The following is a 115,343-nucleotide window of genomic DNA, read 5'->3' as shown; positions in this document are numbered from 1 at the left end:
GCACGTCTCGCTGGAGAACGCCGCCACCCACATCCGCACCTACGAGCCGGCCGTCGCCCCCGGCCTGCTGCAAACGCCCGACTACGCCCGCGCCGTACTGGAACGCGGCCTGCCTCACGTACCCGCCGACGTCCTCGAACGCCGCGTGCACCTGCGCACCACACGCCAAGAACTCCTCACTCGCGAAGACCCCTCCCCTCCCCAACTGTGGGCGGTCATCGACGAGACGGTCCTCCGCCGCCCAGCGGGCAGCCCGGACGTGATGCGCGGCCAGATCGACCGCCTCATCGAAATGGCCGAACTGCCCAACGTCACGTTGCAGGTATGCCCCTTTGCTGCGGGACTGCACCCCGGCGCCTTCGGGCCTTTCACCATCTTCCGCTTCGAACAGCCAGAGCTTCCCGACATCGTCTGCACCGACAGCCTGAGCCGCGCCTCCTACGGCGAGGAAAAGGATGAAGTCGCTCTGTTCCGTGAAGCCCTGGCTGAAACAAGCGTGTACGCCCTGACAAAAGAAGAGACCAAGGAATTCCTTGGTGACATCCGCAAGGAGATGTACGCATGAGCCACGTCCAGCACGCCGCCTCCGACCTCGGAACTGGGGAGTGGGTGAAGCCCTGGAGCGGCAGCAACGCCGGCAACTGCGTCGAGGCGAAGAAGCTCAAGGACGGACGAGTAGCCCTGCGGCAGTCGACCGCCCCTGACGGGCCAGCGCTCATCTACACCTCTAACGAAATCCGCGCTTTCATCTCGGGCGCCAAGTCCGGTGCTGCGGACTTCCTCCTCACATAACCCTGTGCCTGGCCGACCGCACACGACGACAACGCACAGAGGAGTACAAACGATCGATGAACTTAAAGCCGATTGACACCAGTCGCCCCCACTCGGCCCGCATGTACGACTACTACCTGGGTGGCAAGGACAGCTATCCCATCGACGAGCAGGCCGCTAAGCATGTCATCTCCCTCGTCCCGGAAATCAGAACCGTCGCACGGGCCAACCGGAGCTTCATGCACCGAGCCTCACGGCTCCTGGCCACCCGCGGCATCCACCAGTTCCTGGACATCGGCACGGGCATCCCGACCGAGCCCAACCTGCACCAGGTCGTACAAAGCGTGAACCGTAGTGCTCGGATCGTCTACGTCGACCACGACCCCATCGTCCTGCGGCATGCCGAGGCCCTTTTGCGTAGCACGCCCGAAGGCCAGACTCGATACGTCGAAGCAGACGTCCTGGAGCCAGAGGCGATCATCGACGCTGCCCGAGAGACCCTCGACCTTGAAAAACCGGTAGCGCTGTCGCTGGTAGCCCTCTTGCACTTCGTCCCGGACGACAAGAAGCCCTACGAAATCGTGCGCAAACTGCTAGGGGCGCTCGCCCCCGGAAGCTACCTCACGCTCTCCCACGTCACAGGTGACTTCAACCCCCAAGGCTGGGCGAAGGCAGTGGACATCTACCGGCAAAGCGGAGTGCCAGCACAAGTGCGCTCGCGGGATGAGTTCACCGACTTCTTCGAAGGACTGATCCTCACCGAGCCGGGCGTCGAGACCGTCACACGATGGCGGCCAGAGACCGACCGTGGGCCCGATGACGACGAGATAGCCCTCTATGTCGGAGTCGCACGGAAGTCGTAGGCGCCCGCCCGGCCCGGGCGCCGCGGACGCGCCGAGCCGGTCATGAGAGGGACGCGCCGTTCGACGAATGCGATATCGCCGCTCCACCCTGGCTCGATGGGTACATTTGTGGGCGCCGACCGCCGCGTACATCGAGTGCAGTGCGGCTGTCCCCCGTGCACGTGGTGACGACGCGCCGGACCCCGAGGAAGAACGCCAGGGAGTCCTTCAGCTCGCCGAGGCTCCGGAGCCTTCGGGGATGGACACCGCGGACACCAGCTGGCCGATGACCGCCCATGGAGGCCAGGAGAAGTGCGGGCCGGGGGCCTCGGCGACGGATGACTCCGCAAGATGCTGCCTTCGAAGGAGAAGTAGCCGAAGACGTCTCGTGATGTTCACCAGGTCCCTACAGTCGCGCGGGTGAGTTACGTGAGCCTGCTGCGGCAGCGTCCGGTTCTGGTTCTGTGGCTCGCCGAGACGCTGTCCGTCTTCGGTGACCGCTTCTTCACTCTCGCGCTGGCGTGGACGGCGTGGCAGAGATCCGGTGCGGTGGCCATGGGCCTGGTCGTGGTGGTCGAGTCGGTTCCGCACCTGCTGATCGGGGCCTTCGGCCGGAAGCTGATCGCGCGCTTCGCCGCCTTCCGGGCCCTCGCTGCGGTGGAGGCCGTGCAGGTGGTCATCGTGGGTGCGATGCCGTGGCTGTGGCATTCGCTCGGCCTGACGGGCGTGCTGGTCGTCATCATCCTTGTCGGGACGTGTGACGCGCTGACCGGGCCGAGCCTGTCGACGCTGGTGCCGGGGATGGTGGCCAAGGATCAGGTACGGCAGGTGACCGGGCTGATGGATATCTCCAACCGGCTCACCTGGTTCCTGGGCCCCGGATCGGCCGCGGTGCTGCTGGCGTTCATGCCCGCCGAGAAGCTGTTCCTGCTGGATGCCTCGACCTTCGCGGTCTCCGCAGTGGCGTTCGCCTGGCTCGGCCGCCACATGGCGCCCCAGCCCGAGAAGGCAGCGCAGACTCCGGGCGGCGACGCGGACCCGGGCATCGAAAGGGAGGCGCCCCGGGCCTTTGCAGTACTGCGAGCGAATCCGCGGATCGGATGCGCGCTCGCGCTCAGTGGCGTGGGGGAGTTCTTCTCCACCGTGCTCACCATTGGCATCCCGATCTGGCTGACCAGCCAGGTGCATGCCGGCGCCGGGGCGTATGCGGTGGTGCTGTCCGCGATGGGCATCGGCGCGGTGGTCGGCAACCTGTTGACCGGGAATGTATCCCTGCCGGGCCGGTTCCCGGGCGGATACTGCCTGGCGTGGACGGCGCGGGGACTTCTGCTGGCCGCGTTCGCCTTCAGCAGCAGCCTCTACGAGGTGGCGGTCATCGCCGCGACCGCCAGCGCGCTGGTGCCGCTGACCTCGATCAGCCTGAATGCGGAGATCGGGTTGCTTCCGGGGCCGGAGCGGCTGCGGTTGTTCACCGCCGATTCCGTCAAGCTGCACGTGGCCAGCATGAGCAGCATGCTGCTGCTTCCCGTGCTGCTGGAGCGCGCGCCGCGGGCGTCCTTCGCGGCGGGTGGCGCGCTGACCGCCGCCGCAGGGCTGGTCGCGTGGGTCGCGGCCCGGGCCCTGGCCCGGCGGCCGACGGCGGTGGAGCAGGCCGACGGTGGAGTGGAACTCGCCCGGAGGTGACAGGCTCAGTCCCCGCTGCGGCGTGCCCGCAGGACCAGCGTGCGGTACGGGCTGGCCTCGGGGCCCTGGACGGCCAGCACCTCGGAGTCCGTGAAGCCGTGCTCGTCTAGCAGGTGCCGCCACGCGTCGGCGTCGTAGGAGTAGTGGACGACGGGCAGCCGGACGCCGCTGTCCAGGGTGAGGTTGTCCACCCGGCGGCCGGAAAGTTCGCCGGTGCGGGGGCCGTTGACCGAGAACGCGAGGAGACCGCCGGGCCGGAGCCGGTTGTGGATCACGGGCAGCAACTGGGCGGGGTCGGCGTACCAGAGGGCTCCGTAGATGGAGAAGCACACGTCAAGGCGGGGCAGCTCGGCCAGCTCCTGGGCGGCGTCGCCGACGCGCCAGACGAGGGCGGGCAGGTGGTCGAAGCGGGCGCGGGCCTGGGCGATGCGCTGTTCAGCGACGTCGACACCGACGGCGAGCAGCGCCCCGTGGGCGGCGGCGTAGGCGATGTGCTCGCCGGTGCCGCAGCCCAGTTCCGCGACCCGCAGACCGGCGAGGTCGCCGAGGAACTCTGATCCGGGTCCCCGTCCGGGCCAGCAGGTCCACTCGAACCTCTCGGGCACCGTGCCTACGTCCTGACCAGGGGCCTGGGCGGCGATGTGGTTCCAGGCGCGGGCGTTGACGCTCGCATCGACCATCGGCCCGACCTGCGGAATGGCGTGCTGCACGCTGTTCCTCCCTACCGGCGGCGTGCGGGAGCCGGACTGCTGCCCGGCTCCCGCACGGTGGGCGATCGTCACCGGCGGCCCATGGCCGCGACCCGGTCCATCCAGTCGTGGCGGACGGAGTCGAGCTCTGCACGGAAGGCCGCCAGGTCGGTGCCATAGGCCAGCACGCAGCCGCCGGCCATGTCGGCGGACGCCTGGCAGCCGTGGACGAGCCGTCCGCCGAGCGCGGCGTGCGCGAGGACCGATTCCCTGCGCCGCGTCTCGTTGAACCAGCCGCCGTGGTACAGCTCGTCGACCCTCTTGCCCTCGTCCTCGTCGAAGCCGAAGACGACCGAGGTGGCGACGGGGAAGAACCAGCACGGGCCGACGTTGGACAGGTGCCCGTCGACCTCGACCCGGTTCAACGCCATGATCGTGGTGGCCTCGCGCAGCGCCTTCAGCTCCCGCTCGGTGACACCCAGGCCCTCGATGTGCAGGTACTCGTCACGGAAGAGGTGCGCGGCAACCTGGTAACTGACGGCCAGCACCTTCGCCGGGTCGTCGGTGACCTGGCCGTGAGCCTTCACGAATTCCAGAGCCTGCTGTTCGACGGCCAGCTCGCTGGTCTCGGCCGCGTCCAGCAGCTCGGCGCGGAGCAGGTCCCAGTCCGCCAGGACCCAGGTCGGGTTCTCGTAGCGGAAGAAGTACTGCCCCGGGTCGACGGTGACGGTGCGGCCGTCGACGGTGATGCCGTCGATGCGGCTCCACTCGGGGGTGAACGCCTCCGGCAAGGTGACGGAGAACGGCTTGTTCGCGGTGGTGCACGGTGTGGTCGCGGTCGTCATGACGGCGCCTCCAACAGCAGGACGGGGCCAGGCACCTCGAAGGTGCTCGGCTGCTTGTTTGGCGCCGGCCCGCGCACCGAGAATGCAGGCTCTGCCGCGGACCGGCTTGCATCCCAGGACAGCGCCGAACCCTGGGGCTCTGGAAGGCCGTTGGGGTTGCCCCGCGTTGCCGGTGGGTTGCTTACCGTTGCCTTGTGTGTGACCGCCCGGTTCCCGGCGGCCGGTGTACGGCAGCACACTGGGACCAGCCCCCGCCGGGAGGTGGTGCATCCATGAGTCCCGTGCTTGTCCGACATCCGCTGCACGAGCTGCTGGCCCGCGAACAGACAACCGCCGCCGCCTACCTGAAGAAGGTTGCCGACCGCCACCAGGCCCTGGGGTACGGGCAGATGGCGTGCCGGAAGGAGAAGGTCTCACGATGGGCGACGGGCACCGAGCCGGAGATGAGCGCCCAATACGCCATGGCTGACCTGCACGGCATCGAGGCCGAAGAAGTCCGCCGACGCGGCTGGCCCGACTGGCTCCTGCTGCTCTTCCATGACGATCGGGCGGTTTGGGAGTTGCCCTGGACCACCGCGGGTACCGTGGAAGCACTGGAGGATCCAGGAGGGCCTGTGGACCGACGCGGCTTCGTCATCGCATCCCTTGGCACACTCGCCGCCACCGGCGCCCACTGGGCCGCGGCCAGTCCCGACGCGCTGGGGGCCACCCGGGGCCGACGCATCGGAGCGAACGCAGCCGCCCTCTTCGAGACCCGCCTGGACACCCTGCGACACCTCGACGACGAAGTCGGCTCCACCACCGCCTACGATGCCGCCCGCGCTGAGCTGAAACTGATCAGGAACACCCTCAAGACCAAGTCCTACGGCAGCACCACCGAACGCCGTCTCTACGAGGCCGCCGCCGAGGCATCCCGACTCGCGGGCTGGTGCGCCTACGACGGGCAACGCCTGGCGGACGCCGAAACGCGCTTCGTCGTCTCCCTGCGCGCCGCCGCCAGCGCCGGCAACGCCACCCTCGGCGCGAGCACCATGGCCTTCTGGGCCAACCTCCGCTACAGCGACAACGACCCCTACGGCGCCCTCGGACTGATCGAACGGGCCCTCGACAACCGGCACAAAATCACCTCCGACCGCGTCCTGGCCATGCTCCACGCACGCCAAGCCCGCGCCCACTCCAAGGCCCAAGAAGCCACGGCCGCCTACCGGGCGATCGACGCAGCATTCGCCGCCTGCGACCGCGCAGGCCCAGCCGAAGATGACCTGCCCTCGATGTACTGGATGACCCACGGCGAAGTACACGAGGTCGCCGCCAGCTGCGCGCTCTCACTCGGAGAGCCCCGCCGAGCACTGGAGCACTTTGGCTCTGCCGTGAACCACGACGACCCCTACGACGAAAGCACCGAGGCCCGCGGAGCCGGGATATACCTCAGCCGCCAGGCCGCCGCTCACCTCGACCTCGGCGAAGTAGACGCAGCGGTCGATGTCGCCGAGCACGCCCTCGACCAGCTCGGCGGCGCAGACTCCGCCCGCGGCAGCAGCGCCCTCACCGACCTGCGAGACCACCTTGCCGCGCACCACAAGGTGCCTTCGGTGGCCGACTTCCTCAATCTCACTGCATGACGCGCCCCCCCGGACCCAGGTCTCCCCTCGCGACCGCCCCTCAAGGCAGCGTTGAGGAGGCTCGTCGCCAAGCGGAGCCGAGTTCCACGAGCTGTCCCCGGAGCACGCCCCGCTGTTCCTCCAGATCCTGTGAGGTGGGGGAGAGCAGATACGTGTTGTCGCGGTACAAGCGGAACCCGATGCGCTCCCATCCCTTAGCGATCTTGGCGTTCACGCGGTCCCACTCGGACCGGTCCATCGGATGACGGCCGCCCAGATCGGTAATGCCGGGCGAGCAGGCTACCGCCCGGCACCCGACCATGAGCCGGTGAATCGCCTCACTGGCCAGGACGGAGGCCAGCCCGTGACCGCGCCACCGGGGCTCCAAAGTCACCCGGTCCATGACGAGCAGAGCAGACCCGACGTACTCCAGCAGTTCGCTGACCTCACTCGTGAACGACCCGGTCTCTGGATCAAGGAGGACCTGTGCCGCCGCATACAGCTCCTCGGATTCCTCGGCCATGGCCCAGAAGGTTCGGTAGCCAGTGGCTGTTGTTGCATGGGGTAGTCACCGGTTGGGCTGTTCTGTGATCCAGCGGGCGGCAAGCAGACCCGAAGCGGCGGTGAGGACAGCGGCGGCGATCACCGTGGCGTCCAAACCGAGGGCATCGGCGAGGATGCCGGCGACGAGGGCGCCGACGGCGTAGCCGATGTCGCGCCAGAAGCGGTAGGTGCCCAAGGCGTTGACCCGCCATGCGGGGTGGGCGTGGTCGGAGATGGAGGCGATGAGGGCCGGGTAGACCATGGCGGTGCCCAGGCCGAGGAAGACCGCGGACAGGATGCCCGCGAGCAGGGGCCGGTCAAGTAGCGCGAGGGCGAGGACGAAGCCGATGGCCTGGACGAGCATGCCGTAGACGATCAGCGGTTTGCGGCCGATGCGGTCGGCGAGGTGACCGGTGGGGATCTGCCCGAGCCCCCACAGGATCGGATAGAGCCCCTTGATCAGGCCGACGGCGGCCAGTCCCAGACCGTGGTCGGTGAAGAGCAGGGGGAAGACGCCCCAGGTCAGGCCGTCGTTGAGGTTGTTGATCAGCCCGGCCTGGCTGGCGCCGCGCAGGGAGCGGTTGCGCCAGGAGGTGCGGGTGAACGTGGCTTTGAGGCCGGTGTCTTCGCCGGTGGGAAGCGGCTTGGTGTGCTGGGCGAGTTCGAGGGCGACGTGCGCGGCGGTGTCGCGGACGACCAGGGCCAGCACGAGCCCGGCGACGACGAAGATGACGCCGATGAGTTCGGGGACGGGACGTAGGCCGTAGCTGGTGGCGAGGTAGCCGGTGAGCAGGGCGGTGACGCCGACCGCGGTGTATCCGGCGGCCTCGTTCAGACCGGTGGCGAGTCCTCGGCGGGAGGGGCCGACGAGGTCGATCTTCATGTTGACCGTCATTGACCAGGTCAGGCCCTGGTTGAGACCGAGCAGGACATTGGCGGCGACGATCCAGCCCCAGGACGGTGCGTAGGCCAGGGCGAAGGGGACGGGGATGCCGAGCAGCCAGCCGGCCACCAGGAGCTGCTTGCGGCGGAAGCGTGCGGTCAGCGCCCCGGCGGCGAGGTTGGTGAACGCCTTGGTCAGGCCGAAGGCGATGATGAAGGAGAAGACGGCCAGGTCGCTGGTCAGGCCGAAGGTGTCGGAGCCGATGAGCGGGACGGTGGTGCGTTCCAGGCCGACCAGGCCGCCGACGCAGATGTTGACGATGACCAGCAGGGTGAACTGCAGCCAGTTCTCCCGCAGGCCGAGCCGTACAGGCCGCCCGTGGGCGTCGGTCGGTGGGGTGGCGGTGGGCGTGGTGTTCACGGGCGGGTGTCCTCCGTGCCCTCGACGAGCTGCTGGCCGTGGGCTGCGGTGTAGTCGTCCGGTCCGCCGTCCAGGACGGCGACGTCGCGGTGTCCGGCGCGCTCCAGAAGGCTGGCGGCGGTCATGGCGCGTTCGCCGTGCCCGCAGGCCACGACCGGTCCGGCGGGCGCGTTAGCGGCGGACTCGTTCAGGGCGCCGAGTTCGATGTGTACCGCGCCGGGAACGTGTCCGGCGGCGAACTCGGCTTCCTGCCTCACATCGACATAGGGGCGGCCCGCAGCACGGTCGGCGGCGAGGAATGCGGTGGTGGTCTGGGGGTTGCCGTCGGCGAGCCAGGCGGTCATGCCGCCGGCGAGGCGGCCGGCGAGACGCTCGTAGCCGATCTTGTACGCCTGCCAGACGATCTCGTTCAGGTCCTGACCGTCGGCGGTGACGAAGGCCAGGGGCGCGGTGTCGGGCAGGAGCCAGCCGAGCCAGGTGGCGAACTGGTCGCGCAGCGGGACGGAGAGCGAGCCGGGGATGTGACCGTCGGCGTAGTCGGCGGCCGGTCGGACATCGACGACGTGGCCGCCGTCGGCCATCAGAGCCCGCACCTGGGGTGCGGAGAGGGAGGGCAGTGCTGGCTGTGCGGTCAGGACCGCCGGGCCGCGCCGGTTGATCTCGCCGAGGCGGTCGAAGTAGGCGGGGTAGGTGCCCAGGCTCGCGAGCAGCTGGGCCACGAAGGTGTCCTCGTCAGGTGCCGCGAGCAGCGGGTTGGCCTGCTTCTGGGCGCTGATGGTGGTGGTGCGCTCGGTGCCGGGCGGGGCGGAGCAGAAAGACCCGGCGCCGTGCGTCGGCCACACCGCGGTCTCGTCCGGCAGCGCGGTCAGCCGCTGCAGCGACCGGTACTGGGCGCGGGCGAGTTCTTCGGTGCGCTCCGGGCCGAGGAGGTCGGTGCGGGCGGCGGAGTTCACGATCAGCGACCCCCCAGTGAACACCCCCAGCTGGCGGGAGCCGTCCAGCAGCAGGAAGGACAGGTGCTCGTCGGTGTGGCCGGGGGTGGAAAGGGCCCGCAGCGTGAGTCCGCCGAGGTCCACCTCATCGCCGTCGGCCAGGCCGTGGTGGTCGAAGGCGCGCCGTCCGGCGGCCGAGGCCAGGATCGTGGCGCCGGTGTCGTGGCCGAGCTGGACGGCGCCGGAGAGGAAGTCGGCGTGCAGATGCGTGTCCGCGGCGAACGCGACGCGCAGTCCACGCCGCTCGGCTGCCGCCCGCAGCGTGCGCAGGTCGCGGCTGGCGTCCATGGCCAGGGCGCGTCCGTCGCCGAGGTCGAGCAGGTAGGCGCTGTTGCCCAGCCCTTCGTCGACCAGCGGTATGAGGTGATCGTCCGCGAAGCCCACGGCGTCCTCCAAGATCTCGGGAACGGGGGTGTGGTCACACCCCCCAGACTCAACTACAATAATCCATGGATTTATGGAGGATGTCATGTCGGAGAGCACGAAGAGCACGACGAAGGCCCGGCTGTACGACGCGTTCGCGGCCAGCGGCAAGGCGCTGGCCAGCGGAAAGCGTCTGGAACTGCTGGATCTGCTGGCCCAGGGCGAGCGAACCGTCGACGCGCTGGCGAAGGCGGCCGGGCTGAACCTGACCACCGCGTCCGCGCATCTGCAGACGCTCAAGCAGGCCGGTTTCGTCGCCACCCGCCGCGAAGGCGTGCGCATCCACTACCGGCTCGCCGGCGACGACGTCGCCCAGCTGTTCGCGCTGCTGCGCAAGGTTGCCGACCGTCATCAGGCCGCCGTGCCCGCCGCCCGGGACGCCTACCTGGGTGAGGACGGCGCCGCCGAGGTCAGCCGTGAGGAGCTGCGGGTCCGGATCGCCGCCGGGGACATCGTGGTGCTCGATGTGCGGCCGGTGGAGGAGTACCAGGCCGGGCACATCCCCGGTGCGGTTTCCATCCCGGTCGACGAGCTGGCCGAGCGGATCAACGAGCTGCCCGAGGACCTGGAGATCGTCGTCTACTGCCGAGGCGAGTACTGCGTCCTGGCCTACGACGCCGTACGGCTGCTGACCGACCGTGGACGCCGCGCGATCCGTCTCAACGACGGCATGCTGGAGTGGCGCCTGTCGGAGCTTCCCGTCGACGCCTCGGACCTGACGTGACCGCCTCCGGCGGCGACCTCCCGCCGCACCCTGCGCTGGCCGGCGGGCCGGTCTACCTCGACTACAACGCCACCACCCCGGTCGACCCACGCGTCGCCGCAGCGATGTGGCCGTACCTGACGGACTTCTTCGGCAACCCCTCCAGCAGCCACCCCTTCTCCCAGGAGCCGCAGCGGGCGCTCGCCGAGGCCCGCGCCCAGGTCGCTGGTCTGATCGGCGCGGGGCCCGGTGAGATCGTGTTCACCGGCTCCGGATCTGAAGCCGACCTGCTCGCCCTGCGCGGTGCGGTCCTGGCCTCCGGCCGCCCGCACCCGCATGTCATCACCCAGGCCACCGAACATCCGGCCGTCCTGGAAACCTGCCGGGCCCTGGAGCGGCTGCACGGCGTGCGGCTGACCGTGCTGCCGGTCGACGGCGAGGGGCTCCTCGACCCGGCCGCCCTGGCCGCAGCCTTCACCGAGGACACGGTGCTGGTGTCGGTGATGGCGGCGAACAACGAGACCGGCGCCCTCCAGCCGATCACCGAACTCACCACGCTCACCCACGAGCATGGGGCGCTGTTCCACTGTGACGCCGCCCAGGCCGCCGGAAAGGCCCCCCTCGATGTCAGCGAGCTGGGCGTGGACCTGCTCACGCTCGTGGGCCACAAGATGTACGCACCCAAGGGCACCGCCGCCCTGTACGTGCGCGACGGAGTACGGCTGGAACCGGTCGTCTACGGCGGCGGGCAGGAGCGCGGCCTGCGCGCGGGCACGGAGAACGTCGCCCTGGCCGTCGCGCTTGGCACCGCCGCGCAACTCGCGGCCGACGAACTGGTCTCCGGCGCCCCGGCCCGCATCGCGGCCCTGCGCGACGTCCTCCACCAACGGCTCACCGATGGCCTGCCCGGCCGTGTGCGCCTCAACGGGCCGGAGACGAACCGCCTGCCGAACACCCTCAACGTCAGCGTCGACGGTGCCCTCGGCCACGAGCTTCTCACCGCCGTCGGCCAGATCGCGGCCTCCACCGGCTCGGCATGCCACAGCGGCACCCACACCCCCTCCCCCGTTCTCACCGCCATGGGCCTCGACGGGGACCGCGCGCTCGGCGCGCTACGGCTGTCCCTGGGCCGCTGGACCACCCCGGGTGACATCGAGACGGCGGCAGCGGCCCTGATCCGGGCGGCTGCTGCGCAGTGACCGGGCCGCAACCGGCCCGGCGCAGAGGTATCCGACGATGAACACAGGAGAGGCATGACTGACACGACTGAGCAGGGGATGTCCACCCGCAGTGTCCACGCCGGCGAACGCCGCGACGCCGAAGGGGCCATCCACACCCCGCTCTACAACCACTCCACGTTCGCGTTCGACACCACCGCCGACCTCCTGGACGTCGTCGAAGGCCGCAAGAGCGGGAACCTCTACACCCGCTACGGCCTGAACCCCACCATCCGCTCCACCGAGGCCAAGCTCGCCGACATCGAGGGCGCCGAACAGGCCCTGGCGTTCTCCTCCGGCATGGCCGCCGAAGCCGCCGCGTTCCTCGCGCACTGCCGCACCGGCGACCACATCGTGTGCATCGGCGAGGTCTACGGCGGCACCTTCGAACTCCTCGGCGCCAACCTGCCCCAGGTCGGCATCACCACCACCTTCCTGCGCGCCGACGAGATCGGCCGCCTGCCCGAGGTGCTGACCGGCCGGACCCGGATCGTGTTCTTCGAGACCCCGGCCAACCCCACCCTGACCGTCTTCGACATCGCCGCCATCTCCGAACAGGCTCGCGCGGTCGGCGCGTTGACGGTGGTGGACAGCACCTTCGCCACCCCGGTCAACCAGAACCCGCTGCAGCATGGCGCGGACCTGGTCGTGCACTCCGCCACGAAGTACCTGGGCGGGCACTCCGACCTGACCGCCGGGGTCCTGGCCGGCCCCGCTGAGCACCTTGCCCCGGTGACGGGGTGGCGCAAGAACCTCGGCCAGGTCATCGCTCCCGAGACTGCCTTCCTCCTCGCCCGCTCCCTGCGCTCTCTCCCCGTCCGGGTCCGCGCCCAGAACGACACCGCGCAGGCCGTGGCCGCCTTCCTTCAGACACACCCGCGCGTGGCCCGCGTCCACTATCCGGGGCTGGCCACCGGCGAGCAGAAGCGCATCGTGGACGCGCAGATGCGCGGCGGGGGCGGCATGCTCAGCGCCGTCCTGGACGCAGGCGCCAGTGAGACCGCCGCCGTGGTGGACCGGCTCCGGTTGTTCGCCATCGCGCCCAGCCTCGGCGGAGTCGAATCCCTGGTCACCCAGCCCATCACCACCACCCACCACGGCCTGGACCCCGCCGAGCGCGCCCGACGCGGCATCGCCGACAGCATGGTCCGCCTGTCCGTCGGCCTCGAAGACGCCGACGACCTGATCGCCGACCTCGCCCAGGCACTCAACACCGACTGACCACCCCTGCACCGGCCCGCAGCGCCGCCCCGACGAGGCCGGGCCGGTGCACCAGCCGCCACCGCCCTCCGGAAAAGAGACATGACCAGCACCGCGCCCACCAGCACGACGCCCCCCATACCCGACCCCGCCCAGGCCCAGCCCCGGATCCTGCGCGTCCTGGTCGCCTCCCAGATCCTCAGCGGCGCCGGTCTCGCCGCGGGCGTCACCGTCGGCGCCCTCCTCGCCCAGGACATGCTCGGCACCACCAGCCTCGCCGGACTGCCCAGCGCCCTGTTCACCGCCGGCTCCGCACTCGCCGCCATCACCGTCGGCCGCATCTCCCAAGCCCGCGGCCGCCGTCCCGGCCTCGCCATCGGCTACCTCACCGGCGCCATCGGCTCGGCCGGTGTCATCACCGCCGCCGTCCTGGACAACCCTGTCCTGCTGTTCATCGCCCTGTTCATCTACGGCGCCGGCACCGCCACCAACCTCCAGGCCCGCTACGCCGGAGCCGACCTCGCCCCAGCCGGCCACCGGGCCCGCGCGGTCTCCACCGTCCTGGTCGCCACCACCCTCGGCGGCGTCGCCGGACCCAACCTCGCCGCCCCCGCCGGCACCCTCGCCGAACACCTCGGCATCCCCCGCCTTGCCGGTCTCTTCGTCATCTCCGGCGCCGCCTACGCCCTGGCCGCACTCGTCCTCGCCCTCTGGCTGCGACCCGACCCGCTACTCCTGGCCCGTGACATCGCCCAGGCCAAGGAAACCGGCGCCGCGACCGACCCAGCTGCCGTCGGCGCCGCCGACACCAGCGAGGGCCGTGCAGGCGTGGTCCTGGGCGCGCTCGTCATGATCCTCACCCAGCTCGTCATGGTCGCGATCATGACGATGACACCGGTCCACATGCACGACCACGGCCACTCCACCGCCGCCTCCGGCCTCGTCATCGGCATCCACATCGGCGCCATGTACCTGCCCTCACCCCTGACCGGCTGGCTCGTCGACCGCTACGGCCGCATGAACATCGCCGCAGCCTCCGGCATCACCCTCCTGGCCGCCGGCATCCTCGCCGCCGCAGCCCCCGGCGACTCCGTCGCCCTCCTCGCCCTCGCCCTCGCCCTGCTCGGCCTGGGCTGGGACTTCGGCCTCGTCTCCGGCACCGCGATCATCACCGACACCGTCCCGCTCGCCACCCGCGCCAAGACCCAAGGACTGGTCGACGTCTCCATCGCCATCGCCGGCGCCACCGGCGGAATGGCCTCCGGCATCATGGTCGCCGCCACCAGCTACCCGGCCCTCGCCCTGACCGGCGGCTTCCTCTCCCTTGCCCTCCTGCCCGCCGTCGCCGCCACCGCCTACCGCCGATGAACCCCACGAACCACGGCATCCCCACGCCGGATATCACCGTCGACGGTACGGGCCTGCTCTGCGTCACCCTCCTGCTGCGCCTGCGCAAGGAGATCGACGGCGCGAAGCCGGGCACCCTCGTCCACGTCATCGCCACCGATCCGGCCGCGCCACTCGACCTACCCGCCTGGTGCCACATGACCGGCCACCACTACCTCGGCCCCCTCTCCTACGAGGACCGATCCGTGTACGCGCTGCGGCTCACGGCCACCGCGCTGGCCACCCGGTCGGACGCGCCATGGCACAGGGCCGAACCCTGACCACCTGCCACACCAGCGCCTCGTACGGTTCTCCTCGGAGTCCTCTCACGCGCCCCCGGCGGGATCGACATCTCTCAGCCGTTCGGTCACCTGTACCAGGAGGGCGTTGAACACATCCAGTTGGTCGAGGGGTACGTCCGCGAACAGCATGGCGGCCAAATCGTCTCTCCCCCCGCGCAGTCCGGAGGTGAACGTACGCCCCTTGCCGGTGAGGGAGACCAGCGTCGCACGCCGGTCGGTGGGATGCGCTTCACGGGCCACCAGCCCCTCCTCCTGGAGCGCATCCAGGAGTCCGGTCACGTTGCGGGGGGTGACGCCCCGCCGCGCTGCCAAGGCCCGCTGGGTCATCGGCCCGTCGTGGAACAGGGCCCACAACACACCCGCGCGTGCGGTGGTCAGACCCCGCTCGGCCATCCCGCGCTGCATCAATGCACCCAGTACCTCGGCCAGCTCGAAAAGCCCGTCCAGCGAAACCCTGGCGGGGGCGGGCCCCTCCGACATATCGTGAAGTGACTTCACTATGTAGCACCTCCGCATATCAGGGTAGTCCAAAGGGCTGCCGCAGAGGAGACGGTCGCCATGACGCAACCGACCAAGTCACACCCGATCTTCGCCCGCTTCTACACCAAGCTCGCCGGCCCGGCCCTGGAGAAGGCCGGCATCGCCGAACACCGCAGCCGACTGCTGGCCTGCCTGTCGGGTGAGGTCGTCGAAATCGGCGCGGGCAACGGACTGAACTTCCCCCACTACCCGCCCGAAGTGAAACGCCTGACCGCCGTCGAGCCGGAACCGAACCTGCGCGCCCTCGCCCGACAGCACGCCGACAGCACTGCGATCACCGTCGAGACCCACGCCGCCCGAGCCGAACAACTCCCTTTCCCCGACGGCACTTTCGACGCCGCCGTGGTGTCCATGACGCTCTGCTCCGTAACCGACCCGCACACGGCCCTCGGCGAACTCCACCGAGTCCTGCGACCGAGTGGACAACTGCGCTTCCTCGAACACGTCCAGGCCGACTCACCCGCCATGAGGCGCACCCAGCGGGCGCTCGACGCCACCATCTGGCCACACCTGATGGGCGGCTGCCACACCGGCCGCGACACCCAAACCGCCATCACCGCCGCCGGCTTCACCCTCACCACCGTCGACCGGTTCACCTTCCCGCCTACCCGCCTACCCCTGCCGGCCAGCACCCACATACTCGGCACCGCCGTACGAGTCGACCAGGGAGGTGCCCAGTGACTTCCACAGACGACGAGAACACGCGGCCCGCTCCGCTGGCCGACATGACCGCAGCCCACGCCTCCGTAACCCTCCTGGAACGCCTCGCCGACAAGCTCGGCGCACGGGCCTCGGTCACTGCCATCTACGGCGAACCCATCACCAGAGGCGATGTCACCGTCATCCCGGTTGCCGAAGTCGGCTTCGGGTTCGGCGGGGGCGCCGGCCGCGAAACCGGCACCGCCAAGACCGGCGAAGGCGGCGGAGGCGGTGGCGGAGCCGGAGCCCGACCCCGAGGCTTCATCGAGATCAAGAACGGCACGGCCACCTACAAACCCCTGCGTGACCCCTGGGTGGACGTCGTCGTGCCTCTCGCCGCCCTCCTGGCGGGCACCGCCATCCCACGACTCACCCGCCATCTCGCCAAGCGCCGCTGAGGGGACACATCACCCCAGGCGGGCACCGCCCCTGGTTCCAGCACGTCGCTTGCCCCGGCCGCGGCACACTTCGGCGGCGTGGACGCCTGATTCGGACGGCAGTTCACCCCACGTGCCGGGGGCCGGCCATACGCCTGCTGCCAGCTCCTGCCGGGCCTCGGCCAGTCCCCGCTCTCCTTCATCGGCAGCGGGGCCAGGATCTGGGGGCGCGCGGGCGTATGGCGGTTCGGCGACGGAAGTTCACGAACAGCAGGCGCACCCGGGAGCGCAGCCGCATCCGTCGGGGTCGGCGGCAGCGGTCACCGGCTGGGAGTCAGGGGCAGCGGCGGGTGCGCAGCAGCCCTTGCCCTGCCAGGCGTCGCGGCCTTCCTTGACGGCGATGGCGGCGATGACCAGGGCGGCGATGGGGTCGGCCCAGGACCAGCCGAGGGTGGCGTTGAGGACCAGGCCGATCAGGAGGACGGCGGAAAGGTAGGTGCACAGCAGGGTCTGCTTGGAGTCCGCGACCGCACTGGCGGAGCCGAGTTCACGCCCGGCGCGGCGCTGGGCGGCAGACAGGAACGGCATGACCGCCAGAGACAGGGCGGCGATGATGATGCCGGGAACCGACCGCTCGGCCTCGCCCGTGCCCGCCAGGGCCCGTGCGGCGTCGATGCTCACGTAGGCGGCCAGGATGAAGAAGGAGACTGCGATGATCCGCAGAGTGGTCTTCTCCCGGGCTTCGCGCACGGTGTGCTCGCGGGCGGAGAACTGCCAAGCCACCGCAGCCGCGGAGGACACCTCGATCACCGAGTCCAGGCCGAACCCGATCAGCGCGGTGGACGAGGCGATCGTCCCGGCGGTGATCGCGACAATTGCTTCGAGGACGTTGTAGGTGATGGTCGCGGCAACCAGCAGGCGTATCCGGCGGGCGAGTACGTCCCGACGAGCCGGAGAGGGCCCAAGTGATATCGCGGCCATCAGCAGCAACCCTTCTCGCCGGCATCGGGGCAGGTCTTGTCGTTCTCAACCGCCACGACCACCAGGCGCAGGTCGTCCAAGGCGCGGCCCAGCCGTTCGTCGGCGAGCTCGTAGCGGGTCCGCCGACCATCGGGCACCGCGACGACCAGGCCACAGTCCCGCAGACAGGCGAGGTGGTTGGAAAGCCGGGTCCGGGAAACGCCGCTGTCATCAGCGAGGTCGGCAGGGTAAGCGGGAGCCGCGCGCAGGGCGAGGAGGATCCGGCAGCGGATCGGATCGGCAAGGGCGCGGCCAAAGCGGGCCAGCACATCGATATCAGGGGCGACAGTCAGCACACACCAACAGTACACAGGATTGTGAATTCAGGGAATCGTGGATCGTTGATGCCTGCGGCTGTTCTCGCGAGCCTGGAGCCGAGGCCGTACGCGACGTGATCAACACCCGGAATGCAGCCCTGATCACTGAAATCGATGGGACGAAGGCACCCTGCACTCGCGTCAGGGAGAGCAACAGCGTTGTTGTATCGACCCATCTTGAGTGAGCCGCTTGACCTGGCGAACTAGACCACCAAGGCAAGCGCCCGCCTCTCGAGAGCTGGCGGGATAACGTACGCATTCCGGCCGCGGTCGAGATGGACACGGTAGAAGGTCATCGACCCGACAGCGGCCTCCTGCGCGGTGCACGAGACGCAGTTCTCATCGACGCAGAAGGCAGCCGGAACGGATGCGTCGCTATGGGTGCGCCGACGGTGAAGAATCGACACGTCCCACCGCTCGAGGGTGTCGGCCTGCGGAGTGTCGCCGAGGTCGTCGTCGTAGGAGATGCGCAGGCGCAGCTCGGTAGGATCGCCGGGAAGCGAGGAAGGCTCATTCACCGCGGCAGACTACCGAGACGCGACCAGCGCAGCGATCGGACCTCCGGGCTGTCAGACCCTCGAACTAGCATCCGCTTGTGGCCCCTGACCTCCTTGCCTCACTGGCTGTCCCGCTCCCGCAAGGCCGGATGATCACATCCGACGAAGGCGATGGCGCTGTGCAGCCACTATGGCTGAGCGACACCCCGGCCTCCGGCGAGCTGTGGGCCCGTCTGCTGGCCGAACACGGCACCTCGGGCCTGTGGCCACTCCTTCTCGATGCCCACGGCCAAGGCAACGAGTGCAGGCCCTGGGCGTCCGGCGAGCTGTTTCCCGAGCGCATGTCGTCACCCCACGCGCACGCCCCGGCTGGTCTCCTGGCGCAATGGTGGAGCGCATACACGAAGACCGGCGAGGACGATGACCTGCTCACGCCGGACCAACGTGCCGCTGTCACCGCACCGTTCGGGCAGACCTGGCCAAGTCCAGTTCTCTGCCACGAGCCCGTGACCGGCTCTGATGAGATGGCCGCTCAGTATGCACGGGTCTTCACCGAACAACATCCTCAGGCACGTCTCGGGCTCGTCGCTGCTGCCTGCGGTGCACACGCCCTCACCACTCTCGGCTGGGCAGGGCCCGCCAATTACGACAACGACACCGCCAAGTTCTCCGCCGTCGTACGCGACTGGGAGCACCGCTTTGGGGCCCGCGTCGTAGCCGTCGGCTGCGACACCCTCCACCTCAGCGTCGCGGCACCGCCGATGGGGACCGGGGACGCCCTCCTGGTCGCCGCCGAGCACTTCGCCTTCTGCCCGGACAACGTCTGGCAGGGCTCCCCTCCCTACACCCTGGCCGCCTACGCCGAACGCATCGTCGGCATGAACAGCTGGGACTTCTGGTGGGACTGACCCGAACGGCATGAGTGGCCGCGCCGACGGTTGGGGCGTCGACCTGCCGCTGTGGGCGGACATCGCCCTTGCGGCCCGTGCTGGCCATGACGTTTGAGTCGGCCCCGGCCGGGCGGTTGGAACCGGCCCCGGCAAGGGGCGGATCCAGGGCCGGTGGCGGCCTGAAGCGGACCCGGGTCTCCGCGTAATGCGGCCCGCCGGATAGGTCGCTGTCCTTTGCTGGGAGAATCAACTGGTTCGAGTGCGGCCAGCGAAATGACCGGAGGATCAAGTGACTGCTCAGCAGCCCCTTGACGAGGTCCCCGCGACGGTCGTCACGGACGCCGGAATGCTCGTCTTGTGGGATCCGCAGAGGTTCGAGACGGTCGTCGATTACGACACGTGGGAGGACGAGCTCCTGGAGGACGAGGACATCGTCCGTCATATCCAGGCCGGTGCTCTGGTTCCGCTCAATGTCGGCGCAGACGGCTCGTTCGCTGTTCTGGTCCGGTCGGGTACCGCGGCCGCACCGGCTGCGTTGACCGATCGGGAGACAGCCCATCAGCTGGTCGCTTCCCAGCCCTACCTCTTCGTCTCCCGTGGTCGCGCGCTCGTGGGTGGCATCGAAGACGTCAGCGCGGACGCCTCGGACGGCGTGATCGAACACTCAGTGCCCGAGGGCCGCCATGCCGCGGTCGTCCACTTGATCGACTGGCAGGCCGAAGCCGACAGCCAGGACGCGGTCGGGCACCCCGTTCCGGGGGCCCTTCCGGACTTCGTGGTGCTGATCAACCCTGCTCAGCCCGGTCAGGGAACCTTCCGGACTGCGGTGAATACGTTCGAGGCCCCGAACGGCTGACGCCCACGGATCCGGTTCAGACAGCCTTGAGCTGCTGCTGAGCCCTGGTGTGGGCGAGGCGATGGACTCGGTGCCGTTGAAGGTGAGGCGGTCGACGGCAGCGCAGAGCCGGGGTCACTGAAGGTCTTGGTCCAGCCTCCGAACGATTCGCTCGAAGCGATGGCCACACTGTTCTCTTCCTCCCTTTCGGTCAACACCCGGAAGAGCATCTCGGCACCCCGCCGGTCGAGTTCGAGCACGCAGAGCGGATGAGCCTACCTGCGGGCCGCTCTCGCGGACTTCAGGAACCGCCACAGCCACGAACGACCCCCACACAGGCCCTGGCGGTCGACCGCCCCGGGCTACCGCGAGGACCGCGGTGGTGACCCCTGCATGAGGATCAGCCAGAGACGACGTCACGTTCGTGGGCAACGGCCCACGTCCAGTACTCGGCCACCGTCCGATTCGCTGCTTCCTCGCCGGCGGCGCGCGGCCCGAGTGGAGCGGTGAGACTCGTGTAGGAAGCCGGTGTGGTTTCCAGAAGAACGGCGTGGGTGCGTTGGCCGGGTACTCGGCCCGTGGCGAAGACGTAGGAGGCACCGGGCGACAGCGACGTGGCTCCCTGCTCGTTGCTGACGGTGACCGTGCCGTGCAGGCCGCCCTTGAAGCTTTGCTCGACCCGCACCTGGTAGAGGTCGGAGAGGATGCCGTCAATGTCGCGCTGCCCGTCACGGTTCACGACTTTGCCGGCGAAGACGTCTTCCGCGGTTCCGGCGACCTGTCTGGCATCTTGCTCGTCGTACAGGGTCACCGCCTCGCCCGCGCTGGTCGCATCTGCCGCATCGGTGAGGCGGTACACCCCCAGCACGGCTCCGGCGACGACCGCCACTCCGGCCGCAGCGAGCGCCAGTCGGCGACGAAACGAGCTCATGAGGCTGCCTTTCAGCCCCACAGGGCACGGTAGTTCTTGCGGTCCCGTGCGGTGGGGGCGCCGTTGGAGGGCATGTCGAACGTGTGCGGAGCCATCAACGAGCGGTAGCGGGCCGGGTTCTTGTGACAGAACCCCAGGGCGTGCCCCAGCTCGTGCGCAGCGATCATGCGCCGCGATGCGCGGTCCCCATACCGCTTACCCGCCCCGAGGTAAGCCTTGTTCAAGAGCAGGAGGTCAGTGCCGCGCATCCCCTTCCAGCGCCCCAGAACCCCTTTCCACGGCGGCCGCGTCCGGGACACATCCGACCATTCCAGATCAGCGATCCTGCCGGCGTCATCAGCGGGGAACTTCACCCGATCGAGGCCGCGCCGCGACCACACCCTGTGGGCGTGGGCGCGCGCATCGTCGAACACGGACTCGTCTTCCCACGCGATCTCGCCGCTGTCCACGGAGGAGCGGCCCCGTGAATCCCGCTGGCCGTTCATGCACTGCGCCGCGGCCGCCGCATGGGCCGATGCGGAAGGCACCGTGACCACAGACAGAGCAAGCAGCGTCCCCATCAGCAGCACGAGGCCCGGCCTGCGCCGAAGATGCCCTACGTCGTGCACAGGACGGGTAGCACTGCCTGGTCGCGGCCGGGCACTGGCAGCGGGGCGGGACCGAGGACGCACGGCGCTCCGTTCGGAAAAAGGGGGGACGAGCTGGAAGACCGTTCGTAGCGTGCCCGCCCCGGCTCGGTGATGCGCTGCAGGCGAGCGCTCCCTCACCCAGATGAGGTCAAACCTGACCGGCACTGCCGGGGGAGGCCGAAGAAGGCTTGTTCTTCGGCTGTTCGGGCTGGTGCATAGGGGCTGCTCAAGCACCTTGGGGCGTACGTGGGGTGCCTGGGGTGGCTACCGGACCTAGCGGGACTTTGACCCGCCGAGTACGGGAACTGCCGTCTTCGCGGGCCCGGGGATGCGTCGGTCCGGGGCGGGGCGTGTCAGCGGTGGGTGAGCCAGAAGACGATGAGGGTGATCAGCCCGCTGCCGCTGCCGAAGCAGATACCGCGCAGCAGCTGGCTGAGTGCGGTACGGCGACGGGCCCGAGCCCAGCCGCGGAGGCGGCGGGCGCGGCGGGCGAGCGCGCGGCCGGCAAGGGCGGCGGTGTCACGGACGTGGTGTACAGCGCGGCGCCAGGGGCTAGTCTGCATGATGGATGTCCTTCGCTGCTTGGGAGTTGGTGGGGGATGTCGTGCGATGCGAGGAGCCCTGCGTCCCGTTGGCCTAGGAAACCGGGGGCGCGTGATGGGGCTCCTTGCTGCTGTCCGGGTCAGCCGCGGGTGTGCTCGCGCAGAGCCTGGGCCAGGCGCCGGTCCGGGCGGGGCACGATCATGCAGGGGGCGCCGTCGTCGGCGAGGCGGTCGACTTCCATCTCCAGACCACCGGTGAGCGGCGCGGCGCTGTCGGGGCGGGGATAGACGTAGCGGGCGATCGCCTCGACCGTGTCGAAGAAGCCGTCGTCGAGTCTGTCTCCGAGGTCGTAGAGCACCTGGTGCAGCCAGTGGGCGGCTTCGCGCTGCTCGCCCAGAGAGGTGTGGTGAAGATGGAGGCAGTACGCGGAGGCGCGGTGGCCGGCACCCGCGGCCAGCTGCCACCAGAACTGTGCGGATTCGGGGTGCTGTCCGGTCAGGTGAAGGAGCGAAGCGAACACGGCGGCCCCCTCGACGTCGAGGTTGTCCTCTTCGACCGGCACGTCCGGTTCACCTTGGGCGAGCCGGTCGACGTGATGGGCGGCGTGCGGGGCGTTGAGCATCCACCGGGCGATCACCGTCAGACGCTGCCCGGCCTGAGCCGCGCGGCGGGTGTCCAGGGTGGACTTGGCCTTGTCCCGGCCGGCGTCGGCGGCCAGTTTCCTGAGCGCCGCGCCGACGTCGAACCTGCTGGGCGTGCGCACCGGCATGGCGGCGTCGGCCAGCACATCATCGAGCGTCTTCATCGTTCCCCCTCTTCTCCTTGGCGTTCTTGGCCCGGGCGGCCTTCTTACGGCGGTCCTGCTCGACGGGCAGGTTCAGCAGGACACGCAGGCGTTCGCGGCCCTTGCGGATGTGGTAGTCCACGGTCCGCGGATCCAGCCCCATGAAGCGGGCGATGCGCGTCACCGGATAGTTCAGGACGTACCGCAACACGATCACGTTGTACTGGCGCGTCGGCAGCTCCAGCATCGCCTCATACAGCCCGGCGTTGCTCGGCGCGAGCTCCATCTCGGCGCGGACCGCGGCCAGGTTGCGCGATATCGGGGCGTTGATGACGAACGCCGGCGGCCGCTTCTCCGTCTCCAGGCGCTCACGCACGTGACGGCTCAGGACCGCCATTGCGCGCTGCTCGAGGTCAGCCTCGGACAGCAGCTCGTCCCACGTCGCCAGTATCTCCAAGAACACGTCATGCACCACCAGTTCGGCGGCGCTGCGGTGGCCGAGATGGAGCTCGGCGAACGCGTGGAAAAACTCCTGCTGGGCCAGGAAGAAGCCCTCGAAGTCGATCGGCAGCTTGCTGCGAGGCGCAGCGGGCGGGTCGGAACGGCGCTGGAGCGGCACCCCGAACGCATCCGTCAGCGCGTGATCGTCATTGCTCACGCGAGTCTCACAGTGGTCATCACACGTCCCTGTACGTACGGAAGTTGGTGCACGCGTGTCCCACCGGGGCGCTCACCAGTGAGCCGGGCGGCTCTACGACCACCTTGTCGAGAATCGGGGCCGCTCACTCAACGCGACCCGGAAAAATGTGACGGCGTGATCATGTTCCACTGCGGAACGTGTTTACGAAGGGTGTACATCAGTCCAGAAAGGCGCAGTGAGCAGCCGAGGTGAACGGCCGTTTATCAGTGCGTGAAGGGTTCTAGCCAGCAAGTGGCGTGCATCACACGGAAGTTGCCCCAAGTCGGACAGCGGTCACACACAACCCACACACCGAACGCTCATACTGCGCGACCAAGAGGGCAGGAGTGACGACTCTCAAGCCCGCGCAGCATGCCGCGCCAGCTGGCCGACACGCACGGAAGATCAATGAAGAACCGCACAGGCGATCACGTGCACACCAACCTGGCGGGGTGCCTGCAACAGGCCCGTACGCACAACGAGACCGCAAGCAGGCCGCCGAGTGCTGCGTAGACGATCCAGCACCGTCCCCGCAGTACGGCGTCGGCCGCTGTCATCGGCCCGGCGCCACGCTCGCGCTCGTCGGCCACGGAGTGGATGAGCGCGAGCGCCTCCTCATGGGCCTCGTCCGGCATCGCGGCCGCTCTTGCCGTCCGGCAGCCCGGCAGGAGCACGTCCAGGCACGGCTGCTGCGGCTTCAGCGCACTCGCGTCACCGCCCGGCCGCTGCTGACGCTCAACTCTGCGCTGCGTCCTCGCCTTCTGGACGACCCGCCCTCCCTCTTCAGCTACCTCGCCGACAGTGAGATGGTGATCGAAAACGGTTTGCGCACAGGGGCTGCGGATGGATAGACGTGGCGCCCAGGCCCCTGCCACGAGGGTGGGGGCGCGACGGCAAGGGAAGAGGCGAGCCGGTGCTTCAAGAGAGCAATGCGCTTGAGTCCCCTCAAGGCACAGATCGCGTGTGTCCCTCGGTCAGGGGAAGGTAGTTGGACCTCTTCGAGATGGCGCAGGATGTGGACAGTCGAGAGGCCCTGGCCAGGTTTCTCCATGAAGCTGTTGCAGACCTCTCTGACAATGAGTCGGCCTGGGAGAACGTGACACTGGCAGACTTCCTGGAGGCCTGGGGCGCCTGGTTGCAAGCCATGCCTCAGGGGTGCGCCAACCGGGGCGAGCCCGTACCGGACAGTCCAAGCTGGAACTTGGTGGCCCAGATGGTCATGGCGGGCCGCATCTACGAGTGACATGGCCTCGCGGGGCGGCATTGGTGGAGGCCGCGATGGAGGCGCTCACAGGGTCGGCCGGGCCGCGACCGGCCCGATGTCAGTACCAGGTGGCAGGCTCTGCCTCCATGAACAAGCAGCAGTTCTGGCAGCTCATTGAGGCAGCCCGCAATCAGGCGTCCAACCCGAACGACGGCGAAGCGGTCGCTCGCGAGGCGACCTCGCTGCTGGCCTCCCGGCCGGTCGAGGAGATCGTCGCAGCAGAGCAGGTTTTGTGGGAGCTGATGGTCGACTCCTACACCAATCCCCTGTGGGCCGCTGCCTATATCGCCAACGGTGGGTGCTCTGACGACGGCTTCGACTACTTCCGCGGCTGGCTGATCGCTCAGGGCCGTCACGTCTTCGAGCGCGTAGTCACTGATCCCGATGCCCTGGCGGAACTGCCCATCGTTCGAGCCTCCGCAGCCGACGGTGTCGACCTGGAGGGTGAGGACATGCTGGGCATCGCCTGGGACGCACACATCTCGGCGACCGGTCATCAACTCCCCGCGAGCCCATCCACTCTCCGCTACCGGGAGCTGGACCCCACCTGGAACTTCGATTTCGACGACCACGACGAAATGACTCGCCGACTGCCCCGCTTGGCAGCTCTCTATCTGGGGTAAAAGGCTCTAAAGCTGCTGATCATGAGACTCTCGGCCTGCTGTCTCGTAGGTCTGGGTATGGGAAACCGTGAATCGCGGCCGTGGATCGTGTCGGACGAACTGTGGGCGCTGGTCGAGCCGTTGCTGCCGAAGCCGGGTCCGAAGCTGGTCGAGGGCAGACCGCGGGTGCCGGACCGGCAGGCCCTGTGCGGGATCCTGTTCGTTCTGCACACCGGCATCCAGTGGGAGTACCTGCCCCAGGAGCTCGGCTTCGGCTCGGGCATGACCTGCTGGCGGCGCCTTGCGGCCTGGAACGAGGCCGGCGTCTGGGACCAGCTTCACCAGTTGCTGCTGAACGAGCTGCGGTCGAAGGACCGGCTGGACTGGGAGCGGGCGGTGATCGACTCCTCGCACGTGCGGGCCGTCCGACGGGGCCCCAAAGCGGGCCCAGCCCGGTCGACCGCGCACGGCCGGGCAGTAAACACCACCTCGTCGTCGACGGCCAGGGCATCCCGCTCGCGGTGTCGCTGACCGGCGGAAACCGCAACGACGTCATTCAACTCGAGCCGTTGCTCGACAAGATTCCCGCCGTCGCGGGCCGGGTCGGCAGACCGCGTCGGCGCCCCGACGCGCTGCTGGCCGACCGCGGCTACGACCACGACAAGTACCGTCGCCTGCTCTGGCGGCGCGGAATCCGCCCCGTGATCGCGAAGAGAGGCGAGCCACACGGCACTGGCCTGGGCATTTTCCGCTACGTTGTCGAGCGCACCATCGCCTGGCTCCACGGCTTTCGCCGCCTGCGCATCCGCTGGGAACGACGCGACGACATCCATGAAGCCTTCCTCGGCCTCGCCGTCTGCCTGATCACCCACCGCCACGTCCAACGGCTTTGTTAGCACCTTTTAGGAGCAGTGGAGGCTAGAGTTGGCTTGAATGCGTCGCGGTGCGCGAACGGTTCTGTACAGATGCGCTCGCGTCATTTGCTTTTGACCTGCAGAGCCAGTGCGGGCTGCTGCCCTACCCAGAGCATGGCGATTTGGCTCGGGTTCAACTGCCGCGGTGCCCAGTAAAGTTGCATTGCATACTGTGCAACGGAAACGGCACGCGTTGGTGCTAAATCTCCACGGCAAGGTCACAGAACTGCATACAACCGTGACGCCTCTCACATTTAACACACGGCATCAATAGGTGCATTAGCCACTTGGTGGCATTGCTCCAGCGCCTCAACTCGCATAGAACGGCTCACGGCGAGGGCCCGCACAACTCGCCTACACGTGAGGAGACATGGGTTGAGGCACAGACAAATATCGAATTTAGTACGAAGGGCAGCCATAGGCGCCGCCCTCGCTCTCCTACTCGGTTCCAGTCCGGCACTCGCCGCCGGAGCCGAGGGAAGAATCGACCCCAATGCGGCACCTTCCAGTCGCCCCGCAGCAGGCCCCGAGTCCCGCGCCGTGCCTGGAGGCGACAGGCCAGAATCCGGCAAGACTCCAAAGGCCGGACCGGAGTTCAAGCAGACCAACGGCGTGTGGAACGTCACCAGCCCAGAGACGGTCCTCCGCAACACTGTGACCGACGCGGACGGCGACAAGAGCACCGAGACGTTCGAAGTCTTCACGACTGACGCCGACGGCAAGGCGAAGGATCAAGTCAAGTTCCCCGGCAATGAGGACGGAGTCCTCGTCTCCCCGTATGTATCTTCCGGCAGTACGGCCGAGGTCACCGTTCCCGCCGGCAAGCTGAAGCCGGGCGTCACCTACACCTTCCACACGTCCGCGTACGACGGCTCTCTGTATGAGACCAAGTGGTCCCCATGGGCCAAGTTCCGCATCGCGCCCTACGCGACCTTCCCTGCCCCGCAGGCGAGTTCAAACATCGACCCGGTGGCCCAGAAGACACAAGAGATCTTCCGCAGCGACCCCGGCGCGTTGGCGATCCGCAAGGCCGGGGGAACGAACTGTTCAAAGGCCGACGCGCAAGGCCGCCAGGTGTGCCTCAAGTTCCACCCGGCATCTGAGAAGCAGAAGTCTCTGCTCTCCCCCAGAGCAGAGGTTCCGGACCTCGTGCCGTGGTGCTCCGACAAGCCGTCGGGCCACGACTACATCAACCGCACCGACGGCTGCCTGAATAATGTCGGCAGCGCCGACTTGATCTTCACTTCCGGCGGAGAGCCGGACAAGCCCCCCTTCGGTGTGGCGACGTTCAACTTCCAGCAGCGGCTGAAGGCTTACCCGAACAAGACGTCCGGCGGCAGCGACTTCGCGGAGTTCGACCAGCAGCTGTTCGTCACCCCCACCTCCATCGACCCGCAGCTTCTTGGCGTCCGCCTCACCTGGAACGCAGGAACGGTCTGCGACCACTGCACCAGTACCCCGGTGGCATGGAAGGACTACAAGACGGGGGAGCCCGAGAGGGGCTACTGGCTGGACAGCGAGGTCGGCCAGACGCAGGTTGCCAGCACCACCACAAAGTGGACCGGCACCGGTAAGGAGACCATCGGCCTGACGTGGGACATGGTTGGCGCTGTCGACGTCGATCTTGACCTCGCCGCGCGCGCCAACTTCGGCACCAGCGGTAAAGAACTCAAGGTTCGCTGCGACGATCTCAGCAAGAGCAGCCCCACACCCGGCTGTGTACTTCCGTACTACACCCCGACCTACACGATGGACACCAACCTCTACCCGGCAGCCGGCGCCTACTACTGGTTCATGCAGCAGCGCATGACCGGAAAGCCCGGTACCGGCGACACGCCCATGCACTACCTCGGCCCGGACACCACCAAGACCAACGCGGACGGCAACAAGTGGACCAGTGGCGACAGTCGAAAAGTGGTCTGCCCGACCGCGTGGCCAAAACATCCCATGCACGCTTCGATAGGGTCGCCGACCTGCGATGAGTTCGCTATGGCCTCGGCCCACGAGAGCGGTGGCTACCCCGACGCCGGCAACAAGTACCAGGTCTCCTCAGGAGACAAGTGCGCACAGCTCTACGCCAACCCCTCGGGGAGCTCCTTCGGTCTTTTCGCCGACACACGCGAGGACAAGAACGGCCCCTCCAACGCCGAGAAGTGCGGCCGCGCCACGATCCCCAAGGTTCAAAACGAGGGGGCCTTCCACCTGTTCCCGGCCCCTGCCTGGCGCATGCTCGACAAGGACGCCTTCTACCTCAGTAACCCTGGCTTCGAACACTGCACCACCACCAGCAGCACCTGCGCGTGGAAGAAGATCAGCTAGATCCTCGTGACGTGTGGGGTGAGTACGTACGCTCACCCCACACTTCTCACTCAGCCAACGGCTCCCATGCCGCTCGCTCGGCAGCATCCACCGGCACCCCCCACACCAAGAACCCGTTCATCAGGCCAACCCTTGCCTGTGCTACGAGCTCCGGAATTTCCAGGACGTCAGCCATCTCCTCCAAGTAGCCCGTCAGCGACTCGAACTGGATACTGCGCTCCGCATACTCACCCCAGTACCAGATCCTGCCGGTCTCAGCGTCCACACACAGACCAGACAGAGCATCTGAGTCCTTCGCAGCGAAGGGGATCCAGGAGGGCCGCCACACCGTGATCTCTTCTGTACTCCCCGTCCGCTGCTGCGCGTTTAGATCTTGCTGACGCAGCCGCATCTTTCCCTGATAGACGGAGCGGACGTCCTCGAACGACATCAGTACACACTCCTCCGGCATGAACTGAGGGATTGGATCCGGTCCCGCACCTGCCCGACGACTCCACAACGCCCTCAGCCCCATGGGCAGACGCACACCCAAAGACTCCTGCAGTTCGTCGAGCTCCGCCTCGGAAGCGCCGGGCAGCAGGCTCGCGAATGTCGCCGGAGCGTTCCGCTCAAGCCAGGACTCAATACGCTGCCAGGCGTCCTCTATCTGACGCCACTCAATGCTCTGCTCGCGTGCCGTATGACCATCCATACCCAACACGCTACTGCCAACTGCTCACATGGACGCAAGGTTCGGCCGTGCTCCACTGTGCTCGATGTGACCAGATACGGATTGGCCATCAAGGCACACCCAAAGGGCGGCAAGCCGAAAGGGGAGGACGAAGAAGACCAGGCTCGGACGATCCCACTGCTGGCTTCGGGCCGGGTGCCCGGTGCATGGCTACCTTCGAGTGCGGGCGCGCAGCGCGATCACGGACACGATGGCCGGGGCTGCGGCAGCAGGATCGTCGGGCGCGATACCGGCTTCCAGCTGGACTAGACGCCGTTCTAGGGCTGTGAGGTTGTTGGTGTTGTCGACGGTGGCGATGCCGTTGACGGTGACCTTGAGCGGGTCAGCGAGGAGCTGCGTGATGCGCTCCTGCAGGACCTCGAAGGCCACGGCCCGGGCGGTGCCGAGTCGTTCGTAGCGGCTGGCCAGCTCTTCGGGCGGGGTGTCGCTGCCGAGCAGGGCTTGTAGCCAGTGCAGAACCTCACCGGTCACGGTGCGCTCCAGGGAAGGGGCGTGGTGGGGAGCCGGGGCTCCCCACCACGCGAGGTTAGGCGGACTTCGGCTTCCGGATCGTCTTGCCGGACTCACCTGCCGGCCCGGGCGGGATGTGCCAGCACTTCGGGTTGGTGATCTGCTCAGCCACGGCCGGATCCGTCACTTCGGTCCCGGCCAGGAGCACGGCCGGGACCCGCTCGGCGGGATCGAGGATGTGGACCGTCGCGGCGAGCACGCCGAGGGACTTCACGGCGGCGCTCACAGGACGGTGGCGGTGATGTGGCAGTCCGGCGAGTACAGCACCGGCATCGCGGCGGCTGCGCCCTTGGTCCAGATCTGCACCGGGTCGTCCTCGACATCGCGGGTGATGATGATGCCCGGCGCGTCCTCCCGCTCGATCTGTGGGGTGGTGCCACGGGAGAGGGCGAGGGACTCGGTGGTGGTGCCGTACTGGGTCTGGCCCCACTTCGCACGGTCCGGGGGCAGCATGATCCACCGGTCTTCCGGCAGCACGCGCTTGGACACGTCGTCCTGCCACACCTGAGCCTTGTAGAACGTGACGGGCGGAAGGCCGTAGTTGCCGCGCACTGAGTTGATCTGCTGCGGGTTCAGCGTGGCCGTCGGAGTCTGGCCTCCGGCCGGGGTGCCGTAGTACGCCGCCCGGTAGGACTGGGTGCCCGCCAGATGCGACCACGCCTTACGTGAAGTGAGCACCATCTCCGGGGCGGGGGCGCCGATGGCGTCGAGGTAGTCGATCCACCGCAGCTCATCCGCGATCGGGTCCGAGGTCGGGTCCGACCACGGCTTCGGCGCGGTCGGCATGTTCGCGGCCGGCACTCCGTAGTCGGCTTCGACCGTGAGGCCGTTCTCCCCGGCCAGGCTGAACTTGCCGTCCAGCAGCACGTCACCGGCGGCGAGTTCGAGGCGAGAGCGGATCGCTTCGACGTGCCGCTGCACGTCGTCGTAGAGCAGTTCCACGAGCCGGTCTTCGTCGGCGCCGCGGGCAGCGTCCAGGAGCAGCTGCTCCATCTCGCCGACGAGGAGCTTCTGGCCCAGCGCGGGCAGGGTGCCCTCGGTCTGCGTCGAGGTGGCCTGCCGCTTCGCGAACGGCACGCTGGTGTCGTAGGCACGGTAGGAGGCGGCGTTCACGCGCCGCTTGTTCTGCCGCACGCGCCACTTCACGTCGTGCACCCGGGCCTCGGGGAACACCTTCTGCGTGAGCAGGAAGTCGTCCGGGCTGGGGATGGTGCGCGCGTAGACCGTCAGGTCGGTGACGGAGACGTTGTTCAGGAGGTCGGCGACGCTCACGCGCTCACCGCCCCGAGGAAGCGGATCTGCGCCCTGGCCGGGTTAGGGGTGATCTTGGCCGGGTCGAGGCCGCCGGGGATCTTCGTGGCGTGGGCGGTGCCGTGCCAGAGCAGTGCCGCGGGCACCTTCGTCACGCCGGGGGTGAAGGGCGCCTCCGCATACACGAGGCCGGTGAGGACTTCGCGGCCGTCATCGGCTGCGGGATCGTAGGCCCCGTACAGGCCGGAGGCGGTGATGCGGCCGACGGGGACACCGGAGCGGATGAAACCGTGCGGCTGGGCTGCGGTCGGCTCGACGTAGTGGACGTTCTTGGTGAGCTTGGCCAGGTCGAGGGTGATGGTCTCGGTGGAGTCGGTGCCGTGGCGGGAGGCGAGCCAGTCCCGGTCGGCGGTGACCGTCACGATCTGGATCCCTCGATCCGCGCCGGTGCCGAGGCCGCGGGCCTGTCCCTGAACGCGTACATCGTCCGGGCGGCTCGCCGCCAGGCCACACTGGATGCCGCGCGGCAGCTCGCCTCGCTGGGTCTGGGTGAGGACCTGGCGGGCGAGGGCGACGCTCTGTGAGGCGGGGTGAGGTCTGGACTCTGGCCGATGGACGCGGCGTCCTGATCGTCTCCCTGGACGGTCTGGAAACGTCGTTCAAGGCGGTACTCGCGATCGTGCTGCATCCGAGCGGGCGCTACCCCGACACGGCGATGAGCGTGGTGATCGGCGACCCGATGCCGTGCACCGCGGTTGCCGTGAACCTCCAGCAACTGCACGCGACACGCTTCACGGACGCGACCCGCGTCGGGGTAGTGCCCGCCGAAACAATGGCGCGGGTAGACCAGGCGCTGCGCGCGGTTCTCGATCTGTGAGGCGCGTTCTCACCTCACCGCAAGCGGCGGTCATCGCGTAGGCCCGAAGACGAGGCCGACAGGTAGAGGGCGGGACACCGACTGCCAGGCCCCGGCGTCGTCCTCAGCCGATGAGTTGGCCCCGGGACGGCCCGGGGACAGAGTGCGGGCCAGGCGAATCCTCGAGACTATGACGTTCCGGGGCTTCGCCGTGTTGTGCGCGGCGAGTTCTTGCGCGTTCAGCCAGAAGTCGTTCCCGAGGTAGTACATGGCGACGAAGCCCGCGGAGATGAACCCTCCCCAGCCCAGGACCAGCAAGAAGATGTTGGAGTCGGTCCGCTGGATGCTGTAGGCCACGCCCTGCATGGTCGTGAACAGCCACGGGAACCACGTCGTCCGGCCGAAGCTCGGGTCGGCGTACCAGCTGCCGTTCCTGCGCCACGCCAGCAGCGGGGCCGACGCGAAGCCGACGCTGGCCAGGCAGTACATGAAGGCGAAGAAGCCGTTCTCGATGAAGTCACGGCCGTTGGTGATCCCGAGGTAGGCGACCCCGGGCAGGAACAGCACGACCGCCAGGCCGAAGCCGAGCACATCTCCGCGCCGTCGAACCGGCTCTGCCGTCACGCTCCACCCCACTCTGGCCGCTGCCATGTTCCCCGGCACCGTACCGGGCACGGGAAATGCACCCGGCAGTGGCAGAGGGGCCGGTCTCGGCAACAGCGCCTTCTCGGCCAATGCCAGTGGGGAACCGGGCATGGCACGGAACTTTGCGGGTGGCGAGCAGCTGATCTGTCCCATGATCTGGCCTGGGGGCCGCATCGGCCCGGGGACGGTGAGGAGCAGCGGTATGGGCGTGAGCCACAGCCATCTGACCAAGTCGGAAGTGCAGCAACTGCTGGGCGTGACCACGTTCGGGATGCGGCGGCTGGCGCGGAAGTACGACAAGTTCCCCAAGCCGACGGAGCGTCCCTACAGCCCGTTCAACCGGCAGGCCCCCCAGGAAGTGTGGGACGCCACCGAGGTCTACTCCTGGGCGGCACAAACCGTGGAACTCGCCCACCGCGGCGCCCTCCTGTTGCGCCCCCTGCCCGAGGAACCGGCTCCTGGCCGCTGGCTCGGATACAAGGACACGGCGCGAGGGCCGGCGCTGGACTGGCAGACCGACCTCGGCGTCATCCGTCTCGTGCACTGCGACGACTCCAAAGCCGCGACCGACGTCGCCTCAGCCATCGTCAGCAGCGGCAATAGGAACGGCGTCGTCACCGTCTGCGCTCTGTACGGGGACATGGGCTCTGGCGGGCCGGCGCTGGTCGCTGCCGACACCGCGCACCCGGGCATCGAGTACGAGGCCGGCTGGGGCGAAGTCGCGGCGCTCGTCGGCCAAATGCTGCCCTGGTGGCCCGACCCGCTGCGCCTTCCGCGACCGCGTGATCAACCGTGTCCCTCTGCCCTCCGACCCACTGGGCGCCGTGGTCGACGGCCTGCTCGCCGAGAAGGCCGATTTCTACCTCGACTACGGCGACAGCTTCCTGGTGAGCGGTACGGGATTCCCGTGGATAGACTACCCCGACCGCACCCAGCTGGGCAAGGCAGGAGTTCCCTCCTTGGAGGGGGTCGTGAAGCTGAGCGTCCACGCCCCCCGGGCGGCTCCCACCGTGGAGAAGTTGCGGGCAGCCGCCGGGGCGGCAGTCGAGGTGTGCGCACATGCGGATGGAGTCGTTGACGTCACCTCCGCCGGGGCGACGAAAGCGGCAGCCCTCTCGGCGCTGCTCGCCGGACAGGCAGCTGCGCGCGCGCGAACGGTGGCCTTTCTCGGCAACGACCTGAACGATCAGGAGATGCTGGGCCTGGCCGACGTCGCGGTCGTCGTCGGAGGTGGTCTTCCCGGGCTCGAACGTGCTGGACACGTACGACGGGTTCGTGCGGAGGACACAGATGTCGCGGCGGTGCTGCATGACGTGACCCGCCGTTCCCGCGAGGATCGGGACGTCGGCTGATGGGCGCTTTTGATGCCGCCGCCCTCCACCCCGGACTGCAGCTGCCCAGCCGCGCACAACACCACTTCGCCGAGGCCGTGTCCCTGCGCGCCTCGATCGCGGACCGGCTGCGGCAGGAACTGCGCGCACCGAACTTCACCCCGTATCTGGTGCACAACACCACGTCGGGCCTGCTGACGGCGCTCTTCGCGGCGGGTGCCTCCGGCCGTACCGTGCGCACATGCGGTCCGGACCACCAGCACTATCCGGCCTACGCGGGAATACTCCCTCACGGCGGCCCGGAAGCGGAGTGGGAACTGCGGACCCATGTGTCGCCACTGGCCGGCACCGTGGACGAGCTGGCCGGGGACAGCATAAAGATCGTCGACGCCGCCCAATCCCTGGGCACGACCCTCACCTCAGCGGCACTCACTCATGGCGACGTCGTGCTCGCGCCCCTGCACAAGCACTTGGGGCTGGCAGTAGGGCTAGGACTCGCACTCGTGCGCACCGACCCGCCGGCGTTGGAGCTCGTACATCGTGTGTTCGGCGTGGCAGAGTCCGGCGCCCAGTCACTGGACCTGCTGCGCGCCGCAGAACAAGCGCTGCAGGACGCGGAGGGGAGAATATTCAACCGGGCCGTGATCGATGTCGACGACGCCCTGCGGGCCTGGTGCGCGCGGCACGGCATGCGCCTGCTGAACCGTGGGCGCGGAGCCCCCTTCGCGTGCGTCACCACCACGGACGGCTCCGCGGTCAGCGAGCGGCTGGCCCCCTCCGGCTGGCGCCATTTCCGGGCGGAGAACATCGCCCGGTTCGCGTTCCACTGCCGTGGTCTCGTCGACGATCCGCCCGCCGATCACACGACGGCATTCCAAGAGGCACTCACCCGTGCGCTGCACACGGGCCTGCACCCCTGAACACTCACCTCAGCGGGCTCTGGACGACGGGGGCCTCGTGCCACCACGAGGTCGTGCCCGTAGCTCCCTTCCAACTGAACGAGAAGTGCACATGGTCCGCATGCGGGTTGGGGCCCTCGTAGGCGCGCCAGCCGTCCAACGCCGCGTAGGAACCCCAGATCCGCGAGTCCCAGATGATGTACATCAGACCGAAACGCCGGGCGGCGGCGCAGGGCCGTCCCAGGCCGTCTGAGGCCAGGAGCCAGTCGAGCAGTTCGGCGGCATCCCGTCCCTGGCATGCGCTGCACACGCGCCAGTCCCAGGCGCGGCCCTCCTTGTGCTCACTGCGGCCACCTACGTCAGGGGGGCGCAGGATGCCCATGCTGCCCGTTCCTGGAAAAGCAGAGAGCACCAGATCGCGGAAGGCGATGACTCCAGGCTGCGGTTGTGAACCGTGGGTCGTCTGCGGCTCGTACCCCGCGAATTCGTCGATGACATGGCCCGTTCTCGCCCTGAGAGTGCGGTCAAGACCGGCCGGTATACCTGCCCTGCGGGCGCGAGAGGTCGCTGAGCATCCACGCGCCTGGCACATGATCGTCCCCCGCTGCTCGATGTGCACGCCTGAACCCCCGAGAAATTGGCTCGCAAACTTGACAGACTTAATAGTGGGCGCACCAGGAGACGAAATGTACGTGCCTGGCTACAGAACTACGGGGTGCTCCTGCCTATCCAGCGAGAGCATGCGGGCAACGGTACCTGCCACTGCGTCGGCTCCGCGGTTTATAGCGGGCAAGCTACCAGCGTAGTACGTGGCTCCGGCAGTAATTTCACCTATCGCGTACAGGTGAGGATGAGCATCGCCGGATGGCAGTCTGACTCGACCGGTTCCCGGGTCTACGCGGAGTCCACCGGCCTTGTCCCAGGTTGTGAAGCCATTCGCCTTGAGGGACGAGATGAGAAGGCGGGAGCGTCCGTTGGTCGCGCCTGGGCTGGTCCGAGTCGCATCGATCGCGGCGCGGACCTTCCGCGCCTTGCCGGCGGAATGTACGAGAAAGGTGCCGGTCTGGAAGTGGACATCCGTCAACCCTGCAAGGACTGATAGTTGCCCCGAATCCATGGCGCCGAGCAGAGCCGAGGCTGTCTTCTCTGGCATCGGGGACTGCAGGCTTTTCATCCGTTGCGTATGTGAGGCGAGCTCCCGGGCAGCCGCCTCCGACAAGCAGGAGCGAATCTTTTCCCCCAAGTCGAAGGAGACCCTCGACAGGATGGTTTGAAGAGGATTCACATTCGGGCGCTTCAGTTGATGACGAATGTGATCATGAGCGGACACACGTGAATGGAACCAGGAGAACTCGGTCTTCACGTCCGTTCCTTCAGCCTTGAGTTCTTCCTGAAGCAATTCCAGAATGGCGCTGATCTCGAGTTTCCCGGTCAAGCTGACTTGAGACTGCACACGCTCATCGGTGACATGACCCAGAGGCTTGATCTCTTTCGCCGCACGAACCTGAGGGAGAATTCCGTTCCGTGACGCCATGGTGATAGGCCCTTGGTGCCCCAGGTGGAGCAGACCCATCGTGGCATCTACGGCAGTCAAGCCGGTTCCGACTATCAGTACGGGGGCATGTGGGTCACGGAGGCGGGGGAGTACATGACTCAAGGGGTAAGGGTTGCACTGAAAACCAGGAGTACCCTTCAACTGGAACGGGTCGGCAGGGCTGCCGGCCCCAATGGCCAGGATCACGTGAGTGTAGGCCCTGGTCCTGCGATCACTCCGCACCAGCAGAGTGCCGTTGCTCCCCTCCGAAACGTCCACGACGGTTTCCCTGTGGACGGAAACATCCCACCCCCGTTGTTCCGCGGTTCCGCGGCAGTCGCGAAGTCTCGATTCCAGGTACTGACCGAAGAATCTGCGTGGGGCAAAGGAATTTCCCAGGTCCAACCCGTTGTAGGTCGAGCCGGATCGCGTCGGCTGCGCGGCGAGCCAGCAGAGGAAATCGTCGTCCTTATCGGCGCGAATTGACAGATCGCCGTTCGGTAGGTTGAGGAGAGCGCAATCCAGGTCCGGGCCGAACGCCTGGCCGGTCGCTAGATTCCCTGCTTCGTAGATGCAGAGTTCCACCTCCTGTGTGAATTTCTCGGTGCGGCTGAGTAGGCTGTCAATGAAGCTGACAGCCGCTGCCCCGCCTCCAATGATCGCTATACGCATGGCCATATTTACCTCGACTGGATTTCCCTGTCTGGCCCCATCCGCGATTCCAGCGAGGAGGGGTCAAGATCGCCATACGTATCCACGTAGGGAGGAAAATTCAGGAGATGATGTTCCTTCAGCTCGTCCTGGTGATCGAGTAGAAAATGCAGCTCATTGCGATCTCCGGACCACCTTGATCCATTAAAGAATTGCATCCCGGGGAATCGCGTTTTGTAGAGGCTTCTTGTGTCGTAGCACAGGCCCAGATAGCAATGATCGACACTTTCGTCCCGGAGGCGAAAGAGCGTCGCGGCCATCAGGTGATTCCCTATCTCGACTCTCCGGTACGCTGGGTCGTATACGGGTATCCCGTACTGGGATATGCCGTCGCGAATCAATACGGGAACGAACCCGACGGCTGCCCCTGTATTTCTGTCGACAAGGTGCGACACGTGGGTGGCGAGGGGAGAGTCGAGCATCTCGAAGAATCGCGACCGGCGATAATCCGCGCGAGTCTTCTGTGCGTCGAAGTATCCGTCCGCCAGTGCTCGCCATTCCGGCGAGAGGTGAAACTCGGCCCGCGTCACAAGTGTCTGATCGATGCTCGAACACTTTCTCTCTACATACCGAATTCGGCCGGTCTTTGAAAGATCCTCAAGGTTCACCCGGACACTTCTGGCAAGATAGAAGCGCGAAAGGTCGTATGCGCTCGGAAGGAAGCCTTGCGTGTAGGCGGAGCGTACACTCTCACCCTTTTCCAGAAATCCCCAGACGTGATAGGAGAAAATATAGTTCTCATAATCAGGCGGGCGTTCAGAAAACGCAATCCTCATGTCTCTCCCGTAATTCAATGTTCGAGCGGGTGGTGTCCCGCCGGCGGGACGCTCGTGGGGCTATGGGGGTGGCGGCGGGGCCGGATGTCGCGTTGAGCGCCCGGGTCAGTGCGTCCTTGAGGTCGCTGAGCATCGGAACAGCCTTGTCAGCGGCAGGGAACGGGAAGAAGTGATCACCGTGATAGCTCCGATGGCATGCCTGACTCGAGAAGAAGTCCCGCCACCGCTCTACTTCCGTGCGTGACGCGAGAGGATCGGCCAGTCCGCTGAAGAGCGAGACGGGTATGTCCAGAGGGTGTTCCGGACGGAACGACCAGCTCTCGGCCAGGCGCAGGTCGGCCCGCAGTACAGGAAGCATGACCGCCATCAGTTCTGAGTGCGCCAGCGTTTCGGCCGGGGAGCCGCCCAACGTGCCGAGGGCGGTGAGCAGTTCAGTGTCGGGGAGATCGTGCAGCCTGTGCGTCGTCATGTCCGCCGCCGGGGATCGTGCTGCCGAGAGGAAGAGCTGTACGGGTCGGGGCAGGCCGCGGCGGACGCACTCATGCGCCAGCTGGAAGGCGAGCCGGCCGCCCATGCTGTGGCCGAACAGGGCGTACGGCCCTGCGCCCAACTGTCCGGTGAGCTCGGACAGAAGCAGGTCCATCAGGCTGTCTGCGGAGGTGTGCAGCGGTTCGCGGATCCGCCTTCCATGGCCCGGGAGTTCGACTGCCGACACAGGGAAGCGAGGTCCGACCGCATCACTCCATCGCTGGTACACGCGAGCGGAGCCACCCGCGTAGGGCAGGCAGAACAGGCGCACTGAGGTCTCACCGATCATCTGCACCCGGAACACCTATCGCCCTTACAGCTCCGACACAAAGGTTGACGGTTTGGCCCTGAGGCGGGCCAGGATGCGGGATCGACGACCATGGCGGCCACCACCGTGCGCCCACGTGCTCGAATCCCCAGGGAAGGCAGTCCGCCGAACCATGCACGATCGACCCTACGCAGCCGCATCGTTCGAGCAAGAGCGCGCCTATGTCCTGGACCGAGTCGGCCCTGATGACGCCGCGCTCCACGTTCATCGGGCGGTGATGCTGCGGGAGGGACTCTCCGCTCAGACCGCGCGCGAGTCGCTGCGGCGGTCGCTGGACCGCCACGACATCCTGCGCACCGCACTGATCGTCGAGGGCGGCCGGCTTGTGCAGGTCGTGCACGAGGGCGTCGAGCCGGAGGTCGTCGTCGCAGATGTGTCTGCGGACAGCGGTCAGGACCCTGAACCGCAAGTCCGACTGCTGATCGCGGAGTTCGTCCGGCGCCCTTTCGCCCTTGCCGCCCCGCCGCTGTGGCGTCTGCTCCTCGTGCGGTTGTCCCCGCACCGCCAGGTCGCGGTGCTGAGCGCCCATGCGGCCGTTGCCGACGACGAGACGCTCATGCTGTTGCTCCGGGAGCTCACGGCACAGGCGGGTCCCTCCGGGACGCCGCGTCAGTACCAGGAGCATGCAACCCGCCAGGCTGAGCTGAGTGCGGAACAGCTGGCACGTCATCGGTCGTACTGGCGGAACGAGCTGGGGGAGAGACCGGAGCCGGCCGGCTTTCCCGTCTCCCAGGAGGGAGCGACACCGTCACACGGGCAGATCGACACACAGCGCCACGTCCTTCCCCCGAGCCTTGTGGAAGCGTCCCGGCTGTTCGCGGAACGTGCCGGATGCTCCCTGTCGGCTGTGCTGGCGACCGGGCTCATGGCGTTGTTGCGCAGGTACGCGGCAGGCGCCGATACGGTCATCGGCTGCTCGTTCTCCGCACGTAGTCGGCAGCCGAGCGGCCCTCAGCTCGGCCCGTACGAGAACACGGCGTTGCTACGCCTGGGGATCCAGGCTCCTGCCAACTTCCTGGAGGCGGTACAGGACACCGCCGAGCGACTGGGCCAGGCGGAAACGCACCGGGACTACCCCTTCCAGAAGCTGGCGCGGGAACTGAAAGGGGCGGACGAGCCGGGCCTCGTGCCGCCCTACCGACTGCACTTCCGCTCCGAACTCGACTGGGCGCAGCCGAACGACCCACTGACCGAGAGCCGGACCGGCACGGAGGACTACACAACCGCGTTCGCGGCCATCGACGGCGACATGGGCGTCACCATCCGCCGCCTGCCCGATGGTCCGGCCCTCGATTGGGACTATCGGCCCGAGATGTACGACCCGCAGCTGGTCGCCCAGTTCGCGGCCCACTACGAGCAATTGCTGGCGGCCGCACTTGATGAGCCGGAACGACCCGTTGCGGAAAGCCCGTATCTCTCCGAGAGCGACCTGGATGCGGTCAAGCAGCGGTGGAACACCATGCGGACCACGTACCGAAGGTGCAGTGTTCATGAGCTGATCGAGGAGCAAGTCGCACGCAGTCCCGACGCTGTAGCGGTCGAGCATGACGACCAGAGCATGAGCTATGCCGAACTCAATCGGAGTGCGAACAGGCTGGCTCACCATCTCGGCGCCCTCGGGGTCGCACCGGGGGACATGGTCGGCGTCTGTCTGGACAGATCCGCGGATCTGGTCGTCGCGGTGCTCGCCGTGCTCAAGGCCGGCTGCGCGGTGGTGCCCCTCGATGCCGCGTACCCACAGGAACGTCTCGGCATCATGCTCCAAGAGGCTGACGTTCGCAGCGTCGTGACCACAGGGGTGCTGCTGGCGCACACCCCCGGACTGGACGAGCTGTTCCACGACCTGCGCCAGGTCCGCCTTGACGCGGACGAGCGTGCCATCCGCTGTCACGAATCGGGAGACCCCGAGGACCATCCCGCGGCGGAGGCAGCGGCGTACTGCATCTTCACCTCCGGCTCAACCGGCCGGCCCAAGGGTGTTGTCGTCGAGCACGGCGCACTGGCCAACCTCGTCGCCTGGCATGAGCAGGCCTGGCTGACCGGCGTCGGTCTCCGTACCGTGCTGTACTCGCCCATCAGCTTCGATGTCGCCTTCCATGAACTCGCGGCCGGGCTGTGCACGGGGGCGACGCTGGTGCAGGTGGATGAGCCCACCCGGCGCAACCCCTTGGCCATGCTCGATTTCGCGCGCCGTCGCCGCATCGAGAAGTGGTATCTGCCGTTCGTCTCGTTGCAACAGGTGGCGCAGGCAGCGCGGACCGGCGCAGTGCCTGAATCGCTGAGGGAGCTCGTCATCGGCGGCGAGGTGCTCCGGGTGACTGACGAAATACGTGACTTCGCCCGCCGCACCGGCTGTGTGATCCGTAATCATTACGGCTCGACAGAGTGCCTCGACCTCGCCACGCACACCCTGTCCGGAGACCCCAGGCTATGGCCGGCCATCGCCCCGATCGGCCGGGCCAGCGTGCACAACATGAACCTCTACATCCTGGATGAGCAGCGCCAGTTGCTGCCGGTAGGGGCGGTGGGTGAGATTTACGGGGAAGGCGACTGCCTTGCCCGTGGTTACCACGGGCGCCCGCAGCTGACGCAGGAGCGCTTCACCGCGAGTCCGTTCGCCGCTCAGGGGCAGCGTCTCTACCGCATGGGCGACCTCGGGCGTTATCTCCCGGACGGCACGATCGAATGCCTCGGCCGCGCCGACAGGCAGATGAAGATCCGGGGATACCGGGTGGAGCCGAGTGAGGTCGAGGCCGCGCTGGCCGGGCACCCGGCGGTCGCCGAATGCGTTGTCGCAGCCAGACAGGCGAAGGGCGGGCGGCAACGCCTGGTCGGATATGTCGTCCCGCACCCCGGACAGGATGATGGCCGACTGCCCGAGCAGTTGCGGAGCAGCCTCGCCGAACGGTTGCCGGAGCACATGATTCCAGGAGCGGTGGTCATGCTGGAGGCGTTGCCCCTCACCCCGAGCGGCAAGGTGGACGTCCGCTCTCTGCCCGAGCCTCACCCGGTGGCGAGACAGAACGCGCGGGTGCCGACGGCCGATCCGACCGGGGTCATCGTGCGGATCTGGCGCGATCTCCTGGACCGTCAGGACATCGATACCCGCAGGACATTCTTCGATCTCGGGGGTGACTCCCTCCTGCTGGTTCGGGCACATCAGCGGATCGAACAGGAACTCGGGAGAGAACTCCCCGCGGTGGCTCTGTTCCAGCACCCCACCGTGGAGGCACTGGCGACGTTCCTCGCCGAGCAGCCGAACGAGGGCGGACAAGCAGGTGATGGCGAAGGCCGGGCCCTGCGTGCGAATGTGACCCGGGGCGAGTCCACCGGGGGCGAGATCGCCGTCGTCGGGATGGCCTGCCGCGTGCCGGGGGCGGCGGACACCGGGGAGTTCTGGGCCAACCTGTGCGCGGGTGTCGAGTCTGTCGGAAAGCTCTCGACCAGCGAAGTCTTCCGCCTTGAGCGGGATCAGACGCAGGATGCGGGCTATGTCCCGGCCGCCGCCATGATCGACGACATCGACCACTTCGATGCCGAGTTCTTCGGCTACAGTCCCGCCGAGGCGGCCGTGATAGACCCTCAGCAGCGGCTCTTCCTCGAATGCGCATGGCAGGCACTCGAGGATGCCGGAGCGGGTCCGGAGCGGACCCGCATCGGGGTATACGCCGGTGCGAGCCTTAGCACCTACCTGATCAACAACGTGCTGCCCGCGAAACTCGGCTCCCGGACCTACCTCAGTCACCGGCACTTCGACGAGGCCACCGAACTACGTATCGAGCAGGGCAACTCCCGTGACCATCTGCCCACCCGCGTTTCGTACAAGCTGGGTCTGCGCGGCCCGAGCGTCAACGTACAGTCGACCTGCTCCACCTCGCTCGTCGCCGTGCACCTGGCCCGCCAGGCTCTGCTCGCCGGAGACTGCGAGGTCGCCCTGGCCGGCGGGGTCTCTGTCATCACGCCACAGAACACCGGTTATCTCTACCGCGACGGCATGATGCTCGCACCCGATGGGCACTGCCGCGCCTTCGACTCCGACGCCGCGGGCACGGTGTTCGGCAACGGCCTGGGAGTGGTGGTGCTCAAGCGGCTGTCGGCCGCGCTCGCCGACGGCGATCAGGTCTACGCCGTGCTCAAGGGCTCCGCCGTCAACAATGACGGCGCGGGCAAGCAGGACTACTCCGGGCCCAGCGTCGCGGCCCAGGCCGATGTCATCCAGCAGGCTCACCGCAGCGCAGGTGTCAGGTCGGCCGAGATCTCGTACGTGGAAGCGCACGGCACCGGAACCAAGCTCGGTGACCCGATCGAGATCGCCGGGCTCACCGAGGCCTTCCGGCGCGGTGGAATGACGGACCGTGCCGCCTGTGCCATCGGCTCGGTGAAGACCAACATCGGTCATCTCGACGAGGCGGCCGGGGTGATCGGCCTCATCAAGACGGTGCTGAGCCTGCATCATCGCCAGATTCCGGCCACGCTGAACTTCCGGTCGCCCAATCCCCTTGCCGGCCTGGAGGACAGCCCGTTCTTCGTGAACACGGAGCTGCGCGCCTGGCGCTCGGACGACGGGCGGCCACGCCGGGCCGGAGTGAGTTCATTCGGCATGGGCGGCACGAATTGCCATGTGGTCCTCGAGGAGTCACCCGTGAGGCGCGGTGCCCCCCGTGGCCCGGACGAGACCGCGCATCTGCTGCCGATATCCGCTCGCTCGCCGGAGGCGCTGCGCACCCTCGTACAGGGTTATGCCGAGCGGCTGGCGGGGCAGGACGACGAGGGCCTGGCGGACATATGCTTCTCGGCCGCCACCGGCCGCCGGCACTTCGGCACCCGGCTGGCGATCCAGGCCTCCGGTGCCGAGAGCGCTCGTGCCCGGCTCGCCTCCCTCGCCACCGAACCCCGCTTCGACAGCCTGGTGGCCAACGCCAACGCCACCGGCGCCAGGCCGCGGATCTGTTTCCTGTTCACCGGCTTCGGCTCGCAGTACGCCGAGATGGGCCGCCCGCTCTACGACAGTCATCCGGTCTTCCGTGAAGCGCTGGCGCAGTGCGACGAGATCCTGCGGCCCATGACCGGCCGGTCCCTGATCTCCACCCTGTACGACCGGGGCAACGTAGAGGCACTTGCTGACACGGCGCTCGCACAGCCGGCCGTCTTCGCCGTGAGCTACGCGCTGAGCAGGCTCTGGGAGTCCTGGGGCGTGCGGCCCGACCTAGTGCTCGGCCACAGCCTCGGGGAGTACGCGGCCGCTTGCACAGCGGGCGTCTTCGGGATCGAGGACGCGCTGAAACTTGTGGCGCTCCGAGCCAAGCTCATGGCTGAACTACCGCGCACCGGCGGCATGATGCAGGTGAACGCGGACGTGGACACCGTACGCCGGTATCTGGCCCGACACGGTGGAGCGGTATCGGTGGCCGCGGCCAACGCACCCGACATGACCGTGATTTCAGGCCCTCATGCGGCGTTGAAGGACATTTCCGCGGCGCTGCTCGCGGCAGGCGTCGACGGTGTGCCGATGCGGATATCCCACGCGTTCCACTCCCCGCTGATGGACCCGATTCTCGAGCCGTACCGCGAGATCGCCCACTCTGTCCAATACCGCCCGCCGCAGTTGCGGATCATCTCCAATCTCACCGGTGAACCGGCCGCGCCCGGGGAGTTGGACTCGCCCGACTACTGGGTGCGGCACATCACCGGCACCATCCGGTTCGACCGCGCCATGCGGACCGCCGCGTCCGAAGGAGCGGATGTCTTTGTCGAGCTCGGACCCAAGCCGGTGCTCATCGGCCTCGGGAAGAGCTGCGTGACCGCACCGGAGGCCCTCTGGCTGCCGAGCCTGAGTCCCAAGGACCCCGATGCCGCGATCACCGCTCTCGGCCGCCTCTACGAGGCAGGGGCGGACGTGGACTGGGCTGCGTTCCACGCATCGCCGCGTATCCGGGTACCACTGCCCGGTTATCCGTTCCAGCGCGGCCGGCACTGGATCGAATCGGCGGCACCGCGACCGGACCGACAGCCGGTGGAACCGGCGCTCCCGGCGGCGAAGTCGGCAGGCGCAGGCGCAGGCGCCGCACCGGCCGCGGCTTTCGAAACCATCTGGGAGTCGGTCGAGGCCCCAGCTACCCAGGAGTCGCCAATGCCGGGCCGCTGGGCGCTCGTTGGCGAACCCGCCGGGCTCGCGGGGCGGCTGGCCGGCGCCATGCGGGCCGCGGGCGGGGAACGCGTCGAGGCAGTCGCGCGAAAACGCCTGCCCGAGCAGCTTAAGGGGATCGACCGTGGCACGGACACGATGCACCTCGTGTTCGCACCCGGGCCACAAGAGGCGCACGACATCCCGGACGCCGCCGCGCGGTTGCTCGCCGACGCCCGTGACCTCGTCGCCTTCGCCGCCGCGCGGTCAGGCGCCGTGCGGCTGTGGTTCGTCAGCTCCGAGTCCGCGCATGGCGTCCCGGCCACCGAAGGGGAGCTGGCCCAGGGGGGCTTGGCCGCACTCGCTCGGACGGTGGCGGTTGAACATCCCGAACTGCGCTGCGGTGCGCTGGCGTTGCCCGTACAGCCACGGGACGCCGACATTGAACTGGCGGCGAGAGTTCTCGGCTCCACGGTATCCGGCGGCAACGCCCAGCTGGCGGTGCGTGATGGCGGGCTCCACCGAGCGCGCCTGGTGCCGCTGTCCACGCCGGACCAGCTGTCCACACCGGAACAGGTGCCTCAGCTGTCAGTCCGCCGGGACGGCTGCTACCTGATCACCGGTGGCACCGGAGGGCTCGGGCTGCTGCTTGCGCAGGAGATCGCTCTCCGGCAACCGGCCAGGCTCGTCCTTCTGAGCAGGCACGGTGAACCCGCACCGGAGGACGCTGCGGCCTGGGAGGCGCTGCTGGCCACGGGCGTACGGATCGACGTCGTGCGGGCCGATGTCGCGGACGAAGCACGGGTCGCGGAGGCACTGGCCGACTGCGGACCGCAACTGCGTGGCGTGTTCCACTGCGCGGGAGCGGTGGCCGACGGGATCCTGCTTCGCCAGACCGACGAACGGATGGCCACCGTCCTGCGGCCCAAGGTGACCGGAGCCTGGCATCTGCACCGACTCACTCAGGACCACAGTCTCGACTTCTTCGTCCTGTATTCGTCGTTGGCCGCTCAGCTCGGCTATGGAGGACAGGGCAGCTACGCCTTCGCCAATGCCTTCCTGGACTCCCTCGCCCGGCATCGCTGGCAACGCGGTCTGCCGGCGCTCAGTGTGGGCTGGGGAAGCTGGGCCGGAGCCGGCATGACGACACGGCTCTCCACGCGGCATCAGGAATCTCTCAAGGCCGACGGCGAGATCCCGCTGGCGCCGCAGCACGCCCTCGCGTCACTCGCGGCACTGGTCGGCCGGGTCCCGCACGCCGTGGTCGCGGACCTGAACCCCGCGGTGCTCGAAGCCATGGACACCCCTGCTCTGTCCCCGGCCCCGGGGACTGTGCATCCCGCCACCGAGGACGCGGCCGCGGTCGCCGGGCCGCAAGGGCCGTTCACCCGGCGGTTGCGTGCTGCTGGGCAGGACGAGGCCCGCGTCCTCGTGCGTGACACCGTCGCGGCGTGCGTCCGCGTCCTGCTCGGCGACGAAGCCGGGCAGGACATCGACGCGGACACCGGCTTCGAGGACCTGGGTATCGACTCGCTCGGCGCGCTCGATCTCCGCGGAAAGCTGGAGGACGAGCTCGGCCTTGACCTGCCCACGACCTTGGCGTTCGAGCATTCCTGCCTCAACGACCTGGTCCGGCATCTGGAGGAGCAGTTCGCCGTGGAGATCGAGGCCGTGCTGCCGGTCCAGGAGGCCGCCGCGGCGCCGGCCGCTGAGCTGTCCGCCGCCGGAGACGTCGCCATCATCGGCATGTCCTGCCGCTTTCCCGGTGCCGGGAGTCCGGACGAGTTCTGGACGTTGCTCGATGAGGGGCGCGATGCTGCCCAGGAGATCCCGGACGAGCGCTGGCGGCTTGCTGACTTCTACGACCCCTCAGTAGACGCTCCGGGGAAAATGTACGTCCGTCGGGCGGCGCTGATCGACGACGCCGACTGCTTCGACGCGGCGTTCTTCGGCATCTCGCCGCGCGAGGCGGCCTGCATGGATCCGCGACAGCGGCTGCTGCTCGAGCTCGCCTGGAGCGCGATCGAGAGTGCCGGCATCGCCCCCGGCACGCTGCGGGGCAGCGACACAGGCGTATTCATCGGCGGCGACGAGTTCATCAACGACTATCTGAGACAGGCTGCGGCGCAACTCGGCGAGGAGCCCTACCTCGCCACCGGAACCACCCTGAGCTTCGCGGCCGGACGGATCTCGTACAAGCTCGGATTGCACGGTGCCAGCATGGTCCTGTCCACGGCCTGTTCCTCGTCGCTGGTCGCGTTGCACACCGCGGTACGGGCCATTCGGCACGGCGAGTGCGCCATGGCCGTCGTCGGAGCGGGGAAGCTGCTGATCGGGCCCGAGGAGACCGTGCAACTGTGCAAATTGCGCGCGCTCGCTCCCGACGGGCGGTCCAAGGTGTTCGCCGCGGGTGCTGACGGCTACAGCCGCGGCGAGGGCTGTGCTGCGGTGCTGCTCAAGGGGCTCGACCAGGCGGTGGCTGACGGAGATCCCGTGCTGGCCGTCATCCGTGGCACCGCGGTCAACCACGACGGTCCGAGCTCCGGACTGACCGTGCCCAATGGCGGCTCGCAGGTCCGGCTGATCAACCGGGCACTCGCTGACGCTCGGCTCGCGGCCAAGGACGTGGGATATGTCGAAGCACACGGCACCGGCACTCGCCTCGGTGACCCGATCGAGCTCCGGGCACTCGGCGAGGCGCTCGGCGAGCGCCCGGAGCCCCTGCTCGTCGGCTCGGTCAAGGCCAACATCGGACATCTGGAGGAGGCCGCCGGTCTTGCCGGGCTGATCAAGACCGTGCTCTCGCTGCGCCATGGACGCATCCCCCGACAGCTGCACTGCACGGAGCTCACCCCCGAGGTGGACTGGGAGGCGCTGCGACTTGCCGTCCCGCGCGAAGGAACCGCCTGGCCGGCGGACGCTCCGCGGATCGCCGGCGTGAGCTCGTTCGGTGCCAGTGGCACGAATGCCCATGCGGTACTCGAGTCCTACCGGTCGGCACATGCGCCGCCGACGGCTCGGCCGAGCCGGCTCGTCTTCGTTCTCACCGGCAGGGATGAAGACGAACTCGCACTCGTCGTGCAGCGCTTCATCACCGCTCTCGGCGGGGACGAGGACCCTGCCGGGGTTGCCTGGACGCTGCAGTCCGGCCGCAGACACCATGCCCGCAGGCTGGCGGTCGTGGCCCAGGACATCGCGGAGCTACGTACCCGGCTGGAGAGCAGTAGCCTGGGCGAGGACCCCCAAGTGTTCCGAGGCGAGGCGGGAGCGGCCGAAGGGGGAGGCCGGCCCACCACGGGGCCCTCCTCGGAGTCGGCCGCCGCTGACCTGGCCCGGCGCTGGTGCGCGGGCGAAGTCATCGACTGGCGCACGCAGTACGGGGAGGTGGCACCGCACCGGGTGGTGCTCCCCACGCAACCGTTCCGGCGCGAACGGCTGTGGACCGGCGCCCAGAAAGGCACCTCATTCGTGCCGTCCGGCCCTTCCGCCCCGCCCAACAGCGCCGTTTCCACCGGCATTTCAGCCCCGCCGGCTTCGTTCCCATCGTCCACGGAGGTTGCTCTGCCCGCGACACCCAACAACACTCACACGCCCCCGATGCCGAATCAGGCCGCCGAGCAGGCAGCCCGAGCCGACGTGCTGGAAGCGCTACGCGAGCATCTGGCGTCCCTGCTGGGGGTGGTGCCTGAAGACCTCGAACCCGACGCCGACTTCGATGCCCTGGGAACGGACTCGCTGACCTTCATGAGGGTCAGCCAGTTCGTCCGCGATCGGTTCAAGGTCGTGCTGGCGTTCCAGCAGTTGTTCGACGAAGCCAGGTCGCTGGATGAACTCGTGACCCTCGTATACGGGCAACTTCCGGCCCAGCAAGCCGGGGAAGCCGCGATCCCGGCGACTCCCGCGCCACCCGTGACGGAGTCCGGCGTCCGCTCCGAACCAAGTGCGCTGCAGGGCGGATCCGAGCAGGCGCGGCAGCCGGCCGGGCAGCCGACGGCGGAGCAACTGCGCTTCCTCTCCGACCTCACCGAGAGATTCACCGCGCGGACCCCACGCTCGAAGACGGCGGCGGAGCGGGAGCGTTCCGTCATGGCGAACTGCCGCATGCCGCCGTTCCAGCCGCTGTGCAAGGAGATCTCGTACCCGATCGTGGCTGAGTCGTCCGCCGGGGCGCGCTTCCGCGACATCGACGGGAACGATTACCTCGACATCTCCATGGGCTATGGAGTCCACCTGTTCGGCCATCAGCCCGATTTCATCGTCGACGCCCTCAAGGAGCAGCTGCACCAGGGCTTCCACATCGGCCCGCAGGACCAGAGGGCCGGCCGTGTCGCCGAATTGCTGTGTGAATTGACGGGAATGGACCGGGCGGTCTTCTGCAACTCCGGGACCGAGGCGGTCATGGCCTCCCTGCGTTTTGCCCGGGCAGCGACCAAGCGCACCCGATTCGTCATGTTCGAAGGCTCCTACCACGGTTGGTCCGACCACACCCTCGCGCTGCCCGCCGGCCCCCGGAACTCCATCCCGATGGCCCGAGGCGTGAGCACGGGAGCAATGGACGAGGTCGTCGTCCTGGAGTACGGCGCCGCCGAGAGCCTGGCCACCATCCGAGAACTCGGCCCGGAGCTGGCGGCGGTACTGGTCGAACCGGTGCAGAGCAGGCGCCCCGATCTCCAGCCCAAGTGGTTCCTGAAGGAGCTGCGGGAGCTCACCCGCGCAGCCGGCACCGCGCTGATCTTCGACGAGGTGGTCACTGGTTTCCGCCTTCATCCAGGCGGCGCGCAGGCGTGGGCGGACGTGGACGCGGACATCGCCGTCTACGGGAAGATTCTCGGCGGCGGCATGCCCGTCGGCGCGGTCGCCGGCCGGGCCGCGTATCTGGACACCGTCGACGGCGGGCGCTGGGCATACGGCGACGATTCCGCGCCCACGGTTCCCACGACCTTCTTCGGCGGCACGTTCAACAAGAACCCGCTCACCATGGCCGCCGCCCATGCGGTCCTGACCACCATCAAGACGGATGGGGAACGCCTGCAAACGGAGCTGGCCGACCGCGTTTCCTGGCTGGCCGACGACTTCAATGCCTTCTGCCTCGAGGAAGGCTACCCGCTGCGCATTGTGCACTTCTCCTCCGTCTTCCGCTTCATCGGCGAAGGGGAATACAGCCTGCAGCGCTTTCCTCTGGCCATCGATCTGTTCTTCCATCTGCTCGCCCTCAAGGGCATCTATGTCCTGGAGACAAGGGTCTGCTTCCTGTCCACCAGCCATACCCGGGAGGACCTGCGCCTCATTTCCCGGACAGCGCAGGAATGCCTCGAGGAACTGCGCCGCGCCGGGTTCTTCCCCGCCCCTCCAAAGACCGCACCCACCAGGAGCGTTGAGGCCGTCACATCGGCCAAGCGTCCGTCGGCCGCACGGCTCACCGAGGACGCTCGCGTGGGCGACGCCTACACCGTGCCGCGGGTGCCCGCCGCAGGCACGGACGTGTTGCTCAGCGGCGCAACCGGGTTCCTGGGCGCCTATCTCACCCGCGACCTGCTGCGTAGTACCGCCGGGCGCGTTCATTGCCTGGTACGGGCCGACGACGCAGAGCAGGCGCGGGAGCGGGTACTGGACAATCTGGCCGTACAGGGTGGTCTGGACAGCCTCGACGCCGAGGCGCGGGCGCGGCTCACGGGAGTCCCGGCCGACCTGGCCGAGCCGCGGCTCGGGCTGACTGAAGGCGCCTGGCAGCGCCTGGCCGAGCAGACAGGGTCGATTTACCACTGCGGCGCGCACGTCAACTCGCTTCTGCCGTACGGAAGGCTGAGTGCCGCCAATGTCGAGGGGACCCGAGAGCTGTTGCGGCTCGCGACGCACGGTGGAGCAAAGGCGTTCCATCACATCTCGTCCGACGCTGTCTTCGATGCCTACGGCTACCTGCGGCAGTCACGGATTTACGAGGACGAACCGCTGGCGCACGCCGACACTCTTTACGGAGGTGGCTACGCGGAGAGCAAGTGGGTGGCCGACCAACTGGTCGCGGATGCCCGTGCCGCAGGGCTGCGCGCGTCCGTCTACCGGCCGGGAGCGCTGACCGGGGCGCTCACCGGTGGCTGCGGACAGCTCGGGGACTTCTTCACCCGGTTCCTCAAGGGCGTCATTCAACTGGGCAGTTGCCCTGAGCTGGATGCCACGATCGACTTCGCGCCCGTGGACCATGTGTCGCGCGCGATCGTCGAGCTCTCCCTGCGGCAGGGGGCCGGCGGGACGTTCCATCTGACCCACCCCGAGCCCGTCTCCTACGAAGAGTTCATGTCGGCCGTTCGCGCCGCAGGCTACAACGTGGAGACTGTCCCTCTGTACCGATGGTTGACCGACCTCGAAAAGCTCCGCTACGAGGACGGCAACGCGCTTTACCCACTGATGCCGCTGTTCACGGAATCGTCCGCGCCGGTGTTCCGCCGCGCCCGGCTCGACGTGCGCAACACGACGGCGAAGGCCGGACCCTGCCCTCCGCTGCTCGAACTGGTGCCGCGCTATCTCGACCGGTACAGCACCGCAGGCTATCTGCCGTGGCCCGACGTGACGGCCACTCAGCCGGGCGGCCGCGGTGCTTGATGCCAAGGACATCCGGCACCGGTGGCTCACCGACCACCTCGGCTGGCAGCTGACCGGCGACGAAGCGATCACGGTCCGCTCGATCTCTCTTTCGGCGGGCGAGATGGGTCCTGTGGACCGGATCAGCTGCGCCGGACGCTCGTTCGTCCTCAAAGGGCCGCCACCCGAGCACAGCACCTGGGGGGCTCTTCTGCGCGACATGTCCATGCGCGAGGTGCAGTCGTACCGTCTCCTCGGCGCGCGTGGGCCACACGCACCCAAGATCTCGCCGGCCTGCTATTGGTCGGAGTTCGACGAGGACGGCCGGGGTGCGCTCGCCCTCGAGGATCTCGGCGCCCCTCAGGAGCTCGCCCAGGTGATGGCAGCCGGTCTGAACCGCTCCCAGGCGGCCGCCGCGGTCCGGAGCCTCGCCCTCGCGCATGCCGCACAGGCGGCCACGGGCGCCGATCCGCTGACGCCTCCGTACCCGTGGCTCTACACGGCGGCCTCCGAAGGGCTGGTCGCCGCGGTGGAAATGGGTCTGGACGACCTTCGGCGGGTGCTGCCGATGCTCCTCCCGGAACCCGGGGCCGGGAGCCGGGCGGGGCAGATCCGGGACGTCCATGTGGCCGGGGTGCTGGCCCAGGCGAACGTCGACACGTCATGTGTCTCGATCTGCCACGGCGACGCCTGGGCGGGCAACATCCTTTTCGCGCACGGGAGCAGTGCGGGGAGCCTTCGGGCCTTTCTGATCGACTGGCAATTCACCATGTGGGGGAACCCGCTCACCGATATCGCCCTGCTCCTCATGTCCTCCGTGGACGCGGCCGCCTGCGCTAGCTGGGATGACGAACTACTCGGCCTGTATCACGCCACGTTGACGGCGCACAGCGACATCGACTATCCGATGGCTGAGTGCCGCGCCGACTACCGGCGGGCCCAACCATTCGCCGTGCTCGTCATGTTGGCCACACTCGAGGGCTACATCCGGGGGATGGACGAAGCGCAGCTGGCGCGCTTCACCCCAAGGGTGCGGGTGGCAGTGGACCGCGCCCTGACCTCGTCAGTCAGCTGGGGAGCGGTGTCGGGTACTCGCCCGTAAGGCAGGCCGTGCAGAGACCAGGAGCGCTGTCCGGGCTGATGGCTTCCACCATGGCGTCGATGTCCAGATAGGCGAGGGATTCCGCGCCCAGGTAGGTGCGGATTTCCTCCACCTCCCTGTTCGCGGCAATGAGCTGGGATCGGTCGGTGGTGTTCATTCCGTAGAAACATGGCCACCGGTACGGCGGGGAGAGAACCCGCAAGTGGATCTCTGCGGCACCGGCGCTGCGCAGCATGCGCATCGTTTCGCGCAGCGTCGTTGCCCGGACAATTGAATCCTCTACGACGACGAGTCGTCGGCCTTCGATGTTCTCGCGGATCGGATTGAGCTTGATTCGGACAGCATTGCGCCTGAGTTCCTGCGTGGGAGCGATGAAGGTCCGGCCGATGTAGCGGTTCTTGATGAAGCCGTCCACGTAGGGCAGGTCTGATTGCTTCGCGTAGCCCTGCGCGCCCGGAATGCCCGACTCGGGAATAGGCACCACGTAGTCGGCGGGTGCCGGCGCCTGCCGGGCGAGCGCCTCGCCCATCCGCTGCCGCACCCGGTGGACGTTTTGGCCGCCCAGATATCCATCGGGCCGGGCGAAGTACACGTACTCGAAGGAACAGAGCCGGGGTGTGGCCGCCTCACCCGAAAAGGGGCGGTGGGAGACCAACTCCCCTTCGGCGATGACAACGACTTCCCCCGGCTCGACCTCGCGGACGAGCTCGGCGCCGACCACATCGAGGGCAGGGGTCTCCGACGCCAGCACCCAGCCGTCGTGGAGCCTTCCGAGGAAGAGTGGGCGGAAGCCCAACGGGTCCCGGGCGCCCACCAGAAAATGATCGGTGAGCATGACAAATGAGTAGGCGCCCTCAAGGCGGCGTAGAACCTGAAGAAACGACGGCATCAGCGCGTCGCTGCCGTGGTCCTGGCCGTCGGCGGAGAGTTCCTTGGCCAGTAGGGCGGCGACCACATCGCTGTCGCTCCCGATCTCATCGACCGCCATACCGGCTGCCTGGGCCAACTCTGCGGTATTGACCAGGTTTCCGTTGTGCGCCAGCGCGAAGTGCTGCTCGGCCGCGGCACGGTAGACCGGCTGGGAGTTCATCCAACTGCTGGCGCCGGTGGTCGAGTAGCGCGTATGCCCGATGGCCGAGTGCCCCTGCAGGGCGCGCAGCCGATGATCGTCGAAAATGGTCGATACCAGCCCCATGTCTTTGTCGACCCAGATCTTCGCGCCGTCGCTGACAGCGATCCCGGCGGACTCCTGCCCGCGGTGCTGAAGGGCAAAGAGGCCTAGGTAGACGGTGTGGGACACCGGAGTTCCCGGGGCCCAGACGCCGAATACCCCGCATGCTTCCCTGAGTTCACTCTCATTGTCCGGCATGGCCGCGATCCTAGGCCACGTCCCGTGCGTACCCAGGGCCTCCAGTCCTTGCTTCCTTGGACATACCGATCGACCGCGGAGTAGACCAGCCCCCTGTGTGTCCCGCCGGCGGGACACAGGCATGTCCGAATGGGGGAGGCCAAGTTGCAGGCGTGTGAAGTCGTGGTGGTTGGGGCCGGGTTGTTCGGTTCGGCGGTGGCCAAGTACCTCAGCCGTGGGGGCGCCCGCGTTCTGGTGATCGGTCCGTCCGAGCCGACGGTCGGCGAGCCCGTCAGCCGGCAGGCATTCGGTGCCTACTTCGATGAAGCCCGGATCACCCGGCGGCTGGGCTGGGACGAGGTATGGGGGGCTTTGGATGCCCAGTCACTTGCTCGATTCCGCGACATCGAGGCTGAATCGGGCATCGAGTTCTTCAACGAGTCGGGATCGCTCGTGCTGCTGGCGAAGTCGATCGCGCAGCGGACCAGTGCCATCCGGCGGCACTGCGTGGAGACGGGCGTGGCGGTGGAACGGCTCGGGGCCGCGGAGCTGTGCCGGCAATTTCCGGAGCTGGGCCTCCCACCCTTGGCCGGCGGTGTGGAGGGCCTGCTGGAGCGTGAGCAGGCGGGCTGCCTCAACCCACGGCGGCTGGTGGCAGCGCAGCTTGCCCTGACCACGGCCGCCGGCGGCCGTCTGCTGCGGGCCGCCGTGTCGTCGGTCGCCAAGGACGCGTCCTCCGGCCGCTGGATGCTCGACGTGGAGGAGCAGGGACGCAGCACCCGTATCGCGGCGGACAAGGTCGTCATCGCAACTGGTGCGTTCACCAATCACAACCAGGTGCTGCCCGAAGCGCGCCGGCTCGCACTGCGTACGTTTGCCGAGCCAAACCTGCTGTTCGAGGTTGCCGACAGCCAGGTCGACCAGCTGCGCGGCCTGCCCCCGGTGGTGACCGTCGACCCCGATGACACCGGCGACGAGAACATGTCAATCTACCTACTGCCCCCCATCCGTTACCCGGACGACCGCTGGTACGCCCGCATCGGCCCGGGGATGCAGCCCTGTGTCCAGGAGCTGCGTACGGTGGACGAGATGGTCTCCTGGTACGCGCACCAGCGGGTGACGCCCCAACAGGAGGCGTTGCTGACCTCCATGATGGGGATGCTGATCCCGGACCTGAAGGCGGAATCTGTGCGGGCCGCCTGTTGCATCATCGAGAAGACCCCCTCGCGATACCCCTATGTAGGGCACGTCGAAGAGGACGAAAGCCTGACGGTCGCCGTCGGCGGCAACGGGCATGGTGCCCGTGGTTCCGACGAGATCGGCAGGCTCGCCGCCGGCGTCGTACTCGGGGAACGCTGGGACTCCTCCGTGCCGCAGGAGACGTTCGCCCCGCTGGCTGCGCAGACCTACCTGGAAGCAGACCGCGATCGGCCGGAGTATCTCCAGCCGCCCTTCGGCCTCTGCTGACATCCTGGCCGTGAGCCCGCGGCGCCCCCCCCGGGCACGGCCGTCACCCCGGCAGGATCGCCGACGGCCTCGGTTTGTCCGGCTCTTGGCCGGACAGCAGCTGGGTGGCACAGCGGTCAAGGGTGTCGACGATCCAGTCGCTGAGACTGCACCCGGCCTCCTCCGCCGCCTCCCGCCAGCGTGCCGCCAGCCGGGCCTCCACGCTGAGCCGCGGCAGTAGTACCGCGCTCGTGCCCAGGCCCCCCGGGCCGGCGTCGGACTCCCGTGCCAGTCGGATGGATTCGCGGAGCTTGTTGCGCGACCACCCCTGCTCCGTGGCATGGCCCAGCCACCGGTCCTGCTCCTCGGCCGGCAAGGCGGCAACCTCGGCGTGATGCTGGAAGCTCAGAGCCTCCCAGCGTCGGTCAATCTCGAAGCGTCGGGCCACCCAGGCGTAGTTTCGAAGGGTCTGATAGTCCAGTCCGGCCGCCTCGATGGCCCGGTGATAACGGTCGGTGTAGGCCCGCTGGCCATACAGCAGCCAGTCACCCAGACACCAAGAGGACGAGGTGGCGATGCCGGACAACCGCTGCCCCGCGTGCTCCCACTTGCTGTAGGCCAGCACTTCGGGGATCTCCATGCCGACGCGGGTGACCCGGATCGAGTTCTCCTCCCGCACCGTTCGTCCCCCGTAGGCCATGGCCTTCTTCGATGCTTCTGTCACGTTCTTGCTCCCCCTGTCGCCGGTCCTGAGACCGAACTGCGCTGCTCCCGGGGGAGCTTGCCGGGACACATGGAGATCGACTAGATGGAAACATCGTCGTTACCGCCTGGCGGAACTACTGCCGCTTGAGCTTCCATCTGACTGAAACCCGTGGCGCGGAGAGGGATACGGCCGGGCGGCGTGAGGCCGCGAGCCCGACCGACGTTCTGCAAGGAAGGTGATCGACACATGCGGAGCATCCGGCGCGCGCATCGCATTCTGCGGGCACTCGCGAACTCCGTGGACGGACTGACCATGACGGAGTTGAGTGCGGAGCTGGATATTCCACCCTCCACTGTGCACCGGCTGGTCGCGGTGCTGCAGGAGCACCAGTTCGTCAGCCGACAGGACAGCAGCGCACGGTGCTGTCTGGGGCCCGCGTCGCTGCAGGCAGGGCTAGCGGCCCGCCGCCCGCGTGTCACGTCGTCGCCGCGGGCCGCCGAGGTCGTTGCCGGGCTGGCCGACGCCTCCGGGCAAGGAGCGCTCCTTGTGGAGCTGCGCGGGCGGAGGGCGGAGGCTGTCCTCCAGCGCGGCCTGGGGGAGTGGGCCGGCGGATACGCGGGTGATCTCATGCCCTTCCACGCGGTCGCGGCGGCTCGTACCCTGCTGCTGGACATGGACGATACGCATGTGATGCGGCTGCTGTCCGAGTACCAGTTCCTGCCCAGGCGTGACCGAACTCCCGGCACGGTGGTGGAACTACAGCAGCGCCTGGACACCATGCGCGGGCGGGGACACGAGTCCGTCTACGGGGAATATGTGCCTGCCGTCTGGGAGTTCGCGGCGCCGGTGCGCGGCGGTGCCGGACAGGTGCTGGCCGGCCTTGCGGTCGTCGTGCACGAAGTGCGTACGACGGGGGAGCAGGCGGTCCGGATGGGCGAGCGTGTCGCTCACGCCGCCATGGAGATTTCCACGGAGTTCGGGTACAGGGTTTGAACAAGTACCCGACTGCGCCCCTCTGTTGTGCGTTTCCAGGTGGTTCAGGCCACGTATCCCAGGCCCCTGGAGACGCGCAGCGCAGCCTCGTTGACCAGACCGATCAGCCTGGACCGCTGCTCGGCCTCTTCGACGCGCTCCGCCCGAGCTGCGATCGTCAGCCCGGAGCACACCTGACCCGTCGAACTCCGGATCGGCGCGGCGACTGCCCACACTCCGTCCTGGAGCTCGGCGTACGAGATGGCGAATTCCCTGGCGCGAGCGACATCGAGCAGCCGCTGTACATCTTCCAGGGTCTGCGGAGTCCGAGCGGTGAATCTGGTCAATGGGCGCTGGCTCAGCCAGTCCATGACCTCCGCTCCCGGTTGGTACGCGAGCAGGATGCGGGCCGCCGCAGAGGCATGCATCGGCATCGGCTGACCGACGCGGGCGAAGAGATTGATGCCGCACCAGGTCCGCGGCTCAGTCACCGCGGTACACACCACCTGGTTGCCGAACAGCTCGGAGACGATCACGCGTTCCCCGCACTCCTGGGCCAGGCGCATGGCCTCGTCGTACCCCACGGCGAAGGGGCGCCTGACGGCATCTGGTGCGAGGGCCAGGGCGGCAGAGCCGACGTGGTAGCGGCGGTTGTGCTGCGACCGGGCGATGAGCCCTTCCTCACACAGGGCATCGAGCGTGCGTGAGGTGCTGCTCACCGGGATCCCGGTTCTGGCGGCGAGCTCGCTGAGCGACGTCCCGCACTCCGTCTCGACGACAGCGCCCAGCAATTGAAGTGCGCGGGCCAACTCCTGCATCGGTGCGAAACCTTCCTCGGCGTGGCCTCCGCAGCAGATGTCGCGGCTGCTGGATCTTAGATGGAGTGCACCATGCCGACAAGGCTGAACACCTCGGAGTACCCGACGCCTTGGCATGTGAGCGGCAGAAGTCGGTCAGGGCTGTGCCGGCCCGTTGTGGGTCACGGCGAATCTGCGCGGCCGGTCGGACGTGTCCACCTTGATGTAGCGGCTTCCGACCAGCACCGGGTCCCATTGTGTGGGATCGATTCCGACGGCGGCCAGATCGCGGGCGAACGGCTGCCAGTCCAGATGGTGTTCGCCGGCTTGGACCGACGTCAGCGTGGAGAGCAGGCCGCGCGCGACGAGTTCGTACTGCGGATCGGTAGCGCGGTTGCTCAATGCCTCACCAAGCCGGGTGAGGGCCGCTTGTGGCTCGAGGTCGTGGGGTTCCGTCTGCTCGTAGAGGGACTCGATCTGAGCGGTCAACTGCGATCGGGCGTCGTCCGCCACCGGTTCGGCCATCTTCTGGTACAGCTCGCGCGCGGACGAGCCGCAGATGATGGCGGACTCCCTGATCATGTCGGCCGGCTCGTCGGAGGTGTGGATGAGCACCACGAGCCGGTCCTGGGCACCGATGGCGCTTCGCAGGTGTTCAGCCGTCCGCTGCTCCGGCCTCGAGGGTCCTTTCAGCCGGGTCATTCGCAGGCTCGCCGGAGTGTCCGGCAGGGGAGCTTCATCGCGCAGCAGCAGCAGCAGCGAGTCGGTATGACCGCAGACCAGCTCTCCGATGGTGCAGCTGTCCGGCGTCGAAGAATCTTCCTGGTAGAACCACAGCGCCCCAACGACGCGGGGACTCAGATGCACCCTCACGCTCGTCACCAGCTGGAACCCGTGCTGCTCCGCGGCCACGACGCATTCCATGGCCTGACGCCGCGCCAGGCAGTCGGGCTGGATCAGCAGAAGGGCATGACGCCGGAGTGCCGCACCCAGCTCAGTGCCGAGGACCTCGTGACCATAGGCGTATCCCTGCTCGAAATCCGGATCACCGATGAACGCATCGAGCTTGTCCGGGTCCTCCGTCAGAGCCTGCCGTGAATTCCCCTGCATCAGGTGATGCACCCGCTTCCTCCTGCGCCCGGTCAGCATTGGTTGGGAGATCCTGCCACAGGGCGGATGCAGCCGATGAGTCGCCGAAGGACAACGCGCGCAAGCAGACGACGCCGAGCTGCAGCACGGCGTGAAGGCCAAGTTGGATGAATGGGGAATTCTCGGCTCATGTGTCCGAGGCAGCGTCAAGAGGGCCGTCCCGCCAGCGGGACGGCCCTCCTTGTCGACACCTCCGGCCTGCACGTCTTTGTCCCTGCTCGGAACTTTGACAGTCGGCGGAGTCCCTGCCGAGACTGCGACCGCCGACCCAAGCCGATATTGCGAGAGAAGTTCAGGGTGCTATGAGCAGGCTGCGAGATGGTGAGAGCTCCGGTCGCCCTGCGATCGAGGCGGTGGCGCTGCGGCGGACCTACCGGGCCTATGCGGGCTGGCTTACCCGCCGCTACACAGAAATCGAAGCCGTACGCGGAGTGTCGTTCTCGGTGGCACCCGGTGAGCTCTTTGGATTGCTCGGTCCGAACGGAGCCGGCAAGACCACGACCATCAAGATGCTGAACACGCTGCTGCTGCCGACGAGCGGAACAGCGCGAGTCCTCGGATGCGACGTGGCCGCCCAGCCCATGGCGGTGCGAGGCCGCATCGGATATGTCTTCGGCGGCGACAAGGGCCTGTACGACCGGCTGTCAGCCCTGGACAATCTGCGCTATTTCGCCGAGTTGTACGGCCTCGAGCCTCGTGACCAGCGCGCCCGGATCGAGGAACTGCTGGAACTCGTCGGCCTGGCGGGCCGGGAGCGGGAGCGGGTGGAGGGCTACTCCAGGGGCATGCGCCAGCGGCTCCACATAGCTCGCGGCCTCCTGCACCGCCCCGCGGTCCTCTTTCTCGACGAGCCTTCCATCGGCCTGGACCCCGTCGCTGCCCGGGACCTCCGGCAGATGATTGCCGACCTCAAGAGCCAGGGTGTGACGATCCTGCTGACCACGCACTACATGGCGGAAGCGGACGAGTTGTGCGATCGCATCGCCATCATCAACCAGGGAGTGATTCAGGCCCTGGGCACACCAGGTGAGCTGAAGGCGCGCGTCGACACCGGTGCGGTGCTCGAGGTCGAGGCCCGGGGCGTCACCGATGAGCACCTGTCCGTGCTGTCGGCTCTGCCGGGTGCTCGCGATGTCCGGGCCACGGACGCCGACGGCGAACGGAAACTCATCACCATTCAGGCCGAGCGTGGGGCCGACCTCTTCGGGGCCGTGGCGGGCCTGCTGGACGGGGTGGACGTCACACGGTTCACGAGCCGTGAGCCGACCCTGGAGGACGCCTACGTCGGCATTCTGGGCGAAGCGGCGCCACAGGGACAACAGGGGGTCGTCAGCGCGTGAAGACAGACCTTCGCCGGGTCGTCCGGCTGCTGGCCGTCGGTGTGCGCACGTACCTCAAGTACCAGGCGTCGTCGGGCATGTGGATCGTCTTCACGACGCTCACGCCCGTCGTCTACGCCATGATCGCCTTCTACCTCCTGCGCGCCGGGGACCGCCCTGATCAGTTGGTACATGCGACTGCCGGTGCGGGCATCATGGGCGTCTGGACATCTGTGCTGTTCGGATCCGGGGCGACCGTGCAACGCATGCGCTGGATGGGTGTGCTCGAGCCGGTGGTCATCGCCCCGGCTCCGCTGCTGCTGACGTTGCTGCCGGTGACACTGGTCTACGCGATCGTCGGTCTCTATTCGATAAGCGCCACCCTGGTGCTGGGGGGCTTGCTCTTCCAGGTCCCGCTCGCGTTCGCCGCCACGGTGCCGGTGCTGCTGTCGTTTCTCGTGTGCCTCGTGTCCATGGGGATGATGGGGCTGCTGCTTACATCGACATTCGTGCACCTGCGCAATGCCCACGCGCTCAACAACACCCTGGACCACCCGATCTGGCTGCTGTCCGGGATGCTGGTACCCATTGCTCTGCCCATATGGCTGCGGCCGGTGGCCGACGTCCTGCCAACGACCTGGGGTGCTCGAGCTCTGCACACCTCCATTGACGGTGGTTCCGCGTGGGGGAGCATGGCGATGGCGCTCCTGTTGGGCGCGGTTTACCTGGGACTTGCCGCTGTGGCACTGAAATACGTCGAGCACAAAGCGAGGGCTAAAGCCATGCTGGCGCTGAGCTGATGAGGGCGGTCATGCGGAGTCTCAGACTGGTTGTCCTAGGTGGTGTGCTGTCCTTCCGCGCCCTGTTCAACCGCACCTCACCACCTATGTTCGTGGGCTCGCTGATGTCGGCCCCGGTCTTCCAGATGCTCTTCTTCGTGTACCTGGGCCGTCACACCGGTGTAGCGGACGACAAGTTCTACGTGATCGGCAATGTGCTGCTCGCCACCACCGGGGCCGCTGTGATCGGCGGCACCATGGCGATCGCGGACGAGCGGGAGTACGGGACGCTGCCGCATGTGCTGCTCAGTCCGCGAAGTCGCGTACTGATCTGGGGAGGACGCGCGTTTCCCTACATCGGCACGGCGGTCTTCAGCATGATGTTCACGTTCGGCATGGGAACTCTGCTCCTGGGTCCGCTGATCACGATGTCGCAAATTCCGGAACTGCTTCTCACGCTCGTGGTGGCGGCAACTTCCGCTACAGCGCTGGGAATGGCCGTCGGCTCGATCGGCCTGCGGGTGACGAACAATGTCTTTGTGGCCAACGTCGCATACACCCTGCTGATCCTATTGACAGGTACCAACGTGCCCAGGGACGTCTTGCCGGCGGCCCTTCAGGGAATCGGTCCCTTCATTCCACTCACACATGCGACCGAAGCGGCGCGGACGATCATCCGGGGCGACTTCTCTCTCGGGTTCCTGGGATTGGAGCTCGTCGTCGGCCTGTGCTACGGCATCGTGGCGATGGGCCTGCTGCGCTATTTCGAGCATGCGGCCAGGAAGCGCGCTGCATTCGACATGCAAGCCTGACAAAGAGAGGGACATCCGTGGCGAATACCCTGCCGCCGACCTTCAAGCTGCTCATCGACTCCGATTCGAATGAACACGCGAGTGCCCCGCGGCCTGACGGTGAGCCCATTCCCCCCTTGCCGGATTACGAGGAAGTCGTTCGACGGTACCCGCGGTTGGCCGCAGCTGAATGCGTATTCATCAGCGGATCGCTCGTGGCCGGCTGGGGGAACGAGCGCAGCGATCTGGACATCTTCGTCATCGCGTCCAGGGATCGAATGTCCGAAGTGATACCCGATTCAGTGGACCGAATCGGCGCGGGCGGGTCAGTCGATCATTTCGATGCAATGGGTACCGTGGGAGGTTTTCGGGCCGATATCGAGTTCTGGTCGGAGGAACATGTCGACGCTCTGATAGGAAAGACGCAGCCACGCGATGAGCCATATTTGGGGCGCGCCGGCGAGCCGGATGAAGTGGAACAAGACCTCCTTTACCGGATCTCGATCGGACATGCCCTGTCGGGCCATGACTGGCTGGCGGAGCGAAATCGTCGGATCAAAGCATCAGATTTTTCCATGTGGCTCGCCGAGGCCTATAAGGTCGACGGGGAGAACCAACTCGATGACCTGATCGGAATGATCGCGTCGAACGATGTCAAATCGGCCGTCCTGATGGCGCGCGACACCTACTTGAGTGCGGTCCAGGCTATTCTCGCTTTCCAAGGAGATATCTCACCGAGCAAGAAGTGGGTAGCCCACCGACTGGCTCAGGCGAAATTCGAGGGTCTCTCCGTGGAAGAGGCCTGGCCCATCCTCACCATGCGTGACTGCTCTGACCGCGATTGGCCGATGGCCGTTGCCAGGAAGGCTCATCTCCTGTTCCTGGTGGTGGAACAGTGGATCGCGGGCCATACGCCATGCGGTGCCGGCAATCCGCACGGCATCGACCGGCGCCTCGGAGTCCGCACGTTCCGTGGGGGTGGCAACACGACCATCGCCGATGTCGCCAGGCACCGCACGGGTGACATCGGCGCATACATCTGGTCGCTGTGCGATGGAGCGCACGCCGAGGACGACATCGCCCGCTGTCTGGCCCGCGACGTCGACATGGATCCCGCCGAGGCCGCGGAGCGTGTGGCTGCTTCCGTCAGTGAACTGCGCAGCAGTGGCTTGATCACGTGACGGCTGATGGGATCGAGCAGGCTGTGTGTGTGCCTGTTTCCACGGTGTGGAGGGTCCCCCCGGCGCGAGAACCTGCCGAGGTACCTGCCTTGGGAGATCTCGACGCGGCATTCCGGCGCGACATGGTCGAGACGCAGGTCCTCCTCGGTGAACCGGTGCAGGTCATTGAGGAGAGGGGAGTATGGAGCAGGGTGCGGACTCCCTGGCAGCCCTCGCGCAAGGGCGCCGGAGGGTACCCGGGCTGGGTCGCTTCCGGCTCCCTGGCGACCCCCGCCCCAACCGGTTCGCACTACGCCGTAGTGGTCACGAGACGGTCCGAACTCGCCGGCGTACCGGCGGGCGCACCGGCATGCTGCGCGCCGTGGGCTGCCGTTCTCCCCGTTCTCGAGATTCTCCCCGGCACTGTGCGAGTCGGCCTCCCCGGTGGCGGCGACGCATCCATCAGCATGGCGACCTGCCTGATCCGCGATGCGCCGCACCTGGGGTCGTCCTTGCTCGATGCCGCGGAACTCATTCGGACGGCGTCGACGATGCTTGGGGTCCGGCATGTGCTGGGTGGCATGACCGAAGCCGGAGTTGATTGCTCGGGTCTCGTACATCTGGCATGCAGAATCCTCGGCCGAACGGTGCCGCGAGATGCGAAGGACTTGATCGGCGCAGGCCACTTGATCCCCATCGCGGATGCGTCCGAAGGCGATCTCCTCTTCTTCCAGAGACCGGGCAGGCCGGTCCACCACGTAGGCATCGCCGTCGACCGCCCCGGAGCAATGCTGAATTCACCTGGCGGAGGCGTGGCGAAAATCGAGCCGCTCAGTCCCGACAGGCGCCGAACCCTGACAGCAACGGCCACGAGTGTGGTCTCGCGCACACTGCACTCAACTGCCACATGGAGCAAGGGTGTGTTGGCGTGAGCTCCTTGGCGGTTGCGCTGCGACCGCGGGCGCCGCGATGTCAACGTCGCATGGTCGGGCAGGCAGAGCGCGCACTTGGAGGGCAACTGATCTGGCCTGCAGGTGGTCGGGGTGTTCCCCGTGACCGTGGTGGCGGTGGGCCGTTGCTGGTGTCGTGAGTTCTCGAAGCCCGCACCCGAACCTTGAGACGCCGTCGGCCTCGATTAAGCGGCCCTTGCCGTCCCTGGGGCGGAGGACAGGGTTCCACGGTTGTAGTACGGCCTTGGCCTAACTGAGTGTTTCGCCCTGTGAGGTGTGTTTGATCCCGGGTTAGGTTCCGCGCCAGTTCAGGGTGCTTTCGCCGGTGAGGCGGCGGGTCATGAGGTCGATCATCGCGAGGTGGATCATGGCTTCGGAACGGTGTGGGTGCCGCTCGTAGTCGCGGGCGAGGCGGCGGTGGTGCATGAGCCAGCCGATGCTGCGCTCGATGGTCCAGCGTCTGGGGATGATGGTGAAACCGCGGGCGCCCGGCGGGCGTTGGACGGGCTGGACGTCGATGCCCAGGCGGGCGCCGTGCTCGATGGCGGTGGTGCGGTAGCCGGCGTCCACCCACACCTTGCGGATGCGGGGGTGAGCCGCGGCGATGCGCGAGAGCAGGTGCACGCCGGTCGCTGTGTCGGAAACGCTCGCGGCGGTGACCAGCACGGTCAGCAGCAGGCCGAGCGTGTCGCAGCCGAGGTGGCGCTTGCGGCCGATGATCCGCTTGCCGGCGTCGGTGCCCTGGTCCCCGAGGTGCACGTTGGCGGAGGTCTTGATGGTCTGCGAGTCCAGGACGCAGGCCGACGGTTCGCCGTCGCGTCCTTCGGCTTCGCGGACCAGGCGTCGCAGCAGGCCGGTGAGCTGGGCGAAGACGTCGTCTTCCTGCCAGCAGGCGAAGTAGTGGTAGGTCGTGGGCCAGGGCGGGAAGTCGTGCGGCAGGTAGCGCCAGGGGACGCCGGTGCGGTCCACGTACAGGATCGCGTTCATCAGCAAGCGCAGGTCGTGTTCGGGCGGGCGGCCGATGTCCAGGCCGCGGCCGCGGCGCTCGGCCCGCCAGGCGGTGAGCACCGGCTCGATCAGCTGCCAGCGCTCGTCGGACAGGTCGCTCGGATAGCCGCTGTCGGCGGTCATGTTTCAGATGTACTGCGCGGCGGTCGGCCCCGCCAGCGGTCAAAGACCGTCGAGCGGACCCCGGTTGGGATCAGACAGGAGGCATCGGGATCAAACAGCCCTCTGGCGCCTCACGGCGAACTGATGGCTCGCCTCTCACTTCAGCGTCAGTCGGACAGCCCCCACAAACCTCCCCATAGTGCCATCAAGCAGGGCGAAACGCTCAGTAAGAGGGCGTTTTGACCCGTTGTTTCATCCCGTTCTGTGTACTTGATGGGGTTCATGCTCCTCACCAGGTTGGTGTTGATTCAGCGGTGATGCGGCAGGCCATGAGGGCGATCATCGCGATGTAGATCATGGCGGTGGAGCGGGTGGGCAGGGCCTCGTAGTCTCGGGCCAAGCGGCGGTGGTGCATGAGCCAGCCCAGCGTGCGCTCGGCCACCCACCTGCGGGGACAGGATCTTGAAGCCCTTGCTGCCGGGGGCTCGGCGGACGACTTCGAGGTCGATGCCCGAGGCGGGCAGCGTGGTCGACGAGGTACTCGCGGTAGCCGCTGTCGGCCCAGCCTTTGCGGAGGCCGGGGTGGTCGGCAGCGAGGCGGTTGAGGAGACGTTCGCCGGCGGCAGAGCCCTGGATGCTGGCGGCGGTCACCAGCACGGTGAGTCACAGGCCGGTCGTGTCGATGATGACGCTCCGCTTGCGGCCGACGATCCGTTTGCCCACGTCAGAGCCCGCCGCCCACACCCAGCTCCGCCTCGTCCGCGCGGCCGCCGCCGATCTCCGCCGCCCCTGGGAGAAAGCGGCCGAGCCTGCCAGTCTCACCCCCGCCCGGGTGCGCCGCGGGTTTCGGAACCTCCGCCCGCACCCCCCGGCCCGTGCACCGAAACCCTCAGCACCGGACCAGGCAGGCCACCCGGATCGAAGAACCGCCACCCCGCCACGACGTTGGCAAGACAACCAGACAACCAGACGACCCGAGACCATCACCGAACGCAACCGCCTCAACGGCCGAAAAGGCCAAACATCAAGCTGAGCGAACCCCTCGAAGACCTTGAAGCTCGCGATGCCTGCCCACCGACGGGTCGACAGAGCCCGGACGGTTGTCGGTGCCCGTTGCTACGTTCAAGCCGTCCGCAACCACTCACGCCAGGGAGCATCCGATGGGGTCTCAGCTCAACCCGTGCCTCGCCTTCAGCGGCAACGCACGACAAGCGATCGAGTTCTACCGGGATGTCCTCGGCGGCCAGCTGGAAATGGGCACCTACGCCGATTACGGCTCGACGGACGTGCCTCACCCCGACAAGGTTATGCACGCCACCCTCCGCACCCCGGATGGCTACACGCTGATGGCGTGGGACGTTCGGGAAGACATGCCCCACACCCCAGGCAACAATGTCGCGGTCTTCCTCGGCGGCGACGATGCCAAAATCCGCGGCTACTTCGAGCGGCTGTCCGTCGACGGCACCGTGACGCTGCCCCTGGAGAAGCAGTCATGGGGCGACGAGGCAGGCTCGCTCATCGACCAGTTCGGGATCACCTGGATGGTCAACATCACCCAGCAGCCCCAGTAGATCACCGGACAACCCCAACCTCGGGCTCCGAGGTTGAAACACAAGCTAAGGCGTCTGCGAAGAAGGGTGCGGCGAAGAAGAACAACCGGCGGCCGCCGTGCCGGCTGACTGCCATAGCTGGGCGCGAACCACCGGCCGCCGGGCTGAACCGGAAGCACTCGGGGCAGCATCACCTCAAAGGTGCCGGGTGGGGCGCGTCCATGCGGCCGCTCTCCGGTTTCCGGGGTAGGGCACAGCGGCTGTCCACACAATGCGAAGCGGTCGCGGAGGTCGTGCAGATGGAACTCGAAGCGGGCGTGGCGGCGGCCGAGCATCTCCAGGTCGGCGGTGGTGCGGTGCTGGGAGGCGGCGTGGACGTCGCTGAGGGCGCGGACCGCGCCGCGGCCGGCGAGCGCCCGGACCTTGGTGCCGATCACGTCATCGAAGGCGAGGACCGGGCCATGCTCGGTCGCGGTGGGCGGGGGACCAGAAGGCTTCCTTGAGGATGTCGACCTCGCACTCCTCGCCCGTGGCAGGGTCGGCGGCGATCAGCCGGCCGGAGAGCGGGCTGGTCTCGATCTGCCGAACCCTCCAGCCGCGCGCGGCGAGCCGCTGCTGAGAGTGCAGGTGATCTCGTCCATGGGCGCCCGGTTCTCGGTGGCGACGTCGAGATCCTGGCTGAGGCGCTCGACCAGGCCGTGGGCCTGGACGGCGTAGCCGCCGGTGATGACCAGGGGGTAGGGCGTGCCGATGGCCAGGACGTCGGCCAGGAGCCGGCCGCTTCCGCCCAGCGCGTGGGTGGCTGGACGGAAGCGGGGCGGTCCCCTTCGGTTGGTTCTATGAGCACAAGGGGGCCGCACGCCTTCCAGACCGGAAGGTGCGACGCCGGGGAGGCGTCGTCTTCCATGGTGCGCCATCGCGGCGGCGCCGCAATGAAAAGCACGCTTTAGCCTTCAAAAGCGTTCAATCGGCCGCAATTTGTCGCTGTCACTGGTAGTTCACGGCATGAGCGCCGGGTGGGGGGCCCGAGGTCATTGTTCCGTAACTCCATGATCACGTTGAGTGGTGTGCGCCCGGCGCACCATGCTGTCGTCCAACTCCTCCGGCGCGCCTGAGCACCGCGCCGGGGGAGCCTTTCCAGATCCTGAAGCCGTAGGGAAGGTGCGATGACAAGCAAGCAGGTGATAGCCGTGGCGGTGCTGGCTGCGGTCCTCATGTGGAGCACGGTGATGACCGTGCTGGGGCATCTCGCAGCCGTGGCTGCGCTGCTGCCCTCGCTGGGACTCCTGGTCCAGCAGATCATTTCCGCACTCGGCGGTGCGCAGGTACAGCAGAGCCCGACGCCGGCGTCCGATCCTGCCGCCGTGCCGCCCGGACTTGAGGGGCCGTCACGGTGAAGCCGCCTCAGGTACCCGCCCAGCCCGGAGGAGACCTTCCCAGTCGCCTCGGCCGCCCACCGGGCCCGATCAGCGAGACGGCGGGTGACATGCACAGGACCTGGCTGGTGCCGGTCCGCAACCGGCTCGTCGCCAGCGGCCTGACCCTCGACGCCCTCGTCAGCCGCTCCGGCTACTCCAAGACCCGCCTCTCCGAACTCCTGCGAGGCAAGGACTACTACCCCGGCTGGGCCATCACCTACAGCGTCATACGCGCCCTGGACATCTCCGTCAGCCCGCTGCTGCGACTGTGGGCGGCCGCCGCCGAAGAAGCCGGCAAGGACACCGGCTGGATCAAGAGCCGGATCAGCGAAGTCCCGCCCCTCCCCCCGGAGAACCAGCCCGTCGCCCACCGCGGCTTCACCCAGGCCATGTGGCAGCCCTACACCGCCTACGCACGCGCCTTCCTGCAGTCCGAGCGGCGCGCACGCAAGGTCGTGGCACGCACCTTCGACCTTCTCTGGCTCACCTGGGACGAAGCGACCGCCACGCCTGACACACCCCGGCACGCCTGGCAGTTACTGCACCGCACGGTGCTCGCCCTGGCCCCCCGGCGCCCGGACGGCCGCCCCGACCTGCGGGCAGCCGCGTTCTCCACCGTCGCGCAGGCCGGCATCTGCGACCTCGCCGAGCGCCTGCACCGCATCGATGTCCTCGCACAGTTCTTCGACGAGATCACCCGCCTGCCGCCCGACCAGATGGACGTCACCGTCCTGCGCTACCTGTGCGGTATCCCCGACCACGCCGTGCCGGGCATCGTGGGCCTGCCCCCGGCCATCACCCACACCCTGGACCACCACGCCCGAGGGGCCCTGGACCAACTGCGCCCCGACCCCGACTCCCAGGAGTGATCACCCCGCTATGAGCACCGTCGACGCCCTCCTCGCCCAGTCGCTGCTGCTGCACCAGCCTCACGTCCCCTCCGACGTCGTCGGCCACGACGACCTGGATTACACCCGGCTCACCGAGGACTTCCTGCTGCGGGACGACGACGGCCCCGACCTGGCCGACGACCGCGCCGCACAGAGCCTCACCGCCCTGTGCGAAGCGGTCATCGCCCACTGCACCATCGATCAGTTCGCCGACTTCCTCACCGAACAAGTCCCCCAACCGCGCGCCGCCTGGATCCTCGGCTGCACCCTGCAACTCGCCGGCGCTGACGACGGCGCCCGCTTCTGGTGGCAGTACGCCGCCGGCGCCGGCGACGTCCCCGCCGCCTCCTACTGCCTCTACCTGCAACACCTCGCCCGCGGTGACACCTACGCCGCTGCACTGTGGCAGGACCAGGCCGTCGTTCACTCCCCGCAAGACGGTGACACCGCCGACACCGGCGAACAGGCCCCGGCCTGCCAGGTAATGACCGCCGACACCAGCCTGTCCACGCTCCTGCGTGTCCGGAGCCGGCTCAGCCGCACGAGCCCGCGCACACAGGCAGCCCAGGCCGTCATCGAATTCGTCGCCGCTTCCGTGACCGCCAGCTACGACCAACACCCCGACCTCGAGTTCCCGGTGCTGGGCCCCCAGTTCGTTGAACAACTGGTCATCCTCGCGGCGTCCCTGACTGACCGTCCCGACACTACTGAGACCGCGCCGGCCGAGGAACTGCCCAACCGGAGCGGCTGCACCACCCGTCACCTTCCGGCGCCTGGGCGCAGACAGGGCCCCGAGGGCCTGTTGGTGGAAGTCACCGTCGGCGACCACGAGAAGGCGTCAGCCCGGGTGTTCTTCAAGGAAGCGGTCGCTGTCTGCTGGGAAAAGGCGATCCTCGCCCGCAGTGCGGACGGTACCGCCATGGCCTACTACCTCAAACGCTTCCGCGCACGAGCCGCACTGGCCCGGTCTCCCGACTCCGCCTTCGCGCCCAACGCCTGCCTCATGTCGCACCCCACCCCTCTGTCCGATACAGTAGATCTTGAACTGGTCGCCACAACGCGCGGCAGCCGGTGATGCGTTGGTAGTCCAAGGAAAGACGCCCCGCTTCCTGCGGGGAAATGCAGGTGCAAGGCCTGCCCGGCGCTCGATCAGAGGCCCGTACACGCACAGCGTGTACGGGCCTCCTCGCGTCTACGGTCATCCGCGTTGCGCTCGAGGCAGATGTTGGTGCGCAGGTGCTCCTGCCGACCAGGTGGCACCATGCGGAGCGGCAGCCGCCGCTCGCCGATGCCCGCCGCAGCTCTGCCTTTCGGTAAGCCCGAAGTGGCTGCGGATTGAGACGACAATCCCCGCGCGTGTAGCCCATGACCGCGTCTTCTCGGCCACCTAGCCGTCGGTGCTTGGCGGGCGGGGTGCAACGGTCGTGTTCAGGCGGGTGGGCTCCGTGAAATTCCGGCCGTTTTGTACCGATCTTGCATGAAGGCCATTTCATTTCACATGGAACGACCGTTCGAGAGAATCGCCGCGTGCCTCGGGAGCGACGTGTGCCAGATTGTGGGCCCCTCGTGACCGCTGGGGTCTGCGAGGTCCGTCTTCCTGTGGGGGGAAGTCTTGATGCAACGCACCATGGGTGCGCGTGTTTCGCGTGCCCGGAAGAGAACAAGCCTCGCCACCGCCGCCGCTCTGGCCACCGGCGCTCTCACCCTGTCCCTGCTGCCGGCGACCGGTACTGCCGCGGCCGATGAGCCAGGGTCGGCGTGGGGCAAGGACGCTCCGTCGTTCACGATGCCCGACGTGAAGGTCGGCACCAACAAACCCGTCGCGTCTCAGGCCGAACGCACGCCCTCGGACGAGGTCGCGGCCTGGCGCGCGCAGCAGAAGAAGCGCGCCGAGGGGACAGAGCCGGCGTCGGCGTCCTCTCGCTCCGTCCAGGAGATCCCGGCCCATGTGCCCGAGGGGCAGGGTGACGTGCCCTGGCACCGGATCAGCAACTTCGCGATCACCGACGCGCTGACGGCCCGGATCAACTACTCCACCGGCAACCTGATGCTGACGGCCACCGACTTCTCCATCGCGGGCGTCGGCCAGGAGCTGACCCTGGCGCGTACCTACAACTCGCTGGACGCGCCCTGGGGCAAGGTCTCCCAGCGGTGGTGGCAGCAGTACGAGCGCTACCTCCAAGTCCTCGAGGGCGAAGTGGTGCTGTACGACGCCTCCGGCGACACCCTGCGGTTCAAGAAGGCCGCCGACGGCTCCTTCACCACGCCCAAGGGCTACTCCAAGGAGCTGAAGAAGAACACCGACGGCACCTACACCGTCACCAACTGGAAATCGCACACCAAGGACACCTACAACGAGCACGGCACCCTGACCAAGGTCACCGACAAGAACAAGGGCACCATCACCGTCACCCAGCATGACAAGGGCAGCGAGCACCAGGGGTTCAAGCTGACCGAGACCCGCTCGGACCGCTGGATCGACCTGGTCAAGACCGACGCCTCGCAGTGGCAGGCCAAGGACAACTCCGGCCGCACCGCCGTCTTCGACCTCGACCCCGACGGCAACCTGCACAAAACCACCGACGCCGAAGGCAAGACCACCACCTTCGGCTACGACACCTCCAACCGCCTGACCAAGATCACCACAGCTGAGGGCCGCGTCACCGTCTTCACCTACGACAGCGCCAACCGCGTCACCTCCATGCTGCGCGCCACCGACTTCAATGGCTCCGGTCACACCGGCCCCACCTGGACCTACAAGTACAGCGCGGAGTCTCCGACAGCGGCCGGCACGACGACCGTCACGGACCCCGAGCAGCACGTCACGAAGTACAAGCACGACGGCGACGGCCAGGTCGACGAGGTCACCGACGCGCTCGGGCACAAGCGGTCCACGAAGTACGACGCGAACCACAACGTCGACACGGCCACCGACGCCATGGGCACCGGCACCACGCCCGGCAACGTGTCCGACTACGGCTTCAACACCCGCAACAACCTGGAGTCGGTGAAATCTCCCACCGGCGGGAAGTCGGTCACCAGCTGGCAGACGATCGCCGGCGGAGACAAGCCCAAGGACTCCACCAACGCCGACGGCGAGAAGACCTCCTACACCTACGACACGGCCGGCAACACCAAGTCGGTGGCCCAGACCGGCACCGGCGGCGGCAACGTCTCCTACACCTACAACCCCGCCACCCCCGACTGCGGCGGCTTCGAGGGCCAGCAGTGCACCGCCCAGACGAAGATGTCCGCGTCGAAGACGGTGAAGACGTCCTTCAGGTACGACGACAAGGGCAACCTGGTGAAGGTGACCCCGCCCAAGCCGCTGGGGGAAACCACCTACACCTACGACGCGTTGGGCCGCACCGACACCCTCACCGACGGCCGCGGGGTGAAGAAGGTCTTCACCTACGACCACCTCGACCGGATCAAGACCGTCTCCACCACCCACGACACGGTCCGCTACCACTACGACGGTGACGGCAACCTGCGCCAGCGCGACGACTCCACCGGCACCGTCACCTACCAGTTCGACCCGCTCCAGCGCGAGACGGTCCGGATCCTGCAGGACGGATCACAGACCCTGCTGGCCTACACGCCCGCGGGCAACGTCGACTACTACCAGGACCCGGCCGGCAAGACCGACTACACGTGGAACGAGGTCAACAAGCTCAAGGAGTTCAGGGACCCGGCGGGCAAGGTCACCACGTACAGGTACAACAACAACGACGTCCGCACGCAGACGGCCTACCCCGGCGGCACCGTGCAGACCGTCGAGGTGGACAACTCAAGCCGTCCCAAGAACATCAAGGCCACCTCCAGCAAGGGCACCCTGGTCGACCTCACCTACACCTACGGCTACGGCGCTGACGCCAAGACCGACGGCGACAAGATCCGCACCAAGACCGACGCGGTGGCCGGCATGAAGACCAGCTACACCTACGACGGCGCAGGGCGCTTCTCCTACGCCGAGGAGAAGAAGGGCTCCACGCTCAACTCCTCCTGGCAGTACTGCTACGACCTGGCCGGGAACCTCACCAGCCAGGGCACCGCCGAGGGCTGCCCACGGGGCACCACCTACACCATCAACGACGCCCAGCAGATCACCGCGAAGAACGACTCCTCCACCAACTGGTCCTACGACGCGGAAGGCCACGAGACGGCCGGCGCCTCCACACCGGAGGGCACCCGCACCGGCGAGAGGTGGTCGGATCACAGCCAGCTCACCTCGCTCACCGTGGACGGCAAGAAATATGACGGCCAGTACGGTTCCACGGACCAGAGCGAGCGCATCAAGCTCGGTGACACCTACTTCCACAACGGGCCACTCGGTCTGTCGGCGACCTCAACTGCCGGTGTGGACACGGGCTTCAACCGCGAGCCCGGGGGCACTCTCAACTCCATGACCCGGGACGGGAAGACGTACTTCTACCTCACCGACGCGCTCGGCTCCGTCGTCGCGGTGGCGGACGAATCCGGTACAAAGATCAACGAGTACTCCTACAGTCCCCGAGGCGTCACCCGGGCGACGAGCGCCGAGAAGACCACCCAGCCCTACCGGTTCGCCGGCGGCTACCAGGACCCCACCGGCCTCTACCACTTCGCGGCCCGCTACTACGACCCCAACATCGGCCGCTTCAACAGCCCTGACCCCTCCGGCCAGGAACAGAACCCCTACCTCTACGCCGCGGGCGACCCCGTCAACCGCATCGACCCCAGCGGCCTGCTCTGGAAGCCGCCGGTTCCGGACTGGGCGAAGAAGGCAGGTAAAGCAGTTATCGGCGAGGGCAAGGAGATAATCAAAAAGGTGAAGCCCACCCGGTTCGGTCTTTACTGCTACGCCTATAAGTCAGTGGTCGGAGATGAACCGAATGATGGAGAGCTGAAGCACGAGTTGAGCCAGCTGCACACCTGCTTCAACCCGTACAAGTACACGCTGGATCCGGGGAAGTAACCTCTATTGCTGCCCTAGTGGCGCCACCCCCGAGGGTGGCGCCACACCCTCACTTTGGGACGGTAACAAGTATGACACATGACAGTTCAACGGTGAAGATCGCTCGGCATGCGGCACTGGTTGGCGTTGGCGTGTGCGTACTCGTAGTAGTTCTGTGCCTGATTCTCGGCAAGTCGGCTTCCTATATCGCTTACTCCGCAATTTCCACCTTCGCAGCCTGGTTCGCCATACAGTTCATCTTCGATTATGCGAAGTTCAAGATTGCACGTAGCGGCCGATAGGCTGGCGAGCAGGTTGACTGGCGGCGGGGGCATGGCGGGAACAGGAACAGCACTCTGAGATGTGGTGCCGGGGCTCCGCGCGAGCCCCGGCACTGTACTGCGGCGGGAGGATACGTGGTCAAGAGACCACTTTTCGTCGCGATTTGGCGGCAGCGACACTCGTACCGATGGGGGCTATGTCCACAGTTCAGGGCCACATTGCGGCGAGGTGGTGGTCGTGCTGTTCGAAGGTCTCTTGGCGAGGGCCTCCATGTGGGTTTTCAAGCATCGGCCGGGGAGGAGGATGAGTTGCTTACGGCGGGTATTATTGCCCCTTCCCTCAATGCGCCAGCAGGGCTGATATTGGGCGCCTGTGTCATTGGTCTCGCTGTCATTTGTATCTACTACTTCAAGAGTCGTGGGTGAGTGCGGATCCGTTCCTGCTCCGCGCCGCCTTGGGAATCCGAAGAGGTTGCGGCGCAGCACGACCGTGAGTTCGGGGTCATCAAGTCCGATCTGACCGCGGTGCGTCTCCAGGTCGGCAACCTGCATCAGAAGGTCGAGGCACTCAGCAACAAGATCGACCAGAACCAGGCCCAGATAATCGAGCTGTTGACCCGGCTCGTGGGACAGCGCCCCGACGCCGACTGACCGCCTCAAGGGCCCCGCTGCCGGGTCCTCGTTTGTACGTGACGGTGGCCCCAACCAGACCTCTGGCCGGGGCCACCGTGGCGACCGGGCAGGCCGAGCAGGTCCTGCGCAAGACGATCGCCACGAAGTACCCCGAGCTCCACGACATCGAGACCAGGGCCGCCGGGCGCACATCGTGGAGCAGAAGCGTGTGGCCGCCGAGCGGCCCAGGGCGCTGGCACAGGAGTCGGCGAGCTACCACCGCAACACGCCCTCGCAGGGTCGCGGGGCCCCTCCCTCGGTAGGTAGACCCGTTAGACCCAACAGGTCTGACGCCCAGTGACCAGGCATGGAGATGCCCCGGCAGCGCTCGGTGCAGGAGCAGCCGCCGGGGCCTTGAAGGGGTGTACGGCAGGTCAGGACGGCAGAAAGTTCTTCTGCCACTCCAACGAGGGCATCGACAGTGCGGCGTCGGCGAGGGCCTTCGCCGACGGCGTCTTCAGCGCCGCGAGGCTGGTGTCGATCCAGTTCTGGGTGAGGTTGTAACCCTGCTCCCGGTACTCGACGGCCTGCACCAAGCACTCCAGCTTGTCAGCGTCGCGGGCGACGATGGCCTCCGCGCTCTCCCCGGCCTCGTACTCGTCGACCGCGCCCTGCACGCCCGCCCGCACCGCCGGGTGGGCGTTGGCGACCTGATCGGCGGTCACCTCCTGGTTCGGGGCGGCCCTGATGTACTTCCGACCGATGTGCGGAATGTCCCCGACCCGCGTCTCCTGCGAGTCGTGGAACAGGCACATCAGCGCGACCCGGGCGGGGTCGACACCCTCCATCATCGCGAGTACCGAGCCGATCACCCCGACCCGAAAGGAGTGCTCGGCGACGGACTCCGGGGCCTTGTTGCCGGTGAACCACCAGCCGGTCCGTGCGACGCGCTTGAGCACGCCCATCTCGGAGATGAAGCTCGCGCCCCGTTCCTCCTGCGCAGCCAGTGGGAGAAGGAGCTGGAGACCGTCTTCCTGGACGACCTCGAGTTCGTGTGGGGGCCGCGCATCCGCCTCAGCCGGTGAGCAGCCGGCGCGTGCTGCGAAACGGTCTCTGGTTGCTGCGTGTAGACGAGGGTCCGCTGCCTGGCCGTGACGTGCGCCGGACCGCCGTTGGCGCATGGGGCCGGGTGCGTGGGCCATGTGCGCGATGTCAGTTCGCGGGTACAGGACATTGATATGTGGGCTGCCGTCCAGCCTCCGCCACGTGATACGACCCGTGGCCACTCGAGTTCGAAGGTGAGTGGGGTGTATTCCTTGCACGAGGCAATGCAGCGCAGGCGAGTCGAGTCGGTCATCCGGCCGAATACAGCGGGGCCCAAGCCGCAATGGCAGGGCCTGTTCCTGGCGCCCGACTACGGCGTCGACTTCATACACGACGTGCAGGACCTGGAGCCGAGGCGACCCACGATCCCCCGTCGCCGCCGTGGCGGCCGCCGCGCGCCCTGACTGGCCACCGACGTCCATCCCGTGACGGGCTCTCACCTGGCACATCGCACGCGCCCGTCGTGACCACCGCATGACGTCTGGTTGCGCTGACGAGCCCACCACCGCGCGGTGTAGCTGTCGACCAGCCCGGCCTGTCGAGCCGGCCGTGTGGAAACTCATCGCAGACAGCAGCCCATTCCTCGCCGCTGTCCGGGCCCGCCCCTGGTTCAGAGGCGGGCCGGACGGGCGCAGCGCACGTTCCCGGAGGTGATCGCGTCCCGGGGCAGGGCGAGGCCGAAGGCTCGTTCCAGGCCTTCGAAGAACAGCGCGATGTTGTCCGTCCAGTTGCCTGCCTTCTCCGCGATGCGCAAGTGCAGATTGAGGAAGGACAGCGGCGCTTCCGGGGCGAACGGCGCCTCCCCCGGGGTGTACCAGATGAGCTCGTACATGTCCCGCCGGTCTTCGGCGCCGCCCTCGATCGGGAAGGGGTTCTGGTACACCCCGTCCTTGACGTAGTCGAAGGTGTAGATCGCCTTGGCCATGGTCGCGCTGAGCGTGATCTGCTGCTCGGGAGGCGGGTCGAGGGAGCGCGAGAAGGCATGGTCGAAGTCGTGGTAGGCCAGCCACGTCCAGCCGTTCTCCTCCCCGAAGGCCAGCACGCGGGTGAGATCGTCGGTGCCCTCCCGCGCGTCCTGCTCCTCGACCTGGTGGAGCAGCAGCCCGTCGGCGATGTCCTGCGCGTCGGCCCCGTAGGCCAGGGCGACGTCCTCGGCGGTCGGTCCCTTGATGAACACGAGTTCCGTGAAGGGCTCTTGGTTGCGCCAACTGCCGGCGATCCACGCCACGCCGTCGCCCACCGGGCCCTGGCGGGCGAGGAACTCCTCGAACGCGGCCACCTGCTTCGGCGGCATGTAACTCTGGCGGGCTGTGCGCGCCCTGTCCTCCAGCCAGTCGAGCTCCGCCACGGACCTCAGCTCGGCCACGACCACCCGGTCCCGCACGAAGGTCATCCGCTCCCCGTCAGCGTTCACATACCGGATGTACGGGCCCTGCGGGTCCGGGCCGAACGGGTGCCCCTGCCCCGAACCGGATCTGGGCCGGTGCCGCGCGCCGCCGGGGGCCCGTTGGGCGAAGTGTTCCAGCTCGGCGAGCTCCGCCGCGGGCAGGAGCACACTCGTCGGCTGGCCGCCGTCGAGGACACACACCCGCTCACCGGTCTCCTCGACACGACCGACGAGACCCGCTAAGTCCGCTATGACGTCGCTCAGTTCAACGTTGCCCATACGAGAGGACGTTACTGGCCGCGATGCGACGGCCGGGCCGGGGGAGGGCCGCCAGGCGGCCACCAGACCGGCGGCGAGGAGAAGGGTCGGCGATGCGCCGCAGTACATGATCTCCGCGCCGGCGAGTTCTATCTGCGGGCACTCTGACCGGCGGTGAGGAGGGGCTCGCCGAGTTCTGCCAGGGATTCACGGACCGCCAACTCGGCCTCATCGGCTTGGAGAACCGCAAGGCTGCCCAGTACAAGGAGAACCCTGCCGATTACCACAGGCAGGCCGCGAAGCGGGCGGCGGGCGCCAGGCAGGAGGGGGAAGAATGGGAAGGTTTACTCCTTCAAGGAGTGCCTGTCCGCGTGCGCGAGGGCTGACACACCTCGACTCGCCGGATCGCGCGGCGCGCGGACGCAGTCTTGCCCGTCGACAGACGACGCCATCTCGGGGTGCCGGGCTCGAACGCGAAGAACACCGAGCCAGCGCTGCCGTCTTGCAGCACTGGTCGATGACCAAGCTGCCGAGTACCTCTGGCGCATCGAGCTCGGCAGATGACGCGGCGGTGACTGCCCCGCAGGCTGCTCTGTCGACGCGGCCGTGACGAATCCAATATCAATCCGGCACTCGCCGTCGGGCTTCAACAGCGAAACCTCCGCCGCGATAGAGAGCAACTGGCGGAGAGCGCTGGGTAAACCGTCATCCACACGGCGCGGGTAGTTGCTCGACCACGGTGCCGAGAGACGGGGACAAGCCAGGCAGCGAAGACGCTGCCTGCGGTGTGCTCGGCGCCAATTCGCCCACGGCAGACGGGAAAGAGCCCCCAAAGGACTGGAACCTCCTCCGAGACCATGTCAACGTACAACGTCCCGGAAAACGCCAGGTCAGCGACGTGATGCGGCTTCTGGGCGACCGGTATGCAGGCCGGACGCCTTGGGAGCCCGTACTCCCGCTCTGCTCGGTCTTGCCGCCGAAACCCGTTCTAAGGAGGCCCTCGTCTGTCGAATCCCGCTCTCCGATCTGCTCGCTTCACTGCCCCAGCCTGTTGGCGCCCGGCGCCTTGAACGCGTGGCCCGCGCAGGAGACAGAAGACCATGGCGCGCTGTCCACGGCGCCCTGTCTCTGCGTCTGCGCGGCCGCGCTCTTCGGGGAGGACCTGGTGCAACGGGGCTACCGTCATGATCGAGCGGTTGTCGCGCACGTCGCGGTGCACCCCGGAGCCGCACCCCGACAAGTCGCCCGAGCCGTTGGCACCCTTGAGCGTGTGGTGGCTCGTAGCCTCAGTCGACTCACCGAAGACGAGCTTCTGACGTTCGTCATGGACAAAGCGACCCCCGCTTTCCGGTCCTACCGGCTGTCGTTCTGACGGAGACGACTGGGGTGCCCATGGGCGACGTCCTTTTCGTGCTGCGCGATACATAGCAGGCGATCCCCGGTTAGCGAAACCGGGGATCGTGCAGAGCATTGATGGTGTTCGCACACGGCTGTGCTTGGCGGTGGAGTCGCGGCGGACGCAGTTGGCAGTGCCGCACGCATTCGCGAGGAGGTATAGGACGCTGCCGCCTGCTGCCCTATCAATGACCGCATCTTCATGCCCATGACTTTGGCTGGTTGATTGCTACGCCAGGTCTCCACCTGGCCGGTCGACTGTGTGCCGTGAGGAATATCCCACGCTGTGTCGATTCGCGATGCCCCGCTGCGTTTTATAGGCCACTCCACGATGGATTGGATCTCTCAGGACGGGTGGTCTGCGATGCGTATCAATGCACGCCTGGATTTTCGGCATGAAGCCTCTCAATACGAAGGTGAAATTGCATGGCTCGTCCTCCTGCGCTGAAGCTGGCCGAGGTTCTTGCGGAGATCCGCATGAGTCCGTCGGCGTTCTACCGCATGCGCGCCCGCGGGCAAGCCCCACGCATGATCAAGCTGCCCAATGGCGAACTACGGTGCCGTCGCACAGATCTGGATGCCTGGTGGGACGCATGCGAGAGAGATTTTGACACTTGGCGATGAGTTACCACGTCCGTTTCTGGGACATACGCGAGCGTCCTGGTCGGCGCAGTCGTTTTCAGGTGCGATGGACGGTCAACGGGCGGGAGAATTCGGAATCGTTCAGCACTGTCGGGCTCGCCGAGAGCCGGCATGCGAAGCTGATGACGGCGGCGCGCGAGGGCGAGCCGTTCGATGAGCACACGGGTCTGCCGGCGTCCGAGCTGCGGGCCATCAAGCAGCGGACGACGTGGTACGACCTTGCTCATGAATACATCGATCAACGGTGGGACCGTACACCGGGAAACACCCGCCGTACCCTGGCCGACGCATTCGCCACCATCACGCCTGCCCTGGTGCACCCTGGCGCAACGTATCCGGAGCCGCGGGTGCTGCGGCGCGCCTTGTACTCGTGGGCGTTCAACAAGAACGCATGGGCCCAAGAGCCGACCGAGGAGTGGCGGAAGGCCCTGGACTGGCTGAAGCGAAACTCCCTGCCCGTTAGTGCCCTCGCGGAAGCCGACGTGCTGCGGCGGGCGCTGGACGCCCTGTGTCGCAAGCTGGACGGCAAAGCGGCTGCGGCCAAGACGGCGCGGCGCAAGCGGGCTGCGTTGAACGAAGTGCTCAACACCGCAGTGGAGAAAGGTTACTTCGCGGAAAATCCCCTCAACGGGCTCAGGTGGAACGCTCCGGCGGTCAGTGAGGAGGTGGACCCGGCTGCCGTCCCCAATCCGGCCCAAGTCGACCGGCTGCTTGCGGCGGTTGCTCAGCAGCGCGGGCGCGGCCCTCACCTGGAGGCGTTCTTCGGCTGTATGTACTACGCGGCCATGCGGCCGGCTGAGGTGATTCACCTTCGGCTCGACCAGTGCCATCTGCCCGAGACCGGATGGGGGATGCTCAACCTGTCGGGTGGCGTCATCACCGCGGGCAAGGAGTGGACGGACGACGGCGCGGTGCACGAGGTGCACTCGCTCAAGCGCCGTGCGGCTACCGCGACCCGGCCGGTGCCTATCCCGCCGAAGTTCGTGCGCGTCCTGCGGGCGCACATCAAACGGTTCGGCGTGGCGCCGGACGGTCGGGTGTTCCGGAATCAGGCCGGCAACTACGTGGACGCGTCCGCGTATGGCATTACGTGGGCGCGTGCACGGAAGCATGTCCTGACCCGCACGGAACTCGCCTCCGGTCTGGCCAAGCGTCCCTACGACCTCCGGCACGCCGGGATCTCGTTCTGGTTGTACTCCGGGGTGGACCCGGCCGAATGCGCTCGCCGCGCGGGCCAGAGCATCGAGGTCCTCTTCCGGCACTACGCCAAGTTCCTGGATGGCGTCAGGGAGCAGGCCAACCGGCTGATTGAGCAGTCCATGCAGGAGTGGGATCGCGTCAGCCAGGGCTCGGCGCCTGCGGGGTGAGTCGGGACTTGGACCGGAAATAGACCGGAAGAGCTGGTCAGGAGTGGGATGGCGGTGGGAGAAACTGGTAGTTACGACGTAAATCGGTCCCTCCTCTGAGCGGACCGAGCGGAAGGCGCCTGACCGGCAAAAGCCCAGGTCAGGCGCCTTTTTTCGCGCCTCTAGAAGAAGCCGAGCTTCTTCGGCGAGTACGACACCAGGAGGTTCTTCGTCTGCTGGTGGTACAGGAGTTGCACCTCTGCTGACTAGCGGAAATGACAGTTGGCGCGGATCCTTTGCGCAGGCTGGTCCGGAATCGGTCCGGATCTTGGTCCGGGCAGTCCTGGGTGGCGAGGATGGGCGTGGGTGGGGGAGATTTTGGCAATGATCGGGAGCGGGCTGGCTATCGGATGGGGCTGCCGTACTGCACATGAGCGGCGTGAGGTCTTGATGGCCCTTCAGCCAGGACGGTGCTGGCAGACTGGCGCTTCGAGCGCTGCGGCTGGGCCCTGGACCTCGGCCGACCGCCTGGGCACGACCTGCGCGAGATCACGAGCGCGATCTTGTATGTGGACCGCACCGGCTGTCAGTCGACCTATCTCCCGCACGATTTCCCGCCCTGGCAGTCGGTGCACGGCTAGTGCGCCACGTGGCAAAGGGACGGCATCTTCGCCCAGCTCAACGGTCTGCTGCCAGAGTTGGTGCGTCAGCAGGAGGGGCGTGACGGGCACCCGTCGGCCTGCGTGATCGACGCGTAGAGCGTGCAGACCTCCGCCAGCGTCCCGCCACCAGACGCACCGACGCGGGCAAGAAGATCGTGGGCCGCAAGCGCCGCATCATCACCGACACCTACGGCCTGCTGCTGGCGGTGCTGGTCAATGCAGCCAGCGTCCAGGACTCCACGGCCGTCTGCACCCCCCTCGAGAGGCTGCCACCGACAATCCCACCCCGTGCAAAGTCTAGGTCGACAGCGGCTACCGCAAACGCTTCATCAATCACGCCGCCACCCTCGGTATCGACCTCGAAATCATCCAACGCACCTGCCAGGGCCAGGGGATTCACCCCGACCCCCAAACGGATCCGATACCGACCTCGTGGCCCGCTGCCTCACCGGCGAGAACGCGGTCGTTCAGCCGGAGACGGGAGGCGAACTCGTTGGTCCCGGGCCATCCTTGGACACCGGGGGCGCTTACCTGTACCGCCAGGGGTACCGGGCGTGTGAAACTCGCTGTGTGAACCTGCGTACGCGGGAGGGGCATTGACCGGCACCTATTCCATCTCGGACCAGCAGGAGAGCATCGCGGCTATGCGCGTGCTCAAAGCCATTGCCGTGGCACACTTCCGCAACCAGCGGGCGCAGGCACTGAGCCTCGGAGTCTCGCTCGCCTTGGCCGTTGCCGGCCTGCTGACCGGAGTGGGCACGCGGTACGGCACCGTCATCACCCTGGGCGGCGCGATCTGGGCTGCGCTCTACAAGGGGGTGATGGCGCCCTGGGCTGAGCGGTACCTGCGGTTCGCCGCGACTCTTCAGGAGATGTTCGACGCCGATGTGCTTGGATTGCCGTGGAACAACGTGGTGGTCGGGAACCGGATCGGTGACGACGAGGTGAGCCGACTCAGTCGGCGCTTTCGCGGCGACGAGGACAGGCTGCGGGGCTACTACCTCGTGGCAGGTGCTGCCACCCCCTACGACGTGCTCTTCTGCCTGGAACAGAATCTGGCCTGGGGGTCGCGGATCAGGCTGCGCTTCGCCCAATTGATGCTGGGCGTTCTGGTGCTGTGGTCCGCTGTGGGGGTTGTGCTCACCCTCGCCACGGGGGCGACGGTGAGTTGGCTGGTGACCGGATGGTTCGTCCCCTCTCTCGGACTGTTGCTGCTGTGCCTTGAGATGTACCGCACTCAGATGGCGAGCACCCAGGAGCGGCTGCGCATCCTTGGATTGGTACGTGCTGTGATCGAGGATCCCTTCTCGCCTGTGATCGCTACGCCGGCCGCGCTAACCGGCTTCGCCCGTCAGGTGCAGGACGCACTCTTTCAGATGCGGCGACTACAACCACGCCTGCCGACCTGGTACTTCCGGCGTTACCACGACCAGGACAAGGAAGATTTTCGGATCAGGATGCAGGAGTTGGAAACGAGGTTTCCTCGGTGATGACCGCCTTGGAGGAGTTGGCTCTCGAGTTCGGGGACGTCATCGCATCGGAGATCGTCGATTCGCTGTTCCATAGCGGACTTGAGATTCGTAGCGGCATCAAGGCTCTCCCTCGCGGTTTCACCGGTGCCCGTTTAGCGAAGGCACAGTTGGCCAACATCACGAAGCCGTACGAACCGCGTTGGTGTGTGATCAAATTCTGCCCGCCGGAGTCGACGCACCACCGACGGGAGAGTGAGATACATGCTGATCTGCTGCGGCAGCCACCCGTGGAATTCAGTCGACGGCATCTCACCGATATCGCATTTCCCCCGGTCCGGTGTCCCCAGGGCGCCCTCGTCATCGGCCAGTCCAAGGCCGACGGCATTCCACTGGGGAGGGTGGAACTCCATCATCTCGCTGGTGCCTGCGGGACGATTTGGAGTGAGATGCTCTTCAAGTGGAGTGGCCATAATTATGACAGTGAGCGGTCGACGTTGGCCGAGTTGCTGAAGTGCGAACTGGGCGAAAGCTTCGAGGACCAGGGGTGGTTACGCGATTGGGCGCGACGACGTGGCCTACTAGCGCCTACCTTCCTTGACCTGCCGGACGAGGAGACACCGCTGCCCAACCCGTGGCGGCTGTTCGATGTGAACATGCCTGCGGCGCAGACGGATATCGACTATTTGGTCGGCCGGACCCACGGCGACCTGCACGGGGACAACGTCCTGGTTCCCGTCCACGGCGGGATCGTCGAACCGGATGGCTTTCGGCTGATCGACCTCGCGACCTACGATGAAAAGGCGCCACTCAGCCGAGATGTCGCCACACTGTTGATCTCGCTCTGCTCGCGTGAGATCGGGGAGTCCTCAGCGGACAGTCGGTGTACGTTTCTCGCCTATCTGGAGCGCGACAAGCGCGATGACCAACTTGACGACGGTATGACGGGGAAGGTGCGTAAGGTCATTGACGCGCTTCGGGAGCCCGCCCTCCGGTTCGTCGACGAAAAGGGTTGGGATCCGGATCTCTGGAACCGACAGCTGAAGGTGTCTCTCCTCGCTCAAGCGATGCTGCACAGCGCTTACAAATCCGGTCCGGCGCATGCTCGTCGTTGGTGCTCCCGGTTGGCAGGCTGGCTCACCCGATCGCTGCTCGGCCACGTGGACCTTCCACCCGCCACTGCGATGCCCTTCGATGCAGGCGAGCTCAGCCAGGCGACCGGCACGGTGGCACCGTGGACAAATGGCCGACCCGCGCGGAGCGGATCCGTCTTCGTCGACCGCACGGGCCAGCGGAGCCACCTTCGCGCCGCGCTTGACGACCAGGTCACGTCCGTCATTGTGGTCAGCGGTCCGGCGGGCATGGGCAAGACGGCGTTGGTGCGCGAGGTGCTCGCCGAGTTGGGCTGGGCCGATCCGGACGATGAGACATCGGCGGTCCGCTGGCACGACGCCACACCTTACGAGGAACTGGGCGTGCCGGTCCTCATCGAGGACATCGAACCGCCCGGGTCAGGGCAGGTAGCCGGTCCTTCCGCACGGGCACGCCTGGAGATCGCCCTGGACAGCCTGGACCCTGGCGGCACCCGGCCGGTCATCGTGATCGACTCGGCGGAGAACCTCCTCAAGGACGACCATATCCTGCGTGATTCGGAACTCGACCTGGCACTAGAGGCAGTGCAACGTCGATCGCTCCCCTGCGTCAAGGTCGTTTTCGTGACGCAGCATGTGCCTGAAGCCACGTCGGGCGTGGGGTGGGCAGAGACGGCGGCCCAGATCCACCTCGAGGGACTCGAACCACCGTCGTTTCGAGAGTATTTCGCCATGCTGGATCCGAGCGGCAGGCATGGCTTGGCCAACTTGCCCGAGGTCGATCTGCGGCGCATCCACGGTCGTCTGGCCGGCAGCCCGCGGTTCGCCGAACTGCTCCACGCGATCCTCAGCGGCGATCCGCCGGGGCTGTTGGTCCACGAGATCGGAGCGTGGCTGTCCTCTGTGCGGCCGAGCGAGGTACACCAACGCTTGGTGCAGCGATTCGTCGACCAACTTCCCTCCGAACAGCAGCGAGTGGCGGAGGGCCTGGCAGCGCTCGGTGTCCCGGTCGGCACCGAAGCTGTCATCGGCGTTCTGGAGACGTACGTCCCGGCGGCGCTGGTCGAGTCGGCCTTGCGATCCCTCGTAGCGGCCCGACTCGTGCTGGAACTCCGTGACGGTCGACGGTATTTGCGAAAGACAGAGATCGAGGCAGTCCTCAGCCGGTTGGGCGGAGGGGACCGGTGGGCGGACGAGGGCGAGCCGCCGACGCGACTTGACCTCCTCCTGCAAGCGGCCAGGGTGCTGCAGAGCATGCAGAAGGACGAAGGTGACGTGCGTGGCCTGGCTGACATGGACATGCGCTTCGCGCGCGCCGATGTCTGGCTTCGCGCCGGAATGCATGAACAGGCGTACGGCGTCATCGAGTCGATGACCGAACTGGTGGATCTTTGGGGGAGCGGGGGCGAGTTGCGTGCCCAGCGGGAAGCCGTGCGGGGGAGGCTCAGGGACGACAGAGAAGGGGAGATGTTGAACCTCGCCGCACTTGGGGACATTTATTCGTACGGCGGTGATCTCTCCTCCGCCCGTTCAACCTACGAGGACGCGCTCAACATCGCCAAGGAGCGCCATGACCGCGAGGCGATACGTCGCATTCACATAGGCATGGGGATGATGTTTTGGGAACACGACCACCTCGGGGAGGCCGAGGAACGCTACGGCTGGGCGTTCGGGCTGGCAGGTGAGGACGATGACGACGGCGGTGGCGACCGTGCCGCTGCATTGGTCGGATTGGCCGATTGCCAACAGCGGCACGGCAACTATCGGCGCGCGATAGCCGACGCCCTCTCGGCTTTCGAAGCCGCCCGTGACAGTGATCCCGCCCTGGCGTCCGCCGCCGCGCTGCGGCTGACGCGCTGGTACGCCGAGTTGAACGAAATCCGGAACGCGCAGATGATGCTGGACAGGTGCAGCGATCTCATCACGGCCCGCCCCAATCCCTCCACCCGGGCGGATCTGCTCAACTCGAAGGCCGACCTTGCCCTTCATTTGGGCAAGCACACTGAGGCGCGATCGGCGGCCGGGCAAGCGATCCGCATAGCGCGCGGCCACCGAGATCCGATCAACCTGAGGCGGTCACTCGCCATACAGGCACTCACTCACGTGCACTTGGACGATTTCCTGATGGCCCGAGAGGCGATCGAGGAGTCGGCCCGGTACCGGGTGGCAGGCCGGGAAACCGTGGAACTCGCTCTGCGGGCGATCATCGCGCACCGCTCCGGCTTCCCAGGCACGGCGAAGGATCTCTTCCGACAGCTCCACGATGAAACGAGCAATCGCACCAAGGCGGACAGGAACGACCTGGCGGCCTGGGACTTCACTGGAATCGCCCGATGTTATTCGGTCCTCCTCGACGATGCGACACCCGCGAAGGCGCTGGAGGCGTTCCGGCGGGCACGGCCTGAGCCGGTCGAGCGGACGCCAGGACTGAACGACCGGTTGAGGTTCATGGTAGAGACCTTGGCCAATGGGGACGCGCGACTTGAACCGGTACTTGTCACGCTGGCGCGCATCCGGCCGGGCCCCGCCGGTTAGTTCTCGAACCAGCCGTTCTCGTGTGCCAGCACGATGGCCTCCAAGCGGCTGCCGACGCCGATCTCTTGGTACAGCGCTCGGAGCAGCCGGTACATGGCACGCTCCGAGTAGCCGGTGTCCAAGGCCAGCCCGGCCACGGTCCGGCCTTCGGCGAGCTCACGCAACCAGACGATCTGCTCTGCGGAGGGAGCTGATCTGCGTGGGGCCCGGCCGCCCTTGCCGGCTACCAGGAGACCGGCGACATCGGCGGGCATGACGGCTTCGCCCTCGAGGGTCGCGGACACCGCCCGGCGCAGCGCCGACACCGTTGCCTCACGGGCTATCACCGACCGGGCGCCGGTCCGCATGGCCAGTGCGCCAAGTGAGATGTCGTCAGCAGACGGCAGCGCCATCACGAGTGGGCGGGGCCGAAGGCTGCAGAGATTGGTCAGCCGGTTCAAGTCCTCCTCCACATTGAGGGTCAGCAGCACCAGCCCGCCCGGATGTTCGCGTAACCAAGCTTCGACGTCCGCGGGCTCTTCTACGGAGTGCCCAAGGCTCGACAGGGATTCTGCGACGCCACGCCGGAACATCGGCAAGGGGTCCAAGATCGCGACATGAACGGTTGCCGTGACCTGCACCTCCCTGTGACCACCGACCTGCCGGCCGGAACGGCAGCTGACAGCTTAAGGCGCAGCAGGAACCTGCCAGCAGGTGGTCATGGTTACGCACGATCAGGCATGGACCTGCGGGGTTCCGTCCCCCTAGCGTCGGATCATTCAACGACGTCAGGGGGAGGCGTGTGTGGTCTACTTCGACAATTCCGGTCCCCGTATCCGTCGGTCGCTCCGGCGCCGATCTCCACAGGACGACAGCGAACTCGACCCGGCCAAGACCCGATACATCCTCAACGTTGCTGAGGAGTATCCCCGATTCACACCGGAAGAGGTGTACGCCGAGATCTACTACGGCCGGCGCCGCCACGATATTCCGAAGGAAATGGTACGCAGGGTCCTCGTCAATCGCCGCCGCAATCTGCTGCCAAGGCTCTTCGGCCGTTGAGTATGAGAGCTTGTCGCCGGAATTGGCCGCGTCTGGAGCACGCTCCTCGGCGCCTGGCTTAGATGCCCGGGTCCGCTCGACCCGCGGCGCACTCGGCGACATGCTGGCGAATAATTACGTGGCCACGACGATCAGCGCGTTGCCCCGGTTATCGACCGCCTACGTTGTGCGCCACGCTCGCGCGGTCTGACCGCGCCTGCGCTGGACATTCACCAGAGGCTCGCCCCGCCGTCGAACATCTGGAAGAAGTCGCCAATGTAGTCCACCGGAACATGACCGGCCGCACCGTGCCCGCAAAGTTTGTCCCCGCCAGGAGGGGATGGCTATGCTCACAATGCCGCGCTCTCGGCCCGTAAGTCCATTCAGGAGCCGGATCTCTTCGTGCGTGATTGGTACACACGAGATACGTGCTCTGACCAGCGTCAATGCCTCATGTGGAGGTGTGTGGGCAGACGTTGGGATGGCGTCCCGTCGAGTGGTGTAGTCAGTCGAGCTCGTGTGGTTCCGGTTCTGCGGGGATCTTTCGCTTCTGCGGGCCCGGTTTGTCGGTGAAGAGTTCGGCCATGGAGCCTTCGGAGAGGTAGCGGCGGTCGAAGACCTGCCACTCGTCGTGGAGTTCGGCCAGGACTGCAGCGGCGAGTCGATCGAGGGCGGCGGGGTTGGGGAAGACCTGGACGACGTCGGCCCGGCGTTTGATCTCCCGGTTCAGCCGCTCCAGCGGATTCGTGCTCCAGATCTTCTTCCAGTGCGCCGACGGGAAGTCCGCGAACGCCGTGATGTCCGCAGCTGCTTCCAGCAACATGGACTTGACCCGCGGAAACTGTCGTCCGAGCATGTCCGCCACGACGTCCAGCTGACTGCGGACCTGCTCGGCGGTGGTCTGCGCAAAGATGGTGCGGATGGTCGCCGCGACCATCTCCGCCGAGCCCTTCTCGATGACGCCGAAGACGTCTCGCACGAAGTGAACGCGGCACCGTTGCCAGGCCGAACCGAGGAACACGGTGCGAATGGCGGCCACCAGCCCACTGCGGCTGTCGGAGATCACCAGCTGGACGTGTTCCAGGCCGCGGGCCCGCAGACTCCGCAGGAACTTGGTCCAGAACGGCTTTGACTTGCTGTCGCCGACCATCACCCCAAGGATCTCGTGGTGCCCGCTGGCGGAGCTGCCGGTCGCGATGACCACCGCCTGCGAGGCGATCCGATGGTTCACCCTGGCCTTGCAGTAGGTCGCGTCCAGAAATACGTAGGGGAACACGGTGTGATCCAACGGCCGTTCCTTGAAGGCGAGCAGTTCTTCGTCGAGTTCGCCGCAGATCCTTGAGACCTCCGACTTCGAGATCCCCGAGTCCGCACCCAACGCTTTGACCAGGTCATCGACCGACCGCGTCGAGACGCCGTGCACGTACGCCTCCATCACCACGGCGAACAGTGCCCGGTCGATCCGGCGCCTTCGTTCCAGCAGCGAGGGGGAGAACGACCCGGTCCGCACCTTGGGGATCTTCAGGTCCAGATCACCGGCCTGCGACGTCAGCAGCCTCTCTCGGTGCCCGTTGCGCCAGGTGGTGCGCTCGCTCGAGTGCTCACGCGGGGCGGCCCCGATGGCCTCGGTCGCCTCCGCCTCGATGAGTTCTTGCAGGATGCGCTCGCACAGCACCCTGATCGGCTCGACTCCATCCGCCGTACGTAGTGACTCCAGCAGCCGCATCAGGTCAGACTGAGACAGGGCCATCGCGTGCTCCTCCGGTTGAACTGCCCGTTCACCAGGGAGACGTGCGCGATGGCCTGCCTCTGTTCAGGGAGCAGTCATCCACAACGGGTGTACGCCCCGGGCAGACACCCGCGCGTTCCAGGACCCTGACCGGCTACACCACTCGGTGGGACACCATCGGGGACTGTCGGCGGACCACCGGGTGAGGTGCCCCGAAACCGACGCCGCCGAGGGCTGGACGCACGAAAATCTCGACGAGATAACCGCCGAGGCTACCCGCATTGGTATCGGAAAGCGCCCGAACGGCCCAGGAATGACCGGACCTGCACGGCCCTCGCCCGCGTAGCGATGAACGCCCTCTTCCGGTGTGAGAAACGGCAGGGCCGACAACGGTCCGCCCTGCCTGAGCCGGCCGTACCGTCAGCGAGAGGGCGTCCACCGGGCATGACATGGACGGCTGACGGAACATCAAGGCTCCTTCGCGAACAGCTGACTTGGGAGGCACCCGCCTGCGCTCGGGCTGCTGCGCCGGTGCTCAACCATCGCGTGAGTTGAGACGGCGGCGGGTCTGACGAACGAGTTGGCGGGCGCGTCCGGCGGTCAGAACCGACCGCAGCGGTGCCAGGGGACGAAGCGGTGTGCCGAGCAGGCGCGGGTCGAGGTACGGAACCCAGCCGGTGGCGCGCGGGTGGTAGCGGGGCGGGCCGAGGCAGATGCGCTTGGTGACCACCCACCGGGTCTCCGGCCCACTGTTGGGACGAGTGGCATGAAGATGGTCGCCTGCGAACAGCAGCAGGTCACCCGGGTTGAGCTGGACCTCCACCGGTTCGCCGACTGCTTGGTCGGGGAGCAGTCGTATCCCCTCGTGGAGCAGCGAGCGCCGATATGCCCCGGGCCATATGAGTAGGCCGTTGTCCCGGCGGACCCGGCTGAGAGCCATCCAGAGGTTGACGGAATTGACGGCTGTGTTGAACCACGAGTCCACGTGAGCGCCGGTCGGGATCATGAAGCCGGTGTACCCATCCAGTTCTTCTTCCCGGCCGTGGACAGTGGTCCTTGGGGGCATGATCCGTACACCCAAGTGGTCGCTGACGTACACCTTGCGGCTTTGCGGCGGGAGCAGGTCGGCGAAGCGCAGCAGCAGGTGACGTGCGGCGGGCCTGAGGCGACGGTCCAGGTCGTCGCGGACGGCGCGCAACTGATCGATGTCGGCGACGGTGTGGATGTGCTCCAACCCTCGCTCCGACACCTGCTCGGCGGCCTCCGGCGAGACGGCGGATGCGATGGCCGCCAGTGCCGCCCGGGTCCATGACCCTGTGGAGGTGAGCTGTGCGAGACCGTCCCGGACGACCACGATCCGGCCGTCGAGGACGTGGCGGAGATCGAGCTCGTCGAGTGAGCGGTGTGAGGTCACGGCGGGCAAGCTGCTTCTCCCTGTTTCAGACCTGTTTTCCGGCGGGTGGCTTGGAAGCACGGAGAGAGAAGGACAGCGGCATGGACGGCAGACCGTCCGGCAGTCGCCACCAATGGTCGTCGTGCTCCACCATGCAGGGGAGCATCCGCCAAGCCACGAAGGGCCATTCGTGAAGGAATTCGATGGTCAGTCCCGCGGACGCCAGGGCGCTGACGATTTCGCCGAGTGAGTGTCCCCAGGCGTATTCGACTCCCGGCACCTCCCGGTCTGGTACAGCAGTCGGACTGCGGTACTCGAAGGAAAGAGGCTCCGGCTCACCGAAATACGAGTAGCGGAGGCGTAATCCGGCTGTGTCGAGCCGGTTGTCGAGCATCCAGGCCGCTGGATGGGACTCGAAGACGTAGACGAAGCCGCCCGGTGTGATGAAGTGGGCGACGACCTCGGCCCAACGGCGCAGATCGGGCAGCCAGCCCAGCACCCCGTGGGACGTGTACACGATGTCGAATTGGCCGTCCAGGTGGGCAGGCAGCGCCAGGACATCCGCCTCCACGAAGACCGCCGACGGGTCGATGTCGGCGGCCAGGGAACGTGCCGTCGCCACGCCCTCGGCGGCGAAGTCGACACCGGTCACCCGGGCACCCAGCCGCGCCCAGGAGAGTGTGTCGACGCCGACATGGCACTGCAGGTGCAGCAGCGAGCGGCCGCGCACGTCGCCGACCTCGGCACGCTCAAGTGCGCGCATGCGGGAACCGCCGACCCGGAAACCGGCCAGGTTGTACTGGGCCGACGCGGCCTTCAACGGCGTCCACACGCGCCACAGTTCACGATTGTCGCGCAGGTACGCCTCTGGGTCGCGAGCCCCACGGGGCAGGTCCGCCGCGCTCACGCGGGCAGCTCGTACACGCTGACGTGGTAATTGCTGCTGTCGGTGAACGGGACGCCGGACCAGCCGCCGAACCGCTCGCGCAGTCGCAGGCCGGCCATGGCGGCCATCAGGTCGAGTTCGCCGGGGGAGGCGTAGCGGAAGGCCACCCGGATGTGTCGAACGACGCCGTTGTGGACGACCTCGTAGTCGGAGGTGTAGCGCTGGGTCGACGGGTGGATCCGGCGGGTCCGGGTGACGGGGTCACCGTTGGCCGTCTGGACGGGCTGGCCACCGGCCCCGGCTCCGGCGGCCAGGACCTCCGGAAGATGCGCGTCCAGGACGAAGAGCCCGCCCGGCAGCAGCCGCGCCGCGGCCCGTGTCAGGCAGTGCATCTGCGCTTCCTGGGAGGTCAGCTCGAAGAACGTGCCGTTGACCACGTAGATCACCCCGAACCGGCCTTCGTGTTCCACATCGGAGAAGTCGCCGATGCTGATGGCGATCTCGGCGCCCCCGGACTTGGCGCGGAGCTGTTCGACCATGGCCTTCGCGGCATCGACACCGTGGAGGTCGTGCCCGAGCGCGGCGAGCGGAAGGGCTACCCGCCCCGTGCCGATGCCGAGTTCGAGCATGGGCCCTTCCGGTGCGGTCGCCGCCAGCCGGTCGAGCAGGGCCACTGTGGCGTCGGTGGTGGCCGTCGGTGGGGTGAACCAGTCGTCGTAGTGGTCGGCCAGGTCCACGGCGTAATCGGGACTCGGTGGCATGCTGCTCCTCTGTGAGGGGTTCAGCCGAAGGGATGCGGCGGAACGCGCGAGCCGGGGGAAAAGGCAGACGGCAGCGGCAGGGCGCCGGGGGCGATCAGCCGGACGACGGCCGGGCCGGAGGCGGCGAACGCGGCGGGGGTCGTGTCGACCGCGATCACGTCCTGGCCGGTGTGCTCGGCGAGCAGGCGCACCGGGTCCACCGGCTCCTGCCCTGTCGGGCGCCGGTCTGCCGTGGTGTGCGGCAGCCAACGCGCCATCGCGTCCTGACAGCCGAGATACGTCCACACCGCGTGCTCGACCGCGGAGACCGGTCTGTCGCCGGGTAGGGACCGCCCGCGGACCCGTCGGGCCGCCGACGTGCTCATGCTCCAGCGCACCATGAGCGCCTCGTGGGCCGCGCGGGCGATGAGCTCCGCATCCTGCCCTGGAGGGCCGCAACGAGCACCGAACGTCTGCTCGCTGTGCTCGGGCGTGTGCAGACAGACCGCGACGGCGTGGAAGCCGGGCGCGGGCAGGGTGAAGGCGGTCGCCCGCAGTCCGAGGTGCTCGCATACGCGGCGCAGGGGGAGGGGCAGTTCGTCGTGTACGGGACGCTGGCGGGGCGGATGCCGTGCCGGATCCTGCCAGCTCAGGCGGAGCAGATCGCGTTCGAGCGTCTCCCATGCGGCATGGTCGACGGCGGCGCCCGGGTCGGGGTGGGCCGCGAGGCCCGTGGAGCCGGCCCGGTCGGGCGCCGCGCAACCCGTGGGCGGACGGTGCTGCAGGTAGGCCAGACCTGCCGGAACCAGTACTTCCGAACCGGAGAGCAGGGAGCGCCCGGTGACCCACAGCTGGCGCACGCTTCGGGTGGCCGGCCCGGACCAGGGCGCGGGGTCCAGGGCGGGAGCGCCTCGACGGACCAGCTCGGCGTGATCGGCGAGGAGAGAGCAGGACTCCTCGGCGGCGCGGGCCGCGAGCACGTTGCCCAGGCGCTCCAGCAGCTCGCCGCGGGCTCGTACGGCGACGTCGTCGGGGTGTTCCCCCGAAGCGCTGCCGATCAGGACGTGGTCGCCGCCGGCGCTGTCCGTGGCGGCGAACAGCGCGCTGCGGGCGGCGACCCGCCCGAAGAGCACCGCCGGTTCGACGGAGAACGGTGCGAAGACCTGAGGCTCCCAGGTGGTGGGCGAGTAGGGAGCTGTGGGCTGCGGCATCGGCGTGGCTCCGGGGTCTCGGGTCAGACGGCGGTGGTCCTCAGCAGGGCGGCACACTCCTCCAGCACGGTCAGCCCGTGCCCGGTGAGCAGTGGTGCGCGGTCCCGCAGGGAGCCGATCGCCTGCCGCGCCCTCTCCGCCAGCAGGACCCGGCGGGCCTCCAGCGCGTCCGCGGCCGTGGTGTCACCGCCGAGAAGCAGCGCGTAGAGCGCGCTGCTCCGGGCCAGGACGACCATTTGCTGGAACAGCCCTGCCACAGGCCGGGGGTCGGCGCGCAGGGGAGTGCGGACGGGACGCGCGGAGTCCGCGTCCGTGGTGAGGAACGGAGTGCTCAGTTGGGCGGCGTTGCAGCGGGTGTGGGTGCCTTCGTGCACCAGCGCCTCCGCGCACCGCACCGGACCGGGCAGCCCGCGGGGACTGGTGCGCAGCCGCGACCGGTTGACGTAGATCGCGCCATGAGTGGCGAAGTCGGTGAAGCCGTCGATCGCCGGGCCCTCCAAGAGAGCCACTTGCGCGACACCGATACGCAGTTCGCTCAGCATCAGCGGCCAGGCGGCCGCCAGCCGCGCGACGCTCTCGTCGAGCACGGCCCGGTCCGGGCGCTGCCAGGACACCACGCGGGAGCCCCCGGGGGCGTCGGCTCCGGTTGGCAGAGCGGACAGTGCGCGGGTCACCGAGCGGATGAGGTGGGGGGACGGCTCCGCGGGCGCCAGGCTCTCGCGGGCCTTGGTGTCACGCATGCTGCGCAAGATCGCCGGAGGAGTGAGTCCTGGCTCCGCCTGAAGGGTGAACGTGGCCGCCACCACGGCGGGATGCGCCTCCGGCGGCGCGGGGAGTCCGGCCGCCGTCAGGACGGAACAGACCACTCGATGGACCGCTCCCTCATCCCGCACCGCCTCGCGCGTGTCGGGTGCTACGCGCAGCAACTGCTCACCTCCACGCGTTCACTCCCTTGGCCGGGTGAGGACTGGTGCCGTGGCCGACAAGGCCGGCCCTTCGGGGGACAGCGCCCCGCGCGCCGGGCGGCCGACAACCCGCACGGTGAAACCGCCGGGCCGTCTGCCGGGTGCGGTGAGCGCGCGGGGGCTCCGACGGAACGAACCTCGCCGGCACGAGCACCGGCACGATGGGCGGGTGCGACTGTCCGGACCGCTCAGTCCTGGTCCGGAATGTCGATCATGAGCGCGTACTCGGGGAGCTCCTCGGTGACCTGCTCGATGTCCTCGTTCTCCACGATGTCCTCCACGGCTGTGCTCGGGCCCGGCGGCGTCGGATGACGCCCCGCTCAGAAGTACCGCACGGCGGGACGGCGCACCATCGGCGGAGGCACGGCCAGTGCGGGAACCAGACAGCCGGGGGTTTCCGTGCTCCGGCCCCGCCCGCAACAGCATGGAACAGGCGAACGGCGTTCCGGTGAGCGGCCCTTGGCGATGCGCATGTGACGCGTGGGGCGCCATGGACCCTGTCGGCCCGTCAAATCTGGCTGGCAAGGGTGAGGCCGGGCCCGCCCGTGCGCTGCTGTGCGCCCCTGTGTGCCACGGCCGCCCGGTGGCGGGCATTGTGCCCCGACGCCCGGCTGCGGAGCATGGGTGTCCCTCACCAGCATCCCGGAGGCCCATCCAGCCATGCGGATCGCCTACCTGCACTCCGGCAGCATCCCCTCCGTCTACGCGAACGGCGTCCACGTCATGCGGATGTGCGATGCCTTCACCGACGCGGGGCACGAGGTCGTCCTCTACGCGCTGCCGGGGACCGTGCCCGCCGGTGACACGCACCGCTACTACGGCACCCGCAACCGTTTCGAGGTGCGGAGCATCGCCCAGCCCGCGCTGCCGGGCCCGGGCGTATGGATCCGTGCCTGGCGGATCCGCACCGACCTGCGCCGACGAGGCGCCCCCGATCTGCTGTACGGACGAGACCTGCGTGCCCTGCTCGTCTCGTCGGGCCTGGCCCCTCTGGTGTACGAGACGCATCTGATGTGGCCGCAGCGGATCGTCCGGAGGATCGAAGGCGTCCTGTTCCGCAGAAGGAACCTGCGCCGCGTGGTCTTCGTGTCCCAGGCGCTCGCCGACGACTACCGCCGCGTCTTTCCGGAGCTCGACTCGTCGCGGCGGACGGATCTGGTGACGGCTCATGACTGTGCCGACCCCGCCCCGGCCGACGGGCCGGTGGCAGACCTGCCGGGCCGCCCGGAGGCACCGAAAATCGGCTATGTCGGGCATCTGTACCCGGGGCGCGGCACCGACGTCATCCTCGAACTCGCCGCCCGCGTACCCGAGGCCGACTTCCACCTGGTCGGCGGCACCGCGGCCGACCGCGCCCACTGGCAGAGCCGCTGCACACACTCCAACGTCTACTTCCACGGGCATCTCCCGCCTGCCCAGCTGGCCCCCTACCAGCGTGCGTTCGACATCGTCCTGGCGCCTTACCAGCGCAGGACGTACTGTGCCGGAGGCGTGGGCGAGATCAGCCGTTGGGTATCGCCGATGAAGCTGTTCGAGTACATGTCCTACGGCAAGGCCGTCATCGCCTCGGATCTGCCGGTACTCCGGGAGATTCTGACCGACGGAGTCAACTGCCTGCTCTGCCCGCCGGACTCCGCCGAAGCCTGGGCGGCCGCGGTCAAGAGGCTCGTCGGTGATGTACACCTGCGCGCCACCCTGGGCGGCGAGGCACGAGGGCAGCTCCACGACCGGCACACCTGGCGGCTCCGGGCCGACCGGGTGCTGGCCGGGCTCGGCGACACAACCGGGTCGCGGCCTTGACGCGGGCCGTGGTGACCGGCGCCGCCGGCTTCATCGGCTCCCACCTCTGCGCTCACCTGCTCGCGGCCGGTGACAGCGTCCTCGGTATCGACATGCTCACCGACTACTACGACCCGGCACTCAAGGAACGAAACCTGCGCGACCTGATCCCGCACCCGTCCTTCACCTTCCACCGCGTGGACCTGCTGGAAGCCGCTCTCGAACCCCTCGTCGACGGAGCGGACGTCGTCTACCACCTGGCCGGTCAACCAGGCGTACGGCCTTCGTGGGGAAAGGACTTCGAGCTGTACGCCCGTCGCAATGTGCTCGCCTCGCAAAGGCTCCTGGAAGCAGTGAGGGACCGACCTTTGCGCAAGTTCGTCTACGCCTCCAGTTCCTCCGTGTACGGCGACGCCCCGGTCATTCCCACGGACGAGTCGGTGTGCCCCCGGCCGCTCACGCCGTACGGCGTGACCAAACTGTCGGCGGAACATCTGTGCGAGATCTATCGGATCACCTTTGGCCTGCCCGCGGTGTCACTACGCCTGTTCAGCGTGTACGGCCCACGGCAGAGGCCCGACATGGCCCTGGCCCGGCTGATCGAAGCGGCTCTGACCGGCGGGCCCTTCCCGCTCTACGGGAACGGCGAGCAGATCCGCGACTTCACCTACGTGCACGATGTCGTCACGGCGATGCGGGACGCGGCCGGTTCCTCTTTCACCGGCGTGGCCAACCTCGGCGGTGACGCCCCGGTGTCCATGAAGCACGCCATCGCGGCCGTCGAGCGTCTCGTCGGCCCGGTGAACCTGGACCCACGGCCCGGCAGCCATGGCGACGCCCGGCGCACCGCGGCCGACATCGCCCTGGCGGCGCGGGCGTTCGGATATCGGCCCCGCACGGAGCTGGACGACGGTCTGGCGGCGATGGCCGACCAGGCCGTCATCGACCTGGCGCGACGGCCCGAGTCCGGAAGCACCGGCCCGCGAGCCCTGTGGAGGGGGGCCACGTGACCGGTAGTACTCCCGGTGCGGCACCACACCGCTCCCGTCCTCGTCCCAAGGTCTTCGGTATCGGCCTCTCGCGCACCGGCACCCGCTCGCTGACCGCCGCGCTGCGAACCCTGGGCTTCGACACCGTGCACTACCCCTCCGACCCCGCCACCTACCGGACCCTGCTCGCGGGCACCGGGCGCTTTCCGCTGCTGGCGGACCATGACGGGATCACCGACATCAGCGTGGTTCCGTACTACGAGGAACTCGATCTCGACTGGCCCGGAGCCAAATTCATCCTGACGGTCCGGGAGGAGCAGGCCTGGCTGCGCTCGTGCGCGACGCACTGGGCACGACCGGTGGACAGCAAAACCGACCGTGGCGAGGGGTACCCGGACATGCAGCGCTTCCTGCGCGCTGCCGTCTACGGGTGTCTGGAATTCAACCCGGAACGCTTCGCCCGCGTCCACCGCCGCCACGTCGAGCAGGTGCTGCACCACTTCGCGGGCCGGGACGACGACCTGCTCGTCCTCGACATCGCCGGGGGCGAGGGCTATGAACGGCTGGCCCCCTTCCTGGGCAAGGAGGCCCCCGACGGCCCCTTCCCGAACGTCAACCGGCCCTCGCCCGCCCAGGACCGGCCGTGAGCGGCGCGATCCGCACCCTCCCCGGTGACTGGTCACCGCCCGCCGGCCGTCCGGTCGACCTGGTGCTCCGCACGGTCGGTGAGCGCACCACCCACCTCGCTCTCGGCCTCGCGATCCGCCACATCCGCCCACGCCGGGTTCACATCGCGGAGAACATCCGGCCACTCGCCCGCGCCGTGGACCGCCAAGTGCACATCGACCACGGCGACGCCTCGCACGTCGTCCACGTCGACGCCGACTGCCTGATCCTCGAGGACATGAGGCCCTTTCTCGACGCCAACGACCTGGCATACGTCGACTGCTTCGTGCACGACCGGTTCCGCGGCCGGGTCCACTGCGGGGTGCACATCACCCGAACCGACCTGGTCCGGGCGATGAGGGAGGTGGATGTCGAAGCGGAGGCACCAGCGGCGGGGCGCGGGCCGATGCTGCGGCCCGAGGCGTTCCGGCGGCACCTCGCCCGACGCCATCTCCAGCCCGATGTGCAGCTGAAGGGCTTCCACATCCTGCACGACCACTTCCAGCACTATCACGACATCTACGCCAAGTACGCTCTGCGCGAGGTGCGCAGCCGTACCGAAAGCGCACACGCGGTGCTGAAGTCGGCCCTGCTGCGCTGGGGGGATGACCCGGACTTCGTGGTCGCCAGAGAGGCGATACGGCACAGCCGCTCGGTGGTACCCGCCGATGTCACCCCGCACGCGCTGGGCCAGTACCTCGACGGCCTGCCCGAACTGGCAGCCCGCGTGGTGGGGGAGCTGTGCTTGCCCAGCCGTCCTCGGCTGACCATGGCCAAGGTCCGGAAGGCCGTGGCCCGCGCCCCGCAGACCCTTGGCCCCGCCGCCGACCGGCCCAAGGTATTCTCCCTCGGCCTGCCCGGTACGGCGACCCGGAGCCTGGTCGAGGCCCTCCACCTGCTCGGGTTCGACCTCGCCCACTACCCCCTGGGCGCGGCGGACCTGGCGGCCCTGCGCCGCGGGGACGGTGACTTTCCGGCGCTGCGGCACTACGACGGCTTGACGAGCGTCTTCGCACTCGCATCCCTGACGGCACTGGACGCGCGGCACCCGCGGGCACGGTTCGTCGTCACCGTACGGGAGACGGAGAGCTGGTTGCGTGCGGTGAAGCGGCTCTGGGACACCGACTGGCCGACGAGGGCGCCCGCGGCCGAGCGTGCCGCCCACAGGGAGGCGGCGTATCTGTTCCGTACGCGGATCTGTGGCGGGGAGACCCTCGACCTGGCTCGATTGGCCCGGGTCTACCAGGAACAACTCGTCCGCGTACAGCGTCACTTCGCTCGACGCCCCGGGGATCTGCTGATACTGGACATCTGCGCGGGCGAGGGATGGGAGAAGCTCGCCCCTTTTCTCGGCCGGCCGAATCCACCAGGACCGTTCCCGAGAGTGTGAAATCCTCCACCGCACTGTCATCCGCACTGTCATCCGCACGTGGGGTTTCCGCGCCCGGAGAGTCGCGGCCCGGAGCGGTGTCACCGTGCGGCACCGGGAGTGACGGCAGGATGACACGGGTGCCGACCCATGCTCCCTCGACCTCCGCTCAACAGCCCGAACTGAGCCTGGGTTGGGACGACCCGCATCACGACCACGTCGCGGCGGCGGGACTGGCGCAGATGGCGGCTCGTCTGCCCGCCACGATCGCCGCCGCCGCCCGGTTGAGCTGGGTCGCCGACCGGAGGGCGGCCCTGCAACTGCTGGTGGCCCAGCTGCTCGCGGCTGCCTTCGCCGCGGTGGTCCTGGCCGCGACCGCCCAGGTGATCGGAGCCCTTGTCGGGCAGGGCCAGGCCACCGAGCGGCTGCACGCCGCGGTGCCGGCTCTGCTTGTCGCGGCGGGGGCGGCCGCGACCCGGGCGGCGTCGGACGGGGTCTCCCAGTACGCGGCGGTGAAACTGGGACCGGAGGTGACGGCCCTCGCCGAGGAACGTATCCTCGCCAAGACCCCGGAGGTCGAGCTGACCGCGTACGACCAGCCGGAGTTCAACGATTCGCTCCAGGCCGCCGGGCTGGGGGCAATGGCCACGCAGGATCTGATTGCCGACGCCCAGCAACTGATCTCCGCGGTGGCGCAGTTGACGGCCGCAGCGACCGTCCTCACCCTGCTGAACCCCCTGCTGCTGCCGCTGCTGGTCCTCGCGATGCTTCCCAAGGGGGCGGCCGCTCTGGGCGCGGCTCGTATCGCCCACCGCACCGCTCACACCAGCCTCGCCGACAACCGACTGCGCTACATCCTGCGCCAGCACAGCACGGACCGCCGGACGGCCGCCGAAGTCAGGGCCGGCACCATGGCCGCGTTCCTGCGCCAGTGGTACGCCCAAGTCGCGACGCGGATCAGAACCAGGCACCGGGCGGCCGCCCCCAGAGTGCTGCTGGTGACGCTCGGCGGAGCGGCCGGGACCGGCATCATGCTCACCCTCACCTGGCTCACCGTCGGGCTGTTGGCGATGAACGGCACCATCGCGCTCGCGGTCGCCGTCACGGCCGTGGTCGCCGTCCGCTCTTCCACCGGCGCGCTCAACTCGCTGGTGGTGGCGAGCGCCCGGCTGTTCCGCACCTCGCTCCACCTCCAGGACTGGCGGGACTTCCTGGCGCTCGCCGACACCCTGCGCGCCACGCGCGGACCGCTGGCGATCGACTCGGCAGGGCCACGCGAGATCCGCGCCCACCGAGTGTCCTACCGACATCCCGGCAGCCCGGCGAACGACTTCGCGGTTCACGACATCAGCCTGACCCTGCGCAGAGGCGAAGTCGTCGCCCTGGTGGGTGAGAACGGTTCCGGCAAGACGACTCTCGCCCACCTCCTCACCGGCCTCTACCTGCCCACACACGGCACGGTCAGCTGGGACGGCATCGATCTGGCCCAGGCAGATCCGCACTCGGTCTGGTCGCGCGTCGGTCTGGTGCCCCAGGACTACACCAAGTGGCCGATGGCCGCGAGGGAGAACATCACGCTCGGTCAGGCCCGCGGCGGGGACGGCCTCGTGCACGCCGCCGCCCGCGAGGCCGGCGCGGACAGCGTGCTGGCAGGACTACCGAACGGTCTCGACACACTGCTGGCCAAGTCGTTCTGGGGCGGGCACGATCTCTCGGGCGGCCAGTGGCAGCGCCTCGCCGTCGCCCGCGCCTGCTACCGAGAGGCCGGCGTCCTGGTCCTCGACGAGCCCACTTCCGCGATGGATCCGCGTGCCGAACACCGGGTGATCAGCAGCTTCAAGACGCTGGCCGAAGGCCGGACCGCCGTGTTCGTCACGCACAACCTCACCAACACCCGAGTCGCCGACCGCATCATCGTGCTGGCCGGGGGGAGCATCGCAGAGGAGGGAACCTTCGATGAACTCCTCGAGCAGGGCGAGCTGTTCGCGGAACTGCACAAGCTGTCCCAAGACCGGTGACCGGTTCCTCGACCCCGGCGACAAAGGTGCTATGAAGTGATGAACAGTGAGCGGCACAACAGGACGGTGATCTTCATCATGGGGGCCGGGCACTCCGGTACCACGCTGCTCGGGCTGATGCTGGGTGCGCATCCGGCGGTCTGCTTCGCCGGCGAGGCGTGGAACAGCACCCGCCTCGGCACCACCGACGCACAGGGGCGGACCGTCGGCTGCAACTTCTGCACCGACGGTTGTCCCGTGTGGGGCGACCCGCTGCCGAGCACCGGTCCCGACCTCTACGAGGTGCTGGCCCGGCGCTGCGGCCGCCCCTTCGTCGTGGACTCCACGAAAGCGGTCGGCTGGATCGATCAGCAGGCGGCACTGCTGCCCGGTGCCGTCCACCGTCATCTGGTGGTGCTGGCTCGTGATGGCCGGGCGGTGGTCAACTCCCTCCTGCGCAAGTACCCCGACGCCCGCCCGGCGGAGCTGGCCGCGGAGTGGGTCGCCCAGATCCGCCGGACAGAGGATCTCGCGGCCCGCTGGCCGGGCATCGTCAGCCGGGTGCACTACGAGGACGTCGCCACCGACCCTGAAGACGTCCTGTCCCACCTGAGCGCGACACTGGGCTTCTCCTTCCTTCCCGCGATGCTCGACCCTTGGGCCAGCGTCCAGCATCCGTTGGGCGGCAACGAGGGCACTCAGTACATCGTGGCGCGGGAACGCGCCGCACGGGCCACGGACCGGTCCGTCAATCTGGAGCGCACCAAACGCGCCTACTACCTCGGCCACCCACCCGCGATCGTGCTGGACCTGCGCTGGCGTGAGGAGATGTCCGAGCCCGCCCTGCGCGCCTTCGACGCCATCGCGGGCGAGACCAACGCGCCCTATGCGCGTTGACCGCTGCTGACGCACCGGAGACGTCTACCCCGTCTACATCGACCCCTGTGTCTCCAGCCCGCGTCCGGGCTGGACCGCGGTCTCCAAGAAGCACCCGGGCACCTCATACTGGAACCACTCCTCCCACGTGGCCCGGGTCGGGCACGAGTCGGAGACCCCCGGGGGGGGCCTCTATGACTTCGGTCAAGGGGCAACGAGGGTTGGCGGTTGTTAGAGGGCCCCGTCGCGGAGCATCGCGAAGAGCACATCAGCCCGACGGAGGGCGGGGCAGAGGAGGGTCTGCGTGTGGTGCTTGCTCTCCTTGATCTTCTTCTCGTAGTAGGTGCGGGAGGCGGGATCGGACAGAGTGGTGAACGCGGAGAGGAAGAAGGCCCGCTTGAGCTGCTTGATCCCTCGCCTGGACTGCTGTTCGCCGCGGATCGAGGGGCCCGAGCTGCGGGTCCTCGGGGCGAGGCCCGCATAGGCGGCGAGGTGGGCGGCCGAGGGGAACCTGGTGCCGTCGCCGTCGCCGTCGCCGACGTCGATGAGGAGGCGGGCTGCGGTCCTGACGCCGACGCCCGGCATCGACGTCAGGACTGCCGAAAGAGGGTGGCCGGCGTCCGGCCTGGCGGATCTGGTCGGGAGATCCGAGCCGCTCCAGCAGGGCCAGGACGGCCGGGTGCTGCATGCGCGGGCCCAGGACCCGTTCCAGGTGCGGGTGGATCTGCGTGAACAGGCCGCGGAGCCGGTTGGAGAGCCGGTTGGCCTCGGCGACGAGGTCGTCGTCGAAGCCGACGAGCATCTCCGGCTCGGCAACGGTCTCGTCGTCGGGCTCGACCGAGCGGAGGGTATGAGGCATCGACCGGGCCGCGTCCGCGATGATGAACGCGTCGCGGGCGTCGGTCTTGGCCTCGCCGGGATACGGGATAGAGGTCGGCGATCCGCCGCATCGTCAGGCCCGGCAGATAGGCGACCTGGCAGCCCATGTTCCGGGCGACGACCGCCACCCACCGGTCCAGGGCCACCACCTGGGCACTCCACCAGGCTTCACCTGGCAGAACTACCGTGATCTGGTCGTGCGCGCTCAAATCCAACTCGGCAGCCCATCGTCGTGATCTGGGACAATCACAACGTCCACCGCAGTGCCGGGATCCGCGACAACTCATCGGGAGGGGCAGCGATAAAGCCCTGCTTCACGGTATGCGGCACGAGTAGGAGGGCCTGCAAAACCCCGGGCCCGGGCACCACTTCCCCTCAGCTACCGACGGCCGATTTTCCTACGGCGGCGGCGCGCTTGGACAAGCCGCCACAACCCGTCGTGAGCATCCCACGCAGTCGGCCCAACCACCCATGTTCCTGCATCGCGAGTCCGACGCGGCACCTTTGGTTGATGTGAGGGGTTCCTAGGCTCGGAGTGGTGGGATGCGGGTGGTGAGTTCACTGCGGCGTGATACGCCGAGTTTGCGCATGGCTTTGGCGACATGGTGTTCGACGGTGCGGTGGGACAAGATCAGTTGCGCGGCGATCTCGCGGTTGGAGCGGCCTTGCGCGGCCAGGACGGCCACTTCCGTCTCGCGGGGGGAGAGCTGGTCTCCATAGCCCAGGGGGCCGGGGCGTTGGTTGATGACAACGCCGTGGCGGCGCAGCAGGCGCTGACAGCGGCCGATGTCCCATCTCGCGCCGCTGCCTCGGTAGATGTCGATGGCAGTGGTGATGTGCTGTTCGGCCTGCTGGGGGTGGTGGGGCAGCAGGCGGCGTCCTCGTGCTTCGCGGGCGCGCGCTCGGTCGATGGGCCGGCCTATGTGCTGCCAGGCGTTTTCCGCCGCGGCATACAGCCGTTCGGCATCGGTATGGCGTTGTTCGGACTCGGCAAGGTGGGCCTGGCAGGTGGTCAGGGCGGCGAAGGCGGCGGGGGCGTCACACCCGTCGATGCCGTGGGCGAAGTTCTGGACGAGTTGTGCTGCCTGGTCGTGGCGGCTGGCCTGGGTGAGGGCGTCGACGGCGGTGGGGGCGATGTCGGTGGCCCAGATCCAGCCGTTGGTGCGGCGGATGTAATGCAGGGCCTCGTTGGCGGCGGTACGTGCGTGGTCGGGGCGCTGGGCGGCGAGGTGGATGCGGGCGATGCCCGCGGCGGAGGCGGTGAGAACGATGCCGGTGTCCAGCTGGGTGATGTGGGCGGCGCGCAGCAGGTCGTGGCGGGCGTTGCTGGTGTCTTCTTGGATGTGGAGCCGGAGCAGGCCGCGTACCAGGAGTGCTTCGGCCGCCAGGTCGGGGATGTCCGCGTACAGGGCAGCGGCGTGCTCAGCGCGTTCGGCCAGACCGCTCCAGTTGCCGGTGGTCCAGTTCAGCAGGAGGTGGGCGGTTTCCGCGAGCCCTTCGAGGTAGGGGATGCCGTTGCGCTGCAGGATGGCGTCGGCCTGAGCGAGGTAGGTGTCGGCTGCGCTGGGGTGGCCCAGGGCGGTGGTGGCATGGGCCAGGTTGACCCAGCCCCGGGCCAGTTGCACTTCCTCGGCCGGGTTGTCGGTCTGGGCAGGGAGGTCCCGGGATGCATCCCATGCCTCTGGGGAACCGCTGAACATCAGGGCGCTGGCGCGGTTGGCGGTGATGGCGGTGCGCTGGACGGGGTCGGTGACGCGGTGGATGAGTTGTTGGGCCTGGTCGAGGCAGTACAGGTGCTGGGAGAGGGGCCAGCCCTTGAGGGAGGGGATCGCGATGGCGGACAGTGCGCGGGCGGCCAGGTCCGGTGCCGTTGGCGTGAGGTCGCGTACGGCCCGGGCGATCTCGTCGATGCCTTTCAGGCCGCCCCCGGCTTGGTTGCGCATCAACGTTCCCAGGTAGAGGCGCAGTTCGCCGCGGGCCCGCAGGGGCAGTTGGTCTTCGGCGAGCAGATGGCGCAGGGCGGTGACGGTCCCGGCGTGGGGCATGGCGGCGATGGCGGCGCGGCCGAGTTTGAGGCCGAGGCGGATGCGTGCGCGGGACGCGGGATGGTCCTGAAGCGCGGCGTGGAAGTGTTCGGTGGCGGCGGTGGAGTCGCCCTGGGCTTCTGCCCGGTCACCGGCGGCTTCGGTGTAACGCAGGTACTGCTCGGTGCGTCCGGCCTGGTGGTAGTGGTGGGCGATCTGCGCGAGCGGCAGCGGTGATGTGTGGGTAAGGAGTGCTTTGGCGGTGCGCAGGTGCAGGGCGCGGCGTTCGGGATGGCAGATCGCCTCGTAGGCGGCCTGGCGGGCCAGGGAGTGGCGAAAGTCGTAGGTGCCTGCCGCGGTGGGGTGCAGCACGGAGTGATCGAGTGCCAGAGTCAGAGCTCGGCGGGCTTCCGGCTCGGGCAGCGCGGTGATGTCAGTGAGCAGGGGGAGGGTGACGGCACGGCCCGCGACGGCGGCCGCAAAGACCATGCGCCGTGCTTCTTGCGACAGGTGGGCGAGCCGGTTGAGCAGGATGTGTCGCACCGGGGAGGGAAGGCCCGCCTGCTCGAGCTTGTCTCCGTCCAGTGAGGAGGCACTGCCGCTGGTGATCAGGCGCAGGACCTCTTCGATGGCGAAGGGCAGTCCGGCTGTGCGCTGGTGCAGCCGATCAGCGAAGTCGTCCGACACGGTGTTCGCACCAAGGAGTTGCGCGGCGAACTCGCCGGTCTCAGCGGCTGTGAAGGGCTGCACGCGCATTTCCTGGACGAGGACGTGCGGGGCGCGGCCATGGAGTGCGTGAGCAGGGGCGGATGGATCAGCATCGCCGCGGTCGGTGAGGATGAGGCTCAAGTGCTCGGGGAGGCGGGCGGTGAGCAACCGCAGGAACTCCCGGGTCACGGTGTCCGCCCAGTGCAGGTCCTCCAGGACCAGGACGGCCGGCCCCACATGGCCGAGCAGAGCGTGGGCGGCGCGCAGTTGGCGGTGGCGTTCGGCCCGGGCATCGCCCAGCGGGGCCGGGGGCGGCGGCAGCAGGTGGGACAGTTCCGGCAGAAGCGGAGCGAGCGCTCCGGACAGGGCCGGAGCGCCGGTCAGCGCGTCGGGGGGTAGATCGGCGAGTGCGTCGATGAGCGGGGCGAGCGGGGGCGGGTCGGGGAATTCGATGCATCCGCCGACCAGGCGCGGCCGCCCACGCAGGACTTCGGCCTTGAGCATCTCGTTGACCAGGCGGGTCTTGCCCACGCCCGCCTCTCCGGCCAGAACAATCAGTCCGGCGGGTGGGCGGCGGTGTGGACCAGCTGGTCCAGCTGATCGGCTCGCCCGATGAGCCGGGCCGGTGTCAGCTCTGGGACGTTCACGGTGTACCGAACTCTCCTTGGATACGACGGTGCCCCGCGGCGCGGGGCACCGCGGTCGGGTGCCGGGCGGGCTCCCCCCTGCAGAGCCCGCCCGGCAGCTGGTGCTCAGCCGTGGTCGCGGACCTGCTGCGCGAAGAGACTGGCCGGCTCGACTGGCGTGCCCGGGCTGACGATGGTGCCGACAGCGGGTTTGGCTGGCAGGTCGGCATCGTGCTTGCCGGGAACCTGCTTGCCGGTGGGTCCGAAGGCCCAGTTGTCCGCAGTGGGCGGGGCGAGGATGGCGTACTTGGCGGCCTTGGTGTTCCAGAACACGTTGTTGGCGCCCTGCCACCCGTGGCCGGTGCCGCCGTCCCAGGCGTTGGCGGCGATGAACGCGCTGTCGCTGCTGGTGATGGTCAGCCGGTCGTACAGGGTGCCCGAGGCCCAGCGCATGTGCGGTCCGGCATCGATCTGCCCGTGGCCGGAGACCGACTTGGCCGTGGAGTCGGTGAAGACGTTGGGTCCGGCGGCGAAGGCTTGGGTGGTCCAGGCGTGCACACGATCCCCGGTGACGGTGGTGTCGCGGATGAGGACCTGCTGGCCGCCGACCATGAACGCCGGTGGCGGGGCCAGCCCGTCGGGCACGGCCATGTTCAGGTCCTGGGCGCCTTGGATGGTGACGCGGCTGGCGTTGTCGTTGACGTAGAAGCCGGAGCCGAAGCGGGTCAGCTTGACGTCCTTGGCCCACACATCTCGGGCGGCCTTCACTGTCAGCAGCCGGGAGGCGAAGGCGCCGGCCTCCCGGTTCTTGCCGCCTTCAGGGCGGCCGTAGCCCGGGTCCTTGGTGAAGGCGGTCGCGTCAGCGGCGAGGTTTTCCACTCCGGCGTCGGTGACCTGTCCGTCCAGGGTGTAGTGCCATACGGTGCCGCCGCCGTACTTCTTCTCGATCGCCGTGGTGATCGGCGCGTCGAGGGTGAGGGTCTTGTCCGCCACGGCGGTGATGGTGCGCACCGCTAGGATGCCCGAGTTCGGCTTCCACGCCTCCCCGCCGGGGATTTTGTCCATGCCGATCGCGTTGATCCATGCCTGCGTGGTCGGGCGCTGCACGACGATCCGGTCGCCCTTCTTGAAGCCGGCGGCGTTGTCCACGTTCAGCTCCGTCGCGCCGACCGGCACGTAGGAGTCGCTGATGCTCGCCCGCTGCCCGACACGGGTATAGGGGGCGTCTGAGCCGATGGTGATCAGGGAGCCGGGTGTGCCCTGGGCGAGCAGCAGCGTGCCACGGCTGCCGGTGCCCGAGCCGCGCAGGACGACCCCGCTGGGAAGCTTCAGCGACGCGGTGACCCGGAACTTGCCCGGCTCCAGGAGGACCGCGCCGCGCACGCCGCCGCTCGCCGGGCGTGCTGCGGCCTGGTCGATGGCGGCCTGGATCCGGGCGGTGTCATCACCGCCGGCAGCAGCCGCGACACGGGCCACGACCGGCACCTTGGGAATCGCGGTGCCACCCCCGTAGCCGGCCGAGGAGAAGTCCGGAATCCGGTTGCCCTGTTTGTCAGGCGTATACGCAAGGCGGGTCCCCGACAGCTTTACCGTGGCCGCCCCTGCTTGCGGGCCGGTGGCCTGAGCGGACTGCTCATCGCTTTGCACCCACACGATCCCGCCGACAGCGAGGGTCCCGGCCGCGGCGATGGCGGCGAGACGGCCCGGAGTCATCCGTCTGCTGTGCCGGCCGACGGCCGGCCGGTCCTGCGTCGGCCCGTCATTGCGCCGCCTGGTGCCCATATCGCACTGCTCCTCAAGGTAGGCCGGGAAGCCGCCAACAATGGCCGCAAATCTTTCCCGGTAAGCCATTCTTAGTGACTGATTCTTTCGTTTAGCAAGCCGTGGACGATGGATTCTTCGGTTCGCCCGGTATCTCACCATCTGGACGCCCGGCCTGTCACAGGGGGTGGCCGCACGGGCCGTGGGTGGCCCGTGCGACCTCGCACACCCGGTCACGCCGTCGTCCAACAGCGTTTCCCCATGACCGGCCGGGGGGTGTGTCCAAAGGGCGGCGCCGGCGCAATGCCGCCACGAGGAGGGCGGCAACCGTCACCCGAGCGGCTCTCGGGTGACGATTGCCTGCCGGTGAAGGAGTGGGCCGCACGGACTCTGAGAATTCGGGACCTTGAGTCCGTGCGGCCGGGGTGCACGTCCCGGCGCGTGCTGCGCGCCTGCAGCGACCTCCCATGGCCGGCCGGGCCGTGCGGTCAAGGGCCGAGGCGACTTAACGGGTCTGCCCCGGCGGACGGGCGGGTCAGAACTGGAGGGACCAACTGTTGATGTAGCCGGTGTCCTCGGCTGCGTTGTCGCTGACCCGCAGCTTCCAGGTGCCGTTCGCGGTCTCGGCTGAGGCGTTGACGGTGTAGGTGCCCTGGACGTTCTGCCCGCTGTCGCTGCTGCTGTAGTTCTTGATGAGGTAGGCGCTGCCGTCCGGGGCGATGAGGTCGACGCGCAGGTCACCGCGGTAGGTGTGGCGGATGTCCACGGCGACCGCGAGGTCGGCGGGTGCGTTGCCGGACACGTCGCTGACGGTGATGGGCGAATCGGTGGTGGCGTTGTCGTTGATCGGGTAGTCGGTGGTGTTCTCGAACTTCGGTCCGTCCGGCGGCGTGGAGCCGGTGCCCACGTACAGCAGCCGGTTCGGGGAACCGCTCTTCGCGTCCTTCACCTTGCCGGTCGTGGCATCCTGCACGATCTTGCTGTGTACTTGGGAGGGCGACCAGGAAGGGTTCGCCGACAGCGCCAGCGCCGCAGCCCCCGCTACGTGCGGCGACGCCATCGACGTACCGCCCTTGACCGTGGTGCCGGTGTCGCTGGTATGCGAGGTGGAGGTGATGTTCGAGCCCGGAGCGAACACGTCGAGGCAGGTACCGTAGTTGGACGACAGGCCGGAGTTCCAGACGGAGCGGGTGTCGGTGCTGTCCGTCGCCCCGACGGTGAGGGCCGAGCCGACGGAGCCCGGCGAGGTGAGGCAGGAATCCCTGCCGCTGTTGCCCGCGGCCACCGCCCACGTCACGCCGGAGCCTATCGAGTTGGCCACGGCGTCGTTGAGGGACTGATTCTTGTCCCCCTCCAGGCTCATGTTGGCCACGGCGGGCTTGGCCGCGTTGCGGGTCACCCAGTCGATACCGCTGATGACCGTGGACCATGGAGCGCTGCCGCCGCAGTCCAATACGCGCACGGCGACGACCTTCACGCCCTTGGCGACACCGTAGGCGCTGCCGCCGACCGTGCCGGCCACGTGCGTCCCGTGGCCGTTGCAGTCGGAAGCGTTGGAGTCGTTGTCGACGAAGTCATAACCGGAGACGGCCCGCCCGCCGAAGTCCTGGTGTGTGGTGCGCACACCGGTGTCCACCACGTACGCGGTGACGTTGGACGCGGTGTTGGGGTAGGTGTACTTCTTGTCCAGAGGCAGGTCCCGCTGGTCCACCCGGTCCAGGCCCCAGGTGGGGTTGTCCTGCGTGCCGCTGATCCGTGCAGTCCCGTCCGCCTCCACCCGCGCCACCGCCGGGTCTGCCGCGAGCCGCTTCGCGGCTGCCTCCGTCATGCGTATGGAGAACCCGCGCAGCGCGGAGGTGTACGTATGGCGCACCGTCCCGCCGTGCCGGCCGGCCAGCTCTCTCGCCTTGCCCGCCACGGCCGTGCGGTCGACGGATTTCTCCAGCGTGACGATGTACGAGCCCTTGATCGCACCGGCGCGGTCCGCGCCCACGATCCTTCCCTCACCCGAGGGGGTAGGGGCCGCGCTCACCGCTGTTCCCGCTCCGATTAACAGGGCAACACTGGCACAACCGGCAGCAACACCGCGCCATGCCACAGCTTGGGACACCATGCAGATCCTCCTTGAGGACGGACCGGACCACCCGGCCCAGAAGCCATGGAGCAACCCCTCCGACGACAGGCGCCGCAACGTGCACACGCACCGCACACAGGTGACCGACCCTGTCGGGCACCTGACAACTCGTGCTGCGCGCTAGCGCCGTACCGGTCTGCGGAAGGGGGTGCCGCTGCGGAAAAGCTCCGCAGCGGCGCCGGTGCGACGGCCCTACTTCTGGGGGGAAGACGTCGTAACCACCAGTCACGCCGGGGAGGCATCCCTGAAGGCCACGGACACAGCGGCCGCCGCACCTCCCAGAGCATCCGCCCCACCGACGGAACGCGGCAATCCGTAGCAGCACCTATTTGTTTCCAGCCAGCGACCGAACCTCCTTCCGGGCAGGGATTCGTGTCACAGCTGAGGAATCGGGCTCTGGGCTGCGCCGATCACTCTGAATCGCCTTCGGGAAGTCAGTGGCCCGGGGGGTAACGGGGTGCCCCAGGCCGGGACTTCGGACCGGGCGAAGCAGATCAGGCCCTTGCGTGACTGTCACGGGCATGCCACTTTCCTTCCTCGATACGTCCCACTCGCACCGCGGGACCCCCACATCACGCCACCGCCTAAGGAGCACCCCCACATGAGACGTACCTTTTATGCGCGTCTGGGCCTGTCTGCCCTGCTCGTCTCCGGAACCCTCGCCCTGGGCGCCACCCCCGCCGGCGCGCAGAGCGAACCGACGCCCGACCCCTCCGCGGTAAACGCCCTCAACGCGCAGATCGAGCGGCAACTGGGCGACGACAGCGCTGGCACCTACCTCGACCGCAGGACCGGAGAGCTGGTCGTCACCGTCACCAGCGACTCCGCCGCCGAACGCGTCCGCGCCACCGGCGCGAGGCCCGAGCGGGTGCGACGCGGCGCAGCCCAACTCCAAGCCGCCATGGACGCGCTGGAATCCCGCGCGAAGATATCCGGCACCTCCTGGGGCGTCGACCCCCGCACCAACCAGATAGCCGTGCAGGCCGACCAGTCGGTGTCGGACCGTGATCTCGCCCGGCTGCACCGGGTCGTCGATTCGCTGGACGGTGCGGTTCGCGTCAGTCGCGTGCCCGGCACCTTCAAGCGTGAGATAGCGGGCGGAGACGCCATCTACGGCGGCGGTTCACGGTGCTCAGCCGCCTTCAACGTCTCCAAGGGCTCCACGCGATACTTCGTCACAGCCGGGCACTGCACCGACAACAGCCCCACCTGGTCCGCCACGTCCGGTGGCGCGACCATCGGTGTGCGCGAGGACACCAGCTTCCCCATCGACGACTACGGCCTCGTCCGCTACACCAACGGCTCCTCCCCTGCCGGTAACGTCAATCTGTACAACGGCAGTTACCAGGACATCTCCTCAGCCGCCGACGCCGTCGTGGGTCAGGCGATCAAGAAGAGCGGATCCACCACCAAGGTGACGAGCGGCTCCGTGACCGCAGTCAACGTCACGGCCAACTACGATGACGGGCCCGTCTACGGCCTGGTCCGCACCACCGCCTGCTCCGCGGGAGGCGACAGCGGCGGCGCCCACTTCACGGGCACGGTCGCCCTCGGCATCCACTCCGGCGGCTCCGGTTGCACGGGCACCAACGGCACGGCCCTCCACCAGCCGGTGCGCGAAGCCCTGGCCGCGTACGGCGTGAGCGTGTACTGACCCACGGGCAGGTCGGCCGCCGCACTTTGGGGGGTCCGGCAGCCGTTGCTCGCTGCGAAGCGGTAGTGGATTCAGAACGGTCTGCCCCGCATGGCCGAGACGATGCGGCGTCCCCGTGCCGAGCCTGAACGTCCCGTCGTGATTTTTCTGCCTGACACTCGCCCAATGCATGTCCGCCCGCACCCCGGGTTCCTTCAGCATGCCCTGAAGCAGAATCAAAGAAATGGCGCATTTCAGCAAACTCTCTTGAGAGGGTTGACTTCTGATCCGTGATTCTCAAATGATCGTCGGGCAATACCAGCTGTTCGCCCAAAGTTCCGCGTCGGTGACATGGGCAGGAATTAGGGAGAGGAGCTGCACCTTCTCGACCACGCCGAACCCTTGAAGATCGGCGGCGCCGAACTGTCGCTGCCGCAGGGCGACCGGGACGTGCCGGTCTGGGAGAGCCGGGTCACCAGCCTCTACATAAAGCCCGTCGGCGCAGCGGGCGGTGGGGGTCTTCATCCAGTCCGACACCGCCGTGTGCCAGGACGTGCCGGCCGACTGCGCCCCCGAGGTGTTCATCGCCACGCACAACGCGCAAGTGCCGCCCGCCGGTGAACTGGGTGCCTTCGGCAACCTGCTGCCCGTACCCGAGGCGCAGGTGCCGGAGGTCGCCGGGCTCCAGTTGCTGTCCTCCCTCCTGAACGACAGTGCGGCGCAATTCCCGTCCGTACGTCTGATCGCCCTGCGCGGCGGCTATGTGCAAGCACCGCGCAAGCACGGGGAGTTCCTGTGGAACGACTTCGGGGAGCTGGAGGAGATCGCCAACGTGCTCTCCATCGACAAGAAGCTGATCGGGCTGGCCCTCGGTGAATCGGCCGTGTACGAGAAGGACCGAACCAGCAAGACCGGCGTGCCGTGGATCACCAGGACCGAACCGACCGTTCCCGTCGAGCCGTCGGACAGGCAGGCGCGCGGTGACTTCGACCCGGCCACCCCGATGCCCCCGATCTTCGAGCGCACCGCGGACGAGGCGGACATGCGGCTTGTTCATGAGGAACTCGCGGGGCCGGCCCCGTTGACCGCCTGTGCGGTACACCTGCCCGACGAGCTGAAACGCTCCTCGACACGGTCTGCGCACCCGCGCCGGGGCCGGCCGGCCAGCCATAAGGCCGGGCCCTCGCCCCCAACCAGTACGACGCATCCCGTACGACGTATCCCGTACGGCTCATGAAGAGGCTCAGTAAGAGGTGACAGTGTTCTCTGTTCTGCGGACCCCGAAACTCGGGCGCGTGTGGGCGGGCCAGTTCGTCAGCATGACCGGCGACGGAGTCTACGCCGTCACCGTCTCCTTGTACCTGCTGCCCCGGGCCGACGCGGCGCAGGCGCTGGGCACCCTGCTCGCGGCGACCGCCTTGGGCAGCATCATCACCCTGATCTTCGGCGGAGCCGTCGCAGACCGGGTCCGCAGATCCCTGGTGATCTGCGCGGCCGACCTGCTGCGGATCCTCGGGGTCGCCGTCCTGCTGCTCACGGGTCCGGACGCCCCGATCTGGCACCTGGCAGCCCTGGGGGCCCTCTTCGGCTGCGGGGCGGGCATCCACCGCCCCGCGTACACCGCGCTGATCGCCCAGCTCGCCGGACAGGAAAAGCGCCGTGAGGCATCGGCACTGCGCTCGGCCACCAGCCGCTTCACCGGAATCGTCGGGCCCGTCGTCGGTGGGTCCGTTGCCGCCGCCTCGTCACCGCGCTGGGGCCTGCTGATCAACATTCTCACCTTCGTGTTCAGCCTCGCGACCCTCGTGAAACTGGACGAACCGAACGTGAGCTCCGGCAAGCACGGCGCGGACAAGGCCGGGTTGGTGCGCGAGGCACTGGAAGGCATCAGTCATGTCCGCGGCCAGAAGTGGATGCTCGGCGTCATGCTTCAGGGCACGGCCCAGGCAGCCCTGGTCATCGCCCCGATGGCAGTGATCGTGCCGCTCGTGATGGGCGGCCGGGGGCCGGCCGCGCTCAGTCTCGTCACGAGCGCCACCGCGTGCGGCGCACTCACAGCGACCCTCACCGCCTCCCGCATACGCACCCGGCAGCCCGGCACCGTAGCCATGCTCGGCCTGCTGTGCGAGCTGCCGCAGATCGTCACCGTGGCGGTGGACGCGCCGACCGCGTGGGTGATCGCCTCCAGCGCACTGGCCGGTGCGGGAGCGTCAGTGTTCGCGGTCCTATGGGGCGCGGCGCTGCAGGAACGGACCCCGGACCACATGCTCGGCCGGGTCTACGCCCTGGACGCGCTGCTCACCCAGGCCCTCATGCCACTCTGCATGGCCGCGGCGGGCTTCCTGCTGGGCGTGCTCTCCACGCCGGCGATCGCCACCTTCGCCGCCTGTGCCCTGCTCCTGACCGTTGTCGCTGTCCTGCCCATGCCAGGAGTCGCGACGCTCGGCACCAGCACCCCGGACGAGGAGCCGGACGGAACGCCGCACAATCAGAAGTCGGCCGGGCGCGCGTGACGCGGCGGCAGAGAAACCCTCAGGTGGCGAACGGTCCGTCGGGGTGAAAGACCAGCGGGCAAAGCGTTCGCCGATGCGGTGATGTGCGGTGGCATCCGAGTAGATCAGGTCGGGCAGCGGCAGCGGAAGGTTACCTGGCGAATAGCGTTGTGCTTGGGCCGCAGCACGGCCAGCACCATCCCCGCGATCCTTCCCGCGGGCAGAGCCCGCCGCCACAGAAGATCCCGACCCTCCTGGAACAGATACGCCTGCCGCTCGCGCGGACCGGACCGCCGCGCACCCTTACCCTGGACAACGAACCGGCCCCATTGACCCAGCTCCCAGTGGATGTCGCCGATGGTCACGGCGCACAACTCCGCAGCCCACACCGCCGAAATGTACGTCAGCTTCGCCATCACATAGCTTCGGCAGGCCACCGGGTACTTCCGCGCGTCCGGCAGCGAACCGCGCCACGAGTGAAGAACTCCTTCGTCGCCCGCTTCGACGGCGGGATCCGCAGCCCGAAGTCACCACGGTGCACGGGGTGGTTGAACGGATCGACCGGCGACTCGACAGCCATCGAGGCGCCGGGCTGCTGAGATCTCACACCATCGAGCGGGTTCATGTTCGAGGGCATCTACCTGCTGGAATGCACGTTCATGGCTGGTCAGAGGAACGAGTGAACCTGTCGGGACTCCAGTAGCCACGCGGCACGCTGTGGCCGGAAACGGCCCCTTGCCGTGAGCGGACGCCGATCTCCATAATCCGGGGCAACACTTTGTCGGGCTCATGTCACCCGGACATTCGGCGCGACAGGCAGGGCCCCGCACTCCCCTCATCCCCCCCCACGAAGGGAAGACAATTGAAGACCAAGCTGCGTGGAGTCAAGAGAACCGCCACCCTCGGTGCGCTCGCTCTCGCCACCCTCAGCCTTCAGCCCGTGGTCGCCTCCGCCGCTCCCGGCCCGGGCCCCCAGCCGAGTGAGAGTGTCGTCGGGGGCACCCCCGCCAAGCAGGGCGAATTCCCCTTCATGGTCCGACTGTCGATGGGCTGTGGCGGCGCTCTGTACACCAAGGACATCGTGCTGACCGCCGCCCACTGCGTCGACGGCTCCGGCAACAA

The 115,343-nt window shown here is 67.9% G+C and carries 95 protein-coding genes and 6 pseudogenes (2 of these 101 cut by a window edge); 53 read left to right on the top strand and 48 right to left on the bottom strand.

What is annotated here, in order from left to right; translation table 11 throughout:
• From AB0N81_RS11055 to AB0N81_RS11040, 4 genes are all read left to right on the top strand, one after another.
• Positions 1–565 carry the 3' portion of a helix-turn-helix transcriptional regulator gene (locus AB0N81_RS11055; RefSeq protein WP_365357477.1) on the top strand. Its footprint begins 305 nt before the window's first position, so 565 of the gene's 870 nt are visible here — the last part of the coding sequence; the start codon falls outside the window, past its left edge; the stop codon is at positions 563–565.
• Positions 562–792: a DUF397 domain-containing protein gene (locus AB0N81_RS11050; RefSeq protein ID WP_365357476.1), complete on the top strand. Its 231-nt coding sequence runs from the start codon at positions 562–564 to the stop codon at positions 790–792. Before AB0N81_RS11055 ends, AB0N81_RS11050 begins: the two co-directional genes overlap by 4 nt.
• A 56-nt stretch (positions 793–848) precedes the next feature.
• Positions 849–1,634, top strand: coding sequence for an SAM-dependent methyltransferase (locus AB0N81_RS11045; protein WP_365357475.1), 786 nt, complete (start codon positions 849–851; stop codon positions 1,632–1,634).
• 399 nt (positions 1,635–2,033) lie between these two features.
• Positions 2,034–3,296, top strand: coding sequence for an MFS transporter (locus AB0N81_RS11040; RefSeq protein ID WP_365357474.1), 1,263 nt, complete (start codon positions 2,034–2,036; stop codon positions 3,294–3,296).
• Between the two features lie 5 nt (positions 3,297–3,301).
• Here the strand turns inward: AB0N81_RS11040 and AB0N81_RS11035 are convergent, their stop codons facing one another.
• Both AB0N81_RS11035 and AB0N81_RS11030 read right to left on the bottom strand, forming a co-directional pair.
• On the bottom strand, positions 3,302–4,006 hold the full coding sequence (locus AB0N81_RS11035) for a class I SAM-dependent methyltransferase (protein ID WP_365357473.1): 705 nt from the start codon (positions 4,004–4,006) through the stop codon (positions 3,302–3,304).
• Between the two features lie 68 nt (positions 4,007–4,074).
• Complete coding sequence (locus tag AB0N81_RS11030) at positions 4,075–4,830, bottom strand: hypothetical protein (RefSeq protein ID WP_365357472.1); 756 nt, start codon at positions 4,828–4,830, stop codon at positions 4,075–4,077.
• A 272-nt stretch (positions 4,831–5,102) separates the two neighbouring features.
• Between AB0N81_RS11030 and AB0N81_RS11025 the strand changes: the two genes are divergently transcribed.
• Positions 5,103–6,452 (top strand): transcriptional regulator, encoded by a 1,350-nt coding sequence (locus AB0N81_RS11025; protein ID WP_365357471.1) that lies wholly within the window; start codon positions 5,103–5,105, stop codon positions 6,450–6,452.
• Between the two features lie 40 nt (positions 6,453–6,492).
• On the opposite strand, the gene AB0N81_RS11020 is transcribed toward AB0N81_RS11025, so the two are convergent.
• From AB0N81_RS11020 to AB0N81_RS11010, 3 genes are read right to left on the bottom strand one after another with little or no spacing between them, the layout of a single operon-like run.
• On the bottom strand, positions 6,493–6,954 hold the full coding sequence (locus AB0N81_RS11020; protein WP_365357470.1) for a hypothetical protein: 462 nt from the start codon (positions 6,952–6,954) through the stop codon (positions 6,493–6,495).
• 45 nt (positions 6,955–6,999) lie between these two features.
• The gene (locus AB0N81_RS11015; RefSeq protein ID WP_365357469.1) at positions 7,000–8,277 is read right to left on the bottom strand and encodes an MFS transporter; all 1,278 of its coding nucleotides are present in this window, start codon (positions 8,275–8,277) and stop codon (positions 7,000–7,002) included.
• A complete protein-coding gene (locus AB0N81_RS11010) occupies positions 8,274–9,653 on the bottom strand; it encodes an MBL fold metallo-hydrolase (RefSeq protein ID WP_365357468.1) in 1,380 nt (459 codons plus the stop codon). Before AB0N81_RS11010 ends, AB0N81_RS11015 begins: the two co-directional genes overlap by 4 nt.
• A gap of 85 nt (positions 9,654–9,738) precedes the next feature.
• Between AB0N81_RS11010 and AB0N81_RS11005 the strand changes: the two genes are divergently transcribed.
• The 5 genes from AB0N81_RS11005 to AB0N81_RS10985 all read left to right on the top strand — a co-directional run bounded on the left by AB0N81_RS11005 (position 9,739) and on the right by AB0N81_RS10985 (position 14,479).
• Positions 9,739–10,416, top strand: a complete 678-nt coding sequence (locus AB0N81_RS11005) for a metalloregulator ArsR/SmtB family transcription factor (protein WP_365357467.1) — start codon at positions 9,739–9,741, stop codon at positions 10,414–10,416.
• Positions 10,413–11,594: a cysteine desulfurase family protein gene (locus AB0N81_RS11000; RefSeq protein WP_365357466.1), complete on the top strand. Its 1,182-nt coding sequence runs from the start codon at positions 10,413–10,415 to the stop codon at positions 11,592–11,594. Before AB0N81_RS11005 ends, AB0N81_RS11000 begins: the two co-directional genes overlap by 4 nt.
• A gap of 54 nt (positions 11,595–11,648) precedes the next feature.
• Positions 11,649–12,833, top strand: coding sequence for a PLP-dependent aspartate aminotransferase family protein (locus AB0N81_RS10995; RefSeq protein WP_365357465.1), 1,185 nt, complete (start codon positions 11,649–11,651; stop codon positions 12,831–12,833).
• A gap of 81 nt (positions 12,834–12,914) precedes the next feature.
• Positions 12,915–14,180, top strand: a complete 1,266-nt coding sequence (locus tag AB0N81_RS10990) for an MFS transporter (RefSeq protein ID WP_365357464.1) — start codon at positions 12,915–12,917, stop codon at positions 14,178–14,180.
• A complete protein-coding gene (locus AB0N81_RS10985) occupies positions 14,177–14,479 on the top strand; it encodes a sulfurtransferase TusA family protein (RefSeq protein WP_365357463.1) in 303 nt (100 codons plus the stop codon). The genes AB0N81_RS10990 and AB0N81_RS10985 overlap by 4 nt, the downstream gene beginning before the upstream one ends.
• Positions 14,480–14,524: 45 nt before the next feature.
• Here the strand turns inward: AB0N81_RS10985 and AB0N81_RS10980 are convergent, their stop codons facing one another.
• Positions 14,525–14,998 (bottom strand): MarR family transcriptional regulator, encoded by a 474-nt coding sequence (locus tag AB0N81_RS10980; protein ID WP_365357462.1) that lies wholly within the window; start codon positions 14,996–14,998, stop codon positions 14,525–14,527.
• A 60-nt stretch (positions 14,999–15,058) separates the two neighbouring features.
• Here AB0N81_RS10980 and AB0N81_RS10975 point away from each other — a divergent pair, with 60 nt between their 5' ends.
• Positions 15,059–15,721 (top strand): class I SAM-dependent methyltransferase, encoded by a 663-nt coding sequence (locus tag AB0N81_RS10975; RefSeq protein ID WP_365357461.1) that lies wholly within the window; start codon positions 15,059–15,061, stop codon positions 15,719–15,721.
• Positions 15,718–16,137 (top strand): spore germination protein GerW family protein, encoded by a 420-nt coding sequence (locus AB0N81_RS10970; protein WP_365357460.1) that lies wholly within the window; start codon positions 15,718–15,720, stop codon positions 16,135–16,137. Before AB0N81_RS10975 ends, AB0N81_RS10970 begins: the two co-directional genes overlap by 4 nt.
• Positions 16,138–16,377: 240 nt before the next feature.
• On the opposite strand, the gene AB0N81_RS10965 is transcribed toward AB0N81_RS10970, so the two are convergent.
• The 3 genes from AB0N81_RS10965 to AB0N81_RS10955 all read right to left on the bottom strand — a co-directional run bounded on the left by AB0N81_RS10965 (position 16,378) and on the right by AB0N81_RS10955 (position 17,971).
• Complete coding sequence (locus AB0N81_RS10965) at positions 16,378–17,097, bottom strand: cation transporter (protein WP_365357459.1); 720 nt, start codon at positions 17,095–17,097, stop codon at positions 16,378–16,380.
• Positions 17,097–17,432: a metalloregulator ArsR/SmtB family transcription factor gene (locus AB0N81_RS10960; protein ID WP_365357458.1), complete on the bottom strand. Its 336-nt coding sequence runs from the start codon at positions 17,430–17,432 to the stop codon at positions 17,097–17,099. The genes AB0N81_RS10965 and AB0N81_RS10960 overlap by 1 nt, the downstream gene beginning before the upstream one ends.
• A 224-nt stretch (positions 17,433–17,656) precedes the next feature.
• Positions 17,657–17,971, bottom strand: a complete 315-nt coding sequence (locus tag AB0N81_RS10955) for a hypothetical protein (RefSeq protein WP_365357457.1) — start codon at positions 17,969–17,971, stop codon at positions 17,657–17,659.
• A 158-nt stretch (positions 17,972–18,129) separates the two neighbouring features.
• Between AB0N81_RS10955 and AB0N81_RS10950 the strand changes: the two genes are divergently transcribed.
• Positions 18,130–18,858, top strand: a complete 729-nt coding sequence (locus AB0N81_RS10950; RefSeq protein ID WP_365357456.1) for a DUF4253 domain-containing protein — start codon at positions 18,130–18,132, stop codon at positions 18,856–18,858.
• 271 nt (positions 18,859–19,129) lie between these two features.
• Complete coding sequence (locus AB0N81_RS10945) at positions 19,130–19,696, top strand: hypothetical protein (RefSeq protein ID WP_365357455.1); 567 nt, start codon at positions 19,130–19,132, stop codon at positions 19,694–19,696.
• A gap of 16 nt (positions 19,697–19,712) precedes the next feature.
• Here the strand turns inward: AB0N81_RS10945 and AB0N81_RS10940 are convergent.
• From AB0N81_RS10940 to AB0N81_RS10910, 7 genes and pseudogenes are all read right to left on the bottom strand, one after another.
• Positions 19,713–19,932: pseudogene (locus tag AB0N81_RS10940) on the bottom strand (ATP-binding protein); the annotation flags it as partial.
• A 143-nt stretch (positions 19,933–20,075) separates the two neighbouring features.
• Positions 20,076–20,627 (bottom strand): hypothetical protein, encoded by a 552-nt coding sequence (locus tag AB0N81_RS10935; protein ID WP_365357454.1) that lies wholly within the window; start codon positions 20,625–20,627, stop codon positions 20,076–20,078.
• A complete protein-coding gene (locus tag AB0N81_RS10930) occupies positions 20,618–21,175 on the bottom strand; it encodes a hypothetical protein (RefSeq protein WP_365357453.1) in 558 nt (185 codons plus the stop codon). The genes AB0N81_RS10935 and AB0N81_RS10930 overlap by 10 nt, the downstream gene beginning before the upstream one ends.
• 413 nt (positions 21,176–21,588) lie before the next feature.
• Positions 21,589–21,798 (bottom strand): hypothetical protein, encoded by a 210-nt coding sequence (locus AB0N81_RS10925; protein WP_365357452.1) that lies wholly within the window; start codon positions 21,796–21,798, stop codon positions 21,589–21,591.
• Positions 21,799–21,917: 119 nt separating this feature from the next.
• Complete coding sequence (locus AB0N81_RS10920) at positions 21,918–22,583, bottom strand: hypothetical protein (protein WP_365357451.1); 666 nt, start codon at positions 22,581–22,583, stop codon at positions 21,918–21,920.
• Positions 22,567–23,220 carry a sigma-70 family RNA polymerase sigma factor gene (locus tag AB0N81_RS10915; RefSeq protein WP_365357450.1) on the bottom strand — a complete coding sequence of 218 codons (654 nt, stop codon included), beginning with the start codon at positions 23,218–23,220 and terminating at the stop codon, positions 22,567–22,569. Before AB0N81_RS10915 ends, AB0N81_RS10920 begins: the two co-directional genes overlap by 17 nt.
• A 449-nt stretch (positions 23,221–23,669) precedes the next feature.
• Positions 23,670–23,876, bottom strand: a complete 207-nt coding sequence (locus AB0N81_RS10910) for a hypothetical protein (protein WP_365357449.1) — start codon at positions 23,874–23,876, stop codon at positions 23,670–23,672.
• Positions 23,877–24,229: 353 nt separating this feature from the next.
• On the opposite strand from AB0N81_RS10910, the gene AB0N81_RS10905 reads away from it, so the two are divergent.
• The 4 genes and pseudogenes from AB0N81_RS10905 (at position 24,230) to AB0N81_RS10890 (ending at position 28,340) form a co-directional block, all read left to right on the top strand.
• A complete protein-coding gene (locus tag AB0N81_RS10905; protein WP_365357448.1) occupies positions 24,230–24,484 on the top strand; it encodes a hypothetical protein in 255 nt (84 codons plus the stop codon).
• Between the two features lie 107 nt (positions 24,485–24,591).
• A complete protein-coding gene (locus AB0N81_RS10900; RefSeq protein WP_365357447.1) occupies positions 24,592–25,128 on the top strand; it encodes a DUF4240 domain-containing protein in 537 nt (178 codons plus the stop codon).
• 21 nt (positions 25,129–25,149) lie between these two features.
• Positions 25,150–26,003, top strand: a pseudogene (locus tag AB0N81_RS10895) (IS5 family transposase).
• A gap of 558 nt (positions 26,004–26,561) precedes the next feature.
• Positions 26,562–28,340 carry a hypothetical protein gene (locus tag AB0N81_RS10890; protein ID WP_365357446.1) on the top strand — a complete coding sequence of 593 codons (1,779 nt, stop codon included), beginning with the start codon at positions 26,562–26,564 and terminating at the stop codon, positions 28,338–28,340.
• 46 nt (positions 28,341–28,386) lie between these two features.
• On the opposite strand, the gene AB0N81_RS10885 is transcribed toward AB0N81_RS10890, so the two are convergent.
• The 5 genes from AB0N81_RS10885 to AB0N81_RS10865 all read right to left on the bottom strand — a co-directional run bounded on the left by AB0N81_RS10885 (position 28,387) and on the right by AB0N81_RS10865 (position 31,253).
• Positions 28,387–29,031 carry an SMI1/KNR4 family protein gene (locus AB0N81_RS10885; protein WP_365357445.1) on the bottom strand — a complete coding sequence of 215 codons (645 nt, stop codon included), beginning with the start codon at positions 29,029–29,031 and terminating at the stop codon, positions 28,387–28,389.
• A 189-nt stretch (positions 29,032–29,220) separates the two neighbouring features.
• Positions 29,221–29,541 carry a hypothetical protein gene (locus AB0N81_RS10880; RefSeq protein WP_365357444.1) on the bottom strand — a complete coding sequence of 107 codons (321 nt, stop codon included), beginning with the start codon at positions 29,539–29,541 and terminating at the stop codon, positions 29,221–29,223.
• A gap of 55 nt (positions 29,542–29,596) precedes the next feature.
• The gene (locus AB0N81_RS10875; RefSeq protein WP_365357443.1) at positions 29,597–29,806 is read right to left on the bottom strand and encodes a hypothetical protein; all 210 of its coding nucleotides are present in this window, start codon (positions 29,804–29,806) and stop codon (positions 29,597–29,599) included.
• Positions 29,803–30,852, bottom strand: a complete 1,050-nt coding sequence (locus AB0N81_RS10870; protein WP_365357442.1) for a major capsid protein — start codon at positions 30,850–30,852, stop codon at positions 29,803–29,805. The genes AB0N81_RS10875 and AB0N81_RS10870 overlap by 4 nt, the downstream gene beginning before the upstream one ends.
• On the bottom strand, positions 30,849–31,253 hold the full coding sequence (locus AB0N81_RS10865; RefSeq protein ID WP_365357441.1) for a head decoration protein: 405 nt from the start codon (positions 31,251–31,253) through the stop codon (positions 30,849–30,851). The genes AB0N81_RS10870 and AB0N81_RS10865 overlap by 4 nt, the downstream gene beginning before the upstream one ends.
• 158 nt (positions 31,254–31,411) lie before the next feature.
• Here AB0N81_RS10865 and AB0N81_RS10860 point away from each other — a divergent pair, with 158 nt between their 5' ends.
• Complete coding sequence (locus AB0N81_RS10860) at positions 31,412–31,708, top strand: hypothetical protein (protein WP_365357440.1); 297 nt, start codon at positions 31,412–31,414, stop codon at positions 31,706–31,708.
• 30 nt (positions 31,709–31,738) lie between these two features.
• Here the strand turns inward: AB0N81_RS10860 and AB0N81_RS10855 are convergent, their stop codons facing one another.
• Positions 31,739–32,338 carry a hypothetical protein gene (locus AB0N81_RS10855; protein ID WP_365357439.1) on the bottom strand — a complete coding sequence of 200 codons (600 nt, stop codon included), beginning with the start codon at positions 32,336–32,338 and terminating at the stop codon, positions 31,739–31,741.
• A gap of 818 nt (positions 32,339–33,156) precedes the next feature.
• On the opposite strand from AB0N81_RS10855, the gene AB0N81_RS10850 reads away from it, so the two are divergent.
• Together AB0N81_RS10850 and AB0N81_RS10845 are read left to right on the top strand one after the other, a co-directional pair.
• Positions 33,157–33,684: an HAD hydrolase family protein gene (locus tag AB0N81_RS10850; protein ID WP_365357438.1), complete on the top strand. Its 528-nt coding sequence runs from the start codon at positions 33,157–33,159 to the stop codon at positions 33,682–33,684.
• Positions 33,684–34,583: a DUF6024 family protein gene (locus tag AB0N81_RS10845; protein WP_365357437.1), complete on the top strand. Its 900-nt coding sequence runs from the start codon at positions 33,684–33,686 to the stop codon at positions 34,581–34,583. The genes AB0N81_RS10850 and AB0N81_RS10845 overlap by 1 nt, the downstream gene beginning before the upstream one ends.
• Positions 34,584–34,587: 4 nt before the next feature.
• Here AB0N81_RS10845 and AB0N81_RS10840 read toward each other — a convergent pair whose 3' ends face one another.
• The 4 genes from AB0N81_RS10840 to AB0N81_RS10825 all read right to left on the bottom strand — a co-directional run bounded on the left by AB0N81_RS10840 (position 34,588) and on the right by AB0N81_RS10825 (position 38,400).
• Complete coding sequence (locus AB0N81_RS10840) at positions 34,588–34,944, bottom strand: hypothetical protein (protein ID WP_365357436.1); 357 nt, start codon at positions 34,942–34,944, stop codon at positions 34,588–34,590.
• 318 nt (positions 34,945–35,262) lie between these two features.
• Positions 35,263–36,768 (bottom strand): FAD/NAD(P)-binding protein, encoded by a 1,506-nt coding sequence (locus AB0N81_RS10835; RefSeq protein ID WP_365357435.1) that lies wholly within the window; start codon positions 36,766–36,768, stop codon positions 35,263–35,265.
• An 8-nt stretch (positions 36,769–36,776) separates the two neighbouring features.
• The gene (locus AB0N81_RS10830; RefSeq protein WP_365357434.1) at positions 36,777–37,583 is read right to left on the bottom strand and encodes a hypothetical protein; all 807 of its coding nucleotides are present in this window, start codon (positions 37,581–37,583) and stop codon (positions 36,777–36,779) included.
• Positions 37,564–38,400, bottom strand: a complete 837-nt coding sequence (locus AB0N81_RS10825; protein WP_365357504.1) for an alpha/beta fold hydrolase — start codon at positions 38,398–38,400, stop codon at positions 37,564–37,566. The genes AB0N81_RS10830 and AB0N81_RS10825 overlap by 20 nt, the downstream gene beginning before the upstream one ends.
• A gap of 151 nt (positions 38,401–38,551) precedes the next feature.
• On the opposite strand from AB0N81_RS10825, the gene AB0N81_RS10820 reads away from it, so the two are divergent.
• Positions 38,552–51,160, top strand: coding sequence for an amino acid adenylation domain-containing protein (locus AB0N81_RS10820; protein WP_365357433.1), 12,609 nt, complete (start codon positions 38,552–38,554; stop codon positions 51,158–51,160).
• Positions 51,153–52,241 carry a phosphotransferase gene (locus AB0N81_RS10815; RefSeq protein WP_365357432.1) on the top strand — a complete coding sequence of 363 codons (1,089 nt, stop codon included), beginning with the start codon at positions 51,153–51,155 and terminating at the stop codon, positions 52,239–52,241. Before AB0N81_RS10820 ends, AB0N81_RS10815 begins: the two co-directional genes overlap by 8 nt.
• Here the strand turns inward: AB0N81_RS10815 and purF are convergent.
• Positions 52,207–53,610, bottom strand: coding sequence for an amidophosphoribosyltransferase (purF, locus tag AB0N81_RS10810; protein ID WP_365357431.1), 1,404 nt, complete (start codon positions 53,608–53,610; stop codon positions 52,207–52,209). The two genes, AB0N81_RS10815 and purF, sit on opposite strands and share 35 nt — an antisense overlap.
• A gap of 129 nt (positions 53,611–53,739) precedes the next feature.
• On the opposite strand from purF, the gene AB0N81_RS10805 reads away from it, so the two are divergent.
• Positions 53,740–55,056: an FAD-binding oxidoreductase gene (locus AB0N81_RS10805; RefSeq protein ID WP_365357430.1), complete on the top strand. Its 1,317-nt coding sequence runs from the start codon at positions 53,740–53,742 to the stop codon at positions 55,054–55,056.
• 43 nt (positions 55,057–55,099) lie between these two features.
• Here the strand turns inward: AB0N81_RS10805 and AB0N81_RS10800 are convergent, their stop codons facing one another.
• Positions 55,100–55,759, bottom strand: a complete 660-nt coding sequence (locus AB0N81_RS10800) for an LmbU family transcriptional regulator (RefSeq protein WP_365357429.1) — start codon at positions 55,757–55,759, stop codon at positions 55,100–55,102.
• 228 nt (positions 55,760–55,987) lie between these two features.
• Between AB0N81_RS10800 and AB0N81_RS10795 the strand changes: the two genes are divergently transcribed.
• Entirely contained in the window at positions 55,988–56,734 is a 747-nt protein-coding gene (locus tag AB0N81_RS10795; protein ID WP_365357428.1) for an IclR family transcriptional regulator C-terminal domain-containing protein, read from the top strand.
• A gap of 44 nt (positions 56,735–56,778) precedes the next feature.
• Here AB0N81_RS10795 and AB0N81_RS10790 read toward each other — a convergent pair whose 3' ends face one another.
• Positions 56,779–57,531, bottom strand: coding sequence for an IclR family transcriptional regulator (locus AB0N81_RS10790; protein ID WP_365357427.1), 753 nt, complete (start codon positions 57,529–57,531; stop codon positions 56,779–56,781).
• A 135-nt stretch (positions 57,532–57,666) separates the two neighbouring features.
• Complete coding sequence (locus AB0N81_RS10785) at positions 57,667–58,632, bottom strand: nucleoside-diphosphate kinase (RefSeq protein ID WP_365357426.1); 966 nt, start codon at positions 58,630–58,632, stop codon at positions 57,667–57,669.
• Positions 58,633–58,961: 329 nt separating this feature from the next.
• Between AB0N81_RS10785 and AB0N81_RS10780 the strand changes: the two genes are divergently transcribed.
• From AB0N81_RS10780 to AB0N81_RS10760, 5 genes are all read left to right on the top strand, one after another.
• A complete protein-coding gene (locus AB0N81_RS10780; protein WP_365357425.1) occupies positions 58,962–59,999 on the top strand; it encodes an ABC transporter ATP-binding protein in 1,038 nt (345 codons plus the stop codon).
• On the top strand, positions 59,996–60,778 hold the full coding sequence (locus AB0N81_RS10775; protein WP_365357424.1) for an ABC transporter permease: 783 nt from the start codon (positions 59,996–59,998) through the stop codon (positions 60,776–60,778). Before AB0N81_RS10780 ends, AB0N81_RS10775 begins: the two co-directional genes overlap by 4 nt.
• A gap of 44 nt (positions 60,779–60,822) precedes the next feature.
• Complete coding sequence (locus tag AB0N81_RS10770; RefSeq protein ID WP_365357423.1) at positions 60,823–61,569, top strand: ABC transporter permease; 747 nt, start codon at positions 60,823–60,825, stop codon at positions 61,567–61,569.
• A 17-nt stretch (positions 61,570–61,586) separates the two neighbouring features.
• Complete coding sequence (locus AB0N81_RS10765) at positions 61,587–62,729, top strand: PqqD family protein (protein WP_365357422.1); 1,143 nt, start codon at positions 61,587–61,589, stop codon at positions 62,727–62,729.
• 122 nt (positions 62,730–62,851) lie between these two features.
• Positions 62,852–63,640: an NlpC/P60 family protein gene (locus AB0N81_RS10760; RefSeq protein ID WP_365357503.1), complete on the top strand. Its 789-nt coding sequence runs from the start codon at positions 62,852–62,854 to the stop codon at positions 63,638–63,640.
• Positions 63,641–63,949: 309 nt separating this feature from the next.
• Here the strand turns inward: AB0N81_RS10760 and AB0N81_RS10755 are convergent, their stop codons facing one another.
• A complete protein-coding gene (locus AB0N81_RS10755) occupies positions 63,950–64,789 on the bottom strand; it encodes an IS5 family transposase (protein WP_365357421.1) in 840 nt (279 codons plus the stop codon).
• 268 nt (positions 64,790–65,057) lie between these two features.
• Positions 65,058–65,435: a transposase gene (locus tag AB0N81_RS10750; protein WP_365357420.1), complete on the bottom strand. Its 378-nt coding sequence runs from the start codon at positions 65,433–65,435 to the stop codon at positions 65,058–65,060.
• Between the two features lie 66 nt (positions 65,436–65,501).
• On the opposite strand from AB0N81_RS10750, the pseudogene AB0N81_RS10745 reads away from it, so the two are divergent.
• Together AB0N81_RS10745 and AB0N81_RS10740 are read left to right on the top strand one after the other, a co-directional pair.
• Positions 65,502–65,801, top strand: a pseudogene (locus AB0N81_RS10745) (transposase); the annotation flags it as partial.
• Between the two features lie 127 nt (positions 65,802–65,928).
• Positions 65,929–66,339 (top strand): VOC family protein, encoded by a 411-nt coding sequence (locus AB0N81_RS10740; RefSeq protein ID WP_365357419.1) that lies wholly within the window; start codon positions 65,929–65,931, stop codon positions 66,337–66,339.
• A 257-nt stretch (positions 66,340–66,596) separates the two neighbouring features.
• Here AB0N81_RS10740 and AB0N81_RS10735 read toward each other — a convergent pair.
• A pseudogene (locus AB0N81_RS10735) lies at positions 66,597–67,109 on the bottom strand (nucleotidyl transferase AbiEii/AbiGii toxin family protein); the annotation flags it as partial.
• Between the two features lie 375 nt (positions 67,110–67,484).
• Between AB0N81_RS10735 and AB0N81_RS10730 the strand changes: the two are divergent.
• The 5 genes from AB0N81_RS10730 (at position 67,485) to AB0N81_RS10710 (ending at position 74,494) form a co-directional block, all read left to right on the top strand.
• Positions 67,485–67,715, top strand: a complete 231-nt coding sequence (locus AB0N81_RS10730) for a hypothetical protein (protein ID WP_365357418.1) — start codon at positions 67,485–67,487, stop codon at positions 67,713–67,715.
• 89 nt (positions 67,716–67,804) lie between these two features.
• A complete protein-coding gene (locus AB0N81_RS10725; RefSeq protein WP_365357417.1) occupies positions 67,805–68,605 on the top strand; it encodes an XRE family transcriptional regulator in 801 nt (266 codons plus the stop codon).
• A 10-nt stretch (positions 68,606–68,615) separates the two neighbouring features.
• Positions 68,616–69,701, top strand: a complete 1,086-nt coding sequence (locus tag AB0N81_RS10720) for a hypothetical protein (RefSeq protein WP_365357416.1) — start codon at positions 68,616–68,618, stop codon at positions 69,699–69,701.
• Between the two features lie 711 nt (positions 69,702–70,412).
• Positions 70,413–73,583 carry an RHS repeat-associated core domain-containing protein gene (locus AB0N81_RS10715; RefSeq protein WP_365357502.1) on the top strand — a complete coding sequence of 1,057 codons (3,171 nt, stop codon included), beginning with the start codon at positions 70,413–70,415 and terminating at the stop codon, positions 73,581–73,583.
• A 686-nt stretch (positions 73,584–74,269) separates the two neighbouring features.
• On the top strand, positions 74,270–74,494 hold the full coding sequence (locus AB0N81_RS10710) for a hypothetical protein (RefSeq protein ID WP_365357415.1): 225 nt from the start codon (positions 74,270–74,272) through the stop codon (positions 74,492–74,494).
• A gap of 395 nt (positions 74,495–74,889) precedes the next feature.
• Here AB0N81_RS10710 and AB0N81_RS10705 read toward each other — a convergent pair whose 3' ends face one another.
• Together AB0N81_RS10705 and AB0N81_RS10700 are read right to left on the bottom strand one after the other, a co-directional pair.
• Positions 74,890–75,420, bottom strand: coding sequence for an HD domain-containing protein (locus AB0N81_RS10705; protein WP_365357414.1), 531 nt, complete (start codon positions 75,418–75,420; stop codon positions 74,890–74,892).
• A gap of 749 nt (positions 75,421–76,169) precedes the next feature.
• Positions 76,170–77,225: a prevent-host-death family protein gene (locus AB0N81_RS10700; protein ID WP_365357413.1), complete on the bottom strand. Its 1,056-nt coding sequence runs from the start codon at positions 77,223–77,225 to the stop codon at positions 76,170–76,172.
• 1,800 nt (positions 77,226–79,025) lie between these two features.
• Between AB0N81_RS10700 and AB0N81_RS10695 the strand changes: the two genes are divergently transcribed.
• The 5 genes from AB0N81_RS10695 (at position 79,026) to AB0N81_RS10675 (ending at position 86,344) form a co-directional block, all read left to right on the top strand.
• Positions 79,026–79,223, top strand: coding sequence for a helix-turn-helix domain-containing protein (locus AB0N81_RS10695; protein WP_365357412.1), 198 nt, complete (start codon positions 79,026–79,028; stop codon positions 79,221–79,223).
• A complete protein-coding gene (locus tag AB0N81_RS10690; protein ID WP_365357411.1) occupies positions 79,220–80,608 on the top strand; it encodes an integrase in 1,389 nt (462 codons plus the stop codon). Before AB0N81_RS10695 ends, AB0N81_RS10690 begins: the two co-directional genes overlap by 4 nt.
• 449 nt (positions 80,609–81,057) lie before the next feature.
• Entirely contained in the window at positions 81,058–81,228 is a 171-nt protein-coding gene (locus AB0N81_RS10685) for a transposase (RefSeq protein ID WP_365357410.1), read from the top strand.
• 617 nt (positions 81,229–81,845) lie between these two features.
• The gene (locus AB0N81_RS10680) at positions 81,846–82,739 is read left to right on the top strand and encodes an S-4TM family putative pore-forming effector (RefSeq protein ID WP_365357409.1); all 894 of its coding nucleotides are present in this window, start codon (positions 81,846–81,848) and stop codon (positions 82,737–82,739) included.
• Positions 82,739–86,344 carry an AAA family ATPase gene (locus AB0N81_RS10675; protein ID WP_365357408.1) on the top strand — a complete coding sequence of 1,202 codons (3,606 nt, stop codon included), beginning with the start codon at positions 82,739–82,741 and terminating at the stop codon, positions 86,342–86,344. The genes AB0N81_RS10680 and AB0N81_RS10675 overlap by 1 nt, the downstream gene beginning before the upstream one ends.
• Here the strand turns inward: AB0N81_RS10675 and AB0N81_RS10670 are convergent.
• Positions 86,341–86,964 carry a hypothetical protein gene (locus tag AB0N81_RS10670; protein WP_365357407.1) on the bottom strand — a complete coding sequence of 208 codons (624 nt, stop codon included), beginning with the start codon at positions 86,962–86,964 and terminating at the stop codon, positions 86,341–86,343. The genes AB0N81_RS10675 and AB0N81_RS10670 overlap by 4 nt on opposite strands.
• Before the next feature lie 163 nt (positions 86,965–87,127).
• Here AB0N81_RS10670 and AB0N81_RS10665 point away from each other — a divergent pair, with 163 nt between their 5' ends.
• Positions 87,128–87,385, top strand: coding sequence for a hypothetical protein (locus AB0N81_RS10665; RefSeq protein ID WP_365357406.1), 258 nt, complete (start codon positions 87,128–87,130; stop codon positions 87,383–87,385).
• A gap of 484 nt (positions 87,386–87,869) precedes the next feature.
• Here AB0N81_RS10665 and AB0N81_RS10660 read toward each other — a convergent pair whose 3' ends face one another.
• From AB0N81_RS10660 to AB0N81_RS10635, 6 genes are all read right to left on the bottom strand, one after another.
• On the bottom strand, positions 87,870–89,114 hold the full coding sequence (locus AB0N81_RS10660; protein WP_365357405.1) for an IS256 family transposase: 1,245 nt from the start codon (positions 89,112–89,114) through the stop codon (positions 87,870–87,872).
• Between the two features lie 514 nt (positions 89,115–89,628).
• A complete protein-coding gene (locus tag AB0N81_RS10655; protein ID WP_365357404.1) occupies positions 89,629–90,507 on the bottom strand; it encodes a phytanoyl-CoA dioxygenase family protein in 879 nt (292 codons plus the stop codon).
• A 25-nt stretch (positions 90,508–90,532) separates the two neighbouring features.
• Positions 90,533–91,393, bottom strand: coding sequence for a class I SAM-dependent methyltransferase (locus AB0N81_RS10650; protein WP_365357403.1), 861 nt, complete (start codon positions 91,391–91,393; stop codon positions 90,533–90,535).
• Positions 91,390–92,133 (bottom strand): class I SAM-dependent methyltransferase, encoded by a 744-nt coding sequence (locus tag AB0N81_RS10645; RefSeq protein ID WP_365357402.1) that lies wholly within the window; start codon positions 92,131–92,133, stop codon positions 91,390–91,392. Before AB0N81_RS10645 ends, AB0N81_RS10650 begins: the two co-directional genes overlap by 4 nt.
• Before the next feature lie 20 nt (positions 92,134–92,153).
• A complete protein-coding gene (locus AB0N81_RS10640) occupies positions 92,154–93,323 on the bottom strand; it encodes a YcaO-like family protein (RefSeq protein WP_365357401.1) in 1,170 nt (389 codons plus the stop codon).
• A 23-nt stretch (positions 93,324–93,346) separates the two neighbouring features.
• Positions 93,347–94,063 (bottom strand): HEXXH motif-containing putative peptide modification protein, encoded by a 717-nt coding sequence (locus AB0N81_RS10635; protein WP_365357400.1) that lies wholly within the window; start codon positions 94,061–94,063, stop codon positions 93,347–93,349.
• Between the two features lie 849 nt (positions 94,064–94,912).
• Here AB0N81_RS10635 and AB0N81_RS10630 point away from each other — a divergent pair.
• The 6 genes from AB0N81_RS10630 (at position 94,913) to AB0N81_RS10605 (ending at position 101,985) form a co-directional block, all read left to right on the top strand.
• On the top strand, positions 94,913–96,088 hold the full coding sequence (locus AB0N81_RS10630; RefSeq protein WP_365357399.1) for a glycosyltransferase family 4 protein: 1,176 nt from the start codon (positions 94,913–94,915) through the stop codon (positions 96,086–96,088).
• Complete coding sequence (locus tag AB0N81_RS10625) at positions 96,085–97,077, top strand: NAD-dependent epimerase/dehydratase family protein (RefSeq protein ID WP_365357398.1); 993 nt, start codon at positions 96,085–96,087, stop codon at positions 97,075–97,077. Before AB0N81_RS10630 ends, AB0N81_RS10625 begins: the two co-directional genes overlap by 4 nt.
• The gene (locus AB0N81_RS10620) at positions 97,074–97,703 is read left to right on the top strand and encodes a sulfotransferase family protein (protein ID WP_365357397.1); all 630 of its coding nucleotides are present in this window, start codon (positions 97,074–97,076) and stop codon (positions 97,701–97,703) included. The genes AB0N81_RS10625 and AB0N81_RS10620 overlap by 4 nt, the downstream gene beginning before the upstream one ends.
• Positions 97,700–99,112 carry a sulfotransferase gene (locus tag AB0N81_RS10615; protein ID WP_365357396.1) on the top strand — a complete coding sequence of 471 codons (1,413 nt, stop codon included), beginning with the start codon at positions 97,700–97,702 and terminating at the stop codon, positions 99,110–99,112. Before AB0N81_RS10620 ends, AB0N81_RS10615 begins: the two co-directional genes overlap by 4 nt.
• Before the next feature lie 119 nt (positions 99,113–99,231).
• Positions 99,232–101,109 (top strand): ATP-binding cassette domain-containing protein, encoded by a 1,878-nt coding sequence (locus tag AB0N81_RS10610; RefSeq protein WP_365357395.1) that lies wholly within the window; start codon positions 99,232–99,234, stop codon positions 101,107–101,109.
• 39 nt (positions 101,110–101,148) lie between these two features.
• Positions 101,149–101,985: a sulfotransferase gene (locus AB0N81_RS10605; protein WP_365357394.1), complete on the top strand. Its 837-nt coding sequence runs from the start codon at positions 101,149–101,151 to the stop codon at positions 101,983–101,985.
• 210 nt (positions 101,986–102,195) lie between these two features.
• Here AB0N81_RS10605 and AB0N81_RS10600 read toward each other — a convergent pair.
• From AB0N81_RS10600 to AB0N81_RS10585, 4 genes and pseudogenes are all read right to left on the bottom strand, one after another.
• Positions 102,196–102,962, bottom strand: a pseudogene (locus tag AB0N81_RS10600) (transposase); the annotation flags it as partial.
• A gap of 405 nt (positions 102,963–103,367) precedes the next feature.
• Positions 103,368–106,106 (bottom strand): LuxR C-terminal-related transcriptional regulator, encoded by a 2,739-nt coding sequence (locus tag AB0N81_RS10595; protein ID WP_365357393.1) that lies wholly within the window; start codon positions 106,104–106,106, stop codon positions 103,368–103,370.
• Positions 106,107–106,327: 221 nt separating this feature from the next.
• Positions 106,328–107,983 (bottom strand): hypothetical protein, encoded by a 1,656-nt coding sequence (locus AB0N81_RS10590; RefSeq protein ID WP_365357392.1) that lies wholly within the window; start codon positions 107,981–107,983, stop codon positions 106,328–106,330.
• A gap of 514 nt (positions 107,984–108,497) precedes the next feature.
• Positions 108,498–110,075: a S8 family peptidase gene (locus tag AB0N81_RS10585; protein WP_365357391.1), complete on the bottom strand. Its 1,578-nt coding sequence runs from the start codon at positions 110,073–110,075 to the stop codon at positions 108,498–108,500.
• A gap of 622 nt (positions 110,076–110,697) precedes the next feature.
• Between AB0N81_RS10585 and AB0N81_RS10580 the strand changes: the two genes are divergently transcribed.
• Complete coding sequence (locus AB0N81_RS10580) at positions 110,698–111,750, top strand: S1 family peptidase (RefSeq protein ID WP_365357390.1); 1,053 nt, start codon at positions 110,698–110,700, stop codon at positions 111,748–111,750.
• A gap of 276 nt (positions 111,751–112,026) precedes the next feature.
• Here AB0N81_RS10580 and AB0N81_RS10575 read toward each other — a convergent pair whose 3' ends face one another.
• Positions 112,027–112,254 (bottom strand): hypothetical protein, encoded by a 228-nt coding sequence (locus AB0N81_RS10575; protein WP_365357389.1) that lies wholly within the window; start codon positions 112,252–112,254, stop codon positions 112,027–112,029.
• On the opposite strand from AB0N81_RS10575, the gene AB0N81_RS10570 reads away from it, so the two are divergent.
• Both AB0N81_RS10570 and AB0N81_RS10565 read left to right on the top strand, forming a co-directional pair.
• Positions 112,241–112,966: a hypothetical protein gene (locus tag AB0N81_RS10570; protein ID WP_365357388.1), complete on the top strand. Its 726-nt coding sequence runs from the start codon at positions 112,241–112,243 to the stop codon at positions 112,964–112,966. The genes AB0N81_RS10575 and AB0N81_RS10570 overlap by 14 nt on opposite strands.
• Positions 112,967–112,982: 16 nt before the next feature.
• Entirely contained in the window at positions 112,983–114,242 is a 1,260-nt protein-coding gene (locus AB0N81_RS10565) for an MFS transporter (protein ID WP_365357387.1), read from the top strand.
• A 212-nt stretch (positions 114,243–114,454) separates the two neighbouring features.
• Here AB0N81_RS10565 and AB0N81_RS10560 read toward each other — a convergent pair.
• Positions 114,455–114,795 (bottom strand): annotated as a pseudogene (locus AB0N81_RS10560) (site-specific integrase); the annotation flags it as partial.
• Between the two features lie 288 nt (positions 114,796–115,083).
• On the opposite strand from AB0N81_RS10560, the gene AB0N81_RS10555 reads away from it, so the two are divergent.
• On the top strand, positions 115,084–115,343 hold the start of the coding sequence (locus tag AB0N81_RS10555; protein ID WP_365357386.1) for a serine protease. It continues 538 nt past the right edge of the window; the window shows 260 of its 798 coding nt (coding positions 1–260); it begins with the start codon at positions 115,084–115,086; the stop codon falls past the right edge of the window.

The sequence above is a fragment of the Streptomyces sp. NPDC093510 genome, from assembly GCF_040683555.1.
Taxonomy (GTDB): domain Bacteria; phylum Actinomycetota; class Actinomycetes; order Streptomycetales; family Streptomycetaceae; genus Streptomyces.
Note: the sequence above shows the minus strand (reverse complement) of the source record. Positions and strands in the feature narration are given on the sequence as shown.

Bases quoted from the DNA above. Each gene is read 5' to 3' on its own strand.
- AB0N81_RS11050 (WP_365357476.1), top strand. From the start codon at position 562: ATGAGCCACGTCCAGCACGCCGCCTCCGACCTCGGAACTGGGGAGTGG.
- AB0N81_RS11045 (WP_365357475.1), top strand. From the start codon at position 849: ATGAACTTAAAGCCGATTGACACCAGTCGCCCCCACTCGGCCCGCATG.
- AB0N81_RS11030 (WP_365357472.1), bottom strand. From the start codon at position 4,830: ATGACGACCGCGACCACACCGTGCACCACCGCGAACAAGCCGTTCTCC.
- AB0N81_RS11025 (WP_365357471.1), top strand. From the start codon at position 5,103: ATGAGTCCCGTGCTTGTCCGACATCCGCTGCACGAGCTGCTGGCCCGC.
- AB0N81_RS11020 (WP_365357470.1), bottom strand. From the start codon at position 6,954: ATGGCCGAGGAATCCGAGGAGCTGTATGCGGCGGCACAGGTCCTCCTT.
- AB0N81_RS11005 (WP_365357467.1), top strand. From the start codon at position 9,739: ATGTCGGAGAGCACGAAGAGCACGACGAAGGCCCGGCTGTACGACGCG.
- AB0N81_RS10995 (WP_365357465.1), top strand. From the start codon at position 11,649: ATGACTGACACGACTGAGCAGGGGATGTCCACCCGCAGTGTCCACGCC.
- AB0N81_RS10990 (WP_365357464.1), top strand. From the start codon at position 12,915: ATGACCAGCACCGCGCCCACCAGCACGACGCCCCCCATACCCGACCCC.
- AB0N81_RS10985 (WP_365357463.1), top strand. From the start codon at position 14,177: ATGAACCCCACGAACCACGGCATCCCCACGCCGGATATCACCGTCGAC.
- AB0N81_RS10975 (WP_365357461.1), top strand. From the start codon at position 15,059: ATGACGCAACCGACCAAGTCACACCCGATCTTCGCCCGCTTCTACACC.
- AB0N81_RS10965 (WP_365357459.1), bottom strand. From the start codon at position 17,097: ATGGCCGCGATATCACTTGGGCCCTCTCCGGCTCGTCGGGACGTACTC.
- AB0N81_RS10925 (WP_365357452.1), bottom strand. From the start codon at position 21,798: ATGCAGACTAGCCCCTGGCGCCGCGCTGTACACCACGTCCGTGACACC.
- AB0N81_RS10920 (WP_365357451.1), bottom strand. From the start codon at position 22,583: ATGAAGACGCTCGATGATGTGCTGGCCGACGCCGCCATGCCGGTGCGC.
- AB0N81_RS10910 (WP_365357449.1), bottom strand. From the start codon at position 23,876: ATGCCGGACGAGGCCCATGAGGAGGCGCTCGCGCTCATCCACTCCGTG.
- AB0N81_RS10900 (WP_365357447.1), top strand. From the start codon at position 24,592: ATGAACAAGCAGCAGTTCTGGCAGCTCATTGAGGCAGCCCGCAATCAG.
- AB0N81_RS10885 (WP_365357445.1), bottom strand. From the start codon at position 29,031: ATGGATGGTCATACGGCACGCGAGCAGAGCATTGAGTGGCGTCAGATA.
- AB0N81_RS10855 (WP_365357439.1), bottom strand. From the start codon at position 32,338: ATGGCAGCGGCCAGAGTGGGGTGGAGCGTGACGGCAGAGCCGGTTCGA.
- AB0N81_RS10845 (WP_365357437.1), top strand. From the start codon at position 33,684: ATGGGCGCTTTTGATGCCGCCGCCCTCCACCCCGGACTGCAGCTGCCC.
- AB0N81_RS10840 (WP_365357436.1), bottom strand. From the start codon at position 34,944: ATGGGCATCCTGCGCCCCCCTGACGTAGGTGGCCGCAGTGAGCACAAG.
- AB0N81_RS10835 (WP_365357435.1), bottom strand. From the start codon at position 36,768: ATGCGTATAGCGATCATTGGAGGCGGGGCAGCGGCTGTCAGCTTCATT.
- AB0N81_RS10830 (WP_365357434.1), bottom strand. From the start codon at position 37,583: ATGAGGATTGCGTTTTCTGAACGCCCGCCTGATTATGAGAACTATATT.
- AB0N81_RS10825 (WP_365357504.1), bottom strand. From the start codon at position 38,400: ATGATCGGTGAGACCTCAGTGCGCCTGTTCTGCCTGCCCTACGCGGGT.
- AB0N81_RS10820 (WP_365357433.1), top strand. From the start codon at position 38,552: ATGCACGATCGACCCTACGCAGCCGCATCGTTCGAGCAAGAGCGCGCC.
- purF (WP_365357431.1), bottom strand. From the start codon at position 53,610: ATGCCGGACAATGAGAGTGAACTCAGGGAAGCATGCGGGGTATTCGGC.
- AB0N81_RS10805 (WP_365357430.1), top strand. From the start codon at position 53,740: ATGGGGGAGGCCAAGTTGCAGGCGTGTGAAGTCGTGGTGGTTGGGGCC.
- AB0N81_RS10795 (WP_365357428.1), top strand. From the start codon at position 55,988: ATGCGGAGCATCCGGCGCGCGCATCGCATTCTGCGGGCACTCGCGAAC.
- AB0N81_RS10790 (WP_365357427.1), bottom strand. From the start codon at position 57,531: ATGCAGGAGTTGGCCCGCGCACTTCAATTGCTGGGCGCTGTCGTCGAG.
- AB0N81_RS10780 (WP_365357425.1), top strand. From the start codon at position 58,962: ATGAGCAGGCTGCGAGATGGTGAGAGCTCCGGTCGCCCTGCGATCGAG.
- AB0N81_RS10760 (WP_365357503.1), top strand. From the start codon at position 62,852: ATGGTCGAGACGCAGGTCCTCCTCGGTGAACCGGTGCAGGTCATTGAG.
- AB0N81_RS10755 (WP_365357421.1), bottom strand. From the start codon at position 64,789: ATGACCGCCGACAGCGGCTATCCGAGCGACCTGTCCGACGAGCGCTGG.
- AB0N81_RS10740 (WP_365357419.1), top strand. From the start codon at position 65,929: ATGGGGTCTCAGCTCAACCCGTGCCTCGCCTTCAGCGGCAACGCACGA.
- AB0N81_RS10730 (WP_365357418.1), top strand. From the start codon at position 67,485: ATGACAAGCAAGCAGGTGATAGCCGTGGCGGTGCTGGCTGCGGTCCTC.
- AB0N81_RS10725 (WP_365357417.1), top strand. From the start codon at position 67,805: ATGCACAGGACCTGGCTGGTGCCGGTCCGCAACCGGCTCGTCGCCAGC.
- AB0N81_RS10720 (WP_365357416.1), top strand. From the start codon at position 68,616: ATGAGCACCGTCGACGCCCTCCTCGCCCAGTCGCTGCTGCTGCACCAG.
- AB0N81_RS10715 (WP_365357502.1), top strand. From the start codon at position 70,413: ATGCCCGACGTGAAGGTCGGCACCAACAAACCCGTCGCGTCTCAGGCC.
- AB0N81_RS10705 (WP_365357414.1), bottom strand. From the start codon at position 75,420: ATGGGCGTGCTCAAGCGCGTCGCACGGACCGGCTGGTGGTTCACCGGC.
- AB0N81_RS10700 (WP_365357413.1), bottom strand. From the start codon at position 77,225: ATGGGCAACGTTGAACTGAGCGACGTCATAGCGGACTTAGCGGGTCTC.
- AB0N81_RS10695 (WP_365357412.1), top strand. From the start codon at position 79,026: ATGGCTCGTCCTCCTGCGCTGAAGCTGGCCGAGGTTCTTGCGGAGATC.
- AB0N81_RS10690 (WP_365357411.1), top strand. From the start codon at position 79,220: ATGAGTTACCACGTCCGTTTCTGGGACATACGCGAGCGTCCTGGTCGG.
- AB0N81_RS10675 (WP_365357408.1), top strand. From the start codon at position 82,739: ATGACCGCCTTGGAGGAGTTGGCTCTCGAGTTCGGGGACGTCATCGCA.
- AB0N81_RS10660 (WP_365357405.1), bottom strand. From the start codon at position 89,114: ATGGCCCTGTCTCAGTCTGACCTGATGCGGCTGCTGGAGTCACTACGT.
- AB0N81_RS10645 (WP_365357402.1), bottom strand. From the start codon at position 92,133: ATGCCACCGAGTCCCGATTACGCCGTGGACCTGGCCGACCACTACGAC.
- AB0N81_RS10640 (WP_365357401.1), bottom strand. From the start codon at position 93,323: ATGCCGCAGCCCACAGCTCCCTACTCGCCCACCACCTGGGAGCCTCAG.
- AB0N81_RS10635 (WP_365357400.1), bottom strand. From the start codon at position 94,063: ATGCGTGACACCAAGGCCCGCGAGAGCCTGGCGCCCGCGGAGCCGTCC.
- AB0N81_RS10605 (WP_365357394.1), top strand. From the start codon at position 101,149: ATGAACAGTGAGCGGCACAACAGGACGGTGATCTTCATCATGGGGGCC.
- AB0N81_RS10590 (WP_365357392.1), bottom strand. From the start codon at position 107,983: ATGGGCACCAGGCGGCGCAATGACGGGCCGACGCAGGACCGGCCGGCC.
- AB0N81_RS10585 (WP_365357391.1), bottom strand. From the start codon at position 110,075: ATGGTGTCCCAAGCTGTGGCATGGCGCGGTGTTGCTGCCGGTTGTGCC.
- AB0N81_RS10580 (WP_365357390.1), top strand. From the start codon at position 110,698: ATGAGACGTACCTTTTATGCGCGTCTGGGCCTGTCTGCCCTGCTCGTC.
- AB0N81_RS10575 (WP_365357389.1), bottom strand. From the start codon at position 112,254: ATGAAGACCCCCACCGCCCGCTGCGCCGACGGGCTTTATGTAGAGGCT.